The following is a 115343-nucleotide window of genomic DNA, read 5'->3' as shown; positions in this document are numbered from 1 at the left end:
AACTTCAACCAGACCTTCAGCAATAACCGCTTTAGCGCTAGCGCCGCTTTCACTCCACCCTTGAAACTTCAACAGATCACACAACGCCACATAAGGGTGGCCTTCTAAATAAAAAATTTCCATCAACAACCTTCAATTGTTTCCACATCATGGTATTCCTCGCAGGCTTGCAAGGTATTCTGGATAAGTGTCGCGACTGTCATTGGGCCAACCCCTCCCGGAACCGGAGAGATCCAACTCGCACGCTCTAACGCGGTTTCAAAATCAACATCACCAATCACTTTGCCATCTTCCAGACGATTAATTCCGACATCAATAACAATAGCGCCGGGTTTAATCCACTCACCGGGGATAAAGTTTGGTTTACCGACAGCCACAATGAGTAAATCCGCATGTTCCACATGATGACGTAAATCTTTAGTAAAGCGATGAGTCACCGTAGTGGTACAGCCAGCCAATAACAGCTCCAGGCTCATTGGGCGACCAACAATATTTGAAGCGCCGATAACGACAGCATTCAACCCATAAGTGTTAATTCCACAACGCTCAAGCAACGTTGCGATACCGCGCGGCGTACAGGGGCGCAACTTTGGAGCACGTTGACACAAACGACCAATATTATAGGGATGGAAGCCATCAACATCCTTATCAGGCTGAATACGTTCCAGAACTTTGACATTATCAATACCGGCAGGTAAAGGGAGCTGAACCAAAATTCCATCAATTTCTGAATCATTATTAAGCTGATCGATAAGATTCAACAACTCTGCTTCACTGGTGGTATCTGGCAGATCATAGGAACGGGAAACAAACCCGACTTCCTCACAGGCACGGCGTTTACTTGCGACATAAATCTGAGAAGCGGGGTTTTCACCGACTAAAACAACGGCAAGACCAGGAGCACGTCTTCCGGCAGCAACACGTTGTTGAACACGCACTGCTACTTCACTTCTGATTGTCTGCGCAATCGTTTTCCCGTCAATAATTTTTGCTGGCATGTACGAATAAATCCATAAATCAAACATTGGGATACTGCCTATTTTGTCAGAACATGAACGTGCTGTCAGTTTTATTGATAATCAGAAAATAGCCAGATGAAGACTTATAAGCAGAAAAGCCATTGACTCAATGGGTTGTCACCGTATAATCTCTCCCCGCATCAGAGCATTACTGATGCAGCTCATCTCCCAAGATGCGCCCTTAGCTCAGCTGGATAGAGCAACGGCCTTCTAAGCCGTAGGTCACAGGTTCGAATCCTGTAGGGCGTACCAGAAAAATCAAAGAGTTACCCGCATCCCTGCGGGTGTCGTTAGAAAAGCAGGTGTTCTAGCGGGTGTCGTTAAGGTTTTGCTCCCTTACCCATCTTTCATATACGCTTTCAGGCCATCCGAGAAATGTTCCACCTGGGGTTTTTTCAGGTTTGGGGAATTCTTTCCTCTTTGCCCACATTCGCCATAACGTAGGATGGCTTTTGCCTGTTAGCTTGCACATCTCTTTCAGGCCAATATATCTTGTAGCCACTATTCACTTCTCCTATAACCGTTATCCAGAATCACCCTTGCCACTGTTGTTGGCGTTGCTTTTCCCTCCCATGTGACATCAAAAATGATGTTATCCAACTCAGTCCTGAAAATATCGTTTAAATCTTTTGGTCTTTCATTATGGGGCACCCAATCAGGCACGCCGTTCATAACATCAATTATGAGCAATATTATTTCTTCCTCTGAACGTTCTGGTTTACGATATCCAGCTCGCCAAATTGCAGTAGTGATCTCAGTAGGATTACTCCAGACCGATTCAATAATTTGAACAAGAGAGGAAACATCATGATTATTATCAGTCATCTACTTTCCTTTGCTGGTGGTGATGCCAATTTACTAACTAATATAGATATGATTTCATTTTTTCTATCAGTCAGCTTGTGCCAATTTTCATCATCATCACAGAATGCTTTTATTATAGATTCATATTCAGCTAGTTTCTTTTCTAACTCTGAAATATGACATTGACTATCGATGAGATTATTTTCTGCAATTGTTAACTTTTTTCTCAATAGATTCATTTCGTCATGATTCATCATCAACCCTCTCTATATATTCATCAAACTTACTGATACCCCAAACGATTGCATATAAACACCAGATGTAATGGAATTTATATTCCATGAAATCATTTTCCCAAAAATCTAAGAAAATATCAGGCTCATCATCATAATCTCTAATTGCTGATACTGCATCATATTCATTATGCGAGCATGAAATGATCTCTTCGATTGATTCTTTTATTTCTTCGAGAGCATCATCAGAAATATCATCGTTATCGTCAATGAAATTATTAAGAGCTTCACTAACAACATCTTTGAATTTCTCAGATGACCATTCTTTATATATTTCTTTGTTATATCCAACGCCGGTTTGTAGCTTTTCTGCCCAATAATCCGGGTTTATAGATAATTCACCGCTTGAATCTCTGAAAAAACGGAACATATCTGTAACACGAGAGAATGTAAAACAACCCATATCACCTGATATGCACAGATATCCCGGCCACGTCACTATATCGAAATAATATGCACTACTGTTATTTTTACTGAATCGTAAATGACGATATAAGCTATCATTATGTAATATTTTAATGCTGTGGTCTTTAGTGTCTTTCTTGAATCGCTCTAATATTTCTTTAATTTCCATAATCATTCATCTCTTTTTTCTCAATAATATAGAACGCATCATGTCCACATTTTGGACATATGCTAATGTTCACCCACGAATTATCTGGGTCTTGTATATAAATGCGTTCGTGGTCATAATGAATATGCTTACATCTGCATTTTGCACATTTGTATTTATCGTTTTTCATTATTTACTTCGTCACCTATAATTGCTGAAATATTTCCCTGCGACCACGACAGCGGCCCACAATTTCTAATTGCTATATTTAATATTTCAAATGCCCCCTGTAGTTCTGATGGCAATTCTCCGTCTGGCGGCAAGTCATCACAAAAATAATCCTCGCCGTCTATTTCAGCCGGATAATTTGGCTCACAAATAACAAGCCTTAATTCTTTCGGACTTATATTGTTTTCATTGCAATATTCTAATAAATCATATTCATCCCAAAAATATTGATCGGTATTAAAAATGGCGATCGGTGTTTCCCTGTCCCATTCTTTGCGCTCCATCGCGTTAAATTCCTCGTTATTTTTTTCCTCACGACAGATGCTACAATAATCGTTTCTGCGAACAATTGGGTGTTCAGGATTATTTTTGCATTTGCGATGAGTGGAACCCGAATAACGTGCCATGTCCTCATCATCGCCCCAAAAACTACCGTCGCTAGCAACCCACCCCGTGACTATTTTAATGCTCGCAGCTTCTTCTGAGTCGTACATAATTATTTTTTCGCTCATTTATTTATCTCCGTCGAGTAATCTGTCTGCATATTCCTGAATTGCATTAGCTTTAATTTTCCTGATTTCAGCAATTATTTGATTTGGCGAGCCTGTATCATCTTCCGCTTTAATACCCGCCGCATTAGCTATAGCAGCAAGACCCTTGCAAGAATCAAAAAACATTTCTTTATAGCTATCGCGTTCTTTACGAAGAAATTCCAGCTTATCAGCAATCTCATTCAAAATTAAATAATCGTCACAACTTGCTGTTCTTGCTAATTCGTGACATGCGGATATTAAAGACTCTGTATTTTTAGTCATGATAATTACCTTTTTTCTTTGTTAAGTAATTAGAGCAAATATGTTAGACGCTTTTACTCTAATTAACGAAAATAATTAAATTTCATATTTTTAATGAAGATAATGCCGACTACTGCTAATTAATTCATTATCCATTAAGCATAACAATTTATTTTTTAACTGAGCAATGACTTGCTTTTCTTCGCTTGCTATATTCAGACTTTCTCCCATAGTCCACTCCACGTGACATTTATTTAAGTCTTCATCAAACGAGATAATAATTTCTAACCGTGCAGCCATAAATCACCTCTTTCACTGTAACGCTTTATTCAAAAATTCAATGTAACTAAAGAAAGAAATAACACCACCAACAATTACAGACATAGTAAATATTACAAAACAATAGGTGATGAAATTCTTCATTACTATCTCTCACTGTGATGTGGTAGCCGAGCTTTTCTTGCACAACGTTTAGCATCAATAGTGCAACGCTCTCTCTCTTTATCAGTCAGTGACCAATCAATAGCTTCACTATAAACTTCACTCGCTCGCCTGAATGCTCCACGCTCTTCAAGCTCTTTAGCTTTCTGTATTAACTGTTGAGCATCTTTCATGTTGGTACTCTCCTTTTCTTTATCAATATGGGTCTTTAATGCGTTTGCTAGTAGCTTCGTTTCTTCCTCTTTTTTGCGACGTTGTTTGTTATCTGCCCGCCATTGCTCATAACGCTCATGTAATGAATGACGCTTTAAATTCAGCTCGGAACGATATTCAGCCCATTTACGATTATTTGAATGTTTTGCATGTTCAGCGACTTTATTCCAAAAAATGGCGGCTGTCTCATATTTTTCTTCACGCTTACTTTGAATAGCTCTTTGTGAGAAATTAAAATAAGTGATATCCATTGTTGAACCTCTACTTACTGAAATATGTATTCTGGTGAAAATCCACTGTGAATAGCTCTTTCTGCAATTAATTTAATAAGAACACACATAAAATCATTTCCTTCACCCGTTAATCTATCACCATGTTTTGATAAACAATCACTGTAACTATTTAAAATATAATTATCCGCTTTACATCGTGTATATTCGTTATAAGCAGGCACTTCGAAAAACACATGCAAAGCTTTTCTTAATATCTCTTCTGACAATTCAACAGTACACATAGAGCCATCGTGAAGACTAACAGCAATACAATGGCTACTGGTTTTCTCTGTCATTGCATCGAGTTTTGCAGCTATTAAGCGATTTCTGTATCGTTCAATTAATGTTTGATTACTCATAGATACCCCTTTGCTTAGGCTGAGATGATCCTCAGCCATTAAACTGTAATTAAAGTCCAATAAGTTATTGAGTTAATTAGAGTCTATATTTAAAACTCACCTCTACTTATTTTAATCAGAGCGTCACGAAGTTGATGAACTGCTTCTTCTGTTAAATAAATACGACGTGAATTTAAATAGTTATAATCAATATTATCGGATTGCCATATACATGAATCTACACCAGTACCATATAAAGTTGTCATTATATAATATTCATCACCGTTTTTTAGCTCATAATCGACAGGCTTCGGAAAACTCACTTTGCCGACTGTTATCATTTCAGGCTTTCTGCGATAAGTACTTCTATAATCCCAAGATGGATGAGTGATTACATTTTTCCACAACCCCATATTGTCATCATGATATTCCCACAGTTTCCACGGTTCATCAGTTTTCAATGCATCTTGTGCATATAACGCCATATTTTCAGCATGTACGTGTGCAGCCATATTATTCTTCCTCTCTTTTAATCACGGAGTAACCATTTTCTTCTAAATAATTAACAATATCTTTCTCGCCAATTATTTTTAGTATATCCTCGCAATAAAATTCGTTAATCATACTTTGCAAGCTTTCTTCGTTTACGCCAGATACTTCAACTGAGATTCTTTCTATTTCGGATGGCATAATTCTTACGTCTTCACACCATATTTCAAAACTGTAAGTATCTTGTATTTTCATCATTGTTTAATCCTCTAATTCGTCTCGATAGTTTACCCAACAGTCTAATCGAATAAATCTATTATCAGATTCGATAACAACATTTTCGGGTTCAACTGCTAGCCATCCGCCGTTAAATTCGTCAGGAATTTCTAGTTCGCGACTCTCCCAGTCCTCGAAACGTTCTTTTAATAGTTCAATTAGTTCTGCTATTGTCATGATGTGTACCCCTTTATTAATTTAGAAAGCATCCTTGCCAGTTAATTAAAAATCAATCCATTGCCGCGCGTTATTTCTATTTCTCCACGCGAGAGAAACATACATCTTTCGCATTTCAGAACCGCGACGATATATTTTAGCTTCTGATAAATAACGAGCTTGTTCAGCTTTGCACTCAATTGCAAATTTCATTTTTGATTTCATTTTTAACCCTCATATACCTAATTTAATAATTGGCTTCCCTGCCAATGATTCCCTGTCATTTTCCCGGTGTGGCGCAATAATTATTATATACAAACATGGGCCAATTCTTTTTCTAAAAACTTAATTACTTCTTTTAATTTCCTTTCTGATGAAATTGTTGCAGGTAGTTCTTCTTTTATTTCTATTGGTAAATAGATATTCCCTTTCCACGTCAAATCATTTTGATTATTGAACATTGTGAAAAGAGGCTCACTGTATACCTCCCCATTTTTATCTATTTGACTGAACCAAACTTGATTCACGCCATCCAATTCTAAAATTTCTATATCGATATTACGACGTTTAGAAAAATTTATTATTGATTTGCTGATATTCATATTTAAACACTCGCTATAATTAATTCTGATTTTCACTCTTAACTAAATAAAGAAGATAGCGTTATATTAAGTACGTTTCACCTCTACGACCTCAGCGTCAACTGTTTCAATAATAGTTTTGCTATCTGGCATACAAACCCGGCGTATCCCCTGAGCAGCTTTTTCAGCTCTTCGATATGTTTTGTATCTGTTGCGGAAAGTTTCTGTTGTTACCCGCCCTGTCCGATAATTTGTAGTTGTGATGATTATTTTAAACATGATGCACCTCATTATTTATTTGCCCCATCCATATAATGAAGTACCCTGAAAGCATTTCGGATAACGCATCTTTGGCTTGCTGATAACTTTCAGCCACATATTTAACTTTAACAATGAACTGTTCAGTATCTGCGTGTTTTTTGACTGCAAAAATAAAAGTCTTTATGTTAGTATTTGTATTGAACATAGTAATTGCACCTCAGTTATGTTGTTCAGGCTCTGGTGGTGACGCCAATCGACACCAGAGCCATTAATAATTAGTTAAATTTTTTTATACTTTGATACATGCCATTGACTTCCATCCCTCATTATAAGTTTCATCTTTCACCTCATAATCGATTTAAATTTATATTGATAATTTTTTAGCTGTGTAGTCTTATCACTACCCATTATTTATTTTGATAAAATGGACTTACAGAATAGTGTCTTCAATTTTTTTTATATGTCGATCGTTACCAAGAGTCATCAGAACTGAATTTAATTCAGTTATCTTTTCTAAAATAACCATATCTACAAGTGAGCGCTTGACAGGTTCTTGTTGTTGAACAGAAAACTCTTGCAACAACTCCAACGTGCCAACAATAGTACGGGCTTTTTCCAGGTGAGAATCAGTCATTTTTTACATCCTCGCATCATAGTATCAACCAGTTCTATAACACTATTGATCAAGTTTACTTGAATTTCAAGTGCAAAAATCAATTATTTTTTAAGTTTTTGCACTTTAACTCATAACTAATTGTTTTATATATTGTTAATATTTTTTTTAACTTTATTTAATTCATTCTCTAGTGCTTTAGCATGTTTTGAGAGTAACTCTTCAGCAAATTCAACAATTTTTGCTTTTTCTTTATCAGGAAGCAGATCAAATATTTTAAGTATTCTGTGACTGCTACAGTTACCTCCAGTGTAAGTAGTGACTTGATTATCAAAAGAATCCTCTCCATTAAGAAGCCAAGATACGCTACATTGAAGGACTTGCGCTAGCTTTTGGAGATTCTCACTACTTAAGTTTGTTTTGTTTTTTTCCCACAGTGATATCGCAGCCATTGACACACCTATCTCTTCGGCTACTTTAACTTGGGTTAAACTAAGCTCCCTTCTGCGCGATTGTATTCTTTCTCCAATAGTCGCTTTATCTATTGATTGCATACATACCTCTAGTGTAACTTGATTTTATCAATTATACTTGAATTTAATTTCAAGTTTATTAAACTAAATTTTAATTTAGTTAGTAAGGCAAATCAATGTTGAAATCAAGTGTAATTTCATATTTCGGTTCTAAGAGAAATGTAGCTAAGGCTATGTTGATAAGTGATCAAGCTGTTGGACAGTGGAAAGAAATTATCCCGGAAAGGGCTGCTCTCAAGCTTGAGAGACTAACGAACGGAAAACTTGAATATAACGAGAAGTTGTATCGCAACAGTGTCAATTATGTTCTCTGAACAGGTAAAGGTATCAATGCCTTTGTATTTTTATCCGTCTGACCAGAAATGGATACAGGAGATGTTACTAAGGCTTGATCCGGCTACTCGCGGGAAAATCTCAGTCAAATATGCTGAGGTTTATCAAGCGGCATGGGATGAAGAACAAATTTCGTATCGTAAAGACAATGCAGCACGGCGCCATGCAAACATCAGGCTACGCGAATTTGTGACGAAGTATGCCAAGGCGAGCCAGGGTTATACAGAAAAGCCTCAGTCAGTGAAAGAAGTTTGAAAAGCCTTTTAGACGTCTAACCATCCATATGAATTTGGGAAGAGGGGAAAACTTTCTAGGGGGGTAAGGGGGGTGATCTTTGAAAGGGGTGTTAGGGAAGGCACTGCCAAGGAAATACAACACAGATCTTATAGAAGATCGCTATTGAGAGATTAAGCCAAAGTGCGTCTAGACGTCTAGATGGTCGCATTAATATCGGCAAGTCCGTGTTCCCTAGCTGTGTAAACAAGTTAACAAGAGGTATTGATGAAGATCGGAAAATATTTAAAGAGGAGCAAGAGACCGGCTAGTGGAACTTGGGGAAGCGAAACCAAGCCAGCTCTTGCAATAGGCACAACAAAGCATTGGGTACCTGAGGGCGATTATGTCACTGAATCAACCTTAAAGGAATCGGGAGGTAAAACATGCTAACAATCACACCGAATTTTGCTCAAGAGCGTGCATTGAACATGCTGCGCCGAAACTGGAAGCAGTACGCATCATTCATGGTATACAGTCCTACTGGCTCAGGCAAAACCGGACTGGCGGCATTCATCGTTGACGGTTTTGTCTCACGTGGGATGCGTATTCTGTTCACCGCGCCATATACCACCCTGATCACCCAGACAGCTAACCGGTTTATTGAGTACGGGCTACCAGAAGATGAAATTGGGTTTATCTGGCGTGACCACCCGAATTACGACCCCATTCGCATGATACAGATCGCTTCGGCTGACACACTGATTCGTCGTGATTTTCCAGACAATATTGATCTGCTCATCATTGATGAAGCTCATTTGCGTCGTAAGAAGTTGCTTGAAGTGATTAATTATTTAACCAATGACACAAATGTAAAAGTAATCGGGTTATCTGGAACGCCATTTGCATCGTTTCTGGGGAACTATTACCAGTGTTTGATTAAGCCAACAACAATCAAAGAGCTGATAGCACGCGGTGATCTTAGTAAATACGAGTTTTACGCACCAACTCAGCCCGATTTAACCGGAGTCAAGACGACCTCTAATAGTGAGTACGGTAAAGACTATAGCGAGTCACAAGTCGCAGAAATTATGGGTAATACAACGCTGGTGGGAGATGTTGCCCGTAACTGGCTTGAACATGGGCAAGATCTACCAACTATCTGCTTTTGTGTCAACGTTGCACACGCCAATTTTGTCACCATCGAATTTAATCAAGCAGGGGTCAATGCCGAGGTAATGACAGCGAACACCCCTCACGAGGAACGGCAGTTAATCATTCATCGTTTTGAGCTAGGAGCAACAAAAATCATCGTTAACGTGGGTGTATTAGTTGCAGGGTTCGATAGTGATGTCCGTTGCATCATTTACGCCAGACCCACTAAATCCGAGATCCGCTGGTTACAAACAATCGGCAGGGGATTGCGTACAGCCCCCGGTAAAGAAGCTTGCTTGGTATTCGATCATAGTGGTTCAGTTCACCGACTCGGTTATCCAGATGATATCGAGTATGACAAATTGCCATCTAAAAGTGACGGTATGAAAGAGGCTTCTCGCGGTACTGACAGCGACAAAGCTGAAAAACTCCCGAAGGAATGCCCCAGTTGCCACTTTATGAAGCCGGTAGGTGTTTATGTTTGCCCGAAATGCGGATTTAAGCCCTTAAGTGGTGAAGATGTGGAAGTGGATCGTTCTCGCGGGCTGAAAAAACTCAACGGCAAGGACCGTATTTACAGTAAGAAAGAAAAACAAAGCTGGTGGTCACAGATTAAATATTACCAACGCCAGCGGGCCAACCAAGGGAAGCCTATCTCTGATAACTGGTGTAAGCATACCTTTAGAGACAAATTCAGCGAGTGGCCGAACGGCTTAAATGATCACCCAGTAGAGATCACCCCGGAAGTGAACAATTTCATTAAATGGAAATTGATTGCTTATGCGAAGAGCCAGGAGAAAAAACAACTCAGTTCAGCCACGCAGGGAGGCAGCGAATGAAAACAACGGATGCAGTTATCGGGAATTGGTCGAAAGTCTTTGAGTATTATGGCCTGCCTCCTATCACCGGAAAGAGACACTACAAAGGCAAATGTCCAATATGTAGTCAGAAGGGAAAATACCGCTGTGACGATAAAGATGGTCGGGGAACATTCATTTGTGTCTGCAACATTGGTGACGGTTGGAAATTACTTGCACTGACTCAGAAGAAGGATTTTAAAGCGCAGGCAAAAGAAGTTGATGAAATTATTGGCAATACGTATATCCGTCAGCCTGAAAGCGCTCAATCTTCTGCCAATAAAGATGGCCGGTCATCATTTCGTGATAAGGTGATTAGGAAGTATTCCACACTGGCGAGCCTGCGCGGAACGTCAGCCGAAAGCTATTTACGCAACCGGGGGATTAACTGTTTACCCGTCGAGCAAATCAGGTATTGCAATCATCAGCCCGTGGGAATGAAAGCTTTTCAGGCCATGTATTCTCTGGCGACGGACGATAAAGGCGCACTTTGTTACTTGCACAGGACATTATTAGAGGGTGACAAAAAAGCCAATATGGATATCGCCAAGCAGATCTATTCCCTCCAGTCTGATGATTATTTAAAGCACACAGGCTCTGTTGCTATTCGCCTGTTTCCAGTTTCATCGACGTTGGGGATCTCAGAGGGCATAGAAACAGCACTGTCCTGCAAACAGATATACGGTTGCAACACCTGGTCGGTGATGAATGCCGGATTTATGGGGAAGTTCCGGGTACCGAAAGGGGTTAAACACTTAATTATTTTCGCTGATATGGATCTGCATTCAGCGACCGGGCACGCGGCCGCGTTTGAGTGTGCCAGGGGCAATCTCATTGCCAAAAACGATGTAGAAACGGTCAGTATTCGTTGGCCTGATCACGGTGATTTCAATGACGTACTTGTTAACGGTGATGAAGTACGTGAACTGTCTTTTAAGAAGTGGGTGGAATAATGCCACAAGTTAAAGCTGTTTTGACAACAAGCATTGATGAAGAACCACCAGCCAGCTTTATGCTCAAACCTAAATTACAGCGCTGGCAGAACGTGAAATGGTTACGCTGGGTAAAGTCCCAGCCTTGCGTGTGCTGCAAACGTCCGGCAGACGATCCTCACCATATTATCGGTCATGGACAATATGGCATTGGTACAAAAGCTCATGACTTATTCACTATCCCACTGTGTCGGGAGTGCCATAACGAATTACATCGGGACCCTAAAATATGGGAACAAAAACATGGTAGTCAGATTGTGCTGTTATTTCGGTTTTTAGACCGGTCATTAGGCATTGGCGCGATAGTGTAATTGAGTTTAGTGGAGTAAATAAGTATGAGAGATAAAACTGATATTAAAGATGCTCTCGAAAACGTTATCGTATTCCCCATTAAAGAAGGAGAAGACTTAAAAGAGAAAATAGCATTTATTTATGAAAGAGCTACTTTTTGTTTTCATTCTGGAATTTATGTTAACGAAGCAGAACGCCAAATAAGATGTAAAAAATGCAATCAAGTTTTAGATCCATTCGATTATTTACTATCAATAGCAAAAAAAGAAACCAAACTCATAAGTGATATTAAGTGGTTACGCGAAGAGGAAAAGCAGAGGCGACAGAACATTGAAAAGCTTATCCAGATTGAACGAAATATCAAGGCACGAATTAAGAGAGCCGTCAATAAAGAAAATTAACCGGGTTAGATGGAAGAAGATTTTTATTTACACGAAACAACCAAGCAAATGCCCACAAAAAATAGCCACTGGAGAATCAAATGCGTGATATTCAACAAGTTCTAGAACGTTGGGGTGGATGGGCGGCGAGTGAAAATAGTGGGGTAGATTATTCCCCGATTGCAGCCGGTTTTAAGGGATTGCTGCCTGCATCATCTAAAAATCGGCTTTCCTGTTGCGATAGCGATGGGATGATTATTGATGCGGTCGTAGGTAAGCTAAAAAAAGTTGGGCGGGATGATGAGTATGAATTAATAGAGAAACATTATAAAGATGGTCTATCAAAGTCAGCGATAGCCAGAAAAGAAAAATGTTCAGAAGGGAAAATACGTCAGAAACTAATGATTGCTGAAACATTTATAGATGCTTGTTTAATTATGTCAGACGCAAAATTAGAAATGGATGAATGGACCTATAAAATAATTAATTAAAATACTTTTCGTTACGAATTTTATTCGCTAGTGTGATAAGAGTGATAGCTATGTCACCTGGCTTATTCAGCTAAAACCCACATGTTTAGCGGATTTTTTCGTTTATCTCATCACATACGTTCACAGGCTACGCAATGCGTAGCCTTTTTACTTATACAACGCGAGAAAGCTCCGATCACACTTCGGTGGGGTGGACTATGAAAATAATGGACAAGCAACCTGATATTTTAATGCAAATATGGCTGTGGCTATTATCAGTCAAAGAACAAGGTGTAGGTGCCGCATTGGCTGGTGCAATGGCGTATCTCAGAGGTCGTTATAACGGTAGCGAATTCTGGAAAACAGTCATTGATGCGATCATGTGCGCGATTATTGCCTGGTTTATTCGTGATGTATTGAATTTCCTCGGCATGAGTACGGATCTGGCTCATATTGGCAGCGTCATTGTTGGATATCTGGGAACGGATTTTTTCGGTCAATTGATGCGCGGGACCTTGAATAACAAAGCAGGAATAAAAGAATGACTAGAGGCATTCGAAATAATAACCCTGGCAACATTCGTTGGGGTGATGACTGGAAAGGTTTGGTACCGGAATCACAACGTACCGATAAATCTTTCTGCCAGTTTGTCAGCCCTGAATATGGTATTCGGCCAATGGTGAAGGTTATTAGAAACTATAACAGCAAGTACGGTATTAATACTGTCAGCGGCATTATCAAGCGATGGGCACCACCAAATGAAAATAATACTGATGCCTATATTAGCCATGTATGTAAAGACACGGAAGTGACTTGTGATCAGGTTGTTGATGTATTTAATAAAGAATTTATGACAAAGCTGATTAAGTCCATTATTGTCATGGAAAATGGTAGTCAGCCTTATAGCAATGCGGTCATTGATAAAGCTTTTTCGCTTTTGTAAGGAATACAGCAGATGACAAAAGGAACAATAATATGTCTGTGTGATATCACTGGGATATTTGCAGAGCCGTGGCTAAACTATGGTTACAGTGCATTATTAATAGACCCGCAGCACAATAAGTCATCGACAGAAAATCACACAGCTGGTGGAACAGTAACAAAAGTAGCTAATGTTATTGATTCGAAAGAAAGTTGGAAGGCAATTAGAAATGCTAAAAATCCTGTCTTTGTTGCCGGATTTCCTCCATGCACTGACGTGGCCGTTAGTGGAGCTAGGTGGTTCAAAGATAAGCATGAGAAAGATCCTGCATTTCAAATTAAAGCGGCACTTGTTGCAGAACAATGCAAAAACATTGGAAATATGCTGAACGTTCCATGGTTTTTTGAAAACCCAGTGAGCGTATTCAGTAGCATATTTGGTAAGCCTGATTATACATTTCATCCTTATTATTTTAATGAATATGAAAAGAATGATAATTACACAAAGAAAACATGTTTATGGGCGGGAAACGGATTCGTAATGCCAGAAACCTGCATGACTTTAAGATTAGGTGAACCAGACGACAGGATTCACAAAGCGCCCCCAGGCAAAGAACGGGCTAACTTTAGAAGCGCTACGCCGCGCGGGTTTTCAACAGCAGTGTATCTTGCCAACAAACCAATATTATGAAGTTTTCTCATAGTTATACTGTTATTGCACTAGCGCTTGTCTCGCTGGTGGCTTACCACTATTACGGTAAATACACCAAACAACTTGATACAACAGTTAAGCTACAGAGTGAGTTGCTGGAGCAGCAGAATGAAATCGTTAATCAGCAGGAGCGGATAAGGCTCCTGTCTGAACTGGATAATCAGCATACAAAGGAACTTGCTCATGCCAAATCTGAAATTGATGTTCTGCGCAATGATGTTGCTGCTGGTCGTCGCCGGTTGCGCATCGCGGCCACTTGTAATCAAGGCGAAACCGTCTCCTCCGGCAGCGTGGGCCATGCAGCCCCCCCACGACTTAACCCAGCAGCTCAACAAGATTATTTCGATCTCCGAAGAATGATTGTTGAGAACGAACAGCAAACGAAGTACTTGCAAGACTACATTAAGACTCAGTGTCAATAATAGTAGTCATTTCAATAGTGATTACGACAATACTGATAACTCATGCTACCACCTGTTCTTATCGCGTACTCTTCGCATACAGGCTGGTAGCATTTTTATTTAATGTGAAAACTGAGTCGACGAAATTCAGAGGAATGAAAATGAAAGATAAGTCATTAAATGCTGAAACATATACAGTAAGCATTTGCGTTAATGTAGATAGAAGTGAGCTTGATAAAACAGAAGAACAACTTGAACGTATTACTGAACTCGTTCAATTAAATTCTAATGCGATTATTAAAAATGCAACTATGACAGCGACAAATATAAATAAACACAATGAGCGTCTCAGTGAAGTGATACGTGGAATAGTTCAAGATGAGATCCATAAGTGGGTCATGCGTGAGAGTCAACCAGGCGGTCGTCTCTCAAGGTGGTGATGATATGCCAGCACGAATACCCAGAGCTTGCCGCGAGCGTGGTTGTTCACACACAACAACAGACCGCAGCGGCTATTGTACCGCCCATCGAAACACAGGCTGGGAGAATTATCAGCCAGGTAAGAGCCGCCACGAACGCGGGTATGGCAGTAAGTGGGATGCAATACGCCCACGGATATTAAAGCGAGATAAATACTTATGTCAGGACTGCAAGCGCGGCAAGCGGGCTGTCACAGCGACAACGGTAGACCACATTATCCCGAAAGCCCACGGCGGCACTGATGATGATAGTAACTTACAATCACTATGTTGGCCTTGTCACAGACGCAAGACAGCAACGGAGAGAATGAGATGACACAAGATGAGCAAACACTACTCATGTTTAAAGGCTTGATTGCTGAATTGCCTGACGAGAGCCGCAAGAACTATGAGCAATGTATTAAGATAGTTCGGCAGCTATTGGTTGACTATCCGGCCGGTGAGGCTTTGATTGCAATAGGTATCATTGGGGCAGAACAGCAAATGAAAGGCAACTGGGGACAAGGTTAGTTAATCAGTTTCATATCAATGGGTAGGGGGGGCAAATCCCTACCCCTCCCGCCTTACGGGACCGCCGCCTCCGTCGAATTTTTATACCCGCGAAAAATGAAATTTAATCCGGGAGATAAATAGGCCAATTTAAGTGTTAATTTTCCGCTGCATGTTCAGTTTTTATTTCATTTTTGGAGATTTTTATTTATGGCTGGAACGGCTGGCAGATCCGGACGTCGCGCAAAGCCAACAGCCAGAAAAGAGTTAGCGGGAAATCCCGGTAAGCGCACTTTAAATAAAAATGAACCGGTTTTTACTCCGCTGAAAGGGGTCTTACCGCCTGATTGGTTTGCAGAAAATGACCTCAATCTGGCGATCACTATGTGGGAAATCACGGTTAAAGAATTATGCGGTCAAGGCATCATTTGCCTGACGGATTTAGCCGTGCTGGAACGCTGGTGTGTAGCGTATGAGTTCTGGCGGCGGGCAGTTGTGAATATTGCTATGCAAGGTAATACAGTAACCGGCGCGACGGGTGGACCGATAAAAAACCCGGAGTTAACGGCAAAGAAAGAACAAGAATCAGAGATGAGTGCCACGGGGTCAATGTTGGGTTTAGATCCCAGCAGCCGTCAACGATTAATTGGCGCCGCTGGTAAGGCTAAAACAGAGAATCCCTTTATTAAGATAATCACATCATGAGCCGCAAATCTTATCCCAATGTTAACGCTGCAAATCAATACGCTCGTGATGTTGTCCGTAGAAAAGTTATAGCCTGTCAATATGTTATTGATGCCTGTCAGCGTCATATTGACGATTTATCCCAGGAGAAAAGCAAAAAGTTTCGTTACCGATTTGACAAAGACCTGGCGGAAAAAGCCACCCGGTTTATCCAACTTCTCCCTCACACGAAAGGCGAATGGGCATTTAAACGTATGCCGATCACGCTGGAACCCTGGCAGTTATTTATTGTGTGTTCGGCATTCGGGTGGGTTCATAAAGGCACAAAGCTGCGGCGTTTTCGTGAAGTGTATACAGAAATTCCCCGTAAGAATGGAAAATCAGCGATCTCGGCGGGTGTCGCGTTATTTTGTTTCACATGTGATGATGAATTTGGGTCCGAGGTGTATTCCGGGGCAACCACAGAAAAACAGGCGTGGGAAGTTTTCAGGCCAGCAAGGTTAATGTGCAAGCGTACACCAATGCTGGTTGAAGCGTTTGGTATTGAAGTTAATGCCAAAAATATGAACCGTCCCGAAGACGGCGCACGGTTTGAACCTCTAATTGGCAATCCGGGAGACGGTGCCAGCCCACATTGCGCCATTGTTGACGAATACCACGAGCACGATACTGATGCATTGTACACTACCATGCTTACGGGAATGGGTTCTCGTCGTCAGCCACTGATGTGGGCGATTACAACAGCGGGTTATAACATCGAAGGACCATGCTATGATAAGCGGCGTGAAGTGATCGAGATGCTTAACGGTACGGTACCCAATGATGAGTTATTTGGTGTGATCTATACCGTCGATGAGGGAGACGATTGGACAGATCCCAATGCGCTAAAAAAAGCCAATCCCAATATGGGGGTTTCTGTCTATGCGGATTTTCTCCTGAGTCAGCAAAACCGGGCAAAGAATAATGCTCGTCTGGCAAACGTCTTCAAAACTAAACACTTGAACATTTGGGTATCCGCCAGGGCGGCCTACTTCAATTTAGTGAGCTGGCGAGAGTGTGAAGATAAGACACTGACGTTAGAACAATTTGAGGGGCAGCCCTGCATTCTCTCTTTCGACTTAGCGAGAAAGTTGGATATGAATTCCAAGGTCAAACTTTTTTATCGCGAAATGGACGGGAAAAGGCATTATTACTGTATTGCGCCCAAGTTTTATGTTCCGTATGACACGGTATACAGCACTGACACGGACCAGCAACGCACTGCGGAGCGCTACCAGAAATGGGTTAATAGTGGTCATCTTACCGTGACAGAGGGGGCTGAAATTGATTATCGGGTTATTCTTGAGGACGCTAAAGCCGATAACTTAGACAATCCGGTAGAAGAATCTCCTATTGACCCACACGGCGCGACGAATCTTTCTCATCAGCTGGCTGATGAACAATTAAACCCGATCACGATTATCCAAAACTACACAAACATGTCGGACCCAATGAAGGAGCTGGAGGCGGCGATTGAAGCGGGACGTTTCCATCATGACGGAAACCCAATCATGACGTGGTGTGTGGGTAATGTTGTTGGTAAGTACCTGCCAGGCAACGATGATGTAGTTCGCCCCATTAAAGAGCAATCTGAAAATAAAATTGATGGGGCTGTGGCGCTCATCATGGCGATTGGCCGGGCTATGTTGAATGATAATGAAGAAACCCTCTCTGATGTTTTAGCTAAACGCGGCCTTCGCTCTCTCTAAGGAATTCCATGAAAACGTTGATAATGATTGCTCTGTTGGTGGGGATAGCGGGCGCGTGTCTGCTTGCTTACGGTGCCTGGTTACTTTTGCCCGCGGCGGGGTATCTCGTCGCGGGTGTACTCTGCCTTGCCTGGTCTTATCTGGTTTCTCGCATGATGGAGCAAACTGAAAAACCGGATAAGGGGGCCTAATGTTCTTTCCTGGGCTATTTCGAAAATCAGCCCAACCAATGACCTCATATGAACTGAGTGAATTGATTGGGCTTTCTTATGATACTTATACCGGCAAGCGAGTCAGTCCTCAGCTTGCTATGCAATTGACTGCGGTATTTAGTTGCGTTCGGGTACTGGCGGAATCAGTGGGGATGTTGCCGTGTTCTTTGTATCAGCAACTTGAACGGGGGAATGCCCGGGCGGTAAAAGAAAAGTTGCATACGTTGTTATCGGTTAAACCCAACGGTTACATGACACCCCAGGAGTTTTGGGAGCTGCTAATTGGCTGCTTGTGCCTACGTGGTAACTTTTATGCTTACAAAGTTAAGGTGTTTGGCGAGGTTTCCGAACTATTGCCCCTCGATCCGGGTAGCGTCACCTCAAAACTGAATGCCAACTGGGAACCTGAATATCAAGTGACGTTCCCGGACGGCAGTTTTAGTACATTGTCACAGGAAGAAATCTGGCATGTGCGCATTTTTACTCTTGACGGGTTAAACGGTCTCAGTCCAATTGCTTATGCTCGGCAAGCAATCGGACTGGGGATGGCGACTGAGGAACATGGTTCACGCTTATTCAGCAACGGCGCAGTAACCTCTGGTGTACTGCAAACTGATCAATACCTGAAAGATGAGGCGTATCACCGCCTTAAGTCTGATTTTGAAGAGCGCCATCAGGGATTAGCGAACTCACACAAGCCGATGATCCTTGAGATGGGGCTTAAGTGGAATCAAATCAGTTTATCAGCAGAGGACGCTCAGTTTCTTGAAACCCGCAAATTCCAGCTTGAAGAGATTTGCCGCATTTTTCGTGTGCCTATGCATATGGTGCAAAACACGGATCGCGCCACGTTCAGCAACGTAGAAAATTTAGGCATTGGGTTTATCAATTATTCGTTAGTCCCATATCTCACCCGCATTGAACAGCGGATTAATGTGGGACTGGTGAAAACCGATAAGCAGGGGCGATTTTATGCCAAATTCAATGCCGGCGCATTATTGCGTGGAGACATGAAATCACGATTTGAATCCTATGCAACGGGGATCAACTGGGGAATTTTGTCACCCAATGAGTGTCGGGAACTGGAGGAACGCAACCCACGCGAGGGGGGCGATATCTATTTAACCCCGATGAACATGACAGCGAAACCGGGCGATAAACCCAAACCACAGGACAATTTAAATGATGACGAAACAGCGGCTTGATGTGCCGTTAAAACTGAAATCAGTCAGCGACAGCGGCGAGTTTGAGGGGTACGGTTCGGTGTTCGGCGTCAAAGACAGCTTTGATGATATTGTATTACCGGGTGCCTTTGAAAACTCCCTGAAGCAATGGCGTGACCGGGGAGCTTTACCGGCCTTGCTCTGGCAGCATCGAATAGACGAACCCATCGGTATCTATACCGATATGAAAGAAGATGAGGTGGGGTTATATCTCAAGGGGCGGTTGCTGATTGATGATGACCCGCTGGCAAAACGAGCTCACGCGCACATGAAGGCCGGATCACTCTCCGGCCTTTCTATTGGTTACATCCTAAGAGATTGGGAATACGACGGAACGAAAGAGGCATTTCTCCTAAAAGAAATCGATCTGTGGGAAGTCAGCCTTGTCACTTTTCCGGCTAATGATGAGGCGCGTGTCGGCAATGTTAAATCAGTATTTGCCCGTGGTGAGATCCCCACACCCAAAAGTATTGAGCGAGTCCTGCGCGACGTTGGACTCTCACGCTCCCAAGCCAAAGCATTCATGGCTGAGGGGTATGGCGCATTGTCTCAGCGTGATGCTGATGGTGACGTGTCTGTATTGAGTGCGTTGAAATCATTGAAATTTTAATCGGAGTCCAATCATGGCTATTGAAAAGAAAGATGTTGAAGAAGTCGCGCAGGAACTACAAAAGCGTTTTGACGAATTCAGAGAGAAAAATGATAAGCGTATCGAGGCTATTGAAGCCGAAAAAGGCAAATTGGCCGGGCAGGTGGATACGTTGAATGGCAAACTGTCTGAACTGGATGCCCTAAAAACCGAGCTGGAAGAAGAGTTGGTGGCACTGAAACGCCCAGCAGGCGGCCACAGCAAGGCGGCCAGTGAGCACAAGACCGCATTCACCCAGTTTATCCGCAAAGGTAAAGAAGACGGGCTGGCCGAGCTGGAGCAAAAAGCCATGCAAACGACCAACGATCCTGATGGGGGGTATGCGGTACCGGAAGAGTTAGACCGCAATATCATCAGCGCATTGAAAGATGAGGTCGTGATGCGTGCTGAATGTAATGTAGTGCCAATTGGAACACCGGAATACAAGAGACTGGTCAATAAGGGCGGTACAACCAGCGGCTGGGTGGGTGAAACTGATGAACGCCCAGAAACAGCAACCGCTAAACTAGGGACTATCGATCCAGTTTGGGGGGAAATCTACGGTAATCCGGCTGCCACTCAACGTATGCTTGATGATGCTTTCTTTGATGTTGAAGCCTTTATTACCAGTGAATTGGCTCAGGAATTTGCCGAGCAGGAAGAAGCGGCCTTTACAAATGGTGATGGCGTCAAGAAACCAAAGGGTTTGCTGGCTTTTGGCTCTGATGACAAAGCAGACAAAGACCGCGAGTGGGGTACCTTGCAGCATCTTTTACTAAAAAAAGCGAGCGAGGTGACTGCGGATGAAGTCATGCAACTGATTTATACCCTGCGTAAACCGTATCGCAATGGGGCTAAATTCATGATGAACAACAAATTGTTATTCGCCGTGCGCACCCTGAAAGACAGCCAGGGTAACTATATCTGGCAGCCGGGTTTGCAGTTGGGCCAGCCTTCCGCGCTGTTGGGTTACGGCATTGCCGAAAATGAACAGTTTGCGGACTTGGCGACTGGTGCTGTGCCAATTGCCTTTGGTAACTTCAAACGCTGCTACACCATTCTGGACCGTATCGGTGTTCGTATGTTGCGTGACCCGTACACAAACAAGCCCTTTGTGCAGTTCTACACCACTAAGCGCGTCGGTTCAATGCTGGTGGACAGCAACGCGGTAAAACTGCTGAAAGCGGCGGATGCCGCCAAGTAATCTTCGGGCGGCCAGTATGCCGCCTTTTTATAGAGGTTGATATGATCCCCACTATTGAAGAGTTGCGGGCACAATGTCGCATAGATACGGATGAAGAAGATAACTTACTGGTAACGTATGCCAAAGCTGCCCATCAACGCGCCGAGAATTTTATTAACCGCCCACTTTTTGATGACCGGGTACCCGATGATATCAGTGAGGGTTTGGTTATTACTGACGATATCAAATTAGCGATCATGCTAGCGGTCGGGTTCTGGTATGAAAACCGGGAGCCTAAAGTCCTCCCTGCGGGATTCAAAAACTTATTAGAACCTTACCGATTTATACCATTGTGAGAAGATAAATGATTGAAACAGGCAAACTACGTTTCCGCGTCGGTTTGTATCGTGTCACAACCGTTCGTGATCCGAAAACGGGCGCAGAAAGAACAACCTCCGAGTTAGTTGCTACTGTGTGGTCGGGTGTTGAACCGATATCTAACCGGAAAATCAGGACACTGGATCAACAACAGGTTGTTGAAACGCTGTTGTTTACTCTGCGTCCGAGAAAAGATGTTGATATTGACTGGCAAATAGCATGGAAAGGTCGCGTGTTTACCGTGCGTGCAGCAGACCGCACCAAACCTGACAAACTTCTTATCACAGCAGAGGCGGATGCGCGGCATGATCGAATATGACATTAAAGCTTCGTTGGAGGAAATCACCCAATTACCCGCTTACCCTTTGTTGCTTCCCGATAATATTCAAGAGGGCGTGACATACCAGCGTATCAGTGATCCGAAGTTTGATACCGGTCTTGCTATCACTTCGTTAGTCAACGCTCGGTTTCAGATATCGATTTATCTCATTGATGACTATGCCCGTTTACTTGAACTGGACAAATCTGTCAAAAACGCATGGGAAAATATTACTCATGGCTATATCGGGCAATATCCTGTTCAGGCCGTCACAAGAGGCATTGTGCATCAGGATAAAACTGATCTGACAAAAGGTCGGGTGCAATATCGCATGACGCGTGACTTTATTATCTGCTATTCGGAGAATTTATATGATGAAGGTTGAAGTAAAGGGACTGGCAGAACTGGGGCGAAAACTCAATGAGCTAGACGCTGAACTACAGACCAAAATTCTACGTTCAGCGGGTAAAGCTGCAATGGAAGTCGTCAAAGAAGATATGCAACGGCATGCTGGGTATGACAAAAACAGCCCCGGACCACATATGCGTGATGATATTAAAATCCGCAGCAGTCGCGCTAAAAAATATCGGGACGGAGTAATGATCACCGTTGCCCCGACCAAAAAACATCGTATGAAAGCCATAGCCCAAGAGTTCGGCACGGTTAAGCAAATCGCAGCTCCGTTCATCCGGCCCGCGCTTGATTATAACAGATCAGCAGTATTAAAAACGCTTACAGCAGAAATCCGCGACGCTTTAAGTAGTTATAGCAAATAAATCAATAAATTTTTGGAGTAATCATTATGGCTGATAAATCTTCGCCAGAGTACGCAATGCTTCCCGCTGGCACAATCGTAAAATTCGGCAAGCCCGGTGAGACAGTTGATGTAATGAAACCACTCATAAACTGTAAAGCGCTTGGCGCAACAGGATTAACAGGCAGCTTCATTGATTGCACAACGCTCATTGATACTAATAAGCAGTTTATTTCTGATATGCCGGAAGGCCCCGAGAAAACACTCGGTTTCATTGATGATCCTGAAAACGTCGATTTCACCAACTTTCTGAATGCTGCGCAGAATCGTGAAACAGTACAATTCTATATTGCCCTGCCAAATAAACGGACGGCTACAATGATCTTGGCATTGTCGGGCTGGGAAATGAGCGAAATTACAGCGCCAGCGAGTGAAGTGATACAGATTACCGTCAAGGGCAAACAAAACAACCTTGTTTGGGGTGTCGTTACCCCAAAACCAGCCACAACTGGAGGTAATAAACAATGAGCATAAAATCCTCACTGCTAAAGACAAAAAATACAGTCATTGAAGTTGAACTGTTTGAAACTAAAGTCAATTTACGTCGTTTAAGTGCTGCTGAACTACTTGATCAAGAGGAGGCGGTACAAAAAGCAAGTGATGACGGTGATATTCGAAAAGCCTCGTTACTTAACATCCAGCTTATTATTGATTGCCTTGTTGATGAAACAGGTAAAAAGTTGCATGTTGATGAGGTTCCAACAGCTGACGAACTTTTGAGGGCGCATGATAACGTGGCCTTGCTTGATGCAATTGCAAAAGTTAAGAGGCATTCAATCGGCACGCTAGAGGAAGCGGAAAAAAACTAATCAACTCGCCGTTGTTGAACTTCATCTTTAGTATGGCAGATCATCACGGCGAGACAGATCCACGAAAAATAGCGGCACTACCCGCCGACATTCTGCTCCACTGGCAGGCTTTTTACAAACTTCGGAACAAACACGATGACGATAAGCCCGTCAATACTCCCCCATCTTATTCCAATGCTTCGCTGCAAGATGATTCAATAGAAGAGCAGTGTGTAGCGGTTATACGTGCTTTATTGTAAGGACTCACGCAATGGCAAATTTAGCAACGCTGTCTGTTGGGTTATTACTCAACAGCACAGAATTTAAAACCAGTTTGTTTAAAGCGTATGATTCAGCTGGCCGTGAGTCGGGTCGTTTTGCAAGAAAAGTGCAAGATGATGCAAAGAAAGCGGAGCAGGCTTATTTGACTGTTGGGAAAGCCGTTTCAGGATTGGCCGGGAAGCTGGCTTTAATTGGAGGTACCGGTCTTTCTCTTGGCGGTATTATCAGCACAACTCGTCAATATGGTCAGGCGTTATCTGATCTGTCTGCCATCACCGGTGCGACAGGTGCGCAATTGAAGCAATTTGATGATGCGGCGCAACACATGGGGCGCACGACGGAATACAGCGCAAGCCAGGCCGCAACAGCATTAAAATTGATGGCTAGCGCTAAACCTGAACTCATGAAAACCAACGACGGGCTGATTAAGGTAACAAATTCAGCGTTAATCTTGGCGCAAGCTGGCGGCACGACTTTGCCCGATGCAACAAGGACACTGGCGTTATCACTCAATCAGTTCGGTGTTAGTGCTGCCGAAGCAGATCGCTATATTAACGTGCTTGCAGCGGGCGCGAAATACGGCTCATCAGAAATTACAGATACAGCCGCAGCAATTAAAAACGGGGGGGTAGCTGCCGCTCAAGCCAAAGTCAGTTTTGAAGAACTTAATGCAGCTATTCAAGTACTTGCTGAACGTGAAGTTAAAGGTGGTGAAGCTGGCACCGCACTGCGTAACGTAATCTTGCATCTTGAAAAGGGAACAGATAAAAAGTTGAAGCCCTCAGTTGTTGGGTTGTCTACTGCACTTGAGAACTTATCAAAAAAGAATTTATCGACAAAAGAAGCAGTGAAGTTATTTGGCTTGGAAAACATCAATGCGGCTTCAATTCTGGTTCAAAGTAAAACTAAACTTGATGAGTTGACTGTTGCACTGACGGGAACCCGAACGGCATATGACCAGGCTGCGATCAGGGTAAATAACCTGAATGGCGATTTACTCAGTTTATCCAGTGCATTCGAAGGAATGGCAATTAAGATAGGCCAAAGTACAGATGGGCCTCTGCGGTCCGGTGTTAAAGCCGCAACAGATGCAGTTAACAGCTTATCTGATAATTTTAATGCAGTAGCTAATATTGCTCTCTATACTTTGATCCCTGCACTGGGAACCAAACTTACAGCGGGATTGCGGGAGAATATCAGTGCCTGGCGTGGCACAGAAAAAGCTACTCGGTCTGCTGCGAAGCAGCAAGCGGAAATTGCAAGGCAAACTATTGATGCGGCACGAGCCATGCGCAATCAGGCGGGGGAACAAGCGCGTTGGCTGGCTACACAATCTGTTATTAATCGCCAAAATGGTATTAATGTCAGTTACCAAAAAGAACATGTCGCACTCAGTCGCCAAATTCGGGAAGCTAATCTCAATGAGGCGGCTGCAAAAAATAAACTCGCTGCCGCAAATAGGCAATTATCATTTTCAACTCGTGCATTGTCAGTTTCAGCTGGGTTGGCTAGTGGAGCCTTATCCCTGATCGGCGGGCCTTTCGGCGCAGCAATGTTGGCGGGTTCAGCTCTGGTTTATTTGTATAACAGGAGCGTAGAGTCAAGAAAAGAGATACTCAATTTAAAAGACGCTACTATCGAAACTGTTGAAGTGCTTCAACAATTATCTAAAGTCAAAATAGAATTAAAAATGGATGGATGGCAAGATGATTTAGAAAATATAAAAAAAGAGAAAAATCAGTTAGAAAGCCAGTTAGGACGATATTCTGATACCCGAATTAATATCTCAAAATCTCGCCGTGAAGGGGTACTGGGTTTTTTATATGATGATCCTAAGAGGCTAGAAAAAGAAAAGAAACAAATAGAGAGCAAATTAGAAGACCTTAAGACTGCCGAGCAGAAAATAAATGAAAATATTGCGAATGGAAAAAAGGTATTAGCGGGTGGTAAGTTCGAAGTAAAACCACAAGAAGTAAAACCACAAGAAGAAAAACCGGCCAGCCCTTGGACGGGCAATGGCTCAGGTGCAGGGGACTCAAAAAGGCAGCAGGTGTTGAGTCAATATCAACAATTGCGTCGTGAAATAGAAAGTGCACATGCTGATAGTCTAACCCGGATAGGTACGAGTGAGAGTGAAACTCATCAGAAAATTCTTGCATTAGCAAAAAAGGCCGGGGTATCCCAGTCAGAAGTTAGCAAGTTACTTGTATTGAATGAAGAAAATTATCAGCGTGAGCGCATGGCGTTAGCAGAAAAGTACGCACCTGCTAAAGCTACAGTTCGTCAAGAGTCCGAGGCTAGCAAAGAGCTTAAGGCGATTTTTGATGCGAGATTACTGACTGAGCGTGAATACCTCACAGCCAGGTTGGTTCTCAATCAAGAAGCAACAAAAGAAAGATTAGCTGAACAGGCTAAAGCGGCCTCTGCCCCACATGTTGATATGGCCGGTGAAGTCGATCCTATTATTCAATTGCAAAATCAGCTTGAACAGCAGAAGGCTCTTTATACGGCCTATTATGAAGATGGCCGTATTAACAAAGAGCGTTATGAAATGCTGATGACAGCAGCGACCAACAAATCGAAAGAGGCGCAACTTACCGCAGCGAAAGAGCTATATGCAAGTCAGGGCAGTTTTCAGAAAATGCAGATGAATCTGTTGGATACAGTTGAACAGCGAACAGGAAATGCGCTAACAGGGATGCTCATGGGAACAAAGAGTTTCTCTGATTCGCTGAAAGAACTTACCGCTTCTCTTGCTCAATCTATCATTCAAGATCTGATTCGCATTGCTATGCAGGCGATGATAACCAATGCCGTATCTGGGCTATTTGGTGGATTTTCCGGCGTTGGTGGGGGAGTTACAAAAGCCAATGGTCAACTTGTACCAATGCCGCCAAAGTTGAACGCTAAAGGAGGCGTTTATTCGTCTCCAAGTTTAAGCGCATATAGTGGACAAATTGTCAGCAACCCGACACTGTTTGCTTTTGCTAAAGGCGCGACGGGCTTGATGGGTGAAGCTGGACCGGAGGCAATTTTACCGCTAAAACGCGGCCCGGATGGTTCATTAGGTGTTAGGGCGTCTAGTCCCAATACACAGGCAGTCAGCGCCGCGCCGCAAGTCTTTATTCAGATTGATGGCAATGGGAATACGTCTTCACAAGCCCCGACAGGATTGGAAGCGTTTGGATCTCAGATTGCATCTTTTGTCGATAACCGCTACCGCGAACTCCGTGACAAAGATTTACGTCCGGGCGGCCCACTATGGAGAAGATAAATGCTTGAGACATTCACGTGGTCACCGCGCATTCAAGCCGCCGCTGATGTGAATTTTCGAGTCAGAAAAGCGCAATTCGGCGATGGCTACGCACAAGTAGCCGGGGATGGCATTCACCCGAAAAGCCAAAAATGGGAATTGTCGTTTGTCGGCAACGAGGCATATATCCGCGCGATTGTTGATTTCATTGACCGCCACGGTGGTTACAAATCATTTCAATGGAGTCCATCACTTGATGATGTCGGGCTTTATCGTTGCGACGCGTATAAGACAACAGCCCTCGGCGGTGGGAATTATTCACTGTCTGCCAGCTTTACCCAGGCTTATCACCCTTAGGAGCATAATGATGATAAATGCTGATGTGCAAAAACTCGAACCGGGCAATACGATTCGGTTGTATGAAGTAGACGGAACAGCATTTGGCGCTGATATTCTGAGGTTTCACAATGAAACTATTCCCTATACCTCGGCAGAGTTAAAAACCGATAAACCGCCTAAAAAATCACTCTGGTGGCAGGGAAAAGAGTACGGTCCGTGGCCTGTTAATATCGAAGGCTTAGACATGTCAAGTGACGGACAGTCCGCGCGTCCCAAATTAGCTGTTGCTAATATTGATGGGTTAATCACAGCGCTATGCCTGAGATTTGATGATATGGTCCAGGCGAAAGTGACTATTCGTGACACTTTTGTTCATTATCTTGACGCCACTAATTTCAAAGATAGCAACCCAACAGCCGATCCTGAACAAGAGAGAGTACAAGTTTTCTATATCGACAGGAAAGAATCAGAAGATGACGAAGCCGTAAAGTTTGAGCTTGCGAGTCCGGCTGATTTGCAAGGATTGAAGATCCCAACACGGCAGATTCATAGTCTGTGTGAATGGTGCGCTCGTGGATGGTACCGAACGGGCAAAGGCTGTGACTACGCCGGAACACGGTATTTTGATGAAAACGACAATCCTGTTGACGATCCCAGTAAAGACAAATGCTCCGGTCTGTTGCTAGCGTGTCAGTCTCGATTTGGTAAAGATGAGCCATTGCCGTTCGGAGGTTTCCCCGGCTCGGCACTCATCAGGCGGTGACAATGCGTGACAGTACATTGAAAGCGATCATGGTTCATGCTGAATCAGAATACCCGAAAGAGTGCTGCGGGGTAGTTGCTCAAAAAAGCCGGGTAGAAAGATATTTTCCATGTCGGAATTTGGCAACAGAACCCGAAGAGCAATTTCATCTTGATCCTGTTGACTATATTCACGCGGAAGACTGGGGAACGGTGACCGCGATTGTTCACAGTCACCCGGACGCAACGACCCAACCCTCTGAATTAGACAAGGCTCAATGTGATGCCACTGAATTACCCTGGCATATTGTCAGTTGTCCTGAAGGGGATTTAAGGACTATTTACCCGCGAGGAGAGCTGCCTTTAATTGGCCGTCAGTTCATATTGGGTCATACGGACTGCTGGGGCCTCATCATGAGCTACTTTAAACAGGAGCACGGTATTGAACTGAATGATTACCGAGTAGATTATTGCTGGTGGGAGAACGGCAAGGAAAACCGTTACTTAGATAACTGGTACGAATGTGGTTTCAGAGAGTTCAGCGGCGCACTACAACCAGGTGATATGGTGATCATGCAAGTTTCTGCTCCAGTAGCGAACCATGCCGGTATTCTTCTGTCTGATAATATGCTACTACATCATATGTACGGACAATTGAGTCAGCGTGTACCCTACGGCGGCTATTGGAAAGAGAGAACGGTAAGGGTATTGCGTCATAAAGACTTGTTGTGATTTATTCTTTTTTTGACTGAGAGAAAAGGACAATGAAGAAAAAAAACATTCTTATTCTGTGTACGTTTATTTTGGCGGGTTGTTCAAGTATTCAAGACATGAGAAGCCGTTCTCCAGATCAGGTTTATGCGTCCACAAAGCAGCAAACAAAGGATGTAGCTGAATGCATCCTGTTTGGCTGGCAAGAAAATAGCCCAAGATATGGAGGTGTTTTTATTCAACCTTATGGTAACGGCTATACAGTGTATTCCAATTCTCAGATTGAGGTTGTTGATGTTGTAGATGAGAACGATGGAGTTAAAGTTAATTTTTATCACCAAGGTGGATTGTTTAGTTATAGAATAAATGACCGAATTCAGAAAATAAAAAGTTGCATATAAAGCGAATTAAAACTGCTTTCGTTGGTTTTGTGTGGAGTGAACTGTATGGCGTTTATTGATGTACCAATGAGAACAATCCGTATGCACGGACCTTTAATTAAACATTTCGGTAAAGAATTTAAATATAAAGCGTTAGATGCAAAAAAAGCAATTAATGCTATGCGTTGTTTATTGCCGGGTTTTGAAAAGTATATGATGGAGGCTCATAAAAAAGGGCTGACGTTTGCGATTTTTGTTGGCAGTAAAAATATCAGTAAAGATGAACTTGATATGACAAAAGGCAGGGAAGATATTCATATTTTGCCGGTTATTATTGGTAGTAAGCGAGGCGGATTATTTCAAACAATACTTGGTGTTGCTTTAATTACTGCCGCTGCTATTGCATCCGGGGGAATAGCTGCGGCATTTACAGCCGGGGGGATGTGGGGAACTACCGCAATGGTAGGTGCATCAATGGCCCTAGGCGGTGTTGTCCAAATGCTATCGCCACAAATGCCAGGATTGAGAATGCGAGAATCCCCGGATAATAAGCCGAGCTATGCATTCGGTGGGCCAGTCAACACTACAGCGCAGGGCAATCCGGTTGCTGTACTGTACGGAACGCGCGAAATCGGCGGGGCAATTATTTCCGCTGGGATTTATACCGAAGATCAACAGTGATCAATCATTCACTGTTCGCGGAGTGAAAGCATTTGCATGTGACGTTGAGCGGTATAGGTGAGATCTGCATCACGATATTTTTGAAAATTATAGTTGACATGACGGTGTAAACTGGATTAGATTTGGATTGTCCAGCCTAGCCCCGTTCGTAGACAATAGTTAATATCTACATAACGGCTCTAGGCGTTTTTTTTGGAAGAAAAATGAAAAAGACAGCCATCCTAATTGATGCGGGATTCTTTATCCAAAGAGTGAACGCAACAAGACGTAAACACTTTAAAGGCAGTGAATTAACAGCCGCTCATTTCATGAAAATAATTTGGGGCCTTGTCCAGTACCATGTAAACGGAAAACATGGTTCACATGAGAAACGAGTCCCATTAGAGCTATATCGAATTTATTTTTATGATTGCCCGCCTCTTGATATTCAAACTCGTTATCCTCTCCCATCAGAAAAAGATCATAAAACAACGCCAAGGAAGAACTTTAAGCTTGATCCTAGCTATATTCTTAGGGCAAAGCTTCATGAGGAATTAAGAAAAAGCAGAAAAACTGCTCTCAGGTTGGGGACACTGGTTGACAATAAAAGATGGCAATTGAATGACCATGTTCTCACTGACCTAATAAAAGGGATAAGAAAGTGGGAAGATTTAACTAATGATGATTTCCATTATGATATCAAGCAAAAAGCTGTGGATATTAAGTTGGGGATGGATATCACTACACTGGCATACGAGAAACTAGTGGAAGTGATCGTTCTTGTCGCTGGTGATTCTGATTTTGTTCCGGCAGCAAAACACGCAAGAACAAAGGGAATCGACTTTATTCTTGATCCGTTAAGACAAGAAGTGTCCCCGTCTCTATCAGAACATATCGATGGTGTGCAATCATATAGTTTGATTTCTGCACTCTCTGATGCGTTACAAATAGAGCCAGATCCAGTACCGGACTGGTGGTCAAATAAAAAAGAAAAGAAACCAAAGTCACCATCTAAGCGTCAATCTGGTAGCAAAAAGTGACAACCCAATACTAATTAACCCAGCTCTTGGCTGGGTTTTTTATATCTACTAATTTTCATACCGCATAACTGCGGTTTTTTTATTGGTGAAACATGGCAAAAGTAATCAAAGGTCAAAAAGGCGGTGGCGGTAAGCAACGAACTCCTGTCGAATCACCGGATAGCATCCAATCAATATCTAAAGCCAAAATACTCTTGGCACTGGGAGAGGGTGAATTTGCTGGTGGGTTGGATGGTACCAATATCTATCTGAACGATACCCCTATATCTAATGCCGATGGAAGTTTGAACTTTGCAGGAGTTAAATGGGAGTTCCGTCCGGGCACTCAATCACAAGAATATATTCAGGGAATACCGGCAGCTGAAAATGAAATCAGGATAAATACAGAACTGAAAAGCGATCATCCGTGGATTCGTGCTGTTTCTAATACCAAGCTATCCGCTGTCCGTTTACGTTTTGGGTGGCCGCAATTGCAGCGTCAAAAAGATAACGGTGATACAGTGGGTTATCGCATTGAGTATGCAATAGATGTTGCCACAGATGGCGGAGCTTATAAAGAGGTCTTGAAAGCCGCGGTTGACGGTAAGACAACAACACTTTATGAGCGCTCTTATCGCATAGATTTACCCAAAGCTAACACAGGTTGGCAAATCCGTGTGCGGCGGCTGACGCCGAACAGTAGCAGCAATAGAATTGCAGATAAAATGCTAGTGCATGCAATCACGGAAGTTATCGACGCAAAACTTCGGTACCCGAATACCGCCCTACTTTATGTTGAGTTTGATTCCAAGCAATTTCCCGATATCCCCAGAATTAGCTGTAAACCGAAAGGCCGCGTTATTCGCGTACCTTCTAACTATGATCCTGTTAATCGCACGTATTCAGGGATATGGGACGGTACGTTTAAGTGGGCGTATTCAGATAATCCCGCGTGGATTTTCTACGACCTTATCTTATCGGATATGTTCGGACTGGGGAGCAGAATCAACTCAACCCTGGTCAGCGAAGCAGAACTCTATCGTATTGCCCAGTATTGCGATCAATTGGTACCCGATGGCCGGGGTGGTGACGGCAAAGAGCCGCGCTTCACATGCAATGTCTATATTCAGTCTCGCAATGAAGCTTGGACTGTATTACATGATCTCGCCGCTATTTTCCGTGGAATGACTTATTGGGGACAGAATCAACTTGTTGCACTCGCTGATATGCCGCGCGATATGGATTACATCTTTAACCATGCGAACGTTATCAATGGAAAATTTTCATACACATCAGCAAGTGAAAGAACCCGATATACAACTGCAATGGTGAGTTGGTCAGATCCCGACAATCACTATAATGATGCCGTTGAAGTTGTTTCCGATAATAAACTGGTGCGTCGTTATGGTATTAATCAAACTGAAATTACGGCAATTGGTTGTACTCGTCAAAGTGAAGCTAACCGGCGTGGAAGATGGATATTACTGACAAACAGCGAAGATGATGCAGTATCGTTCAGCGTTGGTTTAGAAGGACAGATACCTTTACCCGGCCACATCATCGGGGTTGCTAATAGAAATCGTGCAGGCCGTGTAATCGGTGGTCGTATCAGTGCTGTGTCGGAACGCAATATTACATTGGACAGGATAGCTGACGTTAAAGCCGGCGACCGTCTGCTAATTAATCTCCCGTCAGGCGTATCACAAGCAAGAACGGTACAAGCAGTTAGCGGCAAAGTCGTTACTGTCACGACAGTCTACAGTGAAATGCCCGCTGTTGAATCAGGTTGGGCGATTGATGCTAATGATCTCTTTGTTCAGCAATTCAGGGTTACAGGTGTACGTGATAAAGGTGATAACACATTTGAAATTAGTGCTGTTTATCACGACCCGGATAAGTATGAACGGATTGACACCGGTGCCCGGATTGATGAACGCCCTATTTCTGTAATTCCTCCAGGTGTTCAAGCGCCGCCGAAAAATATTGCTATTAGTTCTTATTCTACAAAATCACAAGGGCTTGCCATCACAACGATGCGGGCAACTTGGGATGCTGTAGAAAATGCGATTGCTTACGAGGCTGAATGGCGAAAAGACAATGGTAACTGGGTATCAGCGCAGAGAACATCAGCCCTAGGCTTTGAAGTCGATAATATCTATGCAGGTCGTTACCAAGTTCGCGTTCGTGCTATCAATGCATCAGAGATATCTAGTATCTGGGCTAATGCGCAGGAAACAATATTGAAGGGTAAAGAGGGTAATCCTCCTATACCGCTTAACTTCCGTACAACCCCGATTGTTTTTGGCATCACAATAGACTGGAATTTCGGTAATGACACATCAGACACGCAACATACTGAAATTCAGTACAGCAAAACAAATGGCGGCAATGATTTCATGCTGCTTGCTGACGTGCCGTATCCTCAACGAACTTATACAATGCAGGGGCTGGCTGCGGGTGTGGCTTTCTATTTTCGTGCGCGTTTAATTGACAAGTCCGGGAATCAAAGCCCGTGGACTGAGTTTGTAAGGGGGGAATCATCTTCTGATGCAAGCTGGATAGTTGCCGCTGCGGGCGATAAGTTTCTCACAACAGACGCTGGGAAAGCGCTTCAATCTCAGATTGATGATAATACCGAAGCAGCATTTAAAAATGCCGATGCAGCATTTGAAAATGCTGAGGCAGCACTTGAAAATGCCGCCGCGCGTGATGCAGATATTAAACGTTGGATGAAAGAAAACGGAGATAGAAAAGCTGAAATTGTTGAAGTTCGCGAAGTACAAGTATCGGATCAACAGTCACTTGCACGTTATCAGCAGCAAGTGTCAAGTCAGTTTGAGAATACCAATTCAAGCGTATTAAATATTAAAGAATCAGTGTCTAAATTAAATGAATCAACGGCAAAAGATATTAATCAAGTTAAAGCCGAGGTTAATGATAATACAAATAAAATCACTTTAGCAAAAGGACTTATTCAAGAAAATAAAAATGCTATTGCAAACACGGATAAAGCATTATCTGAATATCAGCAGCAAGTATCTAGTCAATTTAAGAATACTGACTCAAGCGTATTAAATATTAAAGAATCAGTGTCTAAATTAAATGAGTCAACGGCAAAAGATATTAATCAAGTTAAAGCCGAGGTTAATGATAATACAAATAAAATCACTTTAGCAAAAGGACTTATTCAAGAAAATAAAAATGCTATTGCAAGCACGGATAAAGCATTGTCTGAATATAAGACTCAGACAAGTGCGCAGTTTAAAGACCAGAAAGCTCTAATTGAAACCAAGGCAACAACTGTTTTTGAACAAAAAGGAGAAGGTTCAGCCATCTATAATATTAAAGCCGGTATTAAGTATAATGGAAAAGAATATGATGCCGGTGTGGTTATTGGTTCAGAAGTTAAAAACGGAAAAGTAACGACAAATATTGGATTTAATGCTGAAAACTTCACGTTTATGAATCCAGTAAATGGAAAGTTAGTGCCATTTATGACTGCAAAGAATAACCAATTATTTGTAAGAGAGGCGTTTATTGAAAATGGTAGTATTACGAATGCAAAAATTTCAAATGTAATTCAATCAAATAATTATGTGGCGGGTAGTTCTGGGTGGAAAATAGATAAAAATGGAAATGCTGAATTCGTTAATATTAAGGCCCGTGGTGAAATTAATGCGATATCAGGCACATTGAGGAACGTCATTATTGAAAAAGACTGTAAGATCAATGGCACTCTTGATGCTGCAAACATCACTGGCGATATTGTAAAAGTTTACATTATACAACCCAAAAACAGAGTAATTATAGAACCAGCACCGTTTGACAGAATTGTACTAGTTCCAATTATTCAAGCTTACGGACATTCAAAAGGTAGTTTAAATTATGCAATAATTTCGCTAAATGGCAAAACAATTACAGGAGCTGCTGCAACATCAATGGGTTCATCAATACATGACGGAACTATTCCTGGCTACTCTTCTGGGTCGGGTGTTTTACCGAGAAATACGAAAGGAGAGTTATATTATAAGGTAAACGATGGAAGTAAGAGTTCTTTCGCGGTAACAGTTATGGTCTTCAAAAAATAGCTCTCAGAACCATAATTAATATAAGGTTAAAACATGTCTTCATACAACGCAGGTACAGTTTCAATTGCTAATTCAGATATTTTAATAGGAACAGGAACACACTGGAAAGATAACAAATTCGGTGTTGCTCCGGCTCAGACTATATTAATTAAAGTCGGTAACGATTTTAAGTTATCAGCAATTAAAAATATTAATAGTGATACTGAATTAGTCTTAATCGATAAATTTCCGTATTCTGTTTCTAATGCTGAATATTTCATTCAAACATCAGTGCCGAACACTTATTCAGATGCAGCTCGAAAAGTCACGGCGCAATTAAAGTATACAGATGAACTACTATTTAATCTGAATAAATGGATGACAGAAAGTGGAGTAGTATACATCACAACCCCGGAAGGCAAAACAATTCAGCTTAAATCTATTGATGCAATGACATCAAAAATAGCTGAGTTACAGAAAAATTCAGTTTCTCAAGATTGGGTTGACAGTCGTTTTGCGCGTGGAAATGTTAGTTATGTTGATGTTAGTGGGACTGCTCCAAAAATTCATTTTCTTCCGCCAGACGATAAACAGTCACGTGGAGCCTTTGTTATTCGAGCTAATCTTTCTAATGATTATCAGCAGTCTCTTGAAGTATATAAGCGAGACGCTAATCGTGATATTATTTATTCTATTAATTTTCCGATGAAATCTGGAACATTAGCAACAGTTGATGATGTTAATGTTGTAAATAATTATCCCGTTGGCGCTCCTATTCCGTGGCCGTCAAACTACCCCCCGACGTCAAAAAACTATCTTATGTGTCGAGGCCAAGAATTTGATAAATCTTTATTTCCGAATCTAGCAGAAGCTTATCCCAACGGTAAATTACCCGACTTACGGGGGGAATTTATTCGTGGCTGGGATGGTAGTCGGGGTGCCGATCCGGGAAGATACTGTGGGACGTGGCAGGGAGATGCAATACAGGAATTAAGTGGAGTGTTGGATGGTGGTAACAACATCGGCTTGATGACACGACCACATGATAATACGAGTGGCGTATTTTCTGAGGGTGATGTGAGAACAATGTCTTACGTTACTCAAAACGAAATATCATATGCAATGAGATTCGATGCATTTCGCGTCGCGCGTACTGCAAACGAAACTCGCCCCCGCAACATAGCATTCAATTACATAGTGAGAGCAGTATAATGACAGAACAGAAATACTCTTTAGAACATGAAACAGCCGTATTAGGTAAAGACGGATTAGCGACTCAAGCCGGCTGGATAAAAGTTTATCACGCTAATCAAATCACAAGAGAATTTACCAACGCTGATATTGAATATGTCATGTTGGGTGTCAGCTTATCTGACGGCGCTTATCCTGATGCGCCAGAGCTGCCGAAGTCTGATGATGAAGCCGTTCGCCGCAGTGAAGATAAAAGCCGTTGGGAAATACTCCCAGATTACCGGGGAAAAATCGCTTACGACACGCTGACTCGTGACCCGATTGAGATATCTGAAATTGGGGAATTGCCGGAAACTCTCACATTCAAGAAACCCCCCACTGATTTCGATAAGTGGGATGGCAAGGATTGGGTAGTTGATCAAGGTCTTCTCAAAGCTCATCAAATCAATGAAGCAAGGCAGAAACAAGCAGCACTGCTACAACAAGCAAATGAAACACTGTCTCCATTGCAAGACTCTGTTGACTTAGAAATTGCTACGGAAGATGAAGAAGCCGCTCTGTTGGAGTGGAAAAAGTACAGAGTGCTATTGAGTCGTGTTGACGTCCTGCAAGCGCCTGATATCGAGTGGCCGGAAGTGCCGAGATAATACAGATAATGATAGGGCCGTTTGGCCCTTATTGCTCACAATGATAGCAGCTTCCTTTCCCATTGTTCAATAATTTCTCTCTTTTCTTTCAGGTAATCGTAGCGATCATAGTGCTTTGTTGAAACGCCAGGTTTCTTGTGATTCTGCAACTTATCCCTCATTTCCGAACTGATTCCCATTGCTCCCGCAAGTGTTTTAAATGTACGCCGAATATCCCTAGGAGTAAAACTGGCAAAATCATTACGTGAGCAAAATTTTCGTAATTGTTTGGCATACTCGGCGGGTAGAATATGTCCTTCTTTTGTATTACTGGGGAAGAGAAAAGATGAACCTGGGTATTGTTCTTCCTGGTACTCCAGAATTTTTATAGCTGATCTGCTTAACGGTATTACGTGATAATCGCCATTTTTAGAAATATGCGGTGGAACAGTCAATGTATTATTACTTTTGTCCCAATTATCGCGTGTATTTGTCATGATTTCCCACGGGCGTTGACCAGCGCTGAAAATACACAAGAGAAGTAATTGCGCGTAATTAGGATTTATTGGACACGTAGCAGGGTGCACTTGAATAAGTTCAAATAGATCGCGAAGTTCCTCCCAGGAAAGAAAGCGGTCTAATGCTTTGTCCACTCCTTCTTGTCGCGGAACCACCCCAACTGGATTTCTATCCAGTCCATAAATGGTTTTTTCATTAAGCTTTGCAGGATCATTGTCAGCAAACAGACCAAAATTAAATACAGCATGAAGATTTGAACGAACCTTATTTGATCCAGCTACAACCCCGCGTGAAATAAATTCAGCTAGCACTCGCTTAATATGGTCGGGGGTAATATCTTTCGCGGGTGTATCTTGATTTATGTACTTGCTGGCTAACACTTGATTAAGCCTATTCTCTGTCTTTTCATATGAACGTTTCCCCCTTCTCTTTTGATCTGCAATATAATCATAAAAGAGTTGTTTAATTGTCGCGTGCTCTAAGACAACTTTTTCAGGTGCAAAGACATTAACTGATGCTTCCTGTGCTTTTGTAGTTGCTTCGGCTAATGATAGAGAAGGATAATCTCCCAGCGTTAAAAACTTGCGAGTGCCATCTTTATGGTATTTATACACGAACACTTTACGGCCGGACGGATAGATCTTAATACCCAGTCTACCCGTCCCTCGTGTTGCTGCTGCTTGCCACACATAGTAAGCTTGGTCTTTCGGTTTGATGCCTTTAATTTTGCTATCAGTGAATAATATTCCTGCCATAAATGGGTGCTCTAATGGGTGTCTTAGTGATGAAATACTATGATATGGCGTGAAATCATTCAACATTTAAAAATCATTTAAAAACAGTATATTGAAATTAATTGAAATCAAAACAAACTATATGAAACAGCACATTGGCGTCCTTCTAAGCCGTAGGTCACAGGTTCGAATCCTGTAGGGCGTGCCATATCAACCTCTCTCATCGTCTAGTAAAGCTCATAAAACCCCAGTAAACACAAAAAGTTAAGCTCTCCTTGTTCTCCAGAAGTCTGGTAAGGTTCTCTGAAATCTACAATCTACATTGTGGGGGTATATTTGGGGGTACGTTCAGGTTCAATGAAGTGAGATACCCCCTGATGAAGCTAATATTATAGGATGTGCGGAATTCAACCCTGTTCACTTTTTTTGGTTTGAGGTGAACGGTTGGATGAAGAGTAGTGATGAGCCTATTTTCAAGTCATCATCATTTAACAAAATGAATTTAAATAAAAATATTTAAAGGTGAATAGGTGAACAGTTTTACTCCTAATTCTTTAATAGGGTGAGGTAAGCGAAAAAGTTTTCTCTGGCAGGTGTTTTTCAGCTCTCCGATTTACCGAGTTAATTTATTAGCCCGGTAAATCGAGAAAACAAGCGCAGCGCGTCAGTTTCTCGCCTTAAGCAAACCAAAATTAGTCTGCCATATCAAGTTGCTATGAGCAAAATATAGGACAGTATTGCCTATCAGTGTTGGAAGCAGTCCAAAATGACCCAGAGATGACGACTAAACTTGTAGCGATTCAAAATGATGAGAATGTCTTTACTCGTTATAATACTGGGATGATTATGGGCCGATGGCCATTCAAAAACGTATTAAAAGTGGAGTTTCACAATGACAAGTACCCAACAACGCGCCGAACTACAGCGTCAAATCTGGCAAATTGCCAACGATGTGAGAGGTTCAGTTGATGGCTGGGATTTCAAACAGTATGTACTAGGTACGCTGTTTTATCGCTTTATAAGTGAAAACTTTGCAAACTACATTGAAGGCGGTGATGAGAGTATCAACTATGCTGAGCTTTCAGATGATATTATCACTGACGATATTAAAGATGATGCTATTAAAACCAAAGGCTATTTTATTTACCCAAGCCAGCTGTTTGCTAATATTGCCGCAAGTGCTAATGAAAATGACAATTTAAACAAAGATTTAAATTCCATTTTCGTCGCTATTGAAAGATCAGCCAGAGGTTACCCATCTGAAGCTGAGATTAAGGGTCTTTTTGCCGATTTTGACACCACCAGTAACCGTTTAGGTAATACCGTTAAAGACAAAAACACCCGCTTAGCCGCCGTATTAAAAGGCGTGGCAGGGCTTCAATTTGGTCAGTTTGAAAATAACAAGATTGATCTATTCGGTGATGCTTACGAGTTTTTAATCTCTAATTACGCTGCTAATGCAGGTAAATCAGGCGGTGAATTTTTTACACCACAACACGTGTCCAGGCTAATCGCTCAGCTCGCCATGCACGGGCAAACCAGCGTGAATAAAATCTATGATCCCGCCGCAGGTTCGGGCTCACTGCTATTACAGGCCAAAAAACATTTTGATGCCCACATTATTGAAGACGGTTTCTTTGGTCAGGAGATTAACCATACCACCTATAACCTTGCGCGTATGAATATGTTTTTACACAACATTAACTACGACAAGTTTAATATTATGTTGGGCAACACCTTAACCGAACCGCATTTTGGTGATGACAAACCGTTCGATGCCATCGTCTCTAATCCACCGTATTCGGTGAAATGGATTGGCAGTGATGATCCAACACTGATCAACGATAACCGCTTTGCTCCCGCTGGCGTATTAGCGCCGAAGTCCAAAGCCGACTTTGCCTTTGTACTGCACGCATTGAGTTACTTATCCAGCAAAGGCCGCGCAGCAATTGTTTGCTTCCCGGGTATTTTTTACCGTGGTGGAGCTGAGCAAAAGATCCGCCAATATCTGGTAGATAACAACTATGTCGAAACCGTGATCTCATTAGCATCCAATCTGTTTTTTGGCACGACCATCGCTGTAAATATTCTGGTGCTGTCTAAACACAAAACCGACACCACTACTCAGTTTATTGATGCAAGCACTCTGTTTAAAAAAGAAACCAATAACAACATACTTACCGATGATCATATCGAACAAATTATGCAGGTGTTTGATAGCAAAACTGATATTGAACATTTGGCAAAATCAGTTAGTTTTGAAGCCATCGCCACTAACGATTACAATCTGTCGGTGAGTAGTTATGTAGAAGCCAAAAACAATCGTGAAGAGATTGATATTACAAAACTCAATGCCGAATTAAAGATCACTGTTAAAAAAATCGACCAACTGCGAGCGGATATCGATGCCATTATTGCTGAGATTGAAGGCACGGAGAATAAGGCATGAGCAATATGAGTTTTATGGAAAAACTGCTTGATGGCGTTGAGGTGGAATGGAAGTCTTTGGGGGAAGTTGGGGAGTTTATACGTGGCAATGGAATGCAAAAAAAGGATTTCATTGAAACGGGATTCCCTGCTATTCATTATGGACAAATCTATACCAGATACGGCCTATCAGCCGACAAAACTTTTACTTATATTTCTGAAGATTTAGCTAATAAGTTGAGGAAAGCTAACAAGAATGATCTTTTGCTTGCGACAACTTCAGAAAATGATGAAGATGTTGTGAAACCGCTGGCATGGCTGGGTGGTGAGGCTGTTATTTCTGGCGATATGATGTTGTTCAGGCATGACCAAGACGTTAAGTATCTAGCCTATTATTTTCAAACAGAAGCATTTCAAACGCAGAAAAGAAAGTATATTAACGGAGCAAAGGTTCGTAGGGTCTCAAAGGACGATCTAGCTAAAATTGTTGTTCCTATTCCTAAAAAGCTCGATATCCAAACCGAAATCGTCCGTATTTTGGACACCTTTACCGAGCTTACCGCTAAGCTTACCGCTAAGCTTACCGCTGAGTTTACCGCCCGCAAAAAACAGTACAATTATTATCGCGACCAATTGTTAAGTTTTGAAAAAGGTGAGGTGGAGTGGAAGACTTTGGGGGAAATTGGTGAATTTATTCGTGGCAAACGTTTTACTAAAGCTGATTATGTGGAACACGGTATAAGCGTTATCCACTACGGTGAAATTTATACACAGTATGGTGTATCAACCAGTCATGTGCTCTCAAAAGTTAGCCCTGAAATGGCAACGACTTTACGCTATGCAGAGCCGGGGGACGTTGTGATAACCGATGTTGGAGAAACAGTTGAGGATGTAGGCAAAGCTGTTGCGTGGATCGGAAATGAAAGAGTAGCTATTCACGATCACTGTTATGCTTTCCGTCATGCGATGAATCCGAAATTTGTTTCCTATTGTATGCAAACAACTCCATTTATTGCTGAAAAAGCAAAATATGTTGCTCGAACCAAAGTCAACACATTGTTGATTAATGGGTTTGCAAAAATATCTATCCCAGTTCCACCCATTGAAGAACAGAATCGTCTTGTCGGTATCCTAGACAAATTCGACGCTTTAACTAGCTCCATTAGCGAAGGTTTGCCGCGAGAAATTGAACTACGTCAAAAGCAATACGAATATTATCGCGATCTGCTATTGAGTTTCCCCAAACCAGAGGTAGAGGCATGATATGAGTAAAACGCTAACGGAAATAGCACAGCAATTAAAAGAGGCCAATAAGAAAGTACAACTGATCTATGCCTTTAATGGTACGGGTAAAACCCGGCTTTCGCGGGAGTTTAAACAGCTAATTGCACCAAAAATTGATAATGATGAAAGTGGCAACAATGAAGAACTATCATTGACGCGTACTAATTTTTTGTATTACAACGCCTTTACCGAGGACTTGTTTTACTGGGATAACGACTTATCTGAGAATACCGAGCCTAAACTCAAAATCCAGCCGAATTCATTTACAGATTGGGTGCTGAAAGATCAGGGGCAAGACCGAAATATCATTGCTAACTTTCAACGCTATACGGATGAAAAATTAACTCCACATTTTAGTGAAAATGGTTCGGAGGTTACATTTTCTTTCGAACGTGGCAATGAAGCACTAACTGAAAATGTTAAAATATCAAAAGGTGAAGAAAGCAACTTTATCTGGAGCATATTTTACACACTGATTGAGCAAGTAATCAGCGTGCTGAATGTCGCTGAACCCGGTGAGCGAGAAACAGATCAGTTTAATCAATTGCAATACGTCTTTATTGATGATCCTGTGAGCTCGTTAGATGAAAACCATTTGATTGAGTTGGCAGTACATCTTGCTCAACTTATTAAATCTAACGAGTCTAGCGTTAAATTCATCATCACGACGCATAACCCTCTTTTCTATAACGTGCTACACAATGAGCTAAACAGCGATGATAAAAGCTATAAAAAGAAATGGTTTGAGAAATACAGGCTGACAAAGCATGAAGATGGCACATATCAGTTAGCAATCCAACCGAATGATTCACCATTCTCATATCATCTTTATCTGAAGTCAGAACTCGAAAAAGCCATCGAAAGCGGTCAATTAAGCAAGTATCACTTCAACTTTTTAAGAAATATATTAGAAAAAACCTCTACTTTTCTTGGCTATAAAAAGTGGGGTGATTTATTGCCAAAAACCGATGATGGCAGGCCCAATCCTTATGAGGCTAGGATTATTAATATCTCTAGTCATTCAAAACATGCAGGTGAAGAGGTCGCCGAGCTTACGGAAGATGACAAGCGTGTTTTGCGCTATCTGGTTAATGAAATTAACACTATGTACCGCTTCCAACAGGCAGAAAATTAGAGTGAATCGAATTTATAGGTGAAGTATGAACGAATACAAAACTATTGCTGAATCAAATAACTTTATCGTACTGGATAAATACACCAAGGAATTGCAGCTAAATGAAACCTACCAAAGCGAAGGTGATTTAGAACGGGAATTGATCGACGATTTAGTCAACCAAGGTTATGAATATGTTTCTGGCTTAAACACGCCCCAAAACATGCTGGCCAATGTGCGTGAGCAATTGCAGGTACTGAATAATGTTGATTTTTCAGCAAGTGAGTGGCAACGCTTTGTTGAGCAGTACTTAGATAAGCCCAACGATAACAGCATAGATAAAACTCGTAAGATTCATAATGATTATATCTACGACTTTGTTTTTGATGATGGACATATTGAGAACATCTATCTAGTCGATAAGAAAAACATTGCCCGTAATAAAGTACAAATCATTAAACAATTCAAGCAAACAGGGGCGCAAGCGAATCGATACGATGTAACCATTTTGGTTAATGGCCTGCCATTGGTACAAGTTGAGCTTAAAAAGCGCGGAATTGCTATCCGTGAAGCCTTTAACCAAGTGCACCGTTATAGTAAAGAAAGCTTTAATACAGAAAACTCACTGTTTAAATACTTACAACTTTTTGTGATTTCAAACGGTACAGACACTCGCTATTTTGCCAATACTACCAAGCGAGATAAAAACAGTTTTGACTTCACCATGAATTGGGCCAAATCTGATAATACGCTGATTAAAGACTTAAAAGATTTTACAGCCACATTTTTTCAGAAAAATACCTTGCTGAATGTGTTAATTCATTATTCTGTATTTGATGTTAGCAATACTTTATTAGTGATGCGCCCCTATCAAATAGCGGCTACTGAACGTATTTTGTGGAAAATTAAAAGTGCGTATCAGGCTAAAAATTGGAGTAATACTGAAAGTGGCGGCTACATTTGGCATACCACGGGGTCGGGCAAAACCCTAACTAGTTTTAAAGCGGCGCGTTTGGCTACTGAGTTGGATTTTATCGATAAAGTGTTTTTTGTGGTCGATCGTAAAGATCTGGATTACCAAACCATGAAAGAATATCAACGTTTTTCGCCTGACAGTGTTAATGGTTCGGAGAGTACCGCAGGGCTAAAACGGAATATTGAAAAAGATGACAATAAAATTATTGTTACTACCATTCAAAAACTTAATAATTTAATAAAAAGTGAAAGCGATTTACTAATATACAATAAGCAAGTAGTGTTTATTTTTGACGAAGCACACCGCAGCCAGTTTGGTGAAGCACAAAAAAACCTAAAGAAGAAATTTAAAAAGTATTATCAATTTGGTTTTACGGGCACGCCAATTTTCCCGCAAAATGCTTTAGGAGCAGATACCACCAGTAGTGTATTTGGCCGAGAATTACATTCGTATGTGATTACCGATGCCATTCGTGATGAAAAAGTATTGAAGTTTAAAGTTGATTATAACGATGTAAGACCACAGTTTAAGTCCATTGAAACCGAACAAGACGAGAAAAAGTTAACAGCGGCAGAAAACAAGCAAGCTTTTTTACATCCTGTTCGTATTCGTGCAATTTCCCAGTATATTTTAAATAACTTCAGGCAAAAAACACATCGTCTCCAAGCCAGCGGCAAGGGGTTTAATGCCATGTTTGCTGTCAGTAGCGTGGATGCCGCCAAAGCTTATTATGAAGCGTTCAAGCATTTACAAAAAGAGACTGAAGAAAATAAAGCAAATAAAAAACCGCTTAATGTCGCCACTATCTTCTCTTTCGCCGCTAATGAAGAGCAAGATGCTATTGGTGAGCTTATTGATGAAAGTTTTGAGCTCACCGCAATGGACAGCAGTGCCAAAGAATTTTTAAGCGCGGCCATTGATGATTATAATGCAGCGTTCAAAATGAATTTTGGTGTAGATAGTAAAGGTTTCCAAAACTACTATAAAGACCTTGCTCTACGGGTGAAAAATCAAGAAGTAGATTTACTGATTGTTGTTGGCATGTTCTTAACAGGATTTGATGCGCCGACATTGAATACTTTATTTGTCGATAAAAATCTGCGTTACCACGGCCTAATGCAAGCTTTTTCACGCACTAACCGTATTTATGACGCCACGAAGACCTTTGGCAATATCGTCACCTTCCGTGATTTAGAACAAGCCACAGTTGACGCTATCACTTTGTTTGGTGATAAAAACACCAAAAACGTGGTGCTGGAAAAAAGCTATAAAGAATACATGGAAGGCTTTACTGATTTAGTCACCGGCGAAGCACGTCGCGGATTTTTAGAGGTAGTGACAGAGCTACAAAGACGCTTTCCTAATCCTAATGATATTGTTAAAGAGCAAGATAAAAAGGATTTTGCCAAACTATTTGGTGAATATTTGCGTGCGGAGAATGTACTGCAAAACTATGATGAATTTGCAGGATTAAAGGCTCTACAACATGTAGATATTAGTAATCCGGAGGCTGTTGAGGCATTTAAGGCTAAATACTACCTGAGTGATGAAGATATCGCCACGATGCAAGCGATTGAGATGCCAACTGAGCGTACTATTCAAGATTACCGCTCTACCTATAATGATACGCGTGATTGGTTACGCCGTGAAAAGTCGTCTAACGAGAAAGATAAATCTACTATTGACTGGGATGATATCGTCTTTGAAGTGGACTTGCTCAAATCGCAGGAAATTAATTTAGATTACATTCTTGAGTTGATTTTTGAAAACAATAAAAAGAATAAAAATAAGGCAGAGTTAATTGATGAAGTTCGCCGTTTAATTCGTTCCAGCCTTGGCAATCGAGCAAAAGAAAGTTTAATTGTTGATTTCATTAATCAAACTAACTTAGACGAAATTATCGACAAGGCCAGTATTATTGATGAATTTTTCAAATTTGCTCAAGCTGAACAAAAACGTGAAGCAGAAGAGTTAATTAGCTCGGAGAAATTAAATGAAGACGCGGCTAAACGCTATATTACAGCATCATTAAAACGAGAATATGCAAGTGAAAACGGCACAGAACTCAATTCCACTCTACCTAAGTTAAGTCCACTTAACCCGGAATACAGAACGAAAAAACAGGCTGTTTTCCAGAAAATTGCTGCATTTGTTGAGAAGTTTAAGGGAGTAGGTGGGCAAATATAGGTGTGAGCTAATATACAACAGTCGATCTACTACTAGCTATCATAAGCTACTTACTAACCATCCAGACACCTTGACGTTTAGATGGTTGGTACGCTATTTTTCCCTCTTCATCTGTATCATTATCTCACCTTTCCTCGGCTCACAAATTGATGAGTCTCAATCCCATCGCTTGCAAGGATTACCCACCGGGTGGCGAAATAAAACTCCCGTAGCCTGAAAGGGAGAGCAAGATTGCAGTACATTTGCGCACCTTTGGAAGCAGATATTGTCAGTAGAACAATCTTAAAAAGTTCGGCGATGAAGGTTTATTAAACTAAAAATTACCCCAGAAGGATGTTTTGATATTACCACTAGGGTGCATTGAATATTAAGTCATGCACTTACTTTGTATATCAGCATCAGATCGTAATTTCATTTGTCTTTTACCTAATGGAATTGAGCTACGTCTTGATCTCATTTCACTTTATACGTGCAGGGTGGCTTTCACTCATACAGCTTACACCTCTAACTATCTCTGGTTGAAATATTCAGTGGATGGTTTCTCTACACCCAAACAATTAACTTATTGCAGCTACCTGACACTTAGCCTTGCAGCGTTTTACTGTGCCTGTTGGCATTTTAACGCTCGCACTACCTTTGCTAACCGTTCGCAGAACTTAAAGCGTCACATTTGTAGGTTTACCGCTGAAAGTGACGCGGCAGCAAAAGGACAACATGGCTCTTACAGGCTCACGACTACATCAAGCGGATATAATTGCTGTATTACGTAAACGTGGAACAACCTTAGCGGCTGTTTCTCGTGAAGCGGGAGTCAGTTCATCTACTTATTAGCCAATACGCTCAGTCGGCCTTGGCTTAAAGGTGAATGGATTATTGCTAACTATCTCGAAATTCATCCCTCTGGAATTTGGCCTAGTCGGTATTTTGATTTTAATGGTCAACTTATTGAGCGAAAGGCTAGAAAAGTATTCAACTAGAAGAGGCTCGATTTAAATGGATATTTTTTTGTGGGGGTACTAAGCACCCCACTAATTTTTATTTAGAGCTTTTCTTTTAGTTAAGAGAAGTTTAGTCACCTTTATTTAGCAAATCTAAACTTACATCTCCATATGTTAATAAATCAAAAGCTAAAAATAACTTTCTTAAGTTTGATTTTAAATGATCATCCTTTCCATTTCTTTTAAATAATGGAAAGGCTTCTTCTTGGATATATTTCCTTAATTCATTTTTACTTATTGATTTTATATTCTTTATTATAACCAATAATTCTTTGTTTTTTAATAAATTCTCGGCTTTGATATTTTCAATTGAGCCAAACCCAATATTTGAGTATTTTTTATCCAGATTGACAGATTTAACTAAGTTATCTATTTTTCCATACATATTTATTCTTGTTTCTATTTTTTTCATTTCTTTTTTTGATATTTTTATATTATGGAAATCACAAGATTTTATTAACTTTGAGAAAGGAGTTCTGGCATGAGGAGGACAATCGATAAGAAATTCAATAGCTGATTTATTTGGTATTTCACTTTTATCAAAGATATAATCTTCTAAATATTCCATTTCTTTTACTCTAATATAAACAAGTTGTTTATCACCTAAGGCAACAACTAAATTTTTACCAGAATTGGCATGTTTCTCTAATTCATCCAAATCAGAAGGTGTGACTAATATACTACCTAGATTTCCTTTTTCCCCCTCTTCTAGTATAAGTTGCTTTATTACCCTTTGATATCTAAGGATATCATATGGAGGCAACCCTTCATCTATATTACTTATTTCATCATATATCTTTTTATAATTATCTGTTTCTATAGATGTATACGTTATTTGTGATTTATCATCTGTTCTATGTGTTTTTATAATATCCATTTCATCTTTTTTAAACTCAATAAAAATAATTCTTTCAGCAGATTTTCTTTTGTCTTCTTTCGGAAGTTGTGAAGAAAAATCAATCAGTAGTTTTTTTACATTTCTATCTGTTAATGAATATCCAATAAAAATTATCGAGCTTTTTATCATACTTGATAATATTTTTGCGCTAATCAGTATAGATTTACTATCATATCTTTCATAATCATCACTATTAATTACTATTGAATTAGGTAATTCTATATCTCCGTGTATCTTATATAACTCACTCCATCCAATAGTATCATCAAAAAAACCGTCATTGCCAATATACATTTTAGGTTCAACATTTTGTTCTGACAAAAGTGTTTCAATAAATGAATCGTAATTTGTTGTAATGATCATTTTTGCATTTTTTAAAAATTTCTTAAATGATTCAAGTTCATCTTTTTTAATATTTTGTTTTAATTTATTTTGTTTAAATCTTTGGCATAAAGAATACTTAAATGGTGATATATCCTCATCAAAAACTCTTTTTGATGTCAATCCTTCTAATGATATTTTCCCTGAATTAAATAATCCATTGAATTTTTTTCAATGTAAGTTGCTGCGTCCGAATATATTTTATGATTTAAATCAGGATCATTTTGTTTTTCTTTATATTTATCCTTTATTTCCGATAAGTAATTATAAAAACCTTGACCATTGTTATCAATTTTATTCCAGTATTCTTCCAACAACTCAGGCCATGTTGGAGAATTTTCCAAGTATCTTTTAGACATGCCAGATCCAATAAATACTATTGGGTAATTTTTGAAGTTAAAAATAGAGTCAGACATTTTAAGCCCTTTTCATAAAGATCAGTCGACCACTGGTATACTGCATAGAGTAAAACATACTAAATCACTTTTTCTAATATTTTGATCAGAGCTTACTTAATTTGTGAGATATGTTGGCGATTAAAAAAGAAACCAATGTTATAATGATGATTATTATTAATTTATGAAATAAATTCCTGTTACATAGTAACAATTGGTTATTTTAAGGTGTAATCTATTTACTCAGAGAAAGTAAGACCATAATGATACTATCAGCACAAAGTTGGATAATAAGGGGAAAGAATATCTCCTCTACTTTTATAGTGTGGATATCCTTTCAAAGAAAGGTGGATTTAAAAAGTAGTAAAATAATCAGGGGTATAATTGGGGGTATGGTAGATAATTGAGCTTAAAATTATTAAATAAAAACATTATATTAAGTTTTATACCCGTCATCTTTCAAGTTGCTTCTTTGTTGGCTGCACTCACTCCCCCCGGTCACATAGTTTGCTATGCTCCCGGGGATTCGCTCCTTTGCCACCGCGATGCATCTTGAAATCCATAGGGTATAGTTCAATGATTATTTTTATACAAATTACTGCTGTTTTCCTTTCTCATAGATTTAAATAATGAGAAAGCTCCCATTCTTTATATTGCTGATTAATTTCTTTCACTGACATGAGTTTTATCTTGGGAATTGACAAGCTTTCGTAAATTTCAGTATGACGTTTTCTGCTTTTGGGTACGGCGAAAATAATATGATGTATCATTTCCCATTTTATACGTTCTTTTATTCCAGGAAAAGCACCATGTCGGTGACTTTGGAATAAAATCCTATTCATATATCGAGACAAACTTAACAAGGTAGGGATATCTAATAAAATTAATCCGGTAGCTCTAGAAAGACGCTGAGGAAGCGCTTTTTTATAGTTTCCATCTATAACCCATTTGTCTTCATTTATTACTTTATCGTGTAATGTAATAAATTCATCATAAGGGCGCGGTTGCCAATCTGAATCAGCCAAATGAAAAAGTTGATCCAAATGCGTGGCTTTCAGATTGAGTTTTTCCGAAATTGCATTAGCCAGTGTGGATTTCCCGCTATTTGATGGTCCTATGATACATATTCTGCTACCAAGATCTGAAAGTTTCATTGCGGCTCCGTTATAAATATACCCTCTTGTCAGCTACATGAGTACATGAGAATGATCAGAGCTGGTAATTCAAAAGGATGGAGATTTTATCAGCTATTTCTGCCGAAAGAAAATCCCGGCGCGCGCCAACCTTTGGAGCAGACTTCTTGTCTGTAGGTGTGTAAAGTCATTAGGACATCACTAAACCGATAAACGAAGCAAGTATAAATCAGATATCCAAATACATTAGCTCCCTTTGTAAAACTACGACCCTCTATTGCCGCCACACGATAAGTATCATTTCTATATGAGCAGAGATTAAATACGGTTTGGATTGATATTGCAGTGACATGAAGTTATTCAGATGGATTGGAAAAGGGAGGGAGAAATAATGTGAGAGATTTGGAGAAAAGCGCATGATATAACCATCTAAATATCAAAATGTCTAGATGGTTTATATCTAAAACACAAATCGACTTTATTTATGCCTTAAACACCTGAGTCTGGTGCCATTCAATAAATTTATCCGCTGGATAATACTGACGATTACGCGGCAGATAAAGGCTTTCGCCATCTCTGGCCCAGAACAATTGCTCAACAACCGGGCTACGATTGACTCCATCAGAGATCTTAATCTTCAGATTCTCGTCTATGCCGATTGCACCTCTGTCAAAAGCGGAATGATGAAGTGTGCAAAGTGCCAAACCATTCTCCACAAGGCAAGGGCCACCGAACTGTTTCCATTTGATGTGTGCGGCTTCCAGACCGACCAGTGAGCCATCCAGACGTAAATCATAGCCACAAACGGCACAGCGGTAGTGATAAGCGCGTAAAACCATACCACGAAAACGTGGATCACGGCTATTTAGCCCCTTGTTAATATCAAAACCTAGTCGCTCAGCCAGGCTTACCTGAACGCTTTCAGGGAAATGTTCATTGAGGATCTGTTGTGCCAGTTTATCAATAAGTGCAGGCCGACTGCACAGTAACTGAAAACTGGCTGAATCAAAACCTCCGGCAACCTGATACTCAATAAGTTCTTGTTTTGGAGGCTCTTTGCTTCTCGGACGTGGTGTGCAATGTTCTGCATTTTCCAGTTCCCAGAAGCCATCTCCCCGTAAACGCCAGAAAGGCATTGAAGGATAGTGTTTTTTGCGACTAGGACCAAAATCGGTGAGTAATTGTAATAGTGGTTGGTGGATTTCATCACCGTAATTAAACAGTTGCCCATGCCCTTTTTTGTATTCAGACAACACATACAACAGCAGTAATGGCTTATGCGGTGCTCGTTGATCGCCTTTACGCCAGACGGTAAGTTTTGATATTGCTGTTTGCAGTGCTGCGGGTGAAGTCATGACTATTAGCTAAACTGGTGAATGAACTGCGATCATGCTCGCAAAAGTGAATGAGTTCAATACTTAGTTGATGCTGAGTATTGAACAGCCCCTCGAAGTCAGAAAGCTCACAGTTGACGCTGGTCATCACCAGTTGCGTATCGCAACAACCTGTAATCAAAACAAAGCCAGTTCCTCCGTCTACTTGAATGATACAGCTACCACCAGACTGATTGACGTGTTGTCAGAAATTACTAGCTACTCAGAAAATGAGCTGCAACCACAGAGCAAATGATTCTGGGATTGCAGCAATACATAAGGGAATTGAGTGTGGATTAACAAATTTATTTGTTTCTAAATTTACAGCCTGATAAATCGGTACATATGGTATTGGGTAGGTATACTTCTTCTCTTGTTGCAGATGGTAATGAGGCACATATTTTTGTTAGTTTCAGTCTAACTAGAGATAAAGGTGTGATTGGTTTATCTTTAGGAATATAAAATCTGACATCGATATCTCCTTCATGCTTTCCAAAGATTCCATAGGTTCCGTTAATTTGAACAATTTCGTCACCTTTTTCTTCAAATACATAGAAGGAACCGTAACCACTCCTATTTTCGTGGATGATTATGTTGCTTGCTGTTTTTCCATATTTTAAAGCATGATCAGTCCAAAGATTGTGAGTACAATAAGCTTGGCTCATTGTACCATTTGTAGCGGGGAATTCTTCATATAACTGTGTAGTACTACAAGCAGTGAGCAACATAGATAATGGAATAGTAAAATATTTTATTTTTTTCATCATTAAATGATCCTTATTTGATATGAATGTAGGAGAGTATACATAAAGATATTAAAATTTCATTAAGATAATTTTAAAATACTAAATGTAAAAAACTATAAAGGCTCAAAGTTGACATATTATATTAGAAAACTGTTATGGCATTACAAGAAGTTGGAAAGATGAGTCTTAAAAACTCAGGTGGATTTATTGCTAGAATCCAATTTAGTTATATGGATGGCGACGGTGAAAAGCATTTAAGTAATAAAGGTAATGATATTAATCTTGGAGCAACAAAAACTGCTGACCCTAGCGATCTTGGTGTTCCTGATGGAGCGATGATTTTTATACATGTGTCTGTAGTATGGGGAAATGATAATGAAGCTCGTCAGACTTTTTTATACAAAAAAGGAAGTCAATCGACTGCGAGTTATGTTATCAATGGTACGAAATTAAATAATGATCTCGGTCTGATCGATGTTGCGTAATATATAGACCCTCTATTTATGAGGGCTTTTTTATGAATTAATGACATTTCACATCTTATCCCTTTAATTATAGCACACCTGATAAAACTAGAAATTTAACTCTGTGGAAACATTGGACTCCCCTTAGTCTAGTAAACATCTCTAGCTTATTTAGTGAATAACTCCCAAGAACCTTATTGCTTAGCCGATACTTTGCCAACCCGTAGGAATATGTTGGATATTATGGAACTCGCAATGAATAGTGCAAGGTTAGGTTATTTCCCCGCAACCCGCCTTTTCCTGAAAGAACATCTATGCCCATCACGAATCACTGTTTTCCACTTATCTCTAGTAAGTTATCTTAAAAACACGTATTAATGTTAAAATTTTTGTACCATTTCTACAGATGCGAAATCATATTCTTAACAAACTATTACAAAGATATCTTCGCTGATAACCCGATTGACTTTATTAATCTGTATTCGTAAACACATAGCACTGTCTATTCCAAAAGGAGAGATTATGAAATCACGAGCCGCTGTTGCATTCGGACCGGGCCGCCCCCTTGAAATCGTCGAAGTCGATGTAGCCCCACCCCAAGCCGGTGAAGTGCTGGTCAAAATCAGCCATACCGGCGTATGTCATACGGATGCCTTCACCCTGTCAGGGGATGATCCGGAGGGCGTTTTTCCTGTCATACTCGGGCATGAAGGCGCCGGCGTAGTCGTTGAGGTTGGTGAAGGCGTCACCAGCGTCAAACCCGGTGACCACGTTATCCCTCTTTATACCGCAGAATGCGGAGAGTGCCTGTTCTGCAAATCAGGAAAAACCAACCTGTGTGTCGCCGTGCGGGCAACTCAAGGAAAAGGCGTAATGCCAGACGGCACAACCCGTTTTTCCTACAAAGGGCAGCCTATTTATCATTATATGGGATGCTCCACATTCAGCGAATACACAGTCGTAGCCGAGGTATCACTGGCAAAAATCAACCCGGAAGCAAATCATGAAGAGGTGTGCCTGCTGGGCTGCGGTGTCACTACCGGCATCGGTGCAGTGCATAATACCGCTAAAGTACAGGCCGGTGATTCCGTTGCCGTCTTTGGGCTCGGCGGCATTGGCCTTGCCGTGATCCAAGGCGCTCGTCAGGCAAAAGCTGGCAGGATCATTGCCATCGATACAAATCCGGCAAAGTTTGAGCTGGCTAAACAGTTCGGTGCAACCGATTGCCTGAATCCGAATGATTACGACAAACCTATTCAGCAGGTCATTATTGAGATGACGGAATGGGGGGTGGATCATACCTTCGAGTGTATTGGTAATGTCAATGTGATGCGTGCCGCGCTCGAAAGCGCACACCGTGGCTGGGGGCAATCAGTGATTATTGGTGTGGCTGGTGCAGGACAGGAAATCTCAACCCGACCATTCCAACTCGTCACTGGCCGCTCATGGCGAGGTACCGCCTTTGGTGGTGTTAAAGGCCGCAGTCAGTTGCCTAAAATGGTGGAAGAGGCAATGAAAGGTGAAATTGAGTTAAAGCCTTTTGTGACTCACACCTTGCCGCTCGAACACATTAATGAAGCATTCGATCTGATGCATGAGGGCAAATCCATTCGCACAGTCATCCATTACTAAGCTGTTCTAAGGGAGTTAAAAACATGCTGTGACAGGCGGTTTTTAATCAAACAGGAAACGATAACCCCAGGTTCACCGTGAGATAAGTGAACCTGTATGTTTTACAGAGAGGAAAAAGAATGGAGAGGATTGAGCGCCAAGCTTGTTTTGGGGGATGGCAGGATGTTTATCAGCATGAATCGGCCGTGCTTGGCTGTACCATGAATTTTGCAGTCTACCTCCCTCCTCAAGCTGAACATCAGAAATTACCGGTGCTGTATTGGCTCTCGGGCTTAACATGTAATGAACAGAATTTCATCACTAAAGCAGGAGCTCAACGCTACGCTGCCGAACAAGGTATTATCCTCGTCGCCCCAGATACCAGCCCTCGCGGTGAGAAAGTTGCAGATGATGACGCCTATGATTTAGGTCAGGGAGCCGGTTTTTACCTCAACGCAACACAGGAACCTTGGGCGCCGCACTATCGCATGTATGATTATGTGGTGTCAGAGCTACCGGCACTGATCGAAACACACTTCCCGGTAACAGCCGCTCGGGCCATTAGTGGTCACTCTATGGGCGGTCATGGCGCACTGATGATCGCGCTACGCAATCCAGATCATTACCACAGCGTATCGGCTTTTTCACCAATTGTTGCTCCCTCGCAGGTTCCTTGGGGAGAAAAAGCTTTTCGAGCTTATCTGGGCGAAGATCGTGAAACATGGAAAACCTATGACACAATCAAGCTGCTAACCAATAACGCCAAATTATCGCATATGTTAATTGACATCGGTACCGATGACCCGTTTCTTGAAGAGCAATTACGTCCTGAGCTGTTGAAGGATGTATGCAAAAACACTGGGCATCCCTACACATTGAATCTGCGCACTGGTTATGATCATAGCTATTATTTTGTCGCCAGCTTTATCAGCGAGCATATCGCGTATCATGCCAAGGTATTGAAGGGAATTTGTTCTGATAATCAATAAATTAGATACGAATCCATTAATATTTTTACGATAAAAGGATGATCAAACCAATATATTGGCGGCTATTTGGTCAGATTATTACAAATTCAGACAAAAAGCCCCGTATTAACAAAGTATTAAAGAAATTTCTTTACCATATTTACTTTGGGTCAATCTTGTAGGGTAGGCCGCTGGTTTGAAATAATCTCTCCAGCGGTATCCCACCAAATCCTGCAACAACTTTATGAAGAGTTACCTGAACAGCTTAAAAAGGCAAAAGATATTAGAAAACAGACTTTTCATCGATGACAAAATGGAAAATAAGATTCGTTATGAATACACTGAATAATCTCCCACGTCAGACATTGGAATACAAAACAAAAACATCCAATGCATTATTTTTAAATTAAAAAATTACCTTATAGTATTAGATAAAGTCATTTGCACTTATTATGAGAACATACAGACTTTAATAAAGCATTCAGCCAAGAGATAAATTATGGTCATAAACCAATTAGATAATCAACTGCGAAAAAATCAGGATAGCAAAACATCTAATGAATTATTAAAGAAATATGAAATTATTTATTTACAGCGTAATTATGTTGTAATTACCATGCAAAACCATTAAACATTATAAATTGAAATCATTACTAATCAAAACAATAAAGTCATTTTTTATAAAAATAAATATCTCATTTTATTGTGTTGTAAAGAAAAAATAGGAACCATATTACACATCTAATGAAAGAAAATTACTTATTTTGTCATTTGTTAAAATAATTTTTGTTTTTTATAAAACACACATAACAATTATTTGTCATATTGGTTTTAATGTGTTATTTATTTCACTGGTTAAGATTTAGTTTTATTTAACACATCTTAGACGACTTATGTAATTGAATAGCTAAATGTTATTAATTTTTTCTCAAAAGGAGACTGTAATGACATTGCAAGAAATTGGCAAGATGAGTCTTAAAAATTCAGGTGGATTTGTTGCCAGAATCCAATTTAGTTATATGGATGGAGATGGTGAAAAGCATTTAAGTCAGCAAGGTAATAATATTACTCTTGGATTAACAAATACTGTTGACCCTGGCGATCTTGGAGTTCCTGATGGCTCAATAGTTTTTATGCATGTATTTGTGGTATGGGGAAATGATAATGAAGCCCGTAAAGCTTTTTTATACAAAAAAGGAAGCCAAGCACTTGCCAGCTACAATATCAGTGGTACGACATTAAGCAATGATCTTGGCTTGATCGATATCTCGTAATACATATAAGCCCACCATTTTTAAATTACCCCCTATGTACGGATTGGAGTCCAACATTTGGGGGACAGTTTATGCTTGTACTCTCTCACGCTCCGAGCCTGAGAACAATTTATCTGGCGTTGCTCCTAATGTTTCTGTCACCCTTCTACATGTACACCATCACACCAAAGGCGTGTTAGTTAGTAACAAAATTCTTTTTTGTGATTTCAGTTATAAAAATCCATTTGAAAAAAAATAGTACTATTCATCTTCAGCGCAGTACTGTTACTTTAGTATCGTTGTATCTTTTTATAGAGCTCCAGTATTAAATCATTACCTATTATTCGGTTGGAAATATAGAGGTGAAGGCTTGAGCGATTTTGTATTCTCGAAAAACCATATGGATCCCTTTCAATCTCAGTTGGAGGAACTTGATTCAAAATTAGTTCCTATTGAGGGAGAGGTTCCTTCAAAGTTAAAAGGTACTTTCTTTAGAATTGGTCCCGGTCGCCTGCACAGGGGGGACGAATATTATAATCATCCATTTGATGGGGATGGGATGATATTTAAAGTAACGTTCAGTGATAATGGGATATTCTATAGAAACAGACATATATTAACAAAGGAATACTTAGAAGAGGAAGAAGCTCAAAGGTTACTATATCGCTCCGTTGGAACCGTCCCCAGAAAACTAAAACTCAGGATGCGATTTTTTATTATTAAAAATCCGGCAAATACAAATATTGTGTATCATTCCCATAAACTTCTGGCGTTATGGGAAGGAGGCATGCCACATTTAATTAATCCGGTAACTCTTGAGACAATTTCAAAATATGACTTTTCTAGAAAGTTAAAAGCACGATTTTCTTTCCTTCCCAAACTTAATCTTCGTGAAGTACCATTTACAGCACATCCTAAAAAAATACCAAATGATGATAATTTATATGGATTTGGTGTGACATATGGTATTGGATCTAAGTTGACGCTATACAAAATAGACAGTGCCGGCGACATGACGGTTATACGCAACATTCCGCTTAAGAAAAGGTATTTAATTCACGATTTCATAGTGACAAAAAATTACTTTTTATTTTTTTTAGGTGGACCACATATAAATCTTAAGTTGAGGAATGTCATTGGCAATGAAAGCATCCTTGCATCCATGAATTCACATGAGAGTGAAGATGGCAGGGTTCTTTTAGTTTCAAGAGAATGCCATGATGCAAAATTCTATGATGCAGTTCCTGGATTTATTTTTCATTTCGCAAATGGCTATGAAGATGCCGATGGGAATGTGATTTTCGACGCCTCATTTTGGCGGTCATTCCCAGTATTTACACAGAATATATTTAAAAATAATAGTTCAGAACTTTGTCGTTTTACTTTATGCACTGCATCCGGGAATGTTGATAAAGAAATCTTATTCAGGGGGAATACTGATTTCCCAGCCATAAACCCTACAGTCTGTAGTAGACAGCACAGATATGCCTGGTTTGTTTGTTGGGGGGATTCTGAAAGTGAAGGGAGATCAATAATTAAATTTGATTGTTTTAATAAGAGTGTATTAAGCCACAGTTTTGATAATGATTTACCGGAAGAACCTGTTTTTGTAGCCAAACAGGGTTCTGTTAAAGAAGATGATGGTTGGCTTATTTTTAAGGTTTATGTCGAAAAATTGCACTGTACAGATATTGTAGTTTTAAATGCTGATGATCTCTCAATGGTGTGCAGATTACGTTTGCCGCACCATATTCCAATGGGAATGCATCACTGCTGGATAAATGAAGTTATGCTATAAGCCTATTGTCATAATAAGCTTATCGTTGTTTTTCAAATGGCTTAGTGAAATTATTTACGTGATTCGGGAAATATTTATGAACGTCAGTACCGCACGAGCTATGAATTACGAAGAGACATTACTGGAGCTACAGAGTGCGCTACAACAGCACCTCGAACGGGTACTTCCTTTAAGAGCGCCAGATGATAAAGTCTGCGCGGCCATGCGAGAAAGTACACTGGCGCCTGGAAAACGTATCCGCCCCCTCTTATTGCTACTCATAGTCCTAGATCTTGGAGAAAACCCCTGGAAGACTGACTTTCTACAGTTGGCATCTGCAATTGAAATAGTGCATGCGGCCTCATTAATTTTAGACGATCTTCCCTGTATGGATAATGCTGAGTATCGGCGCGGACGCCCGGCTATTCATCGGCAGTATGGTGAAAGTGTAGCGATCCTAGCGGCTGTAGCCTTGCTGAGCCGGGCTTTTGGCCTCATTGTAGAAACAAACCTTTCTGAATACGATAAATCCGCTGCTGTCGCCATACTTTCCCATGCAGTTGGTTTAAACGGTCTTGTCCAAGGGCAGTTGAGTCTGTCTTTCCGCTATGACTGAATATCTTTAGTCTTTTTCAACAAACTCGAGTTTCCGTGATGTATATGACTCTTGATGAGGTTAATAACTTTGTGATTGTCGGAGGATCAACAAAATGATGTACGACTGGGATCTGATTTTGGTGGGAGGAGGATTGGCCAACGGACTGATCGCAATGCGTTTCCAGCAGTGTAAACCACATCTGCGAGTGTTGCTTATTGAAAACACAGCAACAATAGGAGGCAATCACACGTGGTCATTTCATCAACATGATCTTACTGAGGCGGAACATGAGTGGATAGCACCGCTGATCACCTATCACTGGTCAGGTTACGACGTCATTTTTCCAGCATTTCAACGCACATTGCCACATTCATATTTCAGTATCACATCCCAACACTTTGCAAACATACTCCATGCGTATTTGGGCGAGCGTATACAGACTCGTTTATTGGTACAGGAGCTGACTCCACAGAAAGTCTACTTACAGGACGGCACGTCTCTAAGCGCAGGCGCGGTCATTGATGGGAGAGGCTGGCGACCAGGACCATTTATGGGAAGTGGCGCCCAGGCATTTTTTGGTCAGGAATGGGAACTGGAAGAGACGCACTCTTTAACCCACCCGATTTTAATGGATACCAGTGTGGGGCAGGATACAGGTTATCGATTTATCTATGTCCTGCCATTCTCCTCAACTCGTCTGCTGATAGAGGACACCCATTACGTTGATCGGGGGCCTCCTGATAAGGCCTTGTCGCAAGCAACTATCGCAGAGTACGCGAAGAAGCATGGCTGGAAACTGGGTAAACTCATTCGAGAAGAGAGCGGTTGTCTTCCAATTACACTTACGGGAGATTTTAACTCTTTCTGGGCACAACTAGCAGGACAGCCCACCTGTGGGTTGCGTGCAGCTTTGTTTCACCCCACAACAGGCTACTCTCTGCCACACGCCATTCGGTTGGCAGATCGCATTGTTGCTCTGCCGGAGCTTACCGATACCTCCTTATTCATTACCCTCAGGGATTACGCACGACAGCAGTGGCAACATCAACGCTTTTTCCGTCTTCTAAATCGCATGCTCTTCCTGGCTGGGGGGCCACAACAACGTTGGCAAGTAATGCAACGTTTCTATCAACTTTCCCCAGATCTGATTGCGCGTTTCTATGCGGAGCAACTTAATTCCGTCGATAAGGCCCGGATTCTCATAGGTAAACCACCAGTGCCGATAAAGGGCGCCCTAAAGGCAATGTTTAAACAACACAAGAAGCTTCAGGATTTTTATCATGATTAAAGCACTGGTAATTGGGGCGGGTTTTGGTGGGCTGGCACTAGCAATAAGGCTCCAGTCCGCGGGGATTCCGACATGTATTTTGGAGCAACGGGATAAACCAGGCGGGCGCGCTTATGTTTATAAGGAACAGGGGTTCACCTTTGATGCCGGCCCCACCGTAATCACCGCTCCCAATGTCATTGAAGAATTGTTTACACAGGCTGGTAAACGTATGGCTGATTACGTCGATTTACTTCCCGTACGCCCTTTTTATCGGCTCTGTTGGGAGTCGGGTAAGATATTTGATTACGACAACGATCAGCAACATCTGGAAGCACAAATCCATACATTCAATCCAAGAGATGTTAACGGGTATCGACGCTTTCTGGATTATTCCCGGGAAGCCTTTAATGAAGGCTACCTGAAACTTGGAACGGCGCCCTTCCTCTCTTTTCGCGACATGTTGAGCGCGGCTCCACAGTTGATACGTCTACACGCATGGCGTAGTGTTTATAGTCAGGTGGCACGCTTTATCAAGGATGAAAGCCTGCGCCAGGCATTTTCATTTCACTCGCTACTGATAGGAGGCAACCCCTTTGCTGTATCTTCTCTCTATACTTTGATTCACGCGCTGGAACGAGAATGGGGAGTTTGGTTTCCGCGTGGAGGAACCAGCGCCCTAGTTGAGGCAATGGTGAAATTGTTTACTGACATTGGTGGAGAAATTGAGCTTAATGCAAAGGTAAAACGCTTCACCACCCATGACAATCGGGTCACAGGTGTGCAATTAACCGATGGACGAAATATGACATGTGACGTTGTGGCCTCAAATGCCGATGTTATTCATACCTATAAGCACCTGTTGGGTCAGCATCCGGTCGGAATAGCCCGCGCCCGAACACTGGTACGTAAACGAATGAGCAACTCACTGTTCGTGCTTTATTTCGGTCTGAACCATCACCACGCTCAATTAGCCCATCATACAGTTTGCTTTGGTCCACGCTATAAGGAACTCATCGAAGATATTTTTTACCATGACCGACTGGCGGAGGATTTTTCACTCTATCTCCATGCCCCCTCTGTTACTGATCCATCCCTTGCTCCCCGAGGATGCGCAAGTTACTACGTTCTGGCCCCTGTACCACACTTGGGGACAGCTAATTTAAACTGGGATATAGAGGGGCCACGCTTACGTGACCGTATTTTCGCGTATCTGGAAAAGCACTATATGCCCGGTCTGCTCAAGCAGTTAGTCGTTCATCGTATTTTTACCCCATTTGATTTTCGTGACCAACTAAATGCCCATCTAGGTTCGGCCTTCTCCTTTGAACCGTTGCTGACACAAAGCGCTTGGTTCCGACCACATAATCGGGACAGCCGCATTGATAATCTGTACCTCGTCGGCGCAGGCACGCATCCTGGAGCAGGTATTCCCGGCGTGATTGGATCAGCAAAAGCCACAGCCACATTGATGTTAGAGGATATCGCTAGATGAATCCCGCTCTACTTAAACACATTACTCAGATAATGGAGCAAGGCTCAAAAAGTTTTGCCAGTGTCACCCGACTTTTCGATACAGCAACACGACACAGCACAATGATGCTGTACGCTTGGTGCCGTTATTGTGATGATATAATAGACGGGCAAGAGCTGGGGAAACAAATAAGCAGTGTTGATAAGCATAGCGCCCGCGAGAAACTTCAAATGCTGCAATACCTGACGAAGCAGGCTTATGACGGTTTGCCGATGACCGAACCTGCTTTTGCAGCCTTTCAGATAGTAGCTCTGAGTAATGAAATCCCTCAACAACAAGCCTTCGAACATCTGGAAGGATTCGCAATGGATGTACTCTGTGAGCCTTACAGAACGTTGGATGATACTCTGAGATATTGCTACCATGTCGCGGGAGTGGTTGGGCTAATGATGGCAAGGGTTATGGGGGTTCGCGAGGCGAGTGTGCTGGATAGGGCCTGCGATCTAGGGATTGCTTTTCAGTTAACTAACATCGCTCGGGATATTATTGAGGATGCGAAGGCCGGGCGTTGCTATCTTCCGCTAGAATGGCTTTACCAAGAAGGGTTAATGCCAGACACACTTATTTATACCGAAAACCGTCCTGCGCTAGCTCGGGTGGCATCCCGATTGATTGTAGAAGCGGAGTCTTATTATACCTCCGCTCTGACAGGGCTTGTTGATTTACCTTTGCGTTCAGCCTGGGTCATAGCTTCTGCTCATGGTATCTATCGTGAAATCGGCATTAAAGTGCAACAAGCAGGAGTACGGGCCTGGGAATGCAGACAAAGAACCAATCGTGGAGAGAAGGTTACCTTATTAATGGCCGGCGCAATGCAGGCGCTTATGTCTCGGGTGGCGACAACAACGCCTCGCGATCCCAAATTGTGGCAGCGACCTCATTAAAAATTAACTCCACCTATGGTAGAAGAATCTGTTTATGTAAAACAAGAGTGGCTGGCGCAAAGTAGGTTATTTCCCCGCAACCAGCCTTTTCCTGACATGCTGCACTCCCCTCCCTCTTTCGAGGTTCAAACCCATTACTGGGTAAGGATTAGTCAGGCTTGCAATAGGCACTCCAACAGCCTATGATTATCACGATAATACGACTTAATCCATTGTTTTACAAAGAAAAACATCGAATTCAGAACGGAATGTCGTCATCAAAATCCATTGGCGGCTCACTGCTTTGTGGAGCAGAGGATGGAGCTGGACGCGAAGGAGCGCCGCCACCGCTGAACTGCTGAGATTGCTGTGGCTGTAATGGTGGCTGCTGTGGTTGCCCCCAACCGCCGCCTTGCGGTTGGCTATCCTGGAAATTACCACCACCAGCACGGCCACCCAGCATTTGCATGGTACCGCCCATGTTTACCACTACTTCTGTGGTGTAACGCTCTTGACCGTTCTGATCCTGCCATTTGCGGGTTTGCAGAGAACCTTCAATATAAACCTGTGAACCTTTACGCAGGTATTCACCCGCGACTTCCGCCAGTTTGCCAAACAAAACAACCCGGTGCCATTCAGTCTTTTCTTTCATCTCGCCGGTCTGTTTATCGCGCCAGCTTTCAGAAGTCGCCAGAGTAATGTTAGTCACTGCACCGCCGTTTGGCATATAGCGGACTTCCGGGTCTTGCCCCAGGTTACCGATTAAAATAACTTTGTTTATGCCTCTGCTGGCCATTGGGAATACTCCTGATGAAATGAATTTCTACAATTATTAAGCAACACAGTTTAACATGCGACACTAAAAATGAAACGCCACCGCTTTAGAACGGACTTTGCGAAGCTCACCGTAATTTAATTCCGTACTTATTACATTATTTCACTTAAATACTGTATATCTAATCAGTCAACTCTGTGTAATAATAACTCACTTATTATTATTTATGCACGTATAAATAACCCGGGAAATGGTTCATGGATAACATCGAAGTTCGGGGCGCACGTACCCACAATCTCAAAAATATCAATCTGATAATCCCCCGAGACAAGCTGATCGTTATCACAGGTTTGTCCGGCTCAGGTAAGTCTTCTCTGGCATTTGATACGCTTTACGCCGAGGGGCAACGTCGTTATGTGGAATCGCTTTCAGCTTATGCGCGCCAGTTTCTGTCACTGATGGAGAAACCTGATGTTGACCATATTGAAGGGTTATCCCCGGCCATTTCCATTGAGCAGAAATCTACTTCCCATAACCCACGTTCAACTGTGGGGACAATTACCGAAATTCATGATTATCTGCGTTTGTTGTTTGCCCGTGTAGGGGAACCTCGTTGCCCAGATCACGATATTCCATTAACCGCACAGACTGTTAGCCAGATGGTAGATAATGTGCTAACACTGCCAGAAGGTCATCGTCTGATGTTGCTGGCGCCGATCGTCAAAGAGCGAAAAGGCGAGCATACTAAATTATTGGATAATCTGGCAGCACAAGGTTATATCCGCGCTCGCATTGATGGTGAAGTCTGTGATCTATCCGATCCGCCAAAGCTAGAATTACAGAAAAAACACACCATTGAAGTGGTCATTGATCGCTTTAAAGTTCGTGCCGATCTGGCACAACGCCTGGCTGAATCTTTTGAAACAGCGCTGGAGCTTTCAGGCGGCACTGCTATTGTCGCCAATATCGATGATAATACCGCCGAGGAGCTGATTTTTTCTGCTAACTTTGCGTGTCCTGCATGTGGCTATAGCATGAGTGAGCTAGAACCTCGCCTGTTCTCTTTCAACAATCCAGCCGGAGCTTGCCCGACTTGTGATGGTTTAGGCATTCAACAATTTTTTGATCCCGATAGAGTCATTCAGAATGGTGATATCTCCCTAGCCGGTGGCGCAATTCGTGGCTGGGATCGCCGTAATTTTTACTATTTCCAGATGCTACGTTCATTGGCAGAACATTATAAATTCGATATCGAAGCACCCTTCAATTCCCTCGGCGCTAATATTCAAAAAGTGGTGTTGTACGGTTCCGGTAAACAATCCATTGAATTTAAATACACCAATGACCGTGGCGATACCACGGTACGCAATCACCCATTTGAGGGTGTGCTGCATAATATGGAACGCCGCTATAAAGAGACGGAATCCACCGCCGTTCGGGAAGAACTGGCGAAATATATTAGTAATCGCTCGTGTATTTCCTGCCACGGAACCCGCTTACGTAAAGAAGCCCGTTACGTATTTATTGAGAATACCACCCTGCCGGAGATCTCAGATTTCAGTATCGGACATGCGATGGATTTTTTCCAAAACATGAAACTCAGCGGTCAACGTGCACAAATTGCTGAAAAAGTATTGAAAGAGATCCGCGACCGCCTGAAATTCCTGGTGAATGTTGGTCTGAATTATCTGACTCTCTCTCGTTCTGCCGAAACTCTGTCCGGTGGCGAAGCTCAACGTATCCGTCTTGCCAGCCAGATTGGTGCTGGTTTAGTGGGAGTGATGTATGTACTTGATGAACCTTCTATCGGGTTGCATCAGCGGGATAATGAACGCCTGCTGGAAACGCTAATCCACTTACGCAATCTGGGAAATACCGTGATTGTGGTTGAACATGATGAGGATGCTATCCGGGCTGCCGACCATATCATTGATATCGGCCCCGGTGCAGGCGTACATGGCGGTGAAATCGTCGCGGAAGGCACAGTTAAAGATATTATGGTGAGCAAAGATTCACTGACCGGCCAATTCCTGAGTGGTGAACGGGAAATTGCCATCCCGGAAAAACGTATCCCGGCTGATCCAAAAAAGATGCTGAAACTGATTGGAGCAAAAGGTAATAACCTGAAAAATGTGGCGTTCAATCTGCCAGTTGGGTTATTCACTTGTATTACCGGGGTTTCTGGTTCCGGTAAATCAACGCTAATCAATGATACTCTGTTCCCCATTGCCCAACGCCAGTTAAATGGCGCGACCAATATCACTCCTGCCCCTTATATCGATATTCAAGGGCTAGAGCATTTCGATAAAGTGATTGATATTGACCAGAGTCCGATTGGCCGAACTCCCCGCTCTAACCCGGCAACTTATACCGGCGTATTCACACCAGTCCGTGAATTGTTCGCTGGCGTACCTGAATCACGCGCCCGTGGTTACACACCTGGACGATTCAGTTTTAACGTTAAAGGTGGGCGCTGTGAAGCTTGCCAAGGTGATGGCGTTATTAAGGTAGAAATGCACTTCTTGCCTGATATTTATGTCCCTTGTGATCAATGCAAAGGTAAGCGTTATAACCGTGAAACACTGGAAGTAAAATATAAGGGCAAGAATATCAATGAAGTATTGAATATGACGATCGAAGAAGCGCGTGAATTCTTTGATGCAGTTCCTGCCTTGGCCCGTAAACTGCAAACCCTCATGGACGTTGGCCTTTCTTACATCCGTCTGGGTCAATCAGCAACAACGCTATCAGGTGGTGAAGCGCAGCGAGTAAAACTGGCGCGTGAGCTATCCAAGCGCGGAACCGGGCAGACGTTATATATTCTTGATGAGCCAACAACAGGTTTGCATTTTGCTGATATTCAGCAACTATTAGCGGTTCTGCATCAGTTACGCGATCAAGGGAATACCATTGTGGTTATCGAACATAACCTTGATGTAATTAAAACCGCTGACTGGATCGTGGATCTTGGCCCGGAAGGAGGTAGCGGCGGCGGCGAGATTCTGATTTCGGGTACACCAGAAGAGGTCGCCGAATGTGAGAAATCACATACTGCACGTTTCCTGAAACCTATATTGAAAAAAGAAGCATAATCGGCAAACAGGGGCGATTTAAGCCCCTTTTTCCTGTGTTCAGTTTCCTGTTCTCTGTTTTCTGTAACGACTGTTTTCCCAGTAACAACAGGCAATTTTCGCTGCCAGTTCAGCGTTATTAAGTACCAACTGAATATTGGCAGACAAGCTATCACCCCCAGTTAATTCAGCCACTCTGGATAACAAAAACGGCGTACACTCCTTGCCATTTACTCTCTGTTCTATGGATTCGCGTACTGCCTGTTCGATAGCAGCATTGATCTCCGCTTCCGGCATGGCGTATGGTTCAGGGATCGGATTGGCAACTACTAAACCGCCCTGTAATCCTGTATCCCATTTTACTGCCATCGCCTGAGCTATCTGTTCTGGGGAATCCAGACAAATATTGACATTAAATGGGCTGGTACGGCAGAAAAACGCCGGTAAAGCGTGAGTCTGATAGCCAATTAATGGTACGCCATGAGTTTCGAGATATTCTGTTGTCAGGCCAAGATCCAGAATAGATTTAGCGCCAGCACAGACTACCGCAACACTGGTTTTCGCTAATTCCTGTAAATCCGCCGAAATATCAAAAGTCTGTTCCGCTCCCCGGTGCACACCGCCAATACCGCCGGTAGCGAAGATTCTAATCCCGGCCATTGCCGCGATAATCATGGTAGAAGCAACCGTCGTCGCGCCATTTCTTCCAGCCGCGATAACAAAAGGTAAATCACGACGACTGACTTTAGTTATCTTGTCACCTTCTCTAGCCAAAAACTCTATCTCTTCATGAGATAGTCCTGCTTTCATCATCCCATTGATAACAGCGATTGTTGCAGGAATAGCGCCATTTTCCCTGATTTTCCGCTCAACTTGTAGCGCGGTCTTGACATTTTGCGGATAAGGCATTCCATGAGCAATAATGGTCGATTCTAACGCCACAACCGGTCGGTTATTCTCTAAAGCCTCTGTAACTTCTGGGGAAATATCCAAATATTTATTGCTAATAGCATGATTTTTCATGATTATAATTCCAACAGTTTTTGGACACTGCCATTTGACAGATTTGGATTATTGGTCAATTCGCAAGAGAGCGTGAGCGCGGAACACCCTTGAGCAAAGCGAACACTTTCCGCCAGCGTCATATTTTCTAGCCAGCAGTTCACCAGCCCGGCCATCATGGCATCTCCGGCACCTGTTACATTGACAATCTTGATATTGATGGGAAGTGACCAGCCTGCCACGCCATCGCTTTCGCTAAAGTAGACACCCTCTACGCCCATGCTGAGTACTAACCGCTGCACACCTTGATCGTGAAACCACCGCGCCACTGCCGGAACATCGGTAGGTTGGGTGATTTTCATTTCACTCAGTGCTTCCGCCTCCAGACAATTAGGTTTTAAGGTGTGAATATAGGAAAGCCAGTTTTTAATCTTAGGCGCTTTAAACGCGGATACCGTATCCACAAATACCGGCACCGTTCCGGCATTCGTCAACAACCAAACCAAAGCTTCTTCAGATAAATTGCAATCAATAACCAGTACACCGGCATGCCGAATAAGATCATAATGATTCGTTAGCAACGATGGCGTCAATTTTTCCAAAATATGCATATCATTGATGGCAACCAACATCTCACCACCGTCATCTAATAAGGAGACATATGTCGAGGTATTTTCACCATAAAGTTTATAGCAGTAGTCGACATTAACCCCTGCGCATCTGGCCTGATCCAGTAAAGTGCTACCATAGAAATCATCGCCAACAACAGAAATAAGATGGCACTCTTTACCTAATAATGCGATATTTTGGGCAATATTTCTTCCTACACCACCCGGGGTACATTTTATTTTTCCTGGGTTAGAATCTTGATAAATAAGTTTATCCGATGCATAACCGCAAACATCCATATTAATAGAACCAACCGTTACTACATAATTATGATCAGATAAAATATAACCTTTCCCTTTTATATATCCCTTATTCATTAAATTCATAATATGGCCAGCAACACCAGAGCGACTTATACCTAAAATATCGGCAATTTCCTGCTGTGGGATCAACGGATCTCGTCTCAGAAGTTGTAATATTTGTTTTTCCCGATTCGTCATTTTTGGACACTTGTTTGTTCTTAAACACGCGTTTGTTTTATGTGTTAAAGGAAAAATAGTAAAGTGGGATTTTTTACTTTACAACGAAGTTGGGAGAACGATCGTAAGAGTATATGACTGGATTATCAACCCTATTTTATGTGATAACCATCAAGTTAAATCCTGCTAAACAATCCTTTTTGCTGCATATTAATAATCAACCGGTATTTTGTGCCAGAAATAAATTCAATAAAACAAAGCATTAAGTAAATCCTTGTCGAAAGCTAACAAATGTTTGGATATACCTTGAAATGGTGAAAATTATTTTTCACCATCTGAAACATGTTTCATAAAAAATTGATCTGTTTCACATTAAAAAATATACTTCATAACCGGAAATATCCACAAAAAAATTATATACGCTGCAATTAGAATAATTCTCACATTAGATTCCATCATATAAAGAACAAATATAAATATTTATAACGCTATTATTCTTATAAACAAAAATGCTTATAAACCTCTTGCTCATATAAATAAAAATGTTTATTTTCAAATTAAACAAACAGGAGGAGGCTAAGGTTTTACTGTTGAATACGATGCTTCAAACAAAAACAAGCAACGCGGAACTTACACGGTTATTGGGAACTCGACCGCAAGAAATTCAACGTATAATGTCATTAGGTCATAGCACTAAAATTGACACTATCGCGAATGCGTTAAATGCCTTGGGTAAACATCTGGAACTTGTCGCCATTTAAACATCGCTATCAAATAGTCTTAAACCTTGCCACAGCAAGGTTTATCATCGATAACAAATCATTTACATTAAAATTTATTACTTATTTACCGCCGCAAATGTCTCAGCAACACGTGCAACATTACGGTGATTAACACCCGGTATACAGACTCGGCCATTACCGACCAGATAAACAGCAAATTCTTTGCGTAAGCGATCCACCTGCCGCTGGCTAAAACCGGTATAGCTGAACATCCCGCGCTGTTTCAGAAAATAATCAAAATTTTTCTCTGGTAGTGCGGTTTTCAAAGCATCCACCAGCACCGTACGCATTTCCAAAATACGCAAGCGCATATGTTCAACTTCTGTCAACCATTGTGCCTTCAAAGCAGGATCAGTCAGTACTTTCGCCACAACCTGCGCGCCAAAATTCGGTGGGCTAGAGTAGACGCGACGCACACCCGCTTTCAACTGCCCTAATACCCGCTCTTTGATCTGTTCATCATCGCAAATGACAGACAAACCACCCACGCGCTCACCATACATAGAAAATATCTTGGAGAAAGAGTTACTCACCAGACAAGGCAAACCAGCGTTCGCCATTGCACGAATGGCATAAGCATCTTTTTCCATACCACCCGCAAGTCCCTGATAAGCAATATCAAGGAATGGCAGTAATTCTCTCTCTTTAACAATCTGAACAACTTGATCCCATTGATCATCGGTCAGATCCGATCCGGTTGGATTATGGCAACAAGGGTGCATCACAATAATGCTTTTTGCCGGCAATTTCCTGAATGTTTCCAGCATTTCATCGAATTTTACCCCTTTAGTCTGTGTATCAAAATAAGGGTAATAGTTCACCTTAATGCCAGCCCCCGAAAAAATAGCCGCGTGGTTTTCCCAAGTTGGATCACTGCACCACACTTCTGAATCAGGGAAATAGCGACGCAAAAAATCAGCCCCGATTTTAAGGGCGCCAGAACCGCCTAATGATTGAATCGTTGCCACTATCCGCTGTTTCAACACCGGATGATCTTTACCAAACAACAGTTCTTGAACCGCAAGACGATAGGATTCCAATCCCTCCATTGGCAGATAAAGAGAAGCAGTCTGTGACAACGCTCTAAGTTGTTCTTCTGCGGTAGCCACCGCCTGCAATTGCGGAGTCACACCCTGCTCATCGTAATACAGCCCGATGCTCAGATTAACTTTTTCCGCACGAGGATCTTTTTGAAATTCTTCAGCCAGCGAAAGAATCGGATCACCAGCATAAGCATCAACATTCTGGAACATCAGGCTCTACTCCTTATCAGTCAGTTATTTAATAAACCATATAACCTACAACATTATTCGTCCAGATATTCCATCACCACTCTGGAAGTAAGTTTAGTCACCAGCTCGTAAGTAATGATACCGGTGCGTTCAGCAATCCGCTCCACCGGCAGCACATCTCCCCAGAGCACCACTTCATCACCTACTTTATCTGTCGCATCAGGCCCCAAATCAACCGAGATCATATCCATCGAAACTCGGCCAGCAATCGGCACTTCACGGCCATTAATATATATTGGCGTTCCCGAAGGCGCACTGCGCGGATAACCATCACCATAACCGATAGCCACAACGCCAAGGCAAGTATCACGTTCACTGACCCAAGTCCCACCATAGCCAACTGATTCGCCAGCGTTATGCTTACGAACAGCAATTAAGCTCGACTTTAAGGTCATTGCTGGAATCAAGTTAAAATCCGTAGCCGTTTTATCTGACAATGGCGATACACCATACATCATCAGACCAGGACGCACCCAATCTTGATGGACTTCCGGCCACAACAGGATACCTCCCGACGCATCAATGGATTTTTCTCCCGGTTTGTCCGCACAGAAAGCCTGAAAACAAGCTATCTGCCGGCTAGTTGTGTCTACCGTTGGCTCATCAGCCCTGCCGAAATGGCTGACAATATTGACTGGCTGCTGTACATTTTTACAACGACTTAGCCGTTGATAAAATGCCTCGGCATCTTCCGGCCGTACACCTAAGCGATGCATCCCGCTATCCAGTTTCATCCATACTTTTACCGGATGAGATAACTTAGCCTGTTCCAGTGCTTCCAACTGTTCAATGCTGTGAACCACAGTTTCAATATGGTTAGCAACCAGTACTGGCAGGTCAGCCGCATCAAAGCATCCTTCCAATAGCAGAATCGGTTTGACGATACCACCATGACGCAACGTCAATGCTTCACCAATTCGCGCTACACCGAAGCAATCGGCGTCATCCAGCGTATGTGCTGTCTCCAGTAAACCGTGGCCATAAGCGTTTGCTTTCACAACTGCAATCAGATTGCTGTTAGGAGCGAGCTCCCTCACCCGTTGCAAGTTATGTCGCAGAGCGCGGCGGTCAATAATTGCGGTTGCCGCTTTCATTCTATTCCTTAAATTTATTAATTCTTTGGTGGTTAATACTTATTCGTCGTCATAACTTGGTCCGGCATAGTTATCAAACCGCGACCATTGACCATTAAACGTTAGGCGAACAGTACCGATTGGGCCGTTACGCTGCTTACCAAGAATGATTTCAGCCACACCTTTCATGTCGCTATTCTCATGGTAAACCTCGTCACGATAGATAAACATAATGAGGTCGGCATCCTGCTCAATAGAGCCGGATTCACGTAAATCAGAGTTAACCGGGCGCTTATCTGCCCGCTGTTCAAGGCTACGGTTGAGCTGAGAAAGTGCAACCACCGGCACTTGAAGCTCTTTAGCCAAGGCTTTTAGTGAACGGGAAATCTCCGCAATTTCCAAAGTACGATTATCGGATAAGGCCGGAACCCGCATTAATTGCAGGTAGTCGATCATGATCAGGCTCAATCCACCATTTTCGCGGAAGACACGCCGAGCCCGGGAACGGACTTCGGTAGGCGTCAGGCCAGAAGAATCATCAATATACATATTGCGTTTTTCCAGCAATATGCCCATCGTACTGGAGATCCGCGCCCAATCTTCATCATCAAGCTGACCGGTACGGATACGGGTTTGATCCACCCGTGAAAGGGACGCCAGCATACGCATCATGATCTGGTTGCCGGGCATCTCAAGACTAAAGATCAATACAGGCTTATCCTGCATCATGGCTGCGTTTTCACACAGGTTCATGGCGAAAGTGGTTTTACCCATAGAAGGACGCGCAGCCACAATGATCAAATCTGATTTTTGTAAGCCTGCGGTTTTCTTATCCAGATCCTGATAACCGGTTGAAACACCGGTTACACCATCATGAGGACGTTGATAGAGTTGCTCAATACGTTCGACAGTTTCTTCAAGGATCTGCTCTATTCCTTTCGGCCCTTCATCTTTACTGGCACGATTTTCAGCAATCTGGAACACCCGTGATTCGGCCAGATCCAATAATTCTTCGCTGCTCCTGCCTTGAGGATCATAACCCGCATCTGCAATTTCATTTGCAACAGCGATCATCTCGCGGACAACAGCACGTTCGCGGACAATATCTGCATAAGCATTAATGTTCGCTGCACTTGGCGTATTTTTAGATAATTCAGCCAGATAAGCAAAACCCCCTACATTATTCAGCTCCCCGCTCTGCTCAAGGGATTCCGATAATGTAATCAGGTCGATAGGATTGCCCATCTCCAGCAACCGCTGCATTTCAGCAAAAATGCGCCGATGTGGACGGCTGAAAAAATCATTGCTAGTAACACGTTCGGAAACATTATCCCACCGTTCGTTATCTAGCATTAAGCCACCTAACACAGACTGCTCTGCTTCCAAAGAGTGTGGCGGAAGTTTCAGCCCTTCCATTTGGCGATCTTTTGGTTCAGCCATTTTGTTGTGAGTTGATTTTTTTCCCGCCATGAATCCCGCAATAATCCACTGATAAATTTACAACAGCACAGAGTATACGCTATGAAGTGCCTTGAGTAATTACATATAGTTTGTAATTATTTCTGGCACATTAAAGCCTGTTTACAATGAGTTCAACTACTACGTGTACACACATTCCCCTTATATTGATGAGGTTGAGTCATGGCAAAACATATCGAATTTTCCTCTACTGGCGGCCCCGAGGTCCTGCAATATTGTGAATTCACCCCCAGAGCTCCTGCTAACGATGAAGTACAAGTAGAAAATAGAGCGATTGGAATCAATTACATCGACACTTATATTCGTAGCGGGCTATACCCACCGGCACAATTACCAAGCGGCTTGGGCACTGAGGCCGCAGGCATAGTCACCAAAGTGGGTTCTGCTGTCACTACCATAAAAGTGGGTGACCGTGTAGTTTACGCGCAATCAACTTTAGGCGCTTACAGTGAAGTACATAATGTTGCGGAAAGCAAAGTCGCTGTTCTGCCGGATACCCTCTCTTTCGAACAAGCCGCCGCTTCTTTTCTAAAAGGGCTGACAGTCTACTATCTTCTACGCCGTACCTACAAAATCCAGTCAGGCGAACCCTTTTTGTTTCATGCCGCCGCCGGTGGCGTTGGGCTAATTGCCTGCCAATGGGCAAAAGCTTTGGGTGCGAAACTGATCGGAACAGTCGGCTCTGATGAGAAAGCACAACGCGCTAAAGAGGCCGGCGCATGGCAGATTATTAACTATAACCGTGAAAATATTGTCGAACGAATTTACGAAATCACCAACGGTGAAAAAGTCGGTGTAGTTTATGATTCTGTTGGTAAATCGACCTGGCTGGATTCATTGGATTGCCTGAAACGTCACGGGTTAATGGTTAGCTTTGGCAATGCATCCGGGCCAGTTACCGGTGTCGATTTGGGGATTTTAAATCAGAAAGGCTCACTGTTTGTTACTCGCCCTTCTATCGCCGGTTATATTTCAACGCGCGAAGAGTTGGACGAGGCGAGCAAAGAATTGTTTGATCTGATTGCCAGCGGAAAAATTAATGTGGATGTACCAGAAAATCAGAAGTTCCCGCTAAGTGAAGCGACAAAGGCACATCAGATTCTGGAAAGTCGGGCAACTCAAGGATCAAGTTTACTGATCCCTTAACGGTAAGTTGAGCGGATATTACATCCGCTCAGTCACCATAGCTAACGCCTGTTCCACAACAGAAATATCCGCGCCCGGTTTATGTGCATTCTCACTAAGATGACGACGCCACTGACGTGCCCCCGGAATCCCTTGAAAGATACCTAAAATATGGCGGGTAATATGTCCCAAATATGTTCCTTTTGATAACTCCTGCTCTATATAAGGGTAAAGTGCTTTGACCACCGCAACGGTATCAACTACCGGCATTGAAGCATCAAATAATTCATGATCAACCTGTGCCAAAATAGACGGATTCTGATAAGCCTCACGCCCAATCATAATTCCATCTACATATTGTAAATGCTGTTTCGCTTCTTCCAGCGATTTAATACCGCCATTAATAGCAATCGTTAATTGAGGAAAATCCTTTTTCAATTGATAAACTCGTGGGTAATCCAGCGGTGGAATCTCACGGTTTTCTTTTGGACTCAAACCAGAAAGCCAAGCTTTGCGGGCATGAATGGTAAATATATTGCAGCCACTGCGTTGCACAACAATATCAATAAAATTACATAGGAATTGGTAACTGTCCTGTTCATCAATACCGATACGGGTTTTGACTGTCACCGGCACATTAACCACATCCTGCATGGCTTTGACGCAATCAGCGACCAATTCAGCTTCCCCCATCAGGCAAGCGCCAAAACGGCCGTTTTGTACCCGGTCAGAAGGGCAGCCGACGTTTAGGTTAATTTCATCATAGCCACGCTCCTGTGCAATCTTCGCACAATGCGCCAACGCCTGCGGATCACTGCCGCCCAGTTGTAATGCTATCGGATGTTCTTCTTCGCTGTATGCCAGATAATCGCCTTTACCATGAATAATCGCGCCGGTTGTCACCATTTCGGTATATAACAGCGTTTGCTGACTTAATAAACGATGGAAATAACGGCAATGGCGATCTGTCCAGTCCAACATAGGAGCTACGGAGAAACGGTTAGGACTATATTTAACCGTTTCTTTATCTTTCTCGCTGAATTTAAACGTTTTTTCAATTTCTTTACTTTGGTACATTGCTATACTTTTTAGATTATTTTGACATTCTCAGTACCCCATAAATAAGGGAATATACTGCGGAGAATGATATTAAATTACGGCCTACTATAGCATAGTGAAACGTCCCCGTACTGATGACACTATTAGGTATCGTTGACAATTGACGTTAAGAAGTATCGCAGGTGATTTAATGTAGAGCCGTACAATTTGCTATCAGGAATATTTTGGGGAAACGCAGAGTACGTTGACTTTAGCGTAATTATTTCAGCTAAAGGGATAAACGGGACCAAAGCCCCATTCCTTTTACTGATATTGAACGTTAAAGTTAATAACCGCGCCACACGCTGCCGCATAACGTTCCAAGGTCTTCATACTTGCGCCAAGAGGATTTTTTTCAAGCCGATTGATACCTGATGGTTTGATACCGATTTTATCTGCCAGCTCAGTCTTTGACATGCCAGAACGTTCACGCATCTCAAACAATATCTGTATCAGTTCCAATTCCTTGTCGGCCTCCTTATACGCAGCGATAGACTCCGCGTCATTCAACATCAACTCCTTCAATTCGTTCAGTGATATTGGTTTCATTTGAACTCCTTAAGCCTCGCATGGGCTGTCTTGATGGCTGCTGCCGGGGTTTTGTCGGTCTTCTTCACGAACGCATGTAGCAGATAGATATTCTGACCTCTTGCAAACGCATACAGTGACCGGGCAATGTCTTTATCTCCTCTACCCTTTCGAGGTTACCTGATTGTGCTCATTTTCTCCCTCAATGTGACTACACATGGTCCTTCTATTTATGTTATTTTATATCCATATAGGTATAAATCAATGCACGGAATCTCGCGTAATGAAACCTCTTTATTGGGTTGGTAGCAGTAAAAAAGACCTCCAGTCGCTTCCCGATGATGTTCAAGACATTTTTGGCTATGCCCTACATGTTGCACAGACTGGGGGAAAACATTCGCAGGCCAAGCCATTAAAAGGATTTGGTGGTGCCGGTGTATTAGAAGTCGTAGAAGACTACATTGGCGACACTTACCGGGCGGTATATACCGTTAAATTTGGAACTGCTATCTATGTTCTGCATGTATTTCAGAAGAAATCATCGACAGGGATAGCAACACCTAAGCCAGATACGGATAAAATTCGTGAACGATTGAAAATCGCAGAAGACCATGCCAGAGGAACATAATATGAACCACAATATCGAAGTCAGTAGCGGTAACATTTATGCCGATCTCGGTACGGCAGATGCCGAAGAAATGCAAGTCAAAGCACAACTTGCTACCACCATCGGCAACATCATTAAAAGCCGCCGCCTAACACAGGAAAAAGCCGCACAATTGTTAGGCATGACTCAACCCCGCTTATCTAACATGCTACGTGGGCAGTTCCGGGGGATCAGCGAGGCAAAAATGCTAGATTGCCTGAATCGACTAGGGCGGGACGTTCAGATTGTGATCGGGAAACCACGCCGAACACCCGGTAGCCTTAAAGTCGTTTTTTCTTAATACAACTTTCACAATAGCCCAATCTTCTGGGCTATTTTTATCTGTCGTGCATATACTCAAGCTCAGTTCTTGTCAACAGATCTGACTGGTACCGAACCTTTGACTACAGCCCTTTTTCGTACAGTTCCTAATCCTGCTGTCGCTCAATTAAATCATTTTAAGCTGGTTGATAATAAAAGGATTCGCCTGAAGCAACAACAACAGTTTTCTTGATGCGCCAGTGGGATAACGGCGTTGGCTTTCCCAACTTTTCACCAAGTCATAACTTACCCCGACCGCCACAGCAAAATCTTGCTGCTTCAAGCCGGTAGCTTCGCGTATTGCTTTAACATCAATTTCGGTGAAAGTATGAACATGTTCCGGTTTCGGTGTCAGCTCACCCTTCTCAATTTTCACCATTTCTTCTACACTGGCCAGCAGATCGGCAAATATTTCATCTTTGCATGCGATTTCTCCGCTCTTTAGGCGTGGAAGTTACTCCCATAAATAACGCAACTAGTTCAGCCTATCCGAAGATACCTCACTACACTTGTAACAACACTATCTACTGTTCCAGGCCGCAGATCGACAAATAATTATTAAGCACTACTTAATCAGTGCCAATATCATCATGGCCTTGTTCAAATTCCCATTGAATATTATATTTGTCGATAAAATAAAAATATCTTATCTTGCCCATGATCTCGCAAGTTTCTTGTTTTAAAACAGAGTTTTTTTCATCCTCCTCGTTAAAGAAGATAAATTCATCACTGGTAATTTCATCTATTTTGTATGGCTTATATAATGGTGATGAATTTATCAATCTGACATCAGGAGAATCTTTTATATGTTCAAATACACCATCTATATTTTGTACTCTAAGGCAAATATGCCCAATACCGCCGATATCATTAACTTCTTTTATTTTAACCCTTTTTACTCCCGTCGGATGATGATATTCCATTAACTCAATAAAAACCCTAGCTCCAGGAATTTCCAAAAATGCCATTGATACATCAATCTGTTCAGGGTTATCAATAAAACCCGCTGACTTTGCAAAACCCTTATTTTTAAAATGAGGAAAGAATTGTCTTGGTATTGCTCCAAATAGATTTTTATAAAAGTCTATTGCTGCCATCATGTCATCTACAACGATATTAATATGACCCAATCCTTTAAAGTCTATCATTATTTTCTCCATTAATTTATATAGGGAATAATATCTAATCCAAAATAATAAAATTAGCTTACAGAATACAATCAACAATTAAGGTTAAAATTAGAACTCTAATATACCCCCAAAAAATCAGACAGGTCAATTTTGGGGGTGGATTAAAAAATTGCGTCTATCTATCCCTTAGGTTTTTCCGGCCAATCAATATCCATTGCCTGCGAAGCATCTATTCGATTAAGTATTACCCTATATTCTTTCCATGCCAATAAAGCTATTTTCTCTTCCTCAATCGCAATACCTAAATCAACAGCGTCTTGCAATGGCGCGATTTGATTGGTTGCCTCAGCAATGAGTTGTTGCTTTTGAAGTTCAGCATATTGCTGTAATTCATCTTTCGTTGGTGGGGGAATATCTGCCCATTCCGGCAAACCGTTTTTATTCGCTACACGGTGTTTTCCTTCTGGCGCATGATTAGCGGCATATTCCTGATAAATATCATGACTGACTTCTATAATATCATCAGGCAATGAACCAGCGGCAATATAATTTTTCTCCAATTCTATCGGGTAGAAAGCATTCGTTTTCGCACTATAATAATACATAATTAATATCCTATCGCTATCCAAAAGAATGGGCTATCCCATTTGGCATTTACCCAAGAATTTAATAAATCGAAAGATGAATTATCAATGACATTTACATAGCCAACAGACGCACCCATAAAACCCATTTTACTTTGAATAGAATTAATATTAACGGCGTAATGCGTATTGGAAAAACTAATTGGCAATTGAATACGTTCTATACGACCAGCGTCAATGACCTTAGTACGACCCCATTGATAGATAACCCCTGTATCTCCACATTTCCACCAACCATTAATCGCTTTGCTGGCAGTATTCTTATTACCTTTGGCATTAACTTGGTTATCTACTTCTTCTTTTGTGTATACCCCAATATCCACAGCATCCAGATCAATATTTTCAGATAACTCCTTACCATTAACTTGCCGGATATTTGGCACTCTGCTATTAATATTTTCACTAAACGAATTTACTATTCCCCGAGCAAGATTTTGCGTAACAGCTAATATGTCACTATCACCAAGTACATTTGTAAGTTGAATAACACCTTTTTGTGTTAATGAAGCATTAGGAATCCCGGTTAAAGCTTTCTGCTCTAAAGCTGTGTTTAATTGGGCAGTGAGCTTATCTATATTGCCATCATCCAAAACATCGTCACCACCTTGTGTAGAGATAAAATTAGCCACTACCGATGATATGGTTGACGATTGACGCAAGACCTTATTTAATAAATCAATGGAAATAACATTGGGAAAAATTCCCATATTCAATTCTTGACGCTCTTCATATTCTTCCTGAGAAACAATATTCGCATCCGGGCTAATAGAAAAGGCTTTAAAGTCATTCTTATTACTCATGAGTTCTCCTTAAGGAAAAAACTTATGTTTTCATTAAATAAGACTTTAAGATAATGAAAATTAAAATATCTATCTGATCATCGCATATAATTTTAGAACGCATTTCAATAATAGTCTTTTTTTGATAAGGAATGATGAAATATTTTTATAACTTAATGAAATTAACTATTTTTTTATAATTAACAAAGATAATAATTAAATATTTTAATTCAAATTCACACCAAGTTTCTCATTTACATTCAACATCCAAAGTCCATCTATTTGAACTGCGCCCCAAAAACTCAGGTAAGCAAATAAAATAAGCGACCATACCTTAATCTGAGTTTTGTGATATTCCTCTCATAATAAAGAATCGCCAGTTCCAATAGGCTTTGTCAGCTTATAAAAATATTCTTAAAGATTTATTAGCTTGAATTATCCAGAATAGGTCTATTCTTAATATGTGGACAAATTCTATTGTCGATACTTATTAAACCTACTAAGTAAGGGAAAATTATATGCCATCAAGAAGAGACGTCATAGTTGGAGGATTAAGTCTTGCGGCTGCCGGTACACTATCCGCTGTATCCTCAGCCAACGCTGCAACTGCTAACATAAAACTGACAGGAGCCTACAAAACAAATAGTGCAGAAAAATCCCTTGATATTATTAATCTTTATGACCTAGAAGAAGAAGCGCGTAAATTGATTCCTGCGCCCCAATTTGGCTATATCAGCGGCGGTTCAGGTGATGAATGGACTCTACGTGAAAATACCAGAGCCTTTGATGATTTCCAAATTATTCCCCGCTATCTCGCAGGAGTAAAAGAGCCTGACACCACAACCGAATTGCTCGGCAGTAAGGTGGATATGCCTATTTTCATTCCCCCAATGGCGGCACATGGGCTAACTCATACTACTGCTGAATTGGGCACAGCAAGAGGCGCCGCCAATGCCGGCACACTATTTACCGCACAAACTCTAGCCAATTCACCTCTTGAAGAGATAGCAAAAGTGAGTAATGGCCCTAAATGGTTCCAAATTTATTTTACCAAAGATATGGGCATTAACCGCGAAATGATACGCCGAGCCAAAGCGATGGGAGCAACCGCAATCGTCTTTACGGTCGATTTAGAGTGGAGTGGTAACCGAGAAACCGATAAACGTAATAAATTTATTTTCCCACATTCATTACCATTTCCTAATATTCCAGGCGTTCCCGCAGGGGCAACCTTATCAGAGATTACGGCGCTATTTAAGCGGGACCTTGATTTTAATGACCTGGCGTTCCTCGCTAAAGAATCAAGTCTGCCAATCATCGTAAAAGGTATTCAATCTGCCGAAAATGCTAAAGAATGTGTTGACCACGGCGCCGCAGCGATTCAAGTTTCTAACCACGGCGGCCGGCAGTTAGATAGTGTCCCGGCAGCAATCGCTTCATTACCGCACATTGTTGAAGCTGTTGGATCTAAAATTCCAGTCTATCTAGATGGCGGTATCCGCCGCGGTACCCATGTGTTTAAGGCCCTCGCATTGGGTGCCAAAGCTGTCGCTATCGGCAGGCCCATTTTGTATGCGTTGGCATTGGGTGGAGCACCAGGCGTAACTTCGGTTTTAAACCTACTTAAGGATGAGTTGAAACTCAGCATGAAGCTAGCAGGATGTGCGGCCATTAAAGATATAGAGAGAAAATTTATTAATCTGATTTAATCCATTAACTAATAAAACAAATATTGACCCCGTTTCATTTGAAACAAGTGATTTCAGGGAACGGGGTAAATTATGTTACCTTTAGAAATAATGGAGCCCATAATGAAAAAATTCGTTCTCTCACTTATTACGTCATATTTCCTATATTAATGACTTACTTCCCCTTGAAATGTTCTTCAAGGGGAAACATTTCATGTAAATATTAATGGAGTACACGAGACGCTGACAATTCAGTAATATCAAATTCATAACTTTGTTGTTGTTCCATGTTACTACGCAAAACATCTGCTACTAATGCAGAAAAACCTGTCATCATCTGCCTTTCCATAATAACGCCTTTTGGCTCAGGCCACGGCAAACTAGCAATTGGCCAATCACAATGTGACTTATAATAATTAAATTGTTCCAGCCGCTCTTTAGACCGGTCAAAATCGTTACTCCAGTAAGCATTGCCTAGCCGAAAGTTTGTATAAAATTCATCAAAACTACCGAAGATTTCATAAACATAATCAGCGGTTTTTAACATATTTCTCCATGCCATTTCTTCACTGATATAACCGGCGCAAAAACAGTTACGACTTAAAACGATTGCAAGCCACAAATCAAATCCCCACACTAATGCAGGAGGACGTTGATTAATAGGTTTGGCACATTTATGAATATAGCCAGGTGTTACTTCAACTAATTTGGCAAGCACTTTAAACATTTTCCCATCGCTAAGAGCGGCATCAATCGCAAAATGTTTTGAATGTACCCCTTCCCACAAACCCGTTAGCATTTTCATATACCCTTCTTCATCAATAATTCCCCAGTCGCTATATAATTGGGATTGATGTTCTTGGGTCAGAGATAATGGAAGCAGGCAGTAACGATAGTTATCATGGGCAACCCGTGACTGTAGAGGATAATGCTCTAGAGTTTCACTCCAAAAACCTAGCCAATAGTCACTAACAATATTCAACCGTAATGCCTGGCGTTTCTCTTCTGGTAAAAGAGATAAACCTGCTTGTTGATAATAACGCCGTTGTTCCCATTCAGGCCGCTTAACAATGCGATAAATAATAACAGAGAGTAACATTACACCTAATAATGCTACACCGACTACTTGTGCCAGAAGTAAATAATCGTCATCAGGGACAGATACATTACCTATTATAAATAAAACAATTGCTACAGATAATACAATACCCATACATACTGCAATTACAAATAAAATATTAATCAATGCATATAATGCTCTTAGAAAAGGTAACTTTCTTTTTTCACAGATAATATGCTTCATTACCTGATAGCCTTTAACAGGGAACTGTCTATAATGAGGCTGATTTTGTAAAAGCTCTTTCATCATAAATGCTTCCTTTCCGAAAATTATCTGTCATATACGATAATTCTTGTCTGTATTATCATAAACTTCAAGAAAACATTATTTTTGCTATTGAGTATCAATTTAGCCAAATTAACTCCATCAGGGGACAACCACAATGAACTTTACTGGATAATATTTTCTATTGAAGAAACATGATAACATCACAATATTATCATCGTACTGGTTGTAAGAGGCGCAATGAAATTGATTAATCAAAAAAAGTTACTGGAACAGGCCGAAGTTATTTGCCAGGCCCGTGGAGTCCGCTTTACTCCGCAGCGGCTTGAGGTTTTGCGTCTCATTTCAGAGCAACCAGGGGCAATCAGTGCTTATGATTTACTGGATTTGCTACGGGAAGCAGAACCGCAGGCCAAACCGCCTACCGTATACCGAGCACTGGAATTTCTGTTGGAACAGGGATTTATTCATAAAATAGAATCCACCAACAGTTATGTATTATGCCACCATATTGAACAACCAAGTCACACCTCAGCGATGTTTATTTGTGATCGTTGTGGTTCTGTTACGGAACGAGATGGTGGAACCGTCGAATCCGCCATCCAACAACTAGCAAAAACCGCCGGGTTCAGTTTACGCCATACCGTCATCGAAGCGCATGGCTTATGCTCATCCTGTGAAGAGATCGAATCCTGCACTAAACGAGATGAATGCCAGCATGACCACCGTATTGAAGCGAAAAGAAATAGATAGTTAGCAAATACTTACTTTTGGTCCAGAGCCAGGCTGAAATAAACAACCGCAGAATCACGTTTAAGATAATCACAACGATAAATTCAACAACATGATTCTGCCGGAATATTGCAATTCTTTAACAATCTCAAAAACAACAATTTGATATTTTATTATCAAGACCAGTTGCCGTTACGAATCACCCCAACCGCCAATCCTTCAATTGTCAGGCTCTGTTCACGCAAATCCACCACAATTGACTTAAATTCAGGGTTTTCTGCCAGCAATTCAACTCTATTTCCAGTCTGTTTAAAACGTTTTACCGTCACTTCATCTTCAATGCGAGCAACAATAATCTGCCCATTACGAACATCTTGTGTTTTATGCACGGCCAACAGATCACCATCCATAATCCCAACATCTTTCATAGACATGCCGCTAACCCGCAATAGGAAATCCGCACTTGGCTTAAACAATGCCGGATCAACCTGATAATGACTTTCAATATGCTCCTGTGCCAACAGTGGTTCACCTGCAGCAACACGGCCAATTAACGGTAAACCAGATTCTTCAAGCAGCAAACGGATACCTCTAGATGCCCCAGCGACAATTTCTATCACCCCTTTACGAGCCAATGCCTTCAAATGCTCTTCAGCCGCGTTAGGTGAACGAAAGCCAAGACGTGCTGCAATTTCAGCACGCGTCGGCGGCATCCCCGTTTGCGAAATATGGTCACGCACCAAGTCATAAACTTGCTGCTGCCTTGCGGTAAGTGCTTTCATTTCGTCCCCTGTTTGTTTATACAGTCAATATGTGAGTATATACAGCTAAATAACGATTGGGAACCTACCAGGGTAGAAAATTAGCCAATTATAATATAATATCTAACTATTAAACTAAATCAGGTCATAAAATAGCGCCAAAGGATGGTCCCCCAGACAATTAACGACAGAATCATTGTTAGAAAGACAGCCGCCGATCCCATATCTTTCGCGCGACCGGACAGTTCATGGAACTCACTGCCAATACGATCAACCACGGCTTCAATAGCACTATTCAGGATTTCCATAATCAACACCAGCATCACTGAACCAATCAGTAAAATGCGTTCAATTGCGCCGATATCCAGATAAAATGCAACCATCATAGCCAATATCGCTAAAATTATTTCCTGACGGAAAGCCGCTTCATTTTTCCATGTTGCCCTAATGCCCTTCACCGAATATACGATTGCTTTAATGATACGGGTCAAGCCCTTGGATTGATTCGCCATAAATTATTCACACCAAATATGAGGTTATTTGACACTTTCCCCTTTTATTATTGTCTTAACACAACAGATCTCAACACCTGTTTCTGATATGCTGGCAACGTGTTGCTAACAAGAGGCTTCAAGATATTTATGTCAAGTTGGCGTAAAATATATTATAAATTATTGAATTTACCACTAAAAATACTGGTAAAGAGCAAACTTATCCCTACAGATCCTATTACTGAATTGCGGCTCGATACGACACGCCCGATTCTGTACGTGCTGCCGTATCACTCCAAAGCAGACTTACTGGCATTACGTCAGCAATGTCTTGAACAGGATCTGCCGGACCCATTAAATTCACTGGAGATTGGTGACACTGAACTTCCCAGCTATGTATTTATCGATAATGGCCCACGTGTATTCCGCTATTGTGCGCCAAAGCAGGAATCCGTAAAAATTTTCCATGATTACCTAGATCTTCATCGCAATAATCCAAATCTGGATATCCAACTGCTGCCAGTTTCTGTCATGTTCGGCCGTTCCCCGGGACGCGAAGGGCAGAGCGCTCCACATTTGCGGCTACTCAATGGTATCCAAAAATTCTTTGCCATTCTCTGGCTAGGCCGAGATAGTTTTGTGCGCTTTTCAAACACAGTATCTCTACGCTATATGGCAACTGAGCATGGCACTGACAAGACGATTGCCCATAAGCTGGCTCGCGTGGCGCGAATGCACTATTCACGTCAACGCCTGGCAGCCGTTGGACCACGCCTGCCGGTTCGGCAAGAGCTGTTTAACAAGTTACTGGCATCGAAAGCAATAGAAAAGGCAGTCTCTGATGAGGCCCGCACCAAGAAAATCTCACATGAGAAAGCCCGACAGAATGCCGTTAATATGATGGAAGAGATTGCGGCGGATTTCTCTTACGAAGCGGTACGATTGTCAGGCCGTGTACTGGGTTGGACCTGGAACCGTCTGTATCAAGGGATCAATGTTCACAATGCTGAACGCATCCGCCGTCTGGCACAGGATGGCCACGAACTGGTTTATGCGCCCTGCCACCGTAGCCACATGGATTATTTGCTGCTCTCCTATGTGCTCTATCATCAAGGCTTGGTGCCGCCCCATATCGCCGCTGGCATCAACCTGAATTTTTGGCCGGCAGGGCCAATATTCCGCCGCCTTGGTGCATTTTTCATCCGCCGCACGTTCAAGGGTAATAAACTCTACGCCACGATATTCCGGGAATATCTAGGTGAGTTATTTGCCCGAGGTTATTCTGTTGAATACTTTATGGAAGGCGGTCGCTCCAGGACAGGTCGTTTGCTCGATCCCAAAACGGGTACGCTGTCCATGACGTTACAGGCGCTGTTGAGAGGCGAATCACGCCCAATTACCATTATTCCGATCTATATCGGCTACGAACATGTGATGGAAGTTGCCACCTATGCCAAAGAGCTGCGGGGCGCAACCAAAGAGAAAGAGGGCTTTTTCCAGATGATACGCGGTTTGCGTAAACTTCGTAATCTGGGGCAAGGCTACGTCAACTTTGGCGAACCCATCCCGTTGATCCAATACCTTAACAACCATGTTCCTAGCTGGCGCGATTCTATTGATCCAATAGAGTTCCAGCGCCCCGAGTGGTTCAATCCGACAGTCAGTCAACTGTCTGAAAAGATTATGGTAAACATTAACAACACTGCGGCGGCTAACGCGATCAACTTGTGTTCAACTGCTCTGCTTTCGTCACGTCAGCGAGCACTAACTCGCGAGCAACTGCTTGAGCAACTGGATTGTTATATACAGCTCATGAGCAATGCGCCCTACGCTGCCGATGTCACTGTACCAAAGAAAACCGCGGAGGAGTTGTTAGAACACGCTCTGCAAATGGATAAATTCGAGGTAGACAAAGACAGTATGGGCGACATTATCATTCTGCCGCGTGATCGGGCAGTTTTGATGACCTACTACCGCAACAATATTCAACATCTCTTAGTACTGCCATCGCTGATTGCCTGCATCGTGATTCATCATCGCCGTATCAGCCGCGAAGCGTTGTTAAACCAAGTCGCGATCATTTATCCACTCCTTAAAGCCGAGCTGTTTATGCGTTATAGCAAAGCAGAGCTGCCAGAAGTGGTTAATACGCTGATCAACGAACTGACCCGCCAGTGCCTTATCTGCAACAAGGAGCATGGCATGCTGGTGCTTAATCCAGCACGTATCCGCCCCCTGCAATTACTGGCAGCCGGTGTCCGTGAAACACTGCAACGTTATGCCATCACCCTCTCTTTACTGAACGCCAACCCAATAATCAGCCGGGGAGTGCTGGAAAAAGAGAGTCGGATGTTAGCGCAACGTCTGTCGGTATTGCATGGCATCAACGCACCTGAATTCTTTGATAAGGCGGTATTTACTGCATCGGTAAATACACTACGTGAAGAAGGTTATATCAGTGACAGTGGTAATGCGATTACAGCAAATACCCACGATCTGTATCAGGTATTGGGTGAACTGATGTCACCTGAGATTCGTCTTACGATCGAGAGTGTCAGTTTGCCGCCAGAGCATAATGATACCGAAGAGAGTGCCAAGGAAGGATAATCTTCTCAAATACTGGTGATAATGGTTATTCACATTATCACCAGATATTTCAGACATAGCTGAAAAAAATGCCAAGGAATAGCACCAGACCTACATAGTTATTATTGAGGAATGCCTGGAAACACAGCGTTCTTTCCCGGCCGACAATCAGTCTCTGCTGATAAATAAATAGCGTACCCGCAAGCAACAGTGACCAATAGTAGATACCGCCCAGATTCATCATATAACCCACCAGCGCCAGCACCAGTAACATAGCGAGTTGCAATAATCCTATAATCAATTTATCGAAACGACCAAACAGGATGGCGGTGGATTTAACGCCTATTTTCAAATCATCGTTTCGATCGACCATCGCATATTGTGTATCATAAATAACCGACCAGAAGATATTAACCAAGAATAATAACCAGCACTCTAGTGGTAAAGACTCACTAACCGCAGCAAATCCCATAGGAATAGCCCAACCGTAAGCAGCCCCTAACACAAACTGAGGAAGATGACTAAACCGTTTAACAAAGGGGTAAAACCAAGCCAGAGCCAACCCAACGACTGACAACCCGATCGCCATTTTATTCAAGGTCAGCACCAGCCCAAAAGAGATCAGCGCCAGCACGACAAACAGGATCTTACTCTCTTTCTCATTGATGGACCCACTCGGCAGAGGGCGTGCTTTTGTGCGTTCTACGTAACCATCAAATTTTCTGTCAGCAAAATCATTGATTACACATCCCGCTGCACGCATCAGAAACACACCGGCAGTAAAAACCAATAATATGTGCATATCCGGAATCCCTTTCCCGGCCATCCACAAGGCCCAGAAAGTCGGCCACAACAACAATAATGCACCGATAGGCTTATCAATACGCATTAAACGGCAATAGGCCAGCCATTTACTTTGCGCCATATTTCCCTTCCCCCTTTTAAATTTTACCTTTATATACAGGTGATTCAGGTAAAAAGACTTCGGTTAATAATAATGGCTTGCCTGATAACCTCAGCAATGATCGTCTTGCCCAACGGTTTACCTGCTGCCCCACATGAATATAGTCCCGCGTCAATTTATTACCACTAAAAAGATACCGCCCCAGTGGGACTGTTCCTAAATCAACCAAACTTTCATCAGGGCCGGTTAATGTCGCTTCCGGGATTAACGTCCGCCCCAATAGCCAAGGGATATTATCGCCACACAGCACGATCTCACGCAGCCAATATCTTTGACTCGCTGGCAAACACTCACTTTCATCAGAAAGTTGTTCGGCGGTAATAAAACATTCTCTGAATGGTATGATACACACACGATTACAATATTGCTCAAAACGGCGAGTCATTGAGCCTAATTCCATCAACCAATCTAAAATCTCATCAGACAAAATGGGCGAATCCACCGAAAGCCATTGAATAGGCGCCGTTGTTAATATTGAGTCAGTTGACATACGATTTTCCATTAGGACAAATTTCTTTTATCCGGAAGTACAATTGATAACCGCTGAGAATACCACGTTGTAGGTATACAGAATAAAAAGTTATAACAAATTATATAAATATTATTGAGTAAAAATAAGCGAATTATGATGAACATAATTCGCTCATATCAATTAACTTTCTGATTCAGAATAAGTGATTAACGCCATGCTTTAAAACGATTAATCAACCCATTTGTTGAACTATCATGGCTGGTAATCTCTTCACTATCCTCAAGCTCCGGTAAAATACGGTTAGCCAATTGCTTACCTAATTCAACTCCCCACTGGTCAAAAGTAAAAATGTTGAGAATTACCCCTTGTACAAATATCTTGTGCTCATACATGGCAATCAACGCCCCCAAGCTAAATGGGGTCATTTCACGTAACAGAATAGAATTAGTTGGGCGATTTCCTTCAAACACTTTAAATGGCGCAACATGTTCAACTTCAATCGCGATTTTGCCACTGGCGACAAATTCAGCATCCACCTGCTCACGAGATTTACCAAAGGCTAATGCTTCCGTCTGAGCAAAAAAGTTTGATAACAATTTGTTGTGATGGTCGCTCAATGGGTTATGGCTGATGGCTGGCGCAATAAAATCGCAGGGAATCAATTTAGTTCCCTGATGAATAAGCTGATAGAACGCGTGCTGACCATTCGTTCCAGGTTCTCCCCAGATGATTGGGCCAGTTTGGTAATCTACTGGATGACCATTGCGATCGATATATTTACCGTTAGATTCCATATTGCCTTGCTGAAAATAGGCAGCAAAGCGATGCATATACTGATCGTATGGCAGAATCGCTTCAGTTTCCGAGCCAAAGAAATTGTTGTACCAAACACCAATTAACGCCAGCAATACAGGAATATTCTGCTCAAATGGGGTATTGGCAAAATGCTGATCCATTGCATGCGCCCCACTAAGCAACTGTTCAAAATTTTCAAACCCGACAGAGAGTGCAATAGATAAACCAATCGCTGACCACAATGAATAACGGCCGCCAACCCAATCCCAAAACTCAAACATATTTTTGGTATCAATACCAAATCGCTTAACTTCCTGCTCATTTGTAGAAAGTGCCGCAAAATGCTTTGCAATATGTCCTTCATCACCCGCACTTTTTAGGAACCAGTCACGGGCAGAGTGAGCATTGGTCATCGTTTCCTGAGTAGTGAACGTCTTGGAAGCAATGAGAAATAGCGTCGTTTCTGGGTTAAGCGCTTTCAAGGTCTCCGCAATATGGGTTCCATCAACATTAGAAACAAAATGCATATTCAAGTGATTCTTATAAGGTTTCAGCGCTTCCGTCACCATATAAGGACCAAGATCTGAACCACCGATACCGATATTCACCACATCAGTAATCACCTTACCGGTATAACCTTTCCACTCGCCATTAATCACGCGTTCACTGAAATCTTTCATTTTTGCCAACACCGCGTTGACCTGCTGCATAACATCTTCCCCGTCAACCACAATCGGGGTATTACTGCGATTACGTAGTGCAATATGCAATACAGCGCGATCCTCAGTACGATTAATTTTCTCACCAGAAAACATACTGCGAATAGCCTCGGCAACATCCGTCTCTTTAGCAAGCGCCTGTAATTTTTCTAATGTCTCCGTTGTGATGCGATTTTTTGAAAAATCTACCAGAATCTGGTCATCGAATGTCGCTGAGAACTTAGCAAAACGATTTGGGTCCTGTTCAAACAATTCACGTATGTGAATATCCTTTATCTGCGCAAAATGCTGTTCTAACGCTTTCCAAGCTGAGGTTTGACTAGGATTAATATTTTTCATAGCTATGCTCTCTATCAACTGACTGTAATTAATTGGGAGTAAAGAAAGATTGTAACCTGTAATTCTATGATTCGAGCCTCTTTTCCTTTAATCACTGATATTGGTCAAAACGATTAGGTTTTTCTAGTTCTATTTGCTGAGGTGTACAAAAAATAATTACTGTTCTCTACTATCCTCAATTTATTTTATGATTCTTATCGCGTCATGAAAGATATTGATGTCACTCTTCACCCCGTTGACTCAAACCCGTTAACCCGATATTTCTAAAAGACTATCCAGTTAACAGAAGGTTATCGCAATGAGTGCTGTTTCATCCCAATGCCCAGAAATTGGCGGGCATGTAGTCGCAAAATTTGGTGGTACCAGCGTGGCAAATTTCGATGCCATGAATAACAGTGCAGATATCGTACTGGCAAATAAAGCAGTACGTGTAGTTGTGCTGTCTGCGTCCGCCGGTATAACCAACTTATTAGTTGCATTAGCGGCAGGCTGCGATGCAGATAAGCGGGCTGACTACTTGAAACAGATCCACGCCATTCAATACGCAATAATTGATCGCTTGCATGAATCCGATGCGATTCGTCAAGAGATTAATCGTCTACTGGAAAATATTAAAACCCTTGCTGAAACCGCGTCTCTGGCAACCTCTGCGGCTCTGACAGATGAATTAGTCAGCCACGGTGAACTGATGTCCACACGATTGTTTACCGAATTGCTTCGCCAACGCGGTAAAGATGCCGAATGGTTTGATATACGCAAAGTGATGTATACCGATGATCATTTTGGCCGTGCTGAACCAAACCATGAACAACTTCGATCGTTGGCAACAGAACATCTCTTACCATGTCTGAAAAATACCCTGATTGTTACCCAAGGTTTTATTGGTTGTGAAAAAAATGGTCGTACCACTACACTGGGGCGCGGTGGCAGCGATTATACTGCGGCGCTCTTGGGAGAAGCCCTTGGCCTGAAACGCGTTGATATCTGGACAGATGTTCCCGGCATTTACACCACTGATCCACGAGTTGTTCCAACCGCCCAACGAATTGATCAGATTGCCTTTGATGAAGCGGCGGAGATGGCAACATTTGGCGCCAAAATTCTACATCCGGCAACCCTGTTTCCTGCTATTCGCTGTGGCATTCCAGTATTTGTCGGCTCTAGTAAAAACCCACAGGCCGGCGGTACGCTGGTCTGTGATACCACAGAAGCCCCACCACAGTTCCGCGCTATTACCCTGCGCCAGAAACAGACGTTACTGACATTACACAGCCTGAAAATGCTACACGCACAGGGATTTTTGGCCGAAATATTTACTATTCTGTCACGTCATAATATCTCGGTGGATTTGATCACCACCTCCGAAGTCAATGTGGCATTAACACTCGACACCACTGGCTCCACCAGCACGAATGGCAGCCTGCTGACCAATGCACTGATGACGGAGCTTTCGACACTGTGTCGGGTTGAAGTGGAAGAAGATCTGGCGCTGGTGGCAATTATTGGTAATCAGCTTTCTCAAACCAACGGATTAGGAAAAAAAGTTTTTAGTGTGTTGGAAAGATTCAATCTCCGCATGATCAGTCATGGCGCCAGTAACCATAACCTGTGCTTGCTTGTTCAAGGCAAAGATGCAGAACAAATTGTTCAAACCCTTCATCAGCGTTTGTTTGAATAAGTATAGTTTTTCAGGTAATTGATATCCTTCTCAGTCAGAAGACTGAGGGGGATATTACGGCAAGTCCATTATTTGACTTAAAAATTCATTGTGTAGGAATATCTGTTTTTCATAATAGCGAGACTTCCGCTTTCTTCATTATTGTTTTTACTTCATTCTGACAAGATCAGAAAAAGTTTCTTTTAATTTTTACCATTTATTTTAAATAGCTTTCTGCTGCAAATCTCCGTGTGAATTAGTTAGCATTTTCACTTACATACTTAACTATATTGAGGGACAGTAAATCACATGAGATTTTAAAAAAACATTATTTTCTCATTTATTAGGGAAATTATACGTAGAACAATTATATTATCTTGATAAAGAAAGGGCTATCAATTAGTATGCATAACGATTAAAACTGAAACATCGATATTCCATACTGTTTAATAACATATGTAAAATCAATCAAATTAACTGAAGAAACAACAGTGATATTAGCAAGCAAATGTGTTTTAGCTTGTGCGGTAGCTATCATGAATATCAATAAATCATACAAATACAATCTTGGTATAAAAGGATAATATATGGAACTTGAGCAGCAAGTATTATCGATAGTCAACAAAATTGCCAGAAAAAATGTTGAATTAGATGATGAGATTTTAAAGAAAAATCTAATAGATTCAATCACTACAGTCGATCTCATCCTGGCATTACAAGAGGAATTCGACTGCCACATATCAGCAACTGACGCTGAATCCATTCTCGAAACCCCTAAGTCAATTATCAACTATTTAAACAGCTTAAAATGATGTTAAAAAAGATATCTATTAATATTGCAGCATTATTATTCGCAGCAATTATTTTTTCATCGATTATAGTATTTATTAATAGTTTCAATTCGAAAATAGTAGAATACAAATATATTGAAGACGATAATAAATCAACCAACTATCTGCCTACTATTACAGATCAACACAATGCTATTGACTTCTCAAAAGAAAAATCACTTGAATATGGGTTTAAAAATAATCATGTCATTTTATTTGGATCATCTGAATTAACAAACAGAACGCATAAATTTATGCCCTATAATTTCTTAACAAAAAATTTAAATATTCCGACAATCGGCGTTGGTAAAGCGCACTTTGAATTATTAGCAATTTATGGTTATTTATCAGCTTATCAAGAATATTTAAATAAGGATAGCAGAATAGTCATTATCCTATCACCAGGATGGTTTGAAAAAACAGATCTTCTGCCACAAGCATACAATTCTCATTTTCCATCCTATATCGCAAATAAACTCGCAAGTGATGAAAATACAAAAAATATATTTTCCAACTATCTCAATGAAAACAAAAATGACTTTAAAAATTTAAACTCCACCCAATTAAAATTAATTTATAAAGACAATATAGTCTTATCATCAGTTACAAATGCTTTAAATTATATATCAAACGCAAGAGTAAACATCCAAAATATAATAAATGACAATCATAAAATTAAAGCTGAAAATATTTATGTATCTCATGAATATCCTTTAATGAAAAAACAATTTAAAATTGCCAATACCGAAGTTCAATGGCAAGATCTAGCTAATGATGCTAAAAATATTGAACTTAACAATATGAGTAAAGAGACACAATGGGTAAATAAAAAATACTATGAAAAGTATGTAAAGGATAAAAAGATTAAAAAAGCATTCCCTAATGGAGTCAATTACAGCAAAGAAATGCACGCCCTTGACCACTTATTGAATTTATTAGCGAAATATAATGTCGATGCTCTATTTATTATGCAGCCATTAAACCCTTATGTATACACAGATACCAATAACTTTAATCCCGTTGAAAATATTATATCAGAGAAAATAAAATCTCATGGCATGGGGTATTTAAATCTTATTGAAGAGCAATATCAACCAGGAGTATTAACTGATATTATGCATATGGGGGAATATGGTTGGTTATTAACTGATAAGGCTATTGTGGAACATTTTGCGAAATGAAATATTTTATAAAGGCTTTTTTATTATATCTTTTTCTAATGCTTACCTTATTTTATCATTCTGATTCTATCGTCAATGGTAGCAGTGAAGTTAAAGTAAAATATGAATATCAGCAATTTTAGAATAAAGAAGGCATAAAAAACATGTTTGCAAATTTTAACTTTTTCATTTATCTATTTTCAGCCTCATTTATTTTTTCCTTATTTTTTCTATTTTTTAATAAAAAAATAAATTCTAAAATTGCATTAAGTTTATTTTCTATTATTTGCTGGTGTATTATTTTCAGATATAAAATTTATATACCTATAGCGTTATCTGTTTATTTCTATTTAATAACTTTAATTTTCAAAAAGAATATAATTAATAAATTAGTATCTTCTCTGCTAATCATTTTACCTTTATTTTTAGTTAAATTAAATTTGGAATTTAGTCATCTACTCGGTGTTATCGGTTTATCCTTTTTTACATTCAGGGCTATAGATGTCATTTTATTCTCCAGTAAACAGCAAAAAATAGTAATTTACGAATATTTTGCTTATTTATTCTTACCATTAGTTTGGCTGGCTGGACCTATGTATAGATGGAACAGCTTCAAACGTGATTTACTTGAATTACAAATGCCAGTCTCTTTAGAAAAATGGTTTTCCGGTGCTGGTCAAATATTATATGGTGTAGTTCAGAAATTCTTATTCGCCGCCATTATCTATAACGTCTTTTTATCTGACTATATTAATAAAGACACTATTGAATCATACTTAGTCGTTGCTATAAGTTATAGTTTTTACTTATATTTTGATTTTGCAGGTTATACCAATATGGCTTGTGGCGCAGGCAAACTATTTGGCATAAACTTACCTATTAATTTCCACTATCCAATTTTAGCCAAAAACCCACAGGATTTTTGGCGCAGATTCCATATTAGTTTATCTGAATGGTTAAGAGACGTCATCTTTATGCCATTATATAAGACACTAATGGAAAAAGAATTTTTCAAAAACCATAGACTTTTCGCCCAGAATATCAGTATTTTTATCACATTATTTTGCATGGGTATTTGGAATGGACTAGAGCTTAATTATATTATAAGTGGTGCTTTATTTGGTTTTTACTCTGTAATGCATAATTGTTTAATTAATTACACCAGAGATAAAGAGAACATCACTAATATCTTAAATACAAAATTCATCTCTTTCTTTGGAAGACTGACAACGTTAACTTTAATTTGTTTCTCTTTATATATATTTAGTGGATACAGTTTTATAAAATGAAATATCTCAACGAATATAGCGAACCAAACTTTGATCTATTGATTAACGATAGAATAATAGCACCTTCTCATCCAGACAATCCCGCCATCGTAGGTTCAGATCAAGTCATTTATTGGCGCGATTTATATGATGAAATTAAAAAGTGGCATTCTAAATATTTAGAACTAAATTTAAACCGCAACACGCCATTGATCTTATACGGACATAAAGAAGCTAATTTTTTAGTTTCAATTTATGCATGTATAACCTATAAGATCCCATTTATTCCAATCGATATAATTTATCCAACGCAACGTTTGTTAGAAATTGCATCACTATCCAACACGCCTTATTACTACGATGTCATTAGCAATACATTCAAAACGACAAATGTTGATTATATTGAATTTGATGAAGATAATGTTGCTTATATCATGTTTACATCCGGTAGCACAGGAAAACCTAAAGGCGTCGTCATTGGACGTGAAAGCGTTTATGATCTTATGCGATGGATGTACAATGATTTCAAGCTTGGTGAAAAACCTGTTTTCATGAATCAAGCGCTATTTAATTTTGATTTATCCATGTATGAAACATTTGGTACATTGGTATACGGTGGTACATGTATTTGCATTTCTCAAGAAACAACCACTGATTCTGAAAAATTCTATCAAGTTTTAAATTATTATCAGCCAACGGTATGGGTTTCCACACCGTCCTTTTCTTATAAGCAGTTATTATCTCAGGATTTCAATTCATCCTTTTTAAAAAATCTAAAACATTTCCTATTTTGCGGCGAAATTCTAAGTAAAAATCTCGTTAAGCATTTAAGGAGAAAATTTCCATCTGCCATTATCTATAATACTTATGGTCCCACAGAAGCTACCGTGGCAACAACGTTAATTGAAATTAGCGATCAACATCTCCACTCGGATATGGAATTATTGCCAATTGGAGAATCAAGATCAAGCTCTACTCTGACATTGGAAAATGATGAAATTGTTATCTCCGGCGCTCATGTGATGAGAAAATATATTGGCGCCAAAGCGGAAGATAATAATAGATTGACAATTAATCAAGATGGGATGAGAAGTTTCCGAACCGGAGATATCGGCAAATTAATTGATAATATCTGGTACTGCTTTGGCAGAAAAGATAACCAAATAAAACTACATGGATATCGTATTGAGCTACATGAAATTGAAGAAAGGCTGATGAATCTTCCTATCGTTGATAGCGCTGTTGTTTTGCCATTAAAAAAAGAAGATGGTTCTATTGTTCGCCTGGTTGCTTTCTGTAAATTCAAAACCATTATTGAGAAGGAAAATTTAGTTAACCTTCTTAAAAAGAATTTACCTTCGTATATGATACCCAGTGAGTTTATCAATATTGATAATTTCCCAGTCACCAATAACAGTAAAATTGATACAAAATCTTTACTTTCAATATATAACAATAATGAATGTGAAATTATAAAATAATTAACATAAAGCCGAAAATAAAAAGAAAAGCAATTTCAAATATAGACGCTCAGTAAAATAGATTTACCATAGAAAACATATCAATAAGCAAGCAATTATACCCTATGACAGGTGATCAGCGCAGTATTTTTATCCCCGGCTGATCACCTGTTACCTAACATTAAGAAAAGGTTAAATACTATTAGTCGTTCGCAATGTTGACCATAATGCTTTCATAGCTTTTCCTCTGGGGAAAGCAATATATTCCGGTTCAATTAACGACGGCCGCCAGCTCATTTTATATTGACGTTGCGAAGCCGCAGGATAAACAATGCCGCCTTTTGATGACAACCATTTAGCAATTTTATAAAAGATCGCCGAATCATTAATGTATCCCTCCTCGCCGAACTCCACCAAAGGGGTGAAGCCCAAATGCAGGTAGGAAACTACCCCCTCTTTCAGGAAGTCATTAATCGCAGTTTCATTAATAAATTGCATAGTGCCGTCGGTTATACCCGGTTTTTTTCGAGATAGGTTATGAAACCATCCCGATGTCTCCCCCCAAGTGTAGCTATAAACAATATATGCCTGAATTTGTTCTCCCTGTGTTGCAATATAGACTCTGTGCTCGCCTGAACTCACTTCTACAGTGTTAAAATCAATCACCAATTTTTTCAGGGCCTTCGCATGTTTTTCTTTCAACCAAAGCTGATTAATATGTTCTAGTTGTGGTTTAAATCGATAATATTCCTCTTGCGAGCAGATCTCTCGAACGGAAATCCCCGCCCTTCTAGATTTACTGATTTTATTTCTAAGCTGCTGAAACCGTTTGCCTTGCATATTATATCCATCAAGACTCAATGAATAACTCGCGCCAAGCTGGTTCACAGAAAAGCCATTATTTTTCAACAAGACAAAATCGCTCTCATCACCGTGCAGAAAAACCGGGAAAGCCCGCTTTTCTTTGGTGAAGTTGAGAAAAGAGTGCAAAAGTGCAACTCGTTCTTCTCCAGGAGCCAAAATACCACCTACACACATATGCAGATTTTTGTCCTGAAAGAAACCAATAGCCCCCTTTTGATTAGTAAACCAATACGTTTCACTATTGAACAACAGACTACTCAACGGGTGCTTTGCATAGCAAAGCATTTTTCTGAGATGACTGTTGCCAAGAACATCCTGAGCGTTCCCGGTGGCAATTATCTGAGGAGCATCAAGCAACATGCTCATAACGCTCACCTTGATTATTTCGGGAATACTGGACAGGAATGAACCCATGCTTCCTTGCGATATCCCGAATCGCCAATGCATCATTATAATCAATAGATTTACCGATGCTTTGATGAACACTCACCCCTTCAAGCGCCACAGCGATAGTTTCTGATAAGCAGGCAAGATTTACCCCCGCAGGTACATCGATCACGTTGCTATCGCTATAGGTCACTTTCTCAGGCTGATAGACCAATCCCCCCTCGTAAATTTGATGATTGCCATCCCGAATGAAATCGAAAGGTCTGGCCGCATCAAAAACGATAGCGGAATCTTTTAAGTAATGCGTATTCAAGAAAGGCTTACCTTCACTCGTTGCCGAAACGATAAAATCCGCCTGACTCAAGGAGTGCTCATAACTCTCTATCGCCTCCAAACCAAAGGTATCAACGACTTCAAGAACTTGCTGATGTAATACTTGAGCATCTGTCACCCCCGGATTTTGTTTAAACAGCCATTTTCTCATCTTATCCATGACCGAATCCGGCTGGATAACATCATGTGTTCTTAACACTGCGGAAAGAAGCGCTTTGGTCAGTTCAGAGAGCAAGATGCGCGCTTTATTAGGACGGCTAACCAAAATAATCCGACCAAAGTTATGGGCTAAACCCGTGACTGAAAGCCTGCCTACCGAGCCTCTGGCGCCCACTACCGCCAAGGTTTGCTGAGATGCATTTTCCGTCAACATTGAGCGTATCCCCTCAATCACCGCCACCGCGGTCAGAGAGTTGCCATTAGTCAATATCCTGCCCTGCCGATTATTCACCAAACTATGACCACCGTTAGTAATAACCGAGGTGTAAGCTCCTAAACCAACAATTTCAGCGCCATTTCTCTCCGCTACATCAAGATATTCCTTCATCAATACCGCCCGTTCTTTCGCCGATAATGCCATCATATCTTCGGGACTGATAGGTGAGAAAAGGAGCATACCATTCGCATATGCCGCTGAACTTTCGACACCAAACTCAATAGCGACATCAGGATTAAAATCAATCGAGGAAACCTGCATGATCCAGTCACTGAGCTGTTTCTGCTGCTCCAGCGTGTAATTCTCCTTTATTGACAGACAATAAGTGTGAGCAAGCTCATTGACCGAAGTAGTATGCATCAAGAAAGCGAATTTCTTACCCTCCACCAATCCAGAGACAGGCGCTTTAATCTGAGCAATATTATTGTTTCTTGAAATTGGATAACTCACCGAAGGCGGCGGGAGATTCGCAACAGGTATGTCTATCAAGTGTGAAAAAAGAATGTCATATCGTCCATTCTGAACCAGTTGACATACCTCATCAAAAGCCGTGAAAAACGTCTTGATATCCTCTTTGGAAACGTTAAGTGGTGGTTCAAAACGTACAGAACAAGGGCGAGACATTAACGGCATGGTGAAAAGGCCATAATATTTCAATAAGAAACTACAAATGATATAAGCCAGACCACCGCTTCTTTGACTGAAATTGATAAAGATATTGGAAGCCGCTTTGCTGTCCTGTATTTCAAGACCACGCATCAATCCAGCCCCTTGCCAGTAAAAATGCTCTGGGTATTTAGCAGACAATTGTTCAAGACATTCATCAACATAACGGCTGACTTCTTGAATATGGGTTAACGCTTTACCATCATCTTTAGTCAGATGCTCGATAACAGCAATCCCCATCGTCGCCGCCAGAACGTTATTGGCAAAAGTAGAGCTATGTTTCCTGTCAAACTCGGATAAATAAAGCTCATGTGAATACAACATCGCGCCAATCGGCGAGATACCTGCTCCTAACGCCTTGGAAAACAGGATCACATCCGGTTTCAAAGCATAGAGCGTGGCTGCACAGAATGACCCAAGCCTACCAATACCCGTCTGAACTTCATCAAACACCGACAATGTGCCATTCCCTTTACACAGTGCCAAAATATTGGACAAGGTATCTGGTGGAATGACTTTCATTCCGCCTTCTCCTTGCACCGGTTCGATGATAAATGCGGCAAATTCCCGGCTCTCCAGCTTTCTTTTTATTTCATCCAAATCTTCACTATCAACCTGCTCATATAATTTATCATCGTAAATGAAATCAGCTTTAAACCGATGTGATCCTGTAGCGGATAATGCCGAATAGGTTTTACCGTGAAAGCTGCGATGCAAACTTAAAATACGCTTTCTGCCAGTAAACAAACGGGTAAATTTAATCGCAGCTTCTACTGTTTCAGCGCCGCTGTTAGTAAATGTACAGTGGGTATATTTTTCTTTATCTATTTGCTCTGCAAGCATTTCAGCTAATAGCCGTACCTTTTTATGAATATTGGGCTGAAAGAAGATAGGTTCTTTATTTTCAGTGAATCTATTAATTTCAGCGATAGCGAAATCAGGATTATGCCCAAATGGCAGTGCGCCATATTGAGCCAAAAAATCCTTAACAACCCGGCCATCCGATAATGTAAGCCGGTTATCTTCGGCAAACTTAATATCCAGCTCAAGGCCCACAGAGTTTAATAAATTCTCACGATATTGATTAACAAACATAGTTCTCTCTCTTTTCTTAGGTGTACAAAGTCATGCTGTAAACAGCATGGAAAAATCCTTGAGTTATAAATAGGTGATTCTAAAAGTAATTAAGCTTGTTGTATGATCTGGTTAATCATTTGGAATTCTCCTATCGGATGAAATTTGAATAACTGTACTGCCAAATAGAAATTCATAATTTCTGGTGTTGTCATTACCTTAATTCCACCGCAACATCGGAATATGAAACCGGCAGTTTCCTCAAGGATCTTTTCCAAGGTATAACGTAACGCGAGAATCTTGTGGACGGCATTTTCATCCTGGCTAGCATAAAAGGCAATAATCAACATCTGACCGAGAATAACATTAATCTTATAATCAGCTTGAGTCAGGGTATATTTAATTGGCTGCTGTTCTACTACCTTCTCAGGAATAAATCGAGTAAGTCCATCAAGAATTCCAGAATAAGTATTAGCAGCAAAATAATTAAATAGTGATAAACCGCAGGAAAGCACCATCTGTTGTTCAATCCCCTTATAATGGGAAAGTCGTTTAGGCGATACTTCGGCATCCAAGAATTTGATTTCTTGATTATCACTTTCAGTCAAAATTCCCAATTTCCAAAAAGGAATAACCTTAGAGTTCTGCGCCGATTTAGAAATCAGCACAACTCTCATCTCATCGTCATTATCGGTATCGCAGACTGATAACACATAATAGTCAGCAATCGAAGATAGAGAACAAGGTTTCTTCGAACCATTAACAAACAGCTTTCCCTCTTTTGAATGCATTTTAAGTGATGGTGTAAAAATATTCATTCCAGGTAGTCCTTCTGCAAAAGCAGAAGCAACCAACGCTTTTGATGCCATAACTTCATTCAATAATACGTTGCTGTCTTCGAATATATCAGGAAACTTACTGCAAGCCAGTACAATATGATTATGCATTGTTAAGGCAATCCCAACAGCGGGAAGCCACGCAGAAGCTTCACGGATAGTATTACCCACTTGATGAAGCCCATCCATACTGGATTGAGCCATCAAACGCAGGCATTGTGAGGCGGCCTCAGAACCCAATAACAATCTTTTCAATCTATCTGGTGTCAAATGTTGGTATTTCCCGCTATTCTTCCTGAGTTCTTCAACAATATTTGTCATTTTTAATTCTCCTTTGCCTATTCAAACAACCTGCTGAATAAGGCCAATATCTACGCTAAGCCCATGTATTTAAGGCGCGACTGCTGCATCTGTTCAACCAAAGAATGAGATAGTTCAAGGCGAGATTCCACCGTAGAATCGGACAACAGCATCCCAGGCGCTAATTCATAACCTTCAATCAAGCGCAAATGGTTCTGCATACCCCGTTGATAGAACATTTCACGCTCCACAAACAAGTCATCAACAGATACCTGGTTCCATAACGCCAATCCTTCTTCTATACACTCAAGAGCCGATGGCTTTAGAGAATTATCATTTTCAAGCGCCATCTTGACGATATTCGCACACACCGTCAGATGTCTTAATTCATCAGCATTCGCTCTGGCCTGTGTCTCAGCCGCTGTAATATCAAAGGGACGCCACTTGATTTCGCTGAGTTCCGAAGTTGGCGCAAGTACGCCTTCCAAAACGACAGTAAGAATCAACACACCTGCAATATAATCATTTTTCAACACTACCCATTTGTCGAAATAGGTTCTCAATGTCTCCAACATATTAGTCATTTTTCCTCGTAAGAGGCTTTCCATCTTTCCGGCCACATTGTCGATATTCGCAAAGCCTATTCTGACCAGATGTTCTCTGAATAATTTAGCATGCCTGCCTTCATCAAATATCTGAGTCAGCATATAATCGAAGTTGATATTGTCAGGTGCCTTATCTGCAAGTAACAATAACGCTTTCGTTGCTTCATATTCCGAAATCGATTTAAAAGAAAGCTCCCGGATCAGAGACTCCCGTAAATCACCCGGCAAATAGGTTAATTTAGGATCATTGGCATAATGGCTTCTTTTTCTTTGTTCAACACTTATCTGTTCAGTGAACCACTCATCCAAGCCCCAATCTTTTGCCTGCATTTCTATTTCGGATGCCTGTTTAATTAAACTCATAAATAAATGCCCCTCCAAGTAAATTATCTCTCTACAGTGATTTATTTCAATGAACAGTGGGTTGTTTAAATATATTAATAGATAACTTAGGGAAATTTCCCAAAACACCACGATCCAGGCAGATATGGACAAACAGTGCAATAACGCTGTAATTGTCCTTAAAGAACCAGATCCAAAGCAAACTAATCACACTGAGTGTGAATAAATTGTGGCAGATATTATAAATGGTATAAAAAGCTGAAGGTGGAGTTTCTTTTTTATTCAACAAACTCCAGATCCGCCCTGGGTAATAACCAATAATATCAATCAGAAAAAACAACAAAATAAATTGCCACCAATTTATATAACTTTCAAGCTGCCAGGTCAGAAATAAACTGATAAAAAACAATCCTAGAAATTCCCAACGCAGAATTTTCAATGTATTAATCATCTCTATTCTCCATTATTTCTCTTTTCATGATTGCAATAAGATCTCCTGGCTGTTTAATCCAGGCGCTATGAGGATTACCTTTGAAAGATAACGTTATTTCCCTAACTTCTGCGTTAGGTATAAGACTTGCTAGTACTTGAGTGGACTTTAACGGAGCCCAATTATCTCCTTTAAAACAGATATAAACAGCCTTGAATAAATTTTTATTCTCCTTACCCTTATAAGCACGGACATGATCATAATTTCCCGTACAAGCAGTTCTGGCCCAATCCCGCATTAATCCTTTAGCTTCTCTTATGCCAAAACCAATCTTTTTCCCAGGGAGATAGCCATATAACGCAGTCAGAACATTAAAAATAATAGCTGCTGTTATTATCTGTACCCTCCCCATTCCCTGCCAATTCTTATACCATACGTTCCCGGTTGCTACACAAAACAGAGAAAATGGCCTGTCAGTTGAGCAGGCAAAGAGCGTCGCAATATGCCCCCCAAGACTGTGACCAAAAACAATAGGAATTTTATTGCTATTTAATTCAGTAGCCTTGTCTAACATTGCCGGCAGATAATCCCGCAACAGATCGGAATAGCCATAGTCATTTTTCCGACTTGGTTTAGGTTGGCTGTCTCCATAGCCTGGCATATCAGCAGTGACAACCTGAAAACCCTCTCTTACCAGTTGTTGTATTAAAGTTTCATATTTCCTGATTTCCACACCAATAGCAGGTAGCAATATAATAACTCTGCCATTACTATCTCCCCGATAAACTTTATAATTACAGAGAAAATGGCCCGCCACTTTAAAATAATTACTGTTAATATTATTTTTCATATCTATATGCTCTCAACAACTACATCACGCTCCAGTGACTTGCATCGGCGATAAACTCGCCAAAAAATTTATATTTTAAATGCGATCGGTGTCAAATAGTTGTCCATCTCGCCAAGCTACTAGTGATTTTTTAATTTGTTATTAACCAATACAAAATCCCCTTATACTTTCTTAGTAATAGGCTATAGATAAATCAAGGAACATATATTATTTTATAAATTATTTGCTGGAAAAATTATTTTACACATCAAAAAATTTAGTTTTAAATGTAAATCATACCATTTAAATATTAATAAATAAGTTATTAATCAATAATAAAATATCAATTTTAAATGTATTGAATCTATATGAAACAATATTGATAGAAAGCTATAACCACATAAAATCACAAACAGTTAATAGTAAGAAGAGATAATCTTAGTTTAAAGAATACATAAGAACAATGAAATTTATTGATGAATCAATTCAAAAATATATTCGAAAAATTATTTCCTAACATTACTTTAATAAGTTAATTTATATTATTTTTATCTATATTTTACATGATGATATAATTAATGTTCATTAATTATATCATTACCACTATTTAATTAACGAAATTAACCAGCCATTCTATTCTTTTACTCAATGACTGGTTTTATATTAGTTTTAATTATAATGACTAATTTTATAGAATTAAGTTATTCGTTTCCAAAGACTGACTATACCAGCCCCTAAAATAAGTATTGGCAGCAGGGCGAGAATACCGCCCACTATAGGAGCCTGCAATCCAATAGAAACAAGGTATATAATCGGAACATAGAGAATAGATGTAATATAGGTACAGATAATTAATAAAATCAATGCAACGCTAAATTTATTGAACTCCCGCAACATCAAATCCGTTAATAAAAACAACAAAACAGGTAATGTGACAAGATAAGATGCAGTAGGTAAAATTAATGCGACGATAAGGCTAAGTAATCCAGCAACCATCCTTAACATGCTCCGAATATTTGATACCGTTCGGGATGAAGATGAAAACCATATATTTCTTATCGCTAATGAGATAGAGAATAAAAATGTTAAAATACCTGTAACGAAAGCGGTAAATACAGACATGATAATCAGCCCAATATAGGGTACAGGAAAGTAAACTGCATCTACACTTTCTTTAAATATGTTAATCTCATCTTTTACCGCAAAATGCACTCCCAAATCCCGAACCGTTCGCTGATATCGCCACAAAGTTCCAAGGTTAAGATTCTCAACAGTATCACTCATACGGTGGTAATGCTCGTAACCCAAGATGGTAGCAAAATTCATTCCAGTAAACCTTCTATCCAGAAAGACGCTAAAATCTGTATTATTCTGCAACATTTGGTACACGATGGAGCTAAATGAAAAAGCTACCGGCTTATAAGCGTTCCGATTCCATTCTGAAACAAGCGCAAGATTTTTTGCCGATGTCTCAAATAAGAGTGGCACGCCATTATTCCCTCGAGCATCAAAATTAAAAACAACATCTACTGGCTGAGTAGCAATCTCATTAATATTCCTAACAAAGTGATGAGCGCCGAGTAATCCCAACTCTTCAGCATCAGAGAATAAGAATATAACGTTGTTTTTTATATCTTCTCTTTCAGCAAGATCCCGCATTAACTGGAGTACCGAAGCGACAGCCATACCATTATCGCTGGCTCCTGGCGCAGTTCTAACACTGTCATAATGCGAAACGAATAATAAGGTTCCTTTTGGCGAAGGAACCTCCAACTTTGCGATAAGATTCGTTCCAGTTAATTCCGATTGATCCTCCATTTGTTTCGCAAAATTGCCTGTATTTATCCTGGCAAACTCTTTATCAAAAGCTCGACGTTGTTGGCTATTGAAGCTTGAATATATTCTCTTCTGCCGAGAGGCCAAATCATCCGCCGAGTAATGAAATGTCTGTTCAGTAACGTTATATCCCATATTATTCATTTCGTTAATCAGGTAAGCCCGAATTAACGCTTGCCGTGTCGAAGCCGCAGGATGAGGTTCCGCAGCAATAACACCAAGTGTTCTCATCACATTCTTAAACCCACTCTCTTTGAAATATTCAACAGGGACTTTATCAGGAAGCACCAAACCGATACCCTGAATAATCGCAACAATTAAAGTTGTTAGAAAACAGATAATCAAAAAAATGCGTTTCATTAAACTCTCCCATTCAGGAAAAATAGTAAAAAAATATTATCATTGATATAACTAATAATATTTTCCCATGTTTTTATAATTCAAATAAAAATATAAAAAATTAATTAGAATAATTATGAATAATTTAAACCAATATAAAACATTATTTTTAACAATAACAGACGCTCTTTTATAATTATATAATCAAAAAATAGTTAGATAAAAAATATATTACCTATAAATTCCCCAAGGTATTATTCACACATTCTTCCTGCTTAAATACGACTAATATCATTAGCTAATTCCTAAAAAGATCGCTTATTCCATTCTACAAAGATTACCTGAGTAACAGGAATTCCAGTTTATATATAGAAAGTATTCGCAAACTTTAGCAGTTTATATCGTGCCTAACCAACAATATCAGCTCGTCATATTTATAGATAGTAAACCATTACCATATTAATAATATTGTATATTTACAGTGAATTAACTATCATAACGATTCTAGGCAAGATTTTGAGATTTCTTCAAATCTCAATGATAGGTAGCATTTTCCACACATCGGATGAGTGTTTTTCAGGTTTATCGTCCATAATGAGAAATGAAAATGAATTCCATCTTATTATTCAGAGGGTATTTCGATGAGCACTGCCGTTACCAGTAAAAAAACAAAAAAAACTAAGATTACGGCGAATAATGCTGTTGCTAACGGGCAAGTACAGTCATTAAGTCGCGGCCTGACGCTTTTGGAATATATTTCCGAGTCACCCGGAGGTATCGCCTTGACTGATTTAGCCCAACAAGCCGGATTACCAAATTCCACCACTCACCGCCTTTTGACCACTTTACAACAGCACGGTTTTGTCCGTCAGATTGGCGATTTAGGGTTATGGGTTATTGGTTCACACACTTTTATTGTCGGCAGCAGTTTCTTACAGAGCCGAAATTTATTGGCACTCATTCACCCGATTCTCCGCCGCTTGATGGAAGATTCCGGTGAAACGGTTAATTTAGCGATTCTTGATCACAGTGAATATGAAGCGGTTATTGTCGATCAGGTACAGTGTAATGCATTGATGAGAATGTCCGCCCCTATCGGAGGTAAATTGCCGATGCATGCTTCCGGGGCGGGAAAAGCCTTCCTTTCAACATTGTCAGATAACCAACTGGTTCAATTACTACATAAGAAAGGACTTCATTCTTACACGCAGCATACCAAGACAGCCCCTTCGAGTTTAAAAGAAAATCTGGAACAAGCACGTAAACAAGGGTATTCGTTCGATGATGAAGAGCATGCTTTAGGTCTGCGCTGTATTGCTGCCTGTATTTATGATGAGCATCACCAAGCCTTTGCGGCTATTTCCATTTCCGGCCCAGTCTCACGGATCACTGATGATCGAATCACTGAACTTGGTGCTTTGGTGATCCGGGCAGCAAAAGAGATCAGTAAAGAATATGGCGGGATTCGTTAATTCTTTTTCTTAAATTATCATATGATTCTCAGGGCATTGATTTTTTCGTGCCCTGTCTTTTCAGACCAATAAATTCAACTTAATTTATCATCCCTCTGAAAATATTATCGACAATATAACAAAATAATAACTAAACTATTTAACCAATTTGGAAATAATATCAATAACAAATGAGAAAAAGGGTCCGAAATTATACTTCCGGCCCCTTACATAACAGCAAGATGAATTAATAGAGCATTAACCAATTAGAATCATGCTTTTGATAAATTCCAAGTACCTGTTCCATTACCTCGATTTGAAAGCAGTGAAGTATATACCTTATACACTGCACCAGGAATACCAGCATTGAAGCAAGTATCAAGAAATCCTCCACGTACATTATTATAACCATTAAGAAAACGGATAACATCACCTTCACGAACTTTGCCATCATATCCATTGGTTGTATCTGAAAAAATATACCATGTCAGGGTCTCTACCGGACGTGCAACTTTATCCGCCGTATAAACATTGTAGAGTTCAGGTGACGGCGCATGACCATTAGTGCCGAGATATCCCCCATTATTTTGGTAAAGATTGAAAAGAAACACCGTATCACCACTATAAACCTCTGTTCCTACGGCTTTTCCGCTCGCAGACAAAATTTGCCATGTTCCCGTACCTGTACCCGGAGCGCGGTTCGGCGAAGTAGCCGTGTATACATTATATTTTGCGCCTTGCGCGGTTGCATGACCATTAGTGTCCAGATAACCACCATTTCCATTATTATAGTTGTTTTTAATATGAATTTTATCACCGTATAAAATTACACTAGCCATTATTATATCCTTAAATACTTTCGCGAAGTTATATGTATGTTATATGAGAATTTTCATGTATTTAATTTAGAGTCAAAAATATCAATTATTTTTACAACCGCTAGCCGTGGCTAAAAATCCTTGATTCCCAAACTCTATAAAATTATAGAACTTCCACAAATAAGTGGATCTATTTTTATTTCTTAAAGAAATCATTAAATATATGTTTTTAATTCACATTCCAGTTATGCCTTCATAATAAGAAATATATTTCATATTGAATCCCAAGTTTATTTTTATTAGGAATATTCATACCCCACACAAGAACAAATAGGGATTAATTTATATTTAATTTAAAGAAATAATTTAATGAGGATAATAATATTAGCTATTGGTGAAAATGGCGATTGACAACAGCAATCGCCAATTCCCAATAAAATCAGGCTGAAACTTTAACAATAGAGTCAATTTCTATTTCAGTACGCTGACTGAATCGCTGTTTTCGACGATAGGCAAACACATCTTCCACATGACCATTTCTAATCCGTTCTTGTAACGCCCGCCAGTAGTCTGCTTTAAATAAATCACTATGCATCTCTTCAAAATAGCGACGAATATGATTGTCAGTACAAAGAAAATGTCGGAATTCCTCAGGAAAAACATCATTTGCCGCCACGCTGTACCACGGTTCACCAGCAAGTTCATCTTCTGGATAACGCGGTGGCGGTATATCCCGGAAATTAACCTCTGTCATATAACAGATTTCATCATAGTCGTAGAACACCACTCGTCCATGTCGCGTTACACCAAAGTTTTTAAACAGCATATCTCCAGGGAAAATATTCGCCGCTGCAAGTTGTTTAATTGCATTGCCGTACTCTTCGATAGCATCTTTCAGCTTCTGCTCTTCTACCTGTTCCATATAGATATTTAACGGTGTCATCCGCCGTTCCATATACAGATGTTTAATCAGGATTTTATCACCCAAATCTTCTAGCTTTTCCGGCACTTCTTTCTGCAACTCTTCCATTAGTTCAGGACTAATGCGGGCTTTATCAATAACAAAATTTTCAAATTCCTGCGTGTCGGCCATTCTCCCCACCCGATCATGTTCCTTGACCAGACGGTAACACTCCTGTACCCGCTCCTGCGTCACCTCTTTCTGCGGCGCAAATCTATCTTTAATCACCTTAAAGACTCTATCAAATGAAGGCGAAGTGAATACCAACATCACCATCCCTTTAACACCGGGAGCAATCATAAATTTCTCTTTGCAGAAGGTAATAAACGCCAGATATTCCCGGTAATATTCGGTTTTACCATGCTTCTGGCAGCCAATTGCCATATAAAGTTCAGACGTTGACTTAGCGGGCAGAATTTCTCTCAACCACTCAACTAAAGCCGCAGGCAAAGGCGCATAAACCATAAAATAGGAACGGGCGAAACCAAATACAATGCTGGCATCAGCATAATCAGTCAGGCAGGTATCGATAAATATCCCGCCAGATTCATTATGATGGATCGGCAACAAGAAAGGGTAAACTTGACTTCCCATGCGGATCTTACCTACCAACCAAGCCGCTTTGTTACGATAAAACAGTTCATTAGCTATCTGGAAAGTTGCCTGTAATAATTCTTCGACTGGAAATGTTTGTTGTAGACAGTCCGTAATATAATGAATATCTCTCTCTAAATTTTCCCAAGGTAAACGTAGCGGCAGATCATTAAGGATTGTCCGTAACATTGAGGCAAGATCGCCATTAGGGAAAAAATCACGCGACAACGGACGGGGAATATCCCGAAACCTACGGGCAGGCTGCGAGGTAAAAATAAATAATTTATCCGGTGTCAGATTACGATGTTCAAACAGACGGCAATAAACAGAATTAAAAAAACTTTCAGCAATTTCAAACCGGGGATAATCCGGCAATAAACTGGTATAAACAACTTTCACTTTGCCAATGTGCTCTTCATCATATCCGAAAGCGCCATGTATGCATTTAAGCTGCTCAACCACCAACCCAACATGATGATCATAAAGATTGATGCGCTTTTTCATCGCTTGCTGAACAGCGAGCCAATCCGCCCGTTCAAAGCGTTGTTGCGCACCGGAAGTCACTTCCAGAAAGCGGCCATATTGTGCATCGAATCCCTGTAAAATAGTCTGCGCTATCAGATGTGCCGAATCTATCCCCATCGCAACTCCTTAATATATTCAGCCTGCAATAGGCAGGCTGAAATTCATAGGGTATAGAACAATCAGAACTGCTGCTCTTCTGTGGAACCTGTCAATGCGGTTACTGACGATGTTCCCCCTTGAATAATCGTTGTGACTTTATCGAAATAACCTGTGCCAACTTCCTGCTGATGAGAAGAGAAGGTATAACCACGGTTAATTGATCCAAACTCTCTTTCCTGTACTTTCTCCACATAATGTTTCATGCCTTCACCCTGCGCGTAAGCATGCGCCAAGTCAAACATGTTGAACCACATACTGTGGATACCCGCCAGAGTAATAAATTGGAATTTATACCCCATTGCTGACAGTTCATCCTGGAAACGTGCAATCGTCTTATCATCCAGATTCTTTTTCCAATTGAACGATGGAGAACAGTTGTAAGCTAGCAATTTACCGGGATATTTAGCATGAATCGCCTCAGCAAAACGACGGGCCATTTCAATATCAGGCGTTGATGTTTCACACCATATCAAGTCAGCATACGGCGCATAAGCCAAACCACGACTAATCGCTTGATCGATCCCCGCCCTGGTGCGGAAGAACCCTTCAAAAGTCCGCTCGCCAGTAATGAATTCACTGTCATAAGCGTCACTGTCAGAAGTTAACAGATCGGCTGCATCAGCATCCGTACGAGCAATCAACAGGGTAGGCACGCCAGAAACATCCGCCGCCAAACGCGCAGCGACCAATTTTTGAATAGCCTCTTGTGTCGGAACCAGAACTTTACCGCCCATGTGACCACATTTTTTCACCGCAGCAAGTTGATCTTCAAAGTGAACAGCCGCAGCACCCGCTTCAATCATGGCTTTCATCAATTCAAAAGCATTCAGAACACCACCAAATCCTGCTTCCGCATCCGCCACAATTGGCAGAAAATAATCAATATATTCCTGATTATCAGCATCAATACCATTTGCCCACTGAATTTGATCTGCCCGACGGAAACTGTTGTTAATACGTTTTACCACCGCCGGGACTGAATCCACCGGATACAGGGACTGATCAGGATACATACTGGATGCCGTGTTAGCATCAGCCGCAACCTGCCAACCAGAAAGATAAATCGCCTCAATACCCGCTTTTGCCTGCTGTAATGCCTGCCCACCAGTCAATGCGCCTAATGAGTTGACATAGCCTTTCTTTGCTTTGCCATGTAGCAGTTCCCACAGCTTTTTAGCGCCAAGCTGTGCTAATGTATGTTCTGGATTAACCGAACCACGCAATTTAACTACATCTTCCGCACTGTACGGGCGAATAATTCCATTCCAACGGTCACTTTTCCATTCTTGTTCCAGTTGAGCGATTTGTTGAGTTCTGGAGATTGTCATAACTTCTACTTCCTACCTTTAGTTAAATTAATCGGATAATGGTGTTTTGTTATTATTCTTTGCTTAAATTTTTCTAATGGAATTGGCTCTAATCAAGCAATTGATATCCCGGCAACGTCAGGAAATCTATCAACTCGTCCTGAGTGGTAATGCGCTCCATCAACTTGGCCGCATCGCTAAATCGCCCTCGACTGAAACGTGTTTCTCCAACCTCTTGTTTAATAACCTCCATTTCCTCTGCCAACATCTGACTGAACAAACTTTTTGTCACTTTTTTACCGTTGGATAATGACTTTTCGTGGTGAATCCACTGCCAAATAGATGTCCGGGAAATTTCGGCTGTCGCAGCATCTTCCATCAAACCATAGATAGGAACGCATCCATTTCCTGAAATCCACGCTTCAATGTATTGAACCGCTACACGGATATTGGCCCGCATACCTTCTTCAGTACGATCGCCTGGGCAAGGTTCCAGCAATTTAACCGCGGTAATCGGTGCATCTTCTTCACGGAAGATATCTAACTGGTTTTGCCGTTCTGCCAAGACCTTATCGAAAACCTCCATCACCGTGTCGGCAAGACCTGGATGGGCAATCCATGTACCATCATGACCATTACGTGCTTCCAGCTCTTTATCCGCCCGGACTTTATCTAGTACCCAGTTGTTGCGTTCAATATCTTTACTGGGGATAAAAGCAGCCATTCCCCCCATCGCAAATGCTCCGCGCTTATGGCAGGTTTTAATCAACAGACGGGAATAAGCATTGAGGAAAGGTTGATCCATCGTGACAGATTGACGATCAGGCAAAACCCGATCACTATGATTTTTCAGTGTCTTAATGTAGCTGAAAATGTAATCCCAACGGCCGCAATTAAGGCCAACAATATGATGCCGAAGATGATAAAGAATCTCATCCATCTGAAATACAGCAGGCAGAGTTTCAATCAATACCGTTGCTTTGATTGTGCCCCTCGGTAATTCAAAACGATCTTCGGCAAAACTGAATACATCACTCCACCACTGAGCTTCATGGTAAGACTGAATTTTTGGTAAGTAGAAATAGGGGCCGCTCCCCTTTGCCAGCAATTGTTTAAGGTTGTGGTAAAAATAGAGCGCAAAATCAAACAATCCACCGGCGATTGGCTCATGCTGATAAAGAACATGTTTTTCCGGTAAATGAAGCCCTCTTACCCGTACGATCAGAACAGCCGGGTCAGGTTGCAATTGGTACTGTTTACCCTGCTCATTAACGTAAGAAATTGTGCCATTAACCGCATCACGCAGGTTGATTTGCCCTTCAATCACCTTATCCCAAGCCGGTGCTAAGGAATCTTCGAAATCCGCCATGAAAACTTTTACGTTAGCATTTAAGGCGTTGATAACCATTTTCCGTTCTACTGGTCCAGTGATTTCTACTCTGCGATCACGGAGATCCGCCGGAATATTTTGAATTTCCCACTCACTTTCACGAATGGAACTTGTTTCCGAAATAAAATCAGGCAATTCACCATCATCAATTTTCTTTTGCCAAATATCCCGATCGACTAACAATTTTTTCCGTGCATCAGTAAACCGAACAACCAGATCTTTCAGAAAATCTACCGCCTCAGGTATCAAAATCTCCTGCTCTGCCGCTCCAAATCGTTTAATAAACGATAATTCAGTCGCTAAAGTTTGCTGCGTCATTCATCTATCCTCATTTTAAAGCACACTTGAATAAGAGTAATAGATATTTAAAATAAATCAAAAACGATTTCCATTTTTTTAAAAATTTATTTTTATCCAATAAAAAACAATTAGTTATATAGATAATTACCTATTTTAAATTAGAGAAATTGATTCCATAAATCATAAGATCATTTGATTAAGTTTTTGTTATATAAGATAAACTACAAAAAGTGCGATATTTTGATAGGTACTAATGACAGGAGATCAGAAAAAATCAGACGGGTTAAATGGCTGAATTTCAGCCATTTATAAAGATATTAATCCAGTGTTGGATTCATGTAGGTAAGATCATATGGCGTGATCTGGTATACATAATAATTTAGCCAGTTGGAAAATAATAAATGCCCGTGACTACGCCATGATGCCAGTGGTTTTCTTTCTGGATTATTATCTGGAAAATAATTTATTGGGATCTTTGGCTCCAAACCTGCTGCTAAATCGCGTAAATATTCACTCGCCAGCGTTCCGGCATCATATTCAGGATGACCGGTTACAAACACCATACGTTTATCTTTACTCGCCAGTAAATACACCCCCGCATCCTCAGAATTGCAAAGAATATCCAGGTCAGTATGCTCACGAATAACCTGCTCAGGAAAATCTGCGTAGCGAGAATGAGGAGCAAAAAAAGATTCATCAAAACCGCGAGTCAATAATGCCAAAGGCTCCAAAGTAGAGTGATAATAAATACCTGATAGTTTTACTTCTCTGGTAAGCTTCGGTAAGCCGTACAAAATATTCAAAGCTGCTTGCACAGCCCAACAAATAAATAGAGTAGAAGTGACATGTTCCTTCGCCCAACGAATGATTCTCTCTATCTGCTCCCAATATGCCACATCTTCGAATTCAACTAATCCTAATGGCGCACCAGTAACAATTAAGCCATCAAAATTTTGGTGTTTTATCTGCTCAAAATCACAATAAAAGTTATTCAAATGCTCAGCGGGCGTATTCCTGCACTTCCGGTTATCCACTCTCAATAACTGGATATCTACCTGTAAAGGCGTGTTGGATAATAATCTTAGAAATTGATTTTCAGTCTCAATTTTCTTTGGCATCAGGTTTAGCAGCAATACCTTTAATGGACGTATATTTTGAATATTCGCACGAGTAGACGTCATTACGAACACATTCTCATTTCGTAAAAAATTCACTGCGGGTAATTCATCCGGTATACAAATTGGCATGCTATGACCTCGATTTTTTATCCATTTACACGTTTAGACTTCCAGACAGCTAAATCTAACTAAGTATTAACAGAATGTCGAGACTTTACAAGTAAGCTGAAATTATTTCATTTTTGGTCATATTTCGATATTCAATATATAAATAATTAATAATTTTTAATATTATTAAAGTGAAATAATTTCAATTTTATTTTTAAAACAAAAGAAAACTAACTGACATTACTTAAATATTTAAAATAAATTATTTAAAATTCAATAATATTATTGTTAAATATTGGATAATTTAATATAAAATGACGTAATATATAAACAATTCAATTTCAAAACTATAAATATAAAAACAATATATTCTAATAAAGAAACAAAATTATTTTATAAATCGGCCATGTATTAAAGTAATTTTGGGATGCAAAGTATCGAGGACAACATAGCCACAGAGCAACCGCAGGAATGGCTCACAAGGGAATCTACCAGCCGCAGATGGTAAAAACGCAGGGATAAGAGTACGGTCAACAAAAGCAAATTTCGACAAGTATTATAACGTTTATGGAGCCAAAGCGACTGTCGTATGTCTTAAAAACGCAAAAACCCCCAGCTTGCGCTGAGGGTTTCCACTGTATTTAAAGCCTGGCAGTGTCCTACTCTCACATGGGGAGACCCCACACTACCATCGGCGCTACGGCGTTTCACTGCTGAGTTCGGCATGGGGTCAGGTGGGACCGCCGCGCTATCGCCGCCAGGCATATTCCGTTTTATTCCAACCCTTGTCTGACTCTCCGTCAACACAACCATTGGAACCAATCTCTGAACAAGCTGAAATCTGTCTCTCTTCTGTCTTCCGACTGCTGTTTGCTGTCTTCTGACACCAAAACCCCTTCGGCGTTGTAAGGTTAAGCCGCTCGGTTCATTAG

The 115343-nt window shown here is 41.1% G+C and carries 119 protein-coding genes, 1 tRNA gene, 1 rRNA gene and 3 pseudogenes (1 of these 124 running past the window's edge); 66 read left to right on the top strand and 58 right to left on the bottom strand.

All coding sequences use genetic code 11. From position 1 onward, the window contains the following. Both ybcJ and folD read right to left on the bottom strand, forming a co-directional pair. Positions 1–123, bottom strand: the 5' portion of a protein-coding gene (ybcJ, locus tag Phpb_RS08900) for a ribosome-associated protein YbcJ (protein ID WP_036811637.1). 90 nt of this gene lie to the left of the window's left edge; 123 of the gene's 213 nt are visible here — the first part of the coding sequence; its start codon is at positions 121–123; its stop codon lies beyond the left edge, outside the window. Beyond that, positions 123–998, bottom strand: coding sequence for a bifunctional methylenetetrahydrofolate dehydrogenase/methenyltetrahydrofolate cyclohydrolase FolD (gene folD / locus Phpb_RS08895; protein ID WP_065390035.1), 876 nt, complete (start codon positions 996–998; stop codon positions 123–125). Before folD ends, ybcJ begins: the two co-directional genes overlap by 1 nt. A gap of 196 nt (positions 999–1194) precedes the next feature. On the opposite strand from folD, the gene Phpb_RS08890 reads away from it, so the two are divergent. Beyond that, positions 1195–1271: transfer RNA gene (locus Phpb_RS08890), tRNA-Arg, on the top strand. A gap of 55 nt (positions 1272–1326) precedes the next feature. On the opposite strand, the gene Phpb_RS08885 is transcribed toward Phpb_RS08890, so the two are convergent. From Phpb_RS08885 to Phpb_RS08800, 18 genes are all read right to left on the bottom strand, one after another. Further along, positions 1327–1521: a helix-turn-helix transcriptional regulator gene (locus tag Phpb_RS08885; protein WP_065390034.1), complete on the bottom strand. Its 195-nt coding sequence runs from the start codon at positions 1519–1521 to the stop codon at positions 1327–1329. Next, complete coding sequence (locus Phpb_RS08880) at positions 1521–1844, bottom strand: hypothetical protein (protein ID WP_065390033.1); 324 nt, start codon at positions 1842–1844, stop codon at positions 1521–1523. The genes Phpb_RS08885 and Phpb_RS08880 overlap by 1 nt, the downstream gene beginning before the upstream one ends. Beyond that, on the bottom strand, positions 1841–2077 hold the full coding sequence (locus tag Phpb_RS08875) for a hypothetical protein (RefSeq protein WP_065390032.1): 237 nt from the start codon (positions 2075–2077) through the stop codon (positions 1841–1843). The genes Phpb_RS08880 and Phpb_RS08875 overlap by 4 nt, the downstream gene beginning before the upstream one ends. Then, complete coding sequence (locus tag Phpb_RS08870; protein WP_065390084.1) at positions 2067–2690, bottom strand: hypothetical protein; 624 nt, start codon at positions 2688–2690, stop codon at positions 2067–2069. Before Phpb_RS08870 ends, Phpb_RS08875 begins: the two co-directional genes overlap by 11 nt. Positions 2691–2845: 155 nt before the next feature. Beyond that, entirely contained in the window at positions 2846–3409 is a 564-nt protein-coding gene (locus Phpb_RS08860; protein ID WP_065390030.1) for a hypothetical protein, read from the bottom strand. Then, a complete protein-coding gene (locus Phpb_RS08855) occupies positions 3410–3712 on the bottom strand; it encodes a hypothetical protein (protein WP_065390029.1) in 303 nt (100 codons plus the stop codon). A gap of 90 nt (positions 3713–3802) precedes the next feature. Next, positions 3803–3991 (bottom strand): hypothetical protein, encoded by a 189-nt coding sequence (locus tag Phpb_RS08850; RefSeq protein WP_065390028.1) that lies wholly within the window; start codon positions 3989–3991, stop codon positions 3803–3805. Between the two features lie 125 nt (positions 3992–4116). After that, positions 4117–4596: an ANR family transcriptional regulator gene (locus tag Phpb_RS08845; RefSeq protein ID WP_065390027.1), complete on the bottom strand. Its 480-nt coding sequence runs from the start codon at positions 4594–4596 to the stop codon at positions 4117–4119. Between the two features lie 14 nt (positions 4597–4610). After that, positions 4611–4976, bottom strand: coding sequence for a hypothetical protein (locus tag Phpb_RS08840; RefSeq protein ID WP_065390026.1), 366 nt, complete (start codon positions 4974–4976; stop codon positions 4611–4613). An 89-nt stretch (positions 4977–5065) separates the two neighbouring features. Next, a complete protein-coding gene (locus Phpb_RS08835; protein ID WP_065390025.1) occupies positions 5066–5467 on the bottom strand; it encodes a hypothetical protein in 402 nt (133 codons plus the stop codon). A 1-nt stretch (position 5468) separates the two neighbouring features. Next, on the bottom strand, positions 5469–5702 hold the full coding sequence (locus tag Phpb_RS08830; protein ID WP_065390024.1) for a hypothetical protein: 234 nt from the start codon (positions 5700–5702) through the stop codon (positions 5469–5471). 3 nt (positions 5703–5705) lie between these two features. Further along, complete coding sequence (locus Phpb_RS26695) at positions 5706–5897, bottom strand: hypothetical protein (RefSeq protein WP_065390023.1); 192 nt, start codon at positions 5895–5897, stop codon at positions 5706–5708. 45 nt (positions 5898–5942) lie between these two features. Then, positions 5943–6101, bottom strand: coding sequence for a hypothetical protein (locus Phpb_RS26000; RefSeq protein ID WP_165603281.1), 159 nt, complete (start codon positions 6099–6101; stop codon positions 5943–5945). Between the two features lie 83 nt (positions 6102–6184). Continuing rightward, the gene (locus Phpb_RS08820; protein WP_065390022.1) at positions 6185–6478 is read right to left on the bottom strand and encodes a hypothetical protein; all 294 of its coding nucleotides are present in this window, start codon (positions 6476–6478) and stop codon (positions 6185–6187) included. Between the two features lie 66 nt (positions 6479–6544). Continuing rightward, positions 6545–6736 carry a hypothetical protein gene (locus tag Phpb_RS08815; RefSeq protein WP_065390021.1) on the bottom strand — a complete coding sequence of 64 codons (192 nt, stop codon included), beginning with the start codon at positions 6734–6736 and terminating at the stop codon, positions 6545–6547. After that, a complete protein-coding gene (locus tag Phpb_RS08810) occupies positions 6729–6923 on the bottom strand; it encodes a hypothetical protein (protein WP_065390020.1) in 195 nt (64 codons plus the stop codon). The genes Phpb_RS08815 and Phpb_RS08810 overlap by 8 nt, the downstream gene beginning before the upstream one ends. Positions 6924–7148: 225 nt before the next feature. Further along, positions 7149–7352: a hypothetical protein gene (locus tag Phpb_RS08805; protein ID WP_065390019.1), complete on the bottom strand. Its 204-nt coding sequence runs from the start codon at positions 7350–7352 to the stop codon at positions 7149–7151. A gap of 125 nt (positions 7353–7477) precedes the next feature. Continuing rightward, positions 7478–7885 (bottom strand): helix-turn-helix domain-containing protein, encoded by a 408-nt coding sequence (locus Phpb_RS08800; protein ID WP_065390018.1) that lies wholly within the window; start codon positions 7883–7885, stop codon positions 7478–7480. Between the two features lie 95 nt (positions 7886–7980). On the opposite strand from Phpb_RS08800, the gene Phpb_RS08795 reads away from it, so the two are divergent. From Phpb_RS08795 to Phpb_RS08615, 37 genes and pseudogenes are all read left to right on the top strand, one after another. Further along, complete coding sequence (locus Phpb_RS08795) at positions 7981–8178, top strand: Cro/CI family transcriptional regulator (protein ID WP_065390017.1); 198 nt, start codon at positions 7981–7983, stop codon at positions 8176–8178. Between the two features lie 16 nt (positions 8179–8194). Further along, positions 8195–8452 (top strand): hypothetical protein, encoded by a 258-nt coding sequence (locus Phpb_RS08790; RefSeq protein WP_065390016.1) that lies wholly within the window; start codon positions 8195–8197, stop codon positions 8450–8452. 404 nt (positions 8453–8856) lie between these two features. Then, positions 8857–10404: a DEAD/DEAH box helicase gene (locus tag Phpb_RS08785; RefSeq protein ID WP_065390015.1), complete on the top strand. Its 1548-nt coding sequence runs from the start codon at positions 8857–8859 to the stop codon at positions 10402–10404. Continuing rightward, complete coding sequence (locus tag Phpb_RS08780) at positions 10401–11375, top strand: DUF7146 domain-containing protein (RefSeq protein ID WP_065390014.1); 975 nt, start codon at positions 10401–10403, stop codon at positions 11373–11375. Before Phpb_RS08785 ends, Phpb_RS08780 begins: the two co-directional genes overlap by 4 nt. An 11-nt stretch (positions 11376–11386) precedes the next feature. Continuing rightward, positions 11387–11725, top strand: a pseudogene (locus Phpb_RS08775) (DUF968 domain-containing protein); the annotation flags it as partial. Positions 11726–11749: 24 nt separating this feature from the next. Next, positions 11750–12106 carry a hypothetical protein gene (locus Phpb_RS08770; RefSeq protein WP_065390012.1) on the top strand — a complete coding sequence of 119 codons (357 nt, stop codon included), beginning with the start codon at positions 11750–11752 and terminating at the stop codon, positions 12104–12106. A gap of 80 nt (positions 12107–12186) precedes the next feature. Next, entirely contained in the window at positions 12187–12576 is a 390-nt protein-coding gene (locus Phpb_RS08765; protein ID WP_065390011.1) for an antiterminator Q family protein, read from the top strand. Positions 12577–12773: 197 nt separating this feature from the next. Then, positions 12774–13100, top strand: coding sequence for a phage holin, lambda family (locus Phpb_RS08760; protein ID WP_065390010.1), 327 nt, complete (start codon positions 12774–12776; stop codon positions 13098–13100). After that, positions 13097–13498: a structural protein gene (locus Phpb_RS08755; RefSeq protein WP_065390009.1), complete on the top strand. Its 402-nt coding sequence runs from the start codon at positions 13097–13099 to the stop codon at positions 13496–13498. Before Phpb_RS08760 ends, Phpb_RS08755 begins: the two co-directional genes overlap by 4 nt. Before the next feature lie 12 nt (positions 13499–13510). After that, positions 13511–14167, top strand: coding sequence for a hypothetical protein (locus Phpb_RS08750; protein ID WP_065390008.1), 657 nt, complete (start codon positions 13511–13513; stop codon positions 14165–14167). Further along, positions 14164–14610, top strand: a complete 447-nt coding sequence (locus Phpb_RS24460) for a lysis protein (protein ID WP_065390007.1) — start codon at positions 14164–14166, stop codon at positions 14608–14610. Before Phpb_RS08750 ends, Phpb_RS24460 begins: the two co-directional genes overlap by 4 nt. A 140-nt stretch (positions 14611–14750) precedes the next feature. After that, the gene (locus Phpb_RS08740) at positions 14751–15029 is read left to right on the top strand and encodes a hypothetical protein (RefSeq protein WP_065390006.1); all 279 of its coding nucleotides are present in this window, start codon (positions 14751–14753) and stop codon (positions 15027–15029) included. Positions 15030–15033: 4 nt separating this feature from the next. After that, positions 15034–15384 carry an HNH endonuclease gene (locus Phpb_RS23660; RefSeq protein WP_075489428.1) on the top strand — a complete coding sequence of 117 codons (351 nt, stop codon included), beginning with the start codon at positions 15034–15036 and terminating at the stop codon, positions 15382–15384. Then, positions 15381–15578, top strand: a complete 198-nt coding sequence (locus tag Phpb_RS08730) for a hypothetical protein (protein WP_065390004.1) — start codon at positions 15381–15383, stop codon at positions 15576–15578. Before Phpb_RS23660 ends, Phpb_RS08730 begins: the two co-directional genes overlap by 4 nt. Before the next feature lie 189 nt (positions 15579–15767). Next, the gene (locus Phpb_RS08725) at positions 15768–16262 is read left to right on the top strand and encodes a phage terminase small subunit P27 family (protein ID WP_065390003.1); all 495 of its coding nucleotides are present in this window, start codon (positions 15768–15770) and stop codon (positions 16260–16262) included. Beyond that, positions 16259–17989 carry a terminase large subunit gene (locus Phpb_RS08720; RefSeq protein WP_065390002.1) on the top strand — a complete coding sequence of 577 codons (1731 nt, stop codon included), beginning with the start codon at positions 16259–16261 and terminating at the stop codon, positions 17987–17989. The genes Phpb_RS08725 and Phpb_RS08720 overlap by 4 nt, the downstream gene beginning before the upstream one ends. Positions 17990–17997: 8 nt before the next feature. Next, a complete protein-coding gene (locus tag Phpb_RS08715; RefSeq protein ID WP_065390001.1) occupies positions 17998–18180 on the top strand; it encodes a hypothetical protein in 183 nt (60 codons plus the stop codon). Next, the gene (locus tag Phpb_RS08710; protein WP_065390000.1) at positions 18180–19406 is read left to right on the top strand and encodes a phage portal protein; all 1227 of its coding nucleotides are present in this window, start codon (positions 18180–18182) and stop codon (positions 19404–19406) included. Before Phpb_RS08715 ends, Phpb_RS08710 begins: the two co-directional genes overlap by 1 nt. Beyond that, positions 19384–20034: an HK97 family phage prohead protease gene (locus tag Phpb_RS08705; protein WP_065389999.1), complete on the top strand. Its 651-nt coding sequence runs from the start codon at positions 19384–19386 to the stop codon at positions 20032–20034. Before Phpb_RS08710 ends, Phpb_RS08705 begins: the two co-directional genes overlap by 23 nt. Before the next feature lie 13 nt (positions 20035–20047). Then, positions 20048–21256 carry a phage major capsid protein gene (locus tag Phpb_RS08700; protein WP_065389998.1) on the top strand — a complete coding sequence of 403 codons (1209 nt, stop codon included), beginning with the start codon at positions 20048–20050 and terminating at the stop codon, positions 21254–21256. Between the two features lie 41 nt (positions 21257–21297). Next, entirely contained in the window at positions 21298–21591 is a 294-nt protein-coding gene (locus tag Phpb_RS08695) for a head-tail connector protein (protein WP_065389997.1), read from the top strand. 8 nt (positions 21592–21599) lie between these two features. Further along, a complete protein-coding gene (locus Phpb_RS08690; RefSeq protein WP_065389996.1) occupies positions 21600–21932 on the top strand; it encodes a phage head closure protein in 333 nt (110 codons plus the stop codon). Further along, positions 21919–22317 (top strand): hypothetical protein, encoded by a 399-nt coding sequence (locus Phpb_RS08685; protein WP_065389995.1) that lies wholly within the window; start codon positions 21919–21921, stop codon positions 22315–22317. The genes Phpb_RS08690 and Phpb_RS08685 overlap by 14 nt, the downstream gene beginning before the upstream one ends. Next, the gene (locus Phpb_RS08680) at positions 22304–22708 is read left to right on the top strand and encodes an HK97-gp10 family putative phage morphogenesis protein (protein WP_065389994.1); all 405 of its coding nucleotides are present in this window, start codon (positions 22304–22306) and stop codon (positions 22706–22708) included. Before Phpb_RS08685 ends, Phpb_RS08680 begins: the two co-directional genes overlap by 14 nt. 26 nt (positions 22709–22734) lie before the next feature. Then, on the top strand, positions 22735–23214 hold the full coding sequence (locus Phpb_RS08675) for a phage tail protein (RefSeq protein ID WP_065389993.1): 480 nt from the start codon (positions 22735–22737) through the stop codon (positions 23212–23214). Then, positions 23211–23555, top strand: a complete 345-nt coding sequence (locus Phpb_RS08670; protein ID WP_065389992.1) for a phage tail protein — start codon at positions 23211–23213, stop codon at positions 23553–23555. The genes Phpb_RS08675 and Phpb_RS08670 overlap by 4 nt, the downstream gene beginning before the upstream one ends. Before the next feature lie 32 nt (positions 23556–23587). Beyond that, positions 23588–23794 (top strand): hypothetical protein, encoded by a 207-nt coding sequence (locus Phpb_RS08665; protein ID WP_065390083.1) that lies wholly within the window; start codon positions 23588–23590, stop codon positions 23792–23794. An 11-nt stretch (positions 23795–23805) separates the two neighbouring features. Then, positions 23806–27090, top strand: a complete 3285-nt coding sequence (locus Phpb_RS08660) for a phage tail tape measure protein (RefSeq protein WP_065389991.1) — start codon at positions 23806–23808, stop codon at positions 27088–27090. Next, a complete protein-coding gene (locus tag Phpb_RS08655; RefSeq protein WP_065389990.1) occupies positions 27091–27426 on the top strand; it encodes a phage tail protein in 336 nt (111 codons plus the stop codon). It begins immediately after the preceding gene. A gap of 7 nt (positions 27427–27433) precedes the next feature. Then, positions 27434–28171: a phage minor tail protein L gene (locus tag Phpb_RS08650; RefSeq protein ID WP_109396587.1), complete on the top strand. Its 738-nt coding sequence runs from the start codon at positions 27434–27436 to the stop codon at positions 28169–28171. Positions 28172–28173: 2 nt separating this feature from the next. After that, the gene (locus Phpb_RS08645) at positions 28174–28881 is read left to right on the top strand and encodes a C40 family peptidase (protein WP_065389988.1); all 708 of its coding nucleotides are present in this window, start codon (positions 28174–28176) and stop codon (positions 28879–28881) included. Between the two features lie 32 nt (positions 28882–28913). After that, positions 28914–29261 (top strand): hypothetical protein, encoded by a 348-nt coding sequence (locus Phpb_RS08640; protein WP_065389987.1) that lies wholly within the window; start codon positions 28914–28916, stop codon positions 29259–29261. A 45-nt stretch (positions 29262–29306) separates the two neighbouring features. Beyond that, positions 29307–29921: a tail assembly protein gene (locus Phpb_RS08635; RefSeq protein ID WP_109396585.1), complete on the top strand. Its 615-nt coding sequence runs from the start codon at positions 29307–29309 to the stop codon at positions 29919–29921. A gap of 203 nt (positions 29922–30124) precedes the next feature. Next, positions 30125–30940 (top strand): NYN domain-containing protein, encoded by an 816-nt coding sequence (locus tag Phpb_RS08630; protein WP_065389986.1) that lies wholly within the window; start codon positions 30125–30127, stop codon positions 30938–30940. Between the two features lie 92 nt (positions 30941–31032). Further along, the gene (locus tag Phpb_RS27660; RefSeq protein WP_065389985.1) at positions 31033–35007 is read left to right on the top strand and encodes a TipJ family phage tail tip protein; all 3975 of its coding nucleotides are present in this window, start codon (positions 31033–31035) and stop codon (positions 35005–35007) included. A gap of 33 nt (positions 35008–35040) precedes the next feature. Continuing rightward, positions 35041–36198: a phage tail protein gene (locus Phpb_RS24455; protein ID WP_240492469.1), complete on the top strand. Its 1158-nt coding sequence runs from the start codon at positions 35041–35043 to the stop codon at positions 36196–36198. Beyond that, positions 36198–36824 (top strand): tail fiber assembly protein, encoded by a 627-nt coding sequence (locus Phpb_RS08615; protein WP_065389984.1) that lies wholly within the window; start codon positions 36198–36200, stop codon positions 36822–36824. The genes Phpb_RS24455 and Phpb_RS08615 overlap by 1 nt, the downstream gene beginning before the upstream one ends. Positions 36825–36859: 35 nt before the next feature. On the opposite strand, the gene Phpb_RS08610 is transcribed toward Phpb_RS08615, so the two are convergent. Next, positions 36860–38143, bottom strand: a complete 1284-nt coding sequence (locus Phpb_RS08610) for a tyrosine-type recombinase/integrase (RefSeq protein ID WP_240492468.1) — start codon at positions 38141–38143, stop codon at positions 36860–36862. A gap of 805 nt (positions 38144–38948) precedes the next feature. Here Phpb_RS08610 and Phpb_RS08605 point away from each other — a divergent pair. The 5 genes and pseudogenes from Phpb_RS08605 (at position 38949) to Phpb_RS08585 (ending at position 47021) form a co-directional block, all read left to right on the top strand. Continuing rightward, a complete protein-coding gene (locus Phpb_RS08605) occupies positions 38949–40505 on the top strand; it encodes a type I restriction-modification system subunit M (protein ID WP_065389982.1) in 1557 nt (518 codons plus the stop codon). Further along, positions 40502–41746 (top strand): restriction endonuclease subunit S, encoded by a 1245-nt coding sequence (locus Phpb_RS08600; RefSeq protein ID WP_205634754.1) that lies wholly within the window; start codon positions 40502–40504, stop codon positions 41744–41746. Before Phpb_RS08605 ends, Phpb_RS08600 begins: the two co-directional genes overlap by 4 nt. A 1-nt stretch (position 41747) precedes the next feature. After that, positions 41748–42902, top strand: coding sequence for an AAA family ATPase (locus tag Phpb_RS08595; RefSeq protein ID WP_065389981.1), 1155 nt, complete (start codon positions 41748–41750; stop codon positions 42900–42902). A 25-nt stretch (positions 42903–42927) separates the two neighbouring features. Then, positions 42928–46044: a type I restriction endonuclease subunit R gene (locus tag Phpb_RS08590; RefSeq protein ID WP_065389980.1), complete on the top strand. Its 3117-nt coding sequence runs from the start codon at positions 42928–42930 to the stop codon at positions 46042–46044. Positions 46045–46758: 714 nt separating this feature from the next. After that, a pseudogene (locus Phpb_RS08585) lies at positions 46759–47021 on the top strand (helix-turn-helix domain-containing protein). 91 nt (positions 47022–47112) lie between these two features. On the opposite strand, the pseudogene Phpb_RS08580 reads toward Phpb_RS08585, so the two are convergent. The 5 genes and pseudogenes from Phpb_RS08580 to Phpb_RS08560 all read right to left on the bottom strand — a co-directional run bounded on the left by Phpb_RS08580 (position 47113) and on the right by Phpb_RS08560 (position 51989). Beyond that, a pseudogene (locus tag Phpb_RS08580) lies at positions 47113–48737 on the bottom strand (SIR2 family NAD-dependent protein deacylase). Positions 48738–49330: 593 nt separating this feature from the next. Continuing rightward, a complete protein-coding gene (locus tag Phpb_RS08575) occupies positions 49331–49870 on the bottom strand; it encodes a GTPase (protein ID WP_065389979.1) in 540 nt (179 codons plus the stop codon). Between the two features lie 461 nt (positions 49871–50331). Then, positions 50332–51204 (bottom strand): phosphorothioated DNA-binding restriction endonuclease, encoded by an 873-nt coding sequence (locus Phpb_RS08570; protein ID WP_065389978.1) that lies wholly within the window; start codon positions 51202–51204, stop codon positions 50332–50334. Then, on the bottom strand, positions 51149–51364 hold the full coding sequence (locus tag Phpb_RS25710) for a hypothetical protein (RefSeq protein ID WP_131817506.1): 216 nt from the start codon (positions 51362–51364) through the stop codon (positions 51149–51151). Before Phpb_RS25710 ends, Phpb_RS08570 begins: the two co-directional genes overlap by 56 nt. A gap of 163 nt (positions 51365–51527) precedes the next feature. Then, the gene (locus Phpb_RS08560; protein ID WP_065389976.1) at positions 51528–51989 is read right to left on the bottom strand and encodes a hypothetical protein; all 462 of its coding nucleotides are present in this window, start codon (positions 51987–51989) and stop codon (positions 51528–51530) included. 134 nt (positions 51990–52123) lie between these two features. Between Phpb_RS08560 and Phpb_RS08555 the strand changes: the two genes are divergently transcribed. The 9 genes from Phpb_RS08555 (at position 52124) to crtB (ending at position 62324) form a co-directional block, all read left to right on the top strand. Next, positions 52124–52453, top strand: coding sequence for a hypothetical protein (locus Phpb_RS08555; RefSeq protein ID WP_065389975.1), 330 nt, complete (start codon positions 52124–52126; stop codon positions 52451–52453). 501 nt (positions 52454–52954) lie between these two features. After that, positions 52955–54064: an S-(hydroxymethyl)glutathione dehydrogenase/class III alcohol dehydrogenase gene (locus tag Phpb_RS08550; protein ID WP_065389974.1), complete on the top strand. Its 1110-nt coding sequence runs from the start codon at positions 52955–52957 to the stop codon at positions 54062–54064. 119 nt (positions 54065–54183) lie between these two features. After that, on the top strand, positions 54184–55032 hold the full coding sequence (gene fghA / locus Phpb_RS08545; protein ID WP_065389973.1) for an S-formylglutathione hydrolase: 849 nt from the start codon (positions 54184–54186) through the stop codon (positions 55030–55032). Between the two features lie 923 nt (positions 55033–55955). Further along, positions 55956–56285: a hypothetical protein gene (locus Phpb_RS08540; RefSeq protein WP_065389972.1), complete on the top strand. Its 330-nt coding sequence runs from the start codon at positions 55956–55958 to the stop codon at positions 56283–56285. 349 nt (positions 56286–56634) lie between these two features. After that, complete coding sequence (locus Phpb_RS08535) at positions 56635–58062, top strand: carotenoid oxygenase family protein (RefSeq protein ID WP_065389971.1); 1428 nt, start codon at positions 56635–56637, stop codon at positions 58060–58062. Between the two features lie 58 nt (positions 58063–58120). Continuing rightward, positions 58121–58657 (top strand): polyprenyl synthetase family protein, encoded by a 537-nt coding sequence (locus tag Phpb_RS08530; protein WP_420848338.1) that lies wholly within the window; start codon positions 58121–58123, stop codon positions 58655–58657. A 94-nt stretch (positions 58658–58751) separates the two neighbouring features. Beyond that, positions 58752–59927, top strand: a complete 1176-nt coding sequence (gene crtY / locus Phpb_RS08525; RefSeq protein WP_065389970.1) for a lycopene beta-cyclase CrtY — start codon at positions 58752–58754, stop codon at positions 59925–59927. Beyond that, on the top strand, positions 59920–61401 hold the full coding sequence (locus tag Phpb_RS08520; RefSeq protein ID WP_065389969.1) for a phytoene desaturase: 1482 nt from the start codon (positions 59920–59922) through the stop codon (positions 61399–61401). The genes crtY and Phpb_RS08520 overlap by 8 nt, the downstream gene beginning before the upstream one ends. After that, on the top strand, positions 61398–62324 hold the full coding sequence (gene crtB, locus Phpb_RS08515) for a 15-cis-phytoene synthase CrtB (RefSeq protein WP_065389968.1): 927 nt from the start codon (positions 61398–61400) through the stop codon (positions 62322–62324). The genes Phpb_RS08520 and crtB overlap by 4 nt, the downstream gene beginning before the upstream one ends. Before the next feature lie 238 nt (positions 62325–62562). Here crtB and Phpb_RS08510 read toward each other — a convergent pair whose 3' ends face one another. Next, positions 62563–63099, bottom strand: a complete 537-nt coding sequence (locus tag Phpb_RS08510; protein ID WP_065389967.1) for a single-stranded DNA-binding protein — start codon at positions 63097–63099, stop codon at positions 62563–62565. Between the two features lie 236 nt (positions 63100–63335). Here Phpb_RS08510 and uvrA point away from each other — a divergent pair, with 236 nt between their 5' ends. Further along, positions 63336–66170: an excinuclease ABC subunit UvrA gene (uvrA, locus tag Phpb_RS08505; RefSeq protein WP_065389966.1), complete on the top strand. Its 2835-nt coding sequence runs from the start codon at positions 63336–63338 to the stop codon at positions 66168–66170. A gap of 39 nt (positions 66171–66209) precedes the next feature. Here the strand turns inward: uvrA and Phpb_RS08500 are convergent, their stop codons facing one another. Then, on the bottom strand, positions 66210–67172 hold the full coding sequence (locus Phpb_RS08500) for a pseudouridine-5'-phosphate glycosidase (protein WP_065389965.1): 963 nt from the start codon (positions 67170–67172) through the stop codon (positions 66210–66212). A gap of 2 nt (positions 67173–67174) precedes the next feature. Next, a complete protein-coding gene (locus Phpb_RS08495; RefSeq protein ID WP_065389964.1) occupies positions 67175–68260 on the bottom strand; it encodes a PfkB family carbohydrate kinase in 1086 nt (361 codons plus the stop codon). A gap of 569 nt (positions 68261–68829) precedes the next feature. Here Phpb_RS08495 and Phpb_RS25995 point away from each other — a divergent pair. Then, the gene (locus Phpb_RS25995) at positions 68830–69000 is read left to right on the top strand and encodes a helix-turn-helix domain-containing protein (protein WP_165603280.1); all 171 of its coding nucleotides are present in this window, start codon (positions 68830–68832) and stop codon (positions 68998–69000) included. A gap of 77 nt (positions 69001–69077) precedes the next feature. On the opposite strand, the gene Phpb_RS08485 is transcribed toward Phpb_RS25995, so the two are convergent. Genes Phpb_RS08485 through dnaB form a run of 3 tightly spaced genes read right to left on the bottom strand, consistent with a single transcriptional unit; the run spans position 69078 to position 72856 of the window. Further along, on the bottom strand, positions 69078–70274 hold the full coding sequence (locus Phpb_RS08485) for an amino acid aminotransferase (protein WP_065389963.1): 1197 nt from the start codon (positions 70272–70274) through the stop codon (positions 69078–69080). A 53-nt stretch (positions 70275–70327) separates the two neighbouring features. After that, positions 70328–71407, bottom strand: coding sequence for an alanine racemase (gene alr, locus Phpb_RS08480; protein ID WP_065389962.1), 1080 nt, complete (start codon positions 71405–71407; stop codon positions 70328–70330). A 39-nt stretch (positions 71408–71446) separates the two neighbouring features. Beyond that, positions 71447–72856, bottom strand: coding sequence for a replicative DNA helicase (dnaB, locus tag Phpb_RS08475; protein ID WP_011148449.1), 1410 nt, complete (start codon positions 72854–72856; stop codon positions 71447–71449). Positions 72857–73027: 171 nt separating this feature from the next. Here dnaB and Phpb_RS08470 point away from each other — a divergent pair, with 171 nt between their 5' ends. Then, on the top strand, positions 73028–74011 hold the full coding sequence (locus Phpb_RS08470; RefSeq protein WP_065389961.1) for a quinone oxidoreductase: 984 nt from the start codon (positions 73028–73030) through the stop codon (positions 74009–74011). A gap of 18 nt (positions 74012–74029) precedes the next feature. Here Phpb_RS08470 and dusA read toward each other — a convergent pair whose 3' ends face one another. The 3 genes from dusA to Phpb_RS23655 form a co-directional block, all read right to left on the bottom strand. Then, positions 74030–75067, bottom strand: a complete 1038-nt coding sequence (gene dusA, locus Phpb_RS08465; protein ID WP_065389960.1) for a tRNA dihydrouridine(20/20a) synthase DusA — start codon at positions 75065–75067, stop codon at positions 74030–74032. A 285-nt stretch (positions 75068–75352) separates the two neighbouring features. After that, positions 75353–75637 (bottom strand): helix-turn-helix domain-containing protein, encoded by a 285-nt coding sequence (locus Phpb_RS08460; RefSeq protein WP_065389959.1) that lies wholly within the window; start codon positions 75635–75637, stop codon positions 75353–75355. Further along, entirely contained in the window at positions 75634–75765 is a 132-nt protein-coding gene (locus Phpb_RS23655; protein ID WP_082302553.1) for a type II toxin-antitoxin system RelE/ParE family toxin, read from the bottom strand. Before Phpb_RS23655 ends, Phpb_RS08460 begins: the two co-directional genes overlap by 4 nt. A 134-nt stretch (positions 75766–75899) precedes the next feature. Between Phpb_RS23655 and Phpb_RS08455 the strand changes: the two genes are divergently transcribed. Continuing rightward, positions 75900–76244, top strand: coding sequence for a type II toxin-antitoxin system RelE/ParE family toxin (locus Phpb_RS08455; protein WP_036778159.1), 345 nt, complete (start codon positions 75900–75902; stop codon positions 76242–76244). Between the two features lies 1 nt (position 76245). Next, positions 76246–76563 carry a helix-turn-helix domain-containing protein gene (locus Phpb_RS08450; protein ID WP_036778104.1) on the top strand — a complete coding sequence of 106 codons (318 nt, stop codon included), beginning with the start codon at positions 76246–76248 and terminating at the stop codon, positions 76561–76563. Between the two features lie 147 nt (positions 76564–76710). Here the strand turns inward: Phpb_RS08450 and nadS are convergent, their stop codons facing one another. From nadS to Phpb_RS08430, 4 genes are all read right to left on the bottom strand, one after another. Beyond that, positions 76711–77013 carry a NadS family protein gene (gene nadS, locus Phpb_RS08445; RefSeq protein ID WP_276204262.1) on the bottom strand — a complete coding sequence of 101 codons (303 nt, stop codon included), beginning with the start codon at positions 77011–77013 and terminating at the stop codon, positions 76711–76713. Between the two features lie 139 nt (positions 77014–77152). Continuing rightward, a complete protein-coding gene (locus Phpb_RS08440; RefSeq protein WP_065389957.1) occupies positions 77153–77731 on the bottom strand; it encodes a glyoxalase/bleomycin resistance/extradiol dioxygenase family protein in 579 nt (192 codons plus the stop codon). A gap of 161 nt (positions 77732–77892) precedes the next feature. Then, on the bottom strand, positions 77893–78318 hold the full coding sequence (locus Phpb_RS08435) for a tail fiber assembly protein (RefSeq protein WP_065389956.1): 426 nt from the start codon (positions 78316–78318) through the stop codon (positions 77893–77895). Positions 78319–78320: 2 nt separating this feature from the next. Next, complete coding sequence (locus Phpb_RS08430) at positions 78321–79157, bottom strand: gp53-like domain-containing protein (protein WP_065389955.1); 837 nt, start codon at positions 79155–79157, stop codon at positions 78321–78323. Between the two features lie 497 nt (positions 79158–79654). On the opposite strand from Phpb_RS08430, the gene Phpb_RS08425 reads away from it, so the two are divergent. Further along, complete coding sequence (locus tag Phpb_RS08425) at positions 79655–80845, top strand: lactate oxidase (protein WP_240492467.1); 1191 nt, start codon at positions 79655–79657, stop codon at positions 80843–80845. A 202-nt stretch (positions 80846–81047) separates the two neighbouring features. Here Phpb_RS08425 and Phpb_RS08420 read toward each other — a convergent pair whose 3' ends face one another. Then, positions 81048–82193, bottom strand: coding sequence for a DUF1266 domain-containing protein (locus Phpb_RS08420; RefSeq protein ID WP_240492465.1), 1146 nt, complete (start codon positions 82191–82193; stop codon positions 81048–81050). Between the two features lie 216 nt (positions 82194–82409). Between Phpb_RS08420 and zur the strand changes: the two genes are divergently transcribed. Next, positions 82410–82922, top strand: coding sequence for a zinc uptake transcriptional repressor Zur (gene zur, locus Phpb_RS08415; RefSeq protein ID WP_065389954.1), 513 nt, complete (start codon positions 82410–82412; stop codon positions 82920–82922). A gap of 155 nt (positions 82923–83077) precedes the next feature. Here the strand turns inward: zur and lexA are convergent, their stop codons facing one another. Next, positions 83078–83683, bottom strand: a complete 606-nt coding sequence (gene lexA / locus Phpb_RS08410; protein WP_065389953.1) for a transcriptional repressor LexA — start codon at positions 83681–83683, stop codon at positions 83078–83080. Positions 83684–83802: 119 nt separating this feature from the next. Continuing rightward, on the bottom strand, positions 83803–84174 hold the full coding sequence (locus tag Phpb_RS08405) for a diacylglycerol kinase (protein ID WP_065389952.1): 372 nt from the start codon (positions 84172–84174) through the stop codon (positions 83803–83805). A gap of 129 nt (positions 84175–84303) precedes the next feature. Between Phpb_RS08405 and plsB the strand changes: the two genes are divergently transcribed. After that, positions 84304–86760, top strand: coding sequence for a glycerol-3-phosphate 1-O-acyltransferase PlsB (gene plsB / locus Phpb_RS08400; RefSeq protein ID WP_065389951.1), 2457 nt, complete (start codon positions 84304–84306; stop codon positions 86758–86760). Between the two features lie 49 nt (positions 86761–86809). On the opposite strand, the gene ubiA is transcribed toward plsB, so the two are convergent. From ubiA to pgi, 3 genes are all read right to left on the bottom strand, one after another. Further along, the gene (gene ubiA / locus Phpb_RS08395) at positions 86810–87664 is read right to left on the bottom strand and encodes a 4-hydroxybenzoate octaprenyltransferase (RefSeq protein ID WP_065389950.1); all 855 of its coding nucleotides are present in this window, start codon (positions 87662–87664) and stop codon (positions 86810–86812) included. 16 nt (positions 87665–87680) lie between these two features. Next, complete coding sequence (ubiC, locus tag Phpb_RS08390) at positions 87681–88193, bottom strand: chorismate lyase (RefSeq protein ID WP_065389949.1); 513 nt, start codon at positions 88191–88193, stop codon at positions 87681–87683. A gap of 188 nt (positions 88194–88381) precedes the next feature. Next, a complete protein-coding gene (gene pgi, locus Phpb_RS08385) occupies positions 88382–90028 on the bottom strand; it encodes a glucose-6-phosphate isomerase (RefSeq protein WP_065389948.1) in 1647 nt (548 codons plus the stop codon). A gap of 298 nt (positions 90029–90326) precedes the next feature. Here pgi and lysC point away from each other — a divergent pair, with 298 nt between their 5' ends. From lysC to Phpb_RS08360, 5 genes are all read left to right on the top strand, one after another. Beyond that, positions 90327–91706: a lysine-sensitive aspartokinase 3 gene (gene lysC, locus Phpb_RS08380; RefSeq protein WP_065389947.1), complete on the top strand. Its 1380-nt coding sequence runs from the start codon at positions 90327–90329 to the stop codon at positions 91704–91706. A gap of 566 nt (positions 91707–92272) precedes the next feature. Further along, positions 92273–92497 carry a phosphopantetheine-binding protein gene (locus tag Phpb_RS08375; RefSeq protein ID WP_065389946.1) on the top strand — a complete coding sequence of 75 codons (225 nt, stop codon included), beginning with the start codon at positions 92273–92275 and terminating at the stop codon, positions 92495–92497. After that, entirely contained in the window at positions 92494–93696 is a 1203-nt protein-coding gene (locus Phpb_RS08370; RefSeq protein ID WP_082302549.1) for a D-alanyl-lipoteichoic acid biosynthesis protein DltD, read from the top strand. The genes Phpb_RS08375 and Phpb_RS08370 overlap by 4 nt, the downstream gene beginning before the upstream one ends. 143 nt (positions 93697–93839) lie before the next feature. Beyond that, positions 93840–94964, top strand: a complete 1125-nt coding sequence (locus Phpb_RS08365) for an MBOAT family O-acyltransferase (protein ID WP_065389944.1) — start codon at positions 93840–93842, stop codon at positions 94962–94964. Continuing rightward, the gene (locus Phpb_RS08360; protein WP_065389943.1) at positions 94961–96424 is read left to right on the top strand and encodes an AMP-binding protein; all 1464 of its coding nucleotides are present in this window, start codon (positions 94961–94963) and stop codon (positions 96422–96424) included. The genes Phpb_RS08365 and Phpb_RS08360 overlap by 4 nt, the downstream gene beginning before the upstream one ends. A gap of 171 nt (positions 96425–96595) precedes the next feature. Here the strand turns inward: Phpb_RS08360 and Phpb_RS08355 are convergent, their stop codons facing one another. The 7 genes from Phpb_RS08355 to Phpb_RS08325 form a co-directional block, all read right to left on the bottom strand. Further along, a complete protein-coding gene (locus Phpb_RS08355; protein ID WP_065389942.1) occupies positions 96596–97633 on the bottom strand; it encodes a DUF2156 domain-containing protein in 1038 nt (345 codons plus the stop codon). Next, positions 97617–100184, bottom strand: a complete 2568-nt coding sequence (locus Phpb_RS08350; RefSeq protein ID WP_065389941.1) for an aminotransferase class III-fold pyridoxal phosphate-dependent enzyme — start codon at positions 100182–100184, stop codon at positions 97617–97619. The genes Phpb_RS08355 and Phpb_RS08350 overlap by 17 nt, the downstream gene beginning before the upstream one ends. 89 nt (positions 100185–100273) lie before the next feature. Continuing rightward, positions 100274–101320, bottom strand: a complete 1047-nt coding sequence (locus Phpb_RS08345; RefSeq protein ID WP_046396130.1) for a hypothetical protein — start codon at positions 101318–101320, stop codon at positions 100274–100276. 50 nt (positions 101321–101370) lie between these two features. Further along, positions 101371–102267, bottom strand: coding sequence for a hypothetical protein (locus Phpb_RS08340; protein ID WP_065389940.1), 897 nt, complete (start codon positions 102265–102267; stop codon positions 101371–101373). A 46-nt stretch (positions 102268–102313) separates the two neighbouring features. Continuing rightward, positions 102314–102697: a membrane protein gene (locus Phpb_RS08335; protein WP_036778138.1), complete on the bottom strand. Its 384-nt coding sequence runs from the start codon at positions 102695–102697 to the stop codon at positions 102314–102316. Continuing rightward, the gene (locus Phpb_RS08330; RefSeq protein ID WP_065389939.1) at positions 102690–103526 is read right to left on the bottom strand and encodes an alpha/beta fold hydrolase; all 837 of its coding nucleotides are present in this window, start codon (positions 103524–103526) and stop codon (positions 102690–102692) included. Before Phpb_RS08330 ends, Phpb_RS08335 begins: the two co-directional genes overlap by 8 nt. Before the next feature lie 675 nt (positions 103527–104201). Next, positions 104202–105701, bottom strand: coding sequence for a M28 family metallopeptidase (locus Phpb_RS08325; protein WP_065389938.1), 1500 nt, complete (start codon positions 105699–105701; stop codon positions 104202–104204). A gap of 620 nt (positions 105702–106321) precedes the next feature. Here Phpb_RS08325 and iclR point away from each other — a divergent pair. Beyond that, positions 106322–107152 (top strand): glyoxylate bypass operon transcriptional repressor IclR, encoded by an 831-nt coding sequence (iclR, locus tag Phpb_RS08320; RefSeq protein ID WP_065389937.1) that lies wholly within the window; start codon positions 106322–106324, stop codon positions 107150–107152. A gap of 251 nt (positions 107153–107403) precedes the next feature. Here the strand turns inward: iclR and Phpb_RS08315 are convergent, their stop codons facing one another. The 6 genes from Phpb_RS08315 to rrf form a co-directional block, all read right to left on the bottom strand. Next, positions 107404–107970 (bottom strand): hypothetical protein, encoded by a 567-nt coding sequence (locus Phpb_RS08315; protein WP_065389936.1) that lies wholly within the window; start codon positions 107968–107970, stop codon positions 107404–107406. 418 nt (positions 107971–108388) lie between these two features. Then, complete coding sequence (gene aceK, locus Phpb_RS08310) at positions 108389–110146, bottom strand: bifunctional isocitrate dehydrogenase kinase/phosphatase (RefSeq protein WP_065389935.1); 1758 nt, start codon at positions 110144–110146, stop codon at positions 108389–108391. A gap of 62 nt (positions 110147–110208) precedes the next feature. Then, complete coding sequence (gene aceA, locus Phpb_RS08305; RefSeq protein ID WP_065389934.1) at positions 110209–111516, bottom strand: isocitrate lyase; 1308 nt, start codon at positions 111514–111516, stop codon at positions 110209–110211. Positions 111517–111604: 88 nt separating this feature from the next. Beyond that, positions 111605–113203, bottom strand: coding sequence for a malate synthase A (aceB, locus tag Phpb_RS08300; protein ID WP_065389933.1), 1599 nt, complete (start codon positions 113201–113203; stop codon positions 111605–111607). A gap of 299 nt (positions 113204–113502) precedes the next feature. Next, entirely contained in the window at positions 113503–114432 is a 930-nt protein-coding gene (gene metA / locus Phpb_RS08295) for a homoserine O-acetyltransferase MetA (protein ID WP_065389932.1), read from the bottom strand. A gap of 625 nt (positions 114433–115057) precedes the next feature. Then, positions 115058–115173 (bottom strand): 5S ribosomal RNA (gene rrf / locus Phpb_RS08290). Positions 115174–115343 lie beyond the last annotated feature (170 nt).

The organism is Photorhabdus namnaonensis, assembly GCF_001684335.1.
GTDB lineage: Bacteria > Pseudomonadota > Gammaproteobacteria > Enterobacterales > Enterobacteriaceae > Photorhabdus > Photorhabdus namnaonensis.
The sequence above is the reverse complement of the archived record's forward strand: the minus strand, read 5'-3'. Positions and strand labels throughout refer to the sequence as shown.

Coding starts and splice junctions, on each gene's coding strand:
- folD (WP_065390035.1), bottom strand. CDS start 998: ATGCCAGCAAAAATTATTGACGGGAAAACGATTGCGCAGACAATCAGA.
- Phpb_RS08880 (WP_065390033.1), bottom strand. CDS start 1,844: ATGACTGATAATAATCATGATGTTTCCTCTCTTGTTCAAATTATTGAA.
- Phpb_RS08875 (WP_065390032.1), bottom strand. CDS start 2,077: ATGAATCATGACGAAATGAATCTATTGAGAAAAAAGTTAACAATTGCA.
- Phpb_RS08870 (WP_065390084.1), bottom strand. CDS start 2,690: ATGGAAATTAAAGAAATATTAGAGCGATTCAAGAAAGACACTAAAGAC.
- Phpb_RS08860 (WP_065390030.1), bottom strand. CDS start 3,409: ATGAGCGAAAAAATAATTATGTACGACTCAGAAGAAGCTGCGAGCATT.
- Phpb_RS08855 (WP_065390029.1), bottom strand. CDS start 3,712: ATGACTAAAAATACAGAGTCTTTAATATCCGCATGTCACGAATTAGCA.
- Phpb_RS08850 (WP_065390028.1), bottom strand. CDS start 3,991: ATGGCTGCACGGTTAGAAATTATTATCTCGTTTGATGAAGACTTAAAT.
- Phpb_RS08845 (WP_065390027.1), bottom strand. CDS start 4,596: ATGGATATCACTTATTTTAATTTCTCACAAAGAGCTATTCAAAGTAAG.
- Phpb_RS08840 (WP_065390026.1), bottom strand. CDS start 4,976: ATGAGTAATCAAACATTAATTGAACGATACAGAAATCGCTTAATAGCT.
- Phpb_RS08835 (WP_065390025.1), bottom strand. CDS start 5,467: ATGGCTGCACACGTACATGCTGAAAATATGGCGTTATATGCACAAGAT.
- Phpb_RS08830 (WP_065390024.1), bottom strand. CDS start 5,702: ATGATGAAAATACAAGATACTTACAGTTTTGAAATATGGTGTGAAGAC.
- Phpb_RS26695 (WP_065390023.1), bottom strand. CDS start 5,897: ATGACAATAGCAGAACTAATTGAACTATTAAAAGAACGTTTCGAGGAC.
- Phpb_RS26000 (WP_165603281.1), bottom strand. CDS start 6,101: ATGAAATCAAAAATGAAATTTGCAATTGAGTGCAAAGCTGAACAAGCT.
- Phpb_RS08820 (WP_065390022.1), bottom strand. CDS start 6,478: ATGAATATCAGCAAATCAATAATAAATTTTTCTAAACGTCGTAATATC.
- Phpb_RS08815 (WP_065390021.1), bottom strand. CDS start 6,736: ATGTTTAAAATAATCATCACAACTACAAATTATCGGACAGGGCGGGTA.
- Phpb_RS08810 (WP_065390020.1), bottom strand. CDS start 6,923: ATGTTCAATACAAATACTAACATAAAGACTTTTATTTTTGCAGTCAAA.
- Phpb_RS08805 (WP_065390019.1), bottom strand. CDS start 7,352: ATGACTGATTCTCACCTGGAAAAAGCCCGTACTATTGTTGGCACGTTG.
- Phpb_RS08800 (WP_065390018.1), bottom strand. CDS start 7,885: ATGCAATCAATAGATAAAGCGACTATTGGAGAAAGAATACAATCGCGC.
- Phpb_RS08795 (WP_065390017.1), top strand. CDS start 7,981: ATGTTGAAATCAAGTGTAATTTCATATTTCGGTTCTAAGAGAAATGTA.
- Phpb_RS08790 (WP_065390016.1), top strand. CDS start 8,195: ATGCCTTTGTATTTTTATCCGTCTGACCAGAAATGGATACAGGAGATG.
- Phpb_RS08785 (WP_065390015.1), top strand. CDS start 8,857: ATGCTAACAATCACACCGAATTTTGCTCAAGAGCGTGCATTGAACATG.
- Phpb_RS08780 (WP_065390014.1), top strand. CDS start 10,401: ATGAAAACAACGGATGCAGTTATCGGGAATTGGTCGAAAGTCTTTGAG.
- Phpb_RS08770 (WP_065390012.1), top strand. CDS start 11,750: ATGAGAGATAAAACTGATATTAAAGATGCTCTCGAAAACGTTATCGTA.
- Phpb_RS08765 (WP_065390011.1), top strand. CDS start 12,187: ATGCGTGATATTCAACAAGTTCTAGAACGTTGGGGTGGATGGGCGGCG.
- Phpb_RS08760 (WP_065390010.1), top strand. CDS start 12,774: ATGAAAATAATGGACAAGCAACCTGATATTTTAATGCAAATATGGCTG.
- Phpb_RS08755 (WP_065390009.1), top strand. CDS start 13,097: ATGACTAGAGGCATTCGAAATAATAACCCTGGCAACATTCGTTGGGGT.
- Phpb_RS08750 (WP_065390008.1), top strand. CDS start 13,511: ATGACAAAAGGAACAATAATATGTCTGTGTGATATCACTGGGATATTT.
- Phpb_RS24460 (WP_065390007.1), top strand. CDS start 14,164: ATGAAGTTTTCTCATAGTTATACTGTTATTGCACTAGCGCTTGTCTCG.
- Phpb_RS08740 (WP_065390006.1), top strand. CDS start 14,751: ATGAAAGATAAGTCATTAAATGCTGAAACATATACAGTAAGCATTTGC.
- Phpb_RS23660 (WP_075489428.1), top strand. CDS start 15,034: ATGCCAGCACGAATACCCAGAGCTTGCCGCGAGCGTGGTTGTTCACAC.
- Phpb_RS08730 (WP_065390004.1), top strand. CDS start 15,381: ATGACACAAGATGAGCAAACACTACTCATGTTTAAAGGCTTGATTGCT.
- Phpb_RS08725 (WP_065390003.1), top strand. CDS start 15,768: ATGGCTGGAACGGCTGGCAGATCCGGACGTCGCGCAAAGCCAACAGCC.
- Phpb_RS08720 (WP_065390002.1), top strand. CDS start 16,259: ATGAGCCGCAAATCTTATCCCAATGTTAACGCTGCAAATCAATACGCT.
- Phpb_RS08715 (WP_065390001.1), top strand. CDS start 17,998: ATGAAAACGTTGATAATGATTGCTCTGTTGGTGGGGATAGCGGGCGCG.
- Phpb_RS08710 (WP_065390000.1), top strand. CDS start 18,180: ATGTTCTTTCCTGGGCTATTTCGAAAATCAGCCCAACCAATGACCTCA.
- Phpb_RS08705 (WP_065389999.1), top strand. CDS start 19,384: ATGATGACGAAACAGCGGCTTGATGTGCCGTTAAAACTGAAATCAGTC.
- Phpb_RS08700 (WP_065389998.1), top strand. CDS start 20,048: ATGGCTATTGAAAAGAAAGATGTTGAAGAAGTCGCGCAGGAACTACAA.
- Phpb_RS08695 (WP_065389997.1), top strand. CDS start 21,298: ATGATCCCCACTATTGAAGAGTTGCGGGCACAATGTCGCATAGATACG.
- Phpb_RS08690 (WP_065389996.1), top strand. CDS start 21,600: ATGATTGAAACAGGCAAACTACGTTTCCGCGTCGGTTTGTATCGTGTC.
- Phpb_RS08685 (WP_065389995.1), top strand. CDS start 21,919: ATGATCGAATATGACATTAAAGCTTCGTTGGAGGAAATCACCCAATTA.
- Phpb_RS08680 (WP_065389994.1), top strand. CDS start 22,304: ATGATGAAGGTTGAAGTAAAGGGACTGGCAGAACTGGGGCGAAAACTC.
- Phpb_RS08675 (WP_065389993.1), top strand. CDS start 22,735: ATGGCTGATAAATCTTCGCCAGAGTACGCAATGCTTCCCGCTGGCACA.
- Phpb_RS08670 (WP_065389992.1), top strand. CDS start 23,211: ATGAGCATAAAATCCTCACTGCTAAAGACAAAAAATACAGTCATTGAA.
- Phpb_RS08665 (WP_065390083.1), top strand. CDS start 23,588: ATGGCAGATCATCACGGCGAGACAGATCCACGAAAAATAGCGGCACTA.
- Phpb_RS08660 (WP_065389991.1), top strand. CDS start 23,806: ATGGCAAATTTAGCAACGCTGTCTGTTGGGTTATTACTCAACAGCACA.
- Phpb_RS08655 (WP_065389990.1), top strand. CDS start 27,091: ATGCTTGAGACATTCACGTGGTCACCGCGCATTCAAGCCGCCGCTGAT.
- Phpb_RS08650 (WP_109396587.1), top strand. CDS start 27,434: ATGATGATAAATGCTGATGTGCAAAAACTCGAACCGGGCAATACGATT.
- Phpb_RS08645 (WP_065389988.1), top strand. CDS start 28,174: ATGCGTGACAGTACATTGAAAGCGATCATGGTTCATGCTGAATCAGAA.
- Phpb_RS08640 (WP_065389987.1), top strand. CDS start 28,914: ATGAAGAAAAAAAACATTCTTATTCTGTGTACGTTTATTTTGGCGGGT.
- Phpb_RS08635 (WP_109396585.1), top strand. CDS start 29,307: ATGGCGTTTATTGATGTACCAATGAGAACAATCCGTATGCACGGACCT.
- Phpb_RS08630 (WP_065389986.1), top strand. CDS start 30,125: ATGAAAAAGACAGCCATCCTAATTGATGCGGGATTCTTTATCCAAAGA.
- Phpb_RS27660 (WP_065389985.1), top strand. CDS start 31,033: ATGGCAAAAGTAATCAAAGGTCAAAAAGGCGGTGGCGGTAAGCAACGA.
- Phpb_RS24455 (WP_240492469.1), top strand. CDS start 35,041: ATGTCTTCATACAACGCAGGTACAGTTTCAATTGCTAATTCAGATATT.
- Phpb_RS08615 (WP_065389984.1), top strand. CDS start 36,198: ATGACAGAACAGAAATACTCTTTAGAACATGAAACAGCCGTATTAGGT.
- Phpb_RS08610 (WP_240492468.1), bottom strand. CDS start 38,143: ATGTTGAATGATTTCACGCCATATCATAGTATTTCATCACTAAGACAC.
- Phpb_RS08605 (WP_065389982.1), top strand. CDS start 38,949: ATGACAAGTACCCAACAACGCGCCGAACTACAGCGTCAAATCTGGCAA.
- Phpb_RS08600 (WP_205634754.1), top strand. CDS start 40,502: ATGAGCAATATGAGTTTTATGGAAAAACTGCTTGATGGCGTTGAGGTG.
- Phpb_RS08595 (WP_065389981.1), top strand. CDS start 41,748: ATGAGTAAAACGCTAACGGAAATAGCACAGCAATTAAAAGAGGCCAAT.
- Phpb_RS08590 (WP_065389980.1), top strand. CDS start 42,928: ATGAACGAATACAAAACTATTGCTGAATCAAATAACTTTATCGTACTG.
- Phpb_RS08575 (WP_065389979.1), bottom strand. CDS start 49,870: ATGAAACTTTCAGATCTTGGTAGCAGAATATGTATCATAGGACCATCA.
- Phpb_RS08570 (WP_065389978.1), bottom strand. CDS start 51,204: ATGACTTCACCCGCAGCACTGCAAACAGCAATATCAAAACTTACCGTC.
- Phpb_RS08560 (WP_065389976.1), bottom strand. CDS start 51,989: ATGATGAAAAAAATAAAATATTTTACTATTCCATTATCTATGTTGCTC.
- Phpb_RS08555 (WP_065389975.1), top strand. CDS start 52,124: ATGGCATTACAAGAAGTTGGAAAGATGAGTCTTAAAAACTCAGGTGGA.
- Phpb_RS08550 (WP_065389974.1), top strand. CDS start 52,955: ATGAAATCACGAGCCGCTGTTGCATTCGGACCGGGCCGCCCCCTTGAA.
- fghA (WP_065389973.1), top strand. CDS start 54,184: ATGGAGAGGATTGAGCGCCAAGCTTGTTTTGGGGGATGGCAGGATGTT.
- Phpb_RS08540 (WP_065389972.1), top strand. CDS start 55,956: ATGACATTGCAAGAAATTGGCAAGATGAGTCTTAAAAATTCAGGTGGA.
- crtY (WP_065389970.1), top strand. CDS start 58,752: ATGATGTACGACTGGGATCTGATTTTGGTGGGAGGAGGATTGGCCAAC.
- Phpb_RS08520 (WP_065389969.1), top strand. CDS start 59,920: ATGATTAAAGCACTGGTAATTGGGGCGGGTTTTGGTGGGCTGGCACTA.
- crtB (WP_065389968.1), top strand. CDS start 61,398: ATGAATCCCGCTCTACTTAAACACATTACTCAGATAATGGAGCAAGGC.
- Phpb_RS08510 (WP_065389967.1), bottom strand. CDS start 63,099: ATGGCCAGCAGAGGCATAAACAAAGTTATTTTAATCGGTAACCTGGGG.
- uvrA (WP_065389966.1), top strand. CDS start 63,336: ATGGATAACATCGAAGTTCGGGGCGCACGTACCCACAATCTCAAAAAT.
- Phpb_RS08500 (WP_065389965.1), bottom strand. CDS start 67,172: ATGAAAAATCATGCTATTAGCAATAAATATTTGGATATTTCCCCAGAA.
- Phpb_RS08495 (WP_065389964.1), bottom strand. CDS start 68,260: ATGACGAATCGGGAAAAACAAATATTACAACTTCTGAGACGAGATCCG.
- Phpb_RS08485 (WP_065389963.1), bottom strand. CDS start 70,274: ATGTTCCAGAATGTTGATGCTTATGCTGGTGATCCGATTCTTTCGCTG.
- alr (WP_065389962.1), bottom strand. CDS start 71,407: ATGAAAGCGGCAACCGCAATTATTGACCGCCGCGCTCTGCGACATAAC.
- dnaB (WP_011148449.1), bottom strand. CDS start 72,856: ATGGCGGGAAAAAAATCAACTCACAACAAAATGGCTGAACCAAAAGAT.
- Phpb_RS08470 (WP_065389961.1), top strand. CDS start 73,028: ATGGCAAAACATATCGAATTTTCCTCTACTGGCGGCCCCGAGGTCCTG.
- dusA (WP_065389960.1), bottom strand. CDS start 75,067: ATGTACCAAAGTAAAGAAATTGAAAAAACGTTTAAATTCAGCGAGAAA.
- Phpb_RS08460 (WP_065389959.1), bottom strand. CDS start 75,637: ATGAAACCAATATCACTGAACGAATTGAAGGAGTTGATGTTGAATGAC.
- Phpb_RS08455 (WP_036778159.1), top strand. CDS start 75,900: ATGAAACCTCTTTATTGGGTTGGTAGCAGTAAAAAAGACCTCCAGTCG.
- Phpb_RS08450 (WP_036778104.1), top strand. CDS start 76,246: ATGAACCACAATATCGAAGTCAGTAGCGGTAACATTTATGCCGATCTC.
- Phpb_RS08440 (WP_065389957.1), bottom strand. CDS start 77,731: ATGATAGACTTTAAAGGATTGGGTCATATTAATATCGTTGTAGATGAC.
- Phpb_RS08435 (WP_065389956.1), bottom strand. CDS start 78,318: ATGTATTATTATAGTGCGAAAACGAATGCTTTCTACCCGATAGAATTG.
- Phpb_RS08430 (WP_065389955.1), bottom strand. CDS start 79,157: ATGAGTAATAAGAATGACTTTAAAGCCTTTTCTATTAGCCCGGATGCG.
- Phpb_RS08425 (WP_240492467.1), top strand. CDS start 79,655: ATGCCATCAAGAAGAGACGTCATAGTTGGAGGATTAAGTCTTGCGGCT.
- Phpb_RS08420 (WP_240492465.1), bottom strand. CDS start 82,193: ATGATGAAAGAGCTTTTACAAAATCAGCCTCATTATAGACAGTTCCCT.
- zur (WP_065389954.1), top strand. CDS start 82,410: ATGAAATTGATTAATCAAAAAAAGTTACTGGAACAGGCCGAAGTTATT.
- lexA (WP_065389953.1), bottom strand. CDS start 83,683: ATGAAAGCACTTACCGCAAGGCAGCAGCAAGTTTATGACTTGGTGCGT.
- Phpb_RS08405 (WP_065389952.1), bottom strand. CDS start 84,174: ATGGCGAATCAATCCAAGGGCTTGACCCGTATCATTAAAGCAATCGTA.
- plsB (WP_065389951.1), top strand. CDS start 84,304: ATGTCAAGTTGGCGTAAAATATATTATAAATTATTGAATTTACCACTA.
- ubiA (WP_065389950.1), bottom strand. CDS start 87,664: ATGGCGCAAAGTAAATGGCTGGCCTATTGCCGTTTAATGCGTATTGAT.
- ubiC (WP_065389949.1), bottom strand. CDS start 88,193: ATGTCAACTGACTCAATATTAACAACGGCGCCTATTCAATGGCTTTCG.
- pgi (WP_065389948.1), bottom strand. CDS start 90,028: ATGAAAAATATTAATCCTAGTCAAACCTCAGCTTGGAAAGCGTTAGAA.
- lysC (WP_065389947.1), top strand. CDS start 90,327: ATGAGTGCTGTTTCATCCCAATGCCCAGAAATTGGCGGGCATGTAGTC.
- Phpb_RS08375 (WP_065389946.1), top strand. CDS start 92,273: ATGGAACTTGAGCAGCAAGTATTATCGATAGTCAACAAAATTGCCAGA.
- Phpb_RS08370 (WP_082302549.1), top strand. CDS start 92,494: ATGATGTTAAAAAAGATATCTATTAATATTGCAGCATTATTATTCGCA.
- Phpb_RS08365 (WP_065389944.1), top strand. CDS start 93,840: ATGTTTGCAAATTTTAACTTTTTCATTTATCTATTTTCAGCCTCATTT.
- Phpb_RS08360 (WP_065389943.1), top strand. CDS start 94,961: ATGAAATATCTCAACGAATATAGCGAACCAAACTTTGATCTATTGATT.
- Phpb_RS08355 (WP_065389942.1), bottom strand. CDS start 97,633: ATGAGCATGTTGCTTGATGCTCCTCAGATAATTGCCACCGGGAACGCT.
- Phpb_RS08350 (WP_065389941.1), bottom strand. CDS start 100,184: ATGTTTGTTAATCAATATCGTGAGAATTTATTAAACTCTGTGGGCCTT.
- Phpb_RS08345 (WP_046396130.1), bottom strand. CDS start 101,320: ATGACAAATATTGTTGAAGAACTCAGGAAGAATAGCGGGAAATACCAA.
- Phpb_RS08340 (WP_065389940.1), bottom strand. CDS start 102,267: ATGAGTTTAATTAAACAGGCATCCGAAATAGAAATGCAGGCAAAAGAT.
- Phpb_RS08335 (WP_036778138.1), bottom strand. CDS start 102,697: ATGATTAATACATTGAAAATTCTGCGTTGGGAATTTCTAGGATTGTTT.
- Phpb_RS08330 (WP_065389939.1), bottom strand. CDS start 103,526: ATGAAAAATAATATTAACAGTAATTATTTTAAAGTGGCGGGCCATTTT.
- Phpb_RS08325 (WP_065389938.1), bottom strand. CDS start 105,701: ATGAAACGCATTTTTTTGATTATCTGTTTTCTAACAACTTTAATTGTT.
- iclR (WP_065389937.1), top strand. CDS start 106,322: ATGAGCACTGCCGTTACCAGTAAAAAAACAAAAAAAACTAAGATTACG.
- Phpb_RS08315 (WP_065389936.1), bottom strand. CDS start 107,970: ATGGCTAGTGTAATTTTATACGGTGATAAAATTCATATTAAAAACAAC.
- aceK (WP_065389935.1), bottom strand. CDS start 110,146: ATGGGGATAGATTCGGCACATCTGATAGCGCAGACTATTTTACAGGGA.
- aceA (WP_065389934.1), bottom strand. CDS start 111,516: ATGACAATCTCCAGAACTCAACAAATCGCTCAACTGGAACAAGAATGG.
- aceB (WP_065389933.1), bottom strand. CDS start 113,203: ATGACGCAGCAAACTTTAGCGACTGAATTATCGTTTATTAAACGATTT.
- metA (WP_065389932.1), bottom strand. CDS start 114,432: ATGCCAATTTGTATACCGGATGAATTACCCGCAGTGAATTTTTTACGA.